Source organism: Acidimicrobiales bacterium (assembly GCA_035294085.1).
In the GTDB taxonomy this organism is placed as follows: domain Bacteria; phylum Actinomycetota; class Acidimicrobiia; order Acidimicrobiales; family Bog-793; genus DATGLP01.
Genome location: DATGLP010000004.1, coordinates 1 through 115,343 on the forward strand (window position 1 = coordinate 1; position 115,343 = coordinate 115,343).

Below are 115,343 nucleotides of genomic sequence, written 5' to 3' on the forward strand. Positions count from 1 at the left end.
TTCGCCCTCGAGACCCAGCACGGCAAGGTGCACGAGTTCGGCGTGCGCATCGAGGAGATGCTCATCGTCCACGAGGACCGCACCGAGATCATCTCCACCTTCCCGGTACAGGAGATCACCCTCGCTGGCTGAGGAAGGCGCCCACGCGGCGCTCGTCGACCTCGACGCGCCCGACGCCGCCGACGCGAGCACGGTCGGCGCGAAGGCGGAGCGCCTCGCCATCGCACGGCGCGCCGGGCTCCCGGCGTTGCCCGGGCTCGTGCTGCCCGTCCGGGTGTCGCGCGCGCCGCTCGGGCGCGCCGAGGAGGTCGCCCGCGCCGCGGGCTCTGCGGCGGCGCGCCTCGCGCTCATGGGCGAGGAGGTCCCGCCCGGCCTCGAGCACGCGGCGACGGCGGCCTTCGGCGAACGTGCCCTCGTCGTCCGCTCCTCGAGCCCCCTCGAGGCGTTCGGCGCGTGGTCCGGCGCCTTCGCCTCCTACGTCGGCGTCGGCGCCGCGGACCTGCCGACGGCGGTGCGGGGCTGCTGGGCCTCGATGTTCGGGCGAGACGCGGCCGAGCGCTTCGAGGAGCTCGGCGCGAGCCAGGCGGCGGCGGGGCTCGCGGTGCTCGTCCAGCCGGCGATCGACGCCCGACTCGGCGGGGTGGCCGAGGTCCGCGACGGCGAGGTGGCGATCACCGTCGCCGACGGCGACCTCGCGGCGATGCTCCAGGGGTGGGTCCCCGGACTGGCGGCCGTGGTGGACGCCGACGGCCAGGCGCGCGGCCCCGCCGTCGGGCGAGCGGGCGCGTCGCTGCTCGGCGAGGTCGCCCGCGTGGCCCGCGCCTGCGTCGAGGCGGGCGCCGGGAACCACCTCGAGTGGGCGGCGCCCGGTGGCGAGGTCGTCATCCTGCAGTGCCGCACGGTCGAGCGCGATCGCGCATCGGCGCTCGCCGCCCAGGAGGCCAACCCCGCCTTCGCCGGGCCGCTCGCCGTGGACCTGGCGCGGGCCGTGGCGCGCTTCGGTGGCCGCCTCGGGGAGGAGCTCGTCCTGCCGTGGGTGCTCGCACCGCGCACCGGGTCGCGCCATCGCGCTGCCGCCGCCGCGCCGGCCCGCCTCGAGGCGCTGCGTGCCCAGGCGGGCGTGCTCGTCGAGCAGGCCTGGGGAGACCCCGGCGCGGTGCGCCCAGCGCTCGAGGCGCTGCGCGAACGGCTCGACGAGGAGGCGCTCGCACGACTGCGGTCGCTGCGCCCGATCCCCGCGGGCGAGGGCGAGCGCCTCGTCGCCGCCGTCGAGTCGGCCGGGCTCGAGCTCGCGCGCCTCGGGGCGCTCGACGACGCGACCGACGTCTGGCGCCTCGCTGCGGCGGAGCTCTCGGCCTTCCTCGAGGAGGGGACCGTGCCGCCAGCGGCGCCGCCCCCGGTGCTCGAGCCGTGGGCGGCCGTGGTGCGCGAGGTGGTGCGGGCGAACGGCCGGGCCGAGCGCGGCGCCCCGGCCAGCGAGGGGGTCGGCGTCGGCCGGGTCCTCCCCCTCGACGAGCCGCGCCGGCTGCGCGGCTCGCGCCAGCGCTACGTGCTCTACGTCCGCACGCCGCTCCCCGGCTACGCCCCCCTGCTGTGGGCGGCCGCCGGTCTCGTCGCCGCGGGCGGGAGCGCGGGGGCGCACCTGTTCGACGTGGCGAGGTCCCTCGGTGTCCCCGCGGTGGCGGCCTGCGACCTCGGCGATCCCGGCGAGGGGGCGCTGGCCCTCGTGGACGGCGAGTCCGGCGAGGTCTCGCTCCTGTGACCTCGCCGCGGCGCGCGGCGACGGTTCGCCCGCCCCGGCCGGCTCCCCCTCACGTCGCTCGACGCCCGTCGGGAGGAGCGGCGGGGCGGCGGCCACAGCGGAGCGAGCGGCTGGCCCGCTGGGCTAGCTCCTTCGGCCGGAAGAAGCCGCTGCAGGCGCGACCTCGGCGTCCCGGCGCGTCGCCGGGTCCTCGAGGCGCCGGGGGAGGCCGACCTGGAGGACGAGGTCGGCGAGCTGCTCGGCGAAGCCGGGGCCGATCGGCTCGCCGCTGATGAGGACGCGGTAGAAGATCGTGCCGGCCCAGACGTCCATCACGAGGGGGATGTCGAGGTCCGCCGGCAGCTCGCCGCGCGCGATGGCGCGCTCGAGCACCTCGGCCGACGCGGCGCGGCGCGGGTTGAGGAACTGCGCCCGGAACGCGGCGAGCAGCTCGGGGTCGCGGCTCAGGTCGGTCGCCACCGCCGGGATGACGACGCCGGCGACCGTCTCGGTGTAGTTCGCGATCGTCGTGGCGATGGCCGCGAGGAGGTCGCCGCGCACGCTCCCGGTGTCGGGCACGGGCGCGACGGAGAGGTGGCGGGCCATCGCCTCGCCGACGAGGGCACCCTTCGACGACCAGCGCCGGTAGACGGTGGCCTTGCCGACGCGGGCGCGCGCGGCGACCGCCTCCATCGTGAGCCCGTGGTAGCCGACCTCGGCGAGCAGCTCGATCGTGGCCTCGAGGATCGCGTCGTCGCGCCGGCGGTCCCCGGCGAACGGGCGGCCGTCACCGGTGCGCAGGCCGTGCGCGGCCGACGGCAACGCTGCTGATCGACTCATCACGGGCAGCTTAGACCATCGAAACGGAACAGAACGTTCCGTCTTGACCTGCTTCCCTGCTCTCCGTATGCTGAGCGCGAGGGCGACGCGCCGTCGGCGTGCGCGAACGGGGGGTCGTGTTGGGCGAGGCAGTGCACGGGCCAGCCATCCCTCCCTTCGGCGCGCCCGGGTCGGCCTGAGCCCGCAGCGATGGGCCAGCTCCCGCGTCCTCGACGTACGAGGCGGGGGAGGGAAGGGGGGAGTCACATGTCCATGAGGTCACGGCGGCTCGGCGCCGCGGTCGGCGCCGTGCTGCTCGCGGCGACCGGCCTCGGCGTCGGCATCTCGATGACCGCGTCGGCGAGCAGCCACGGTAGCCACAAGACCACCCACAAGTCCACCTACCGGGTGGCGGTGCTCGAGCCGGGCACGGCGAACGACGGCTCGTGGGGCCAGGCGGTCGACTCCGGCGCGCTCGCGGCCGGTCGAGCGACCGGCGCGAAGGTGACGCTCGTCGACGCGCTCGAGACGCCCGCCCAGTACCAGCAGCAGGGCGCGTCGTTCGCCTCGCACGGCTACAACCTCGTCATCATCGCCAACGGATCGGACCCGCAGACGGTCGTCGCGCTGGCGCACCAGTTCCCGCACACGTTCTTCTGCGAGACCGCGGCGACCATCAAGGTGAGGCCGAAGAACGTCTGCACGAACAACCTCACCTACTACGACGGTGACTTCCTCGCCGGGGCGCTCGCCGCGATGGTCAGCAGGACGAAGGTGCTCGGCGAGATCGGCGGCTACAGCTTCCCGCAGCTCAACTGGGAGATGAACGGCTTCTCGCTCGGCGCCCGCTACGTCGACCCGCGGATCAAGATCAAGTCGACCTACGTCAACACGTGGACCGACGTCAACGTGACGCGCAACGCCGCGAACGCCCAGATCGCGTCGGGCGCCGACGTCATCTTCTCGGCGACCGACCAGGCGACGCAGGGGATCTACGCCGCGGCGCAGACGAAGGGACACACCTACGCCATCTCGCAGTACTTCGACACGCACCGGCAGGCGCCGAGCGTCGTGCTCACGAGCGTCCTGTTCAACCTGCAGGGCTCCGTCGGGAACCTCATCCGCCTCGGCGTCGCCGGCAAGCTGCGGAACGTGAACTACGAGACGACCTTCAACGACGGGGCGGGCCGCCTGGCGCCCTTCTACAACCTGGCGCCCAACCCGGTGACGCCGGCGATCCAGGCTCGGCTGCACAAGATCGAGCACCTGATCGCCACGGGCAAGATCGTCGTGCCGGCGCTCCCGAACGCGAACCAGGGGCTCCACTACAACGTCAGCCGCTTCCCGAAGGCCTGAGGTAGCGCTGCAGCTCCCCGGGGCGGCGGGTCCTCCCCGTCGCCCCGGGGAGGACCCGCGTGGCGCCGGCCCGCGAGCCGAGGGCCACCCTGCCGTACCCGTCACGGCGCGCCTCGGCGCGCCGGCCAGTCCGAACCGAAGAAAGGAGCTGAGGAGATGACGACGAGCGAGGCCGCCCAGCCGAGCGAGGGTCGCCGGGCGATCTGGCCCGGCAACATCCCGCCGCCAGCCATGCCCTACAGCCCGGCGATCACGGCGGGCGGCTGGGTCTTCGTCGCCGGCCAGCTCGCGAGCGACTACGAGAACGGCGTCGCCCCCGCGGCTCGCAACCCCGAGGGTGCCCCGTACCTGCACGACGAGCTCGAGCTGCAGTCCCGCTACGTCCTGTCGAACCTGAGCCGCACGCTCGAGGCGGCCGGGGCCGACATCCGGCGCGACCTCGTGCGCATCTACCAGTGGTTCACCTCGCCGTACCCGACGTACGAGGAGTTCGAGCAGGGCAACACCTGGCCGCGCATCTCCATCACGCCGTACCTGCGCACCCTCTACGGGGAGTTCGCCGTCGAGCGCCGGCCCGCCTCGACCGGCATGGGCGTGCGCCAGCTGCTCGTCGCCGGCACGAAGGTGGAGGTCGACATGATCGCCATCCCGGCGCGCGAGGGCATGGTGCGCGAGGACGTGCCTGCGCCCGAAGGCGTGCCCGCACCCCTCGCCGGCTACTCGCCCGGCGTTCGCGCCGGCGACTGGGTCTTCCTCGCCGGCGAGATCCCGGTCGACTGGATGGGCGACTACGGGCGGTCGGAGCACTACGGCGAGCCCGGCGGCGTCGCCCTCGAGGCGCGCACGAACCCGTACTTCTGGTACGGGGTGCCCATCGAGGCGCAGACCGAGTACGTCCTTCGCAAGCTCGACCGGATCGCGCGCGCGGCGGGCAGCTCCCTCGAGCGCTGCGTGAAGGCGACGGTCTACCTCGGCCACCCGAAGGACTTCGCCGGCATGGACCGCGTCTGGCGCAGCTGGTTCCCGAGCAACCCGCCGGCGCGCGTCGTCATCCCGTACATGGGCCTCGGCGGCATGGGCAGCCGGATCGAGGTGGCCATGAAGCTGCTCCACAACGACTCGCCGCTGCGCATCGAGGCGATCACGGCCGACGACGCCGCCGAGCCCCTCGGCCACGAGCCGCAGGCCGTGAAGGCGGGCGACTTCGTCTTCTTCAGCACCCAGCTGCCCGGTCTCGGTGGCGGCCTCGCGCCGAACATGGTGCGACGCCCGGAGTTCCCCTACTACGGGCTCGTGACGCGCGCCCAGGTCGACGGCGTGCTCGACAACGTGTCGAAGATCTGCTCGAAGGCGGGGACGAGCCTCGCGAACATCGTGCGCCGCCAGTGCTTCCACACGGACTTCACGGACTTCGCCGAGGCGATGGACGCCTGGGCCCGGCACTTCCCGAAGGACCCCCCTGCCTCGACGACGATCGAGATCGGCGGTCCCCTCTTCGTGCCGGGGGCCAAGTTCATCTACGACCTCATCGCCTATGCCCCCTGATGCTCGGGGTCCTGACGGCAGCCGGGTGCGGCGACGGTGGTGACCACGGGTAGCGTCGGGCGGGAAGCGGCGCGGGAGGCCGCGCACGGCGCCCCGGCGCTCGCGATGGCCCAGATCTCGAAGCGCTTCGGCGCGAACCTCGTCCTCGACGGGGTCGACTTCGAGGTGCGCGCCGGGGAGGTCCACGCGCTCCTCGGCGAGAACGGCGCAGGCAAGACGACGCTCATGCGCATCGCGAACGGTCTCGAGACCCGCGACGCCGGCACGATCAGCGTGCGGGGCGTGCCGGTGCCGATGAGCTCGCCGGCCGAGGCCATCGCCCGCGGCGTCGCCATGGTGCACCAGCACTTCATGCTGGTGGGCAACCTGACGGTCGCCGAGAACGTCGTCCTCGGCACGAAGGGCCGGCACCTCCACCCCTTCGTCAGTCGCTCGGTGGTGCGCGAGGTCGAGGCGGTCGCGGCGAGCTACTCGATCGAGATCGACGCCCGGCGGCGCGTCGACGAGCTGTCGGTCGACGAGCAGGCCAAGGTCGAGATCGTGAAGGCGCTCCACCGGGGAGCGGACGTGCTCGTCCTCGACGAGCCGACCTCCTCGCTCGGCCCGAGGCAGATCGAGGAGCTCTTCGCCGTCGTGCGCACCATCTCGGCGGCGGGCATCGCCGTCGTCCTCGTCACCCACCGCCTCGGGGAGATCAAGCTCGTCTCCGAGCGCGTCACCGTGCTTCGCGACGGGAAGGTCGCCGACGCGGGCGCCACGGCGGACTTCACCGAGGCGGCGCTCGCCCGCGCGATGGTCGGCCGGGAGGTGGCCCGCGCCCGCCCGGCTGCGCCGGCACCGTCGCTGCCCGCGCCCGAGGCGCGCCTTCGGGTCGAGGACCTCGTCGTGCGCGCCGGGCGGGAGGCCCCGGCGCTCGACGGCGTCTCCCTCGCGGCACCGGCCGGGCGGGTCCTCGGCATCGTCGGGGTCGAGGGCAACGGGCAGACCGAGCTGCTCGAGGTGCTCGCCGGCCTGCGCCGGCCGAGCTCGGGGCGCGTCCTGCTCGACGGCGAGGACGTGACGGGCCTCGCGCCAGTCGAGCGCCGCCGGCGCGGGATCGTGACGATCAGCGGCGACCGCCACCGCTGGGACATCGTCCAGGGGCTCACGATCGCGGAGAACCTGGCGCTCCACGACATCGCCGCCGGGGCCTTCCGAGGTCGCAGCCGGCTCATCGCCTGGCGCGAGGTGCGGCGTCACGCCGAGCGGCTGGTCGAGGAGTTCGACGTGCGGCCGCGGCGGGCCGACGCGCGCATCGACCAGCTGTCGGGGGGGAACCAGCAGAAGGTCGTCATCGCTCGCGCCGTCGAGGGCCGCCCCGCCGTGCTCGTCCTCGGGCAGCCGACGCGCGGCCTCGACATCGGCGCGCGCGAGTTCGTCCACGAGCAGGTCCTCTCGGCGCGCGCCGCGGGCACGGCGGTCCTCCTCCTCAGCTACGACCTCGAGGAGCTCTTCGACCTGTCCGACGAGATCATCGTGCTGTTCCGCGGCGCCATCAGCTACCGCAGCTCGCGCGCCGAGGCGCGCCTCGAGGAGGTGGGCGAGGCGATGACCGGGGTCGTCGGTGCCCGGCCCGCAGCCGCGGCGGCGGGCAGGCGGGAGGTGCCGTGACGGTCATCGGGACCGTCGCGGCGGGCACCGACCGCCTCGGCGGCTCCGGCCTCGAGCGGGCGGCGCGCGTCGTCCTCCCGCTCGTCGGGGCGTTCGCCGTCATCTGCGCGGTGATCGCCGGGCTCGGCGCGAACCCCTTCACCGTGCTCGGCTCGATGGTCACGGGCTCGCTCGGCTCGCAGTACGACCTCGCCGAGACGCTCATGGTGACGATGCCGCTCGTCCTCTGCGGGCTGGCGGCCGCGATCCCGTTCTCGGCGGGGCTGTGGAACATCGGCGGCGACGGCCAGCTCTACGTCGGCGCGGTCGCGTCGGTGCTCGTCGGCCTGACGATCGGCACGCGCGTGCCCGGCACGCTCTTGTCCTGCGTGTGCGTCCTGGCCGGCGTGGCGGCCGGCTGCCTCTGGGCGCTGCTCGCCGCGGCGGTGAAGATCGCCGTGGGGGGCAACGAGGTGATCGTCACGCTGATGCTCAACCTCCTCGCCGGCCTGGCGGCCGACTACGTCGTCACCGGTCCGTGGGCCCAGGGCGTCTCCCCCCAGACGCGCTCCATCCCGAGCGGCGCGACCTTCAGCTCCTTCTGGCAGTCGGGCTTCAACGTCGGCTTCTTCGTCGCCGTCGCGGTCGCGCTCGCCTTCGGGGTGTTCATGTCGAGCACGAGGACCGGCTTCGGCATCCGGGCGTCGGGGCGCAACCTCGACGCGACGCGCCTCGCGGGCTTCCGGGTCGTGCGACTGTGGCTGGCGGCCTTCGGGCTCGGGGGGGCCTGCGCCGGCCTCGCCGGCGCCCTCCTCGTCGTGGCGGTGCACGGCGCGCTCATCCCCGGGATGGGCGAGCAGTACGGCTACACGGGGATCGCCGTCGCGCTGCTCGCCGGCCTGCGCCCCCGCCTCGTCATCCCGGCCGCGCTCTTCTTCGCCATCGTCGAGGTCGGCGGCTCGAGCCTCTCCGCGAGCGCCAACGTCTCGACCGCCATCTCCTACGTCATCGAGGGCGTGATCGTGATCGCGCTCCTCGCCTTCCGGGCGATCCGGGTGCGCACGTGAGCACGAGCGGCGTCGTCGAAGCGGTCGTCACCGACTCGGTGACCCTCATGGTCCCCGTGCTGTGGGCGGCGGCGGGCGAGGCGGTCGGCGAGGAGGCCGGGGTCCTCAACATCGGCATCGAGGGCGTCATGCTGCTCGGCGCGTTCGCGGCGGCCGCCGGCGTGCGCGCCACCGGCAGCCTGTGGAACGGGTGGTTCCTCTCGATCCCGCTCGGGATCGTCGCCGGCGTCGTCCTGTGGTTCCTCTACGTCTACCGATCGTGCAACCAGATCGTGACGGGCATCCTCTTCAACCTCTTCGCACTCGGCGTGACGACGGCGCTCTACGAGCGGTACCTGACCGGGGCCGGGACCGTGACGACGGTGCCGAACCTCCACGTGCCGGGCCTCGGATCGATCCCCGGCCTCGGCCCCGCGCTGTTCGACCAGACGCCGTTCTTCTACCTCGCCGTGCTCGGCTGCGCCCTGCTCTACTACCTCCTGTGGCGGAGCTGGTTCGGGCTGTCGCTGCGCGCCACCGGCGAGCGGCCCGACGTGAGCGCCGCGGCCGGGCTGTCGGTGCTGCGGCTCCGGTTCGTCGCGGTGGTGGTCGCCTGCGTGTTCGCCGCGCTCGGAGGGGCGACGCTCACGGTGATCTCGACCGGGGGCTTCACCATCGACATGACCTCGGGGCAGGGCTTCATCGCCCTCGCGATCGTCATCCTCGGGCGGTGGAACCCGCTGTGGATCATCCTCGGGGCGTGGATCTTCGGGCTGGCCGACGCGCTCCAGTTCCAGCTCGTCACGATCGGCTCCCTCGCCTCGGTCCCGCACGACGCGTGGCTCGCGTTCCCCTACGTGATCACCATCCTCGTCGTCGTCTGGGCCCGGGGCGCGCGCTACCCGGCCTCCACCGGCCTGCCCTACGAGCCGGTGCGCCGTCGGCGGGGGCTCGTCGCCCAGCTGTTCCGGACCTGAGTCGCCTCGCGCCGTCGCTCGTGGAAGGAGGAGGACATGCCCGAGGAGCACCGTCGCCCACCGGCGGTCGTCGACCGTAGCGAGATGCGCCGCGCCCTCGAGGGGGCGCTGCGGATCGAGCCGGCGCGCACCGCGGTCATCACCATCGACTGCCACCGGGGCCACCTCGACCCCTCGATCGCCACGATGCCCGTGCGCGCCGAGCTCGCCGCCCAGGTGGTGTCGACGGTGGCCCGGCTCCTGCGGCGAGCCCGCGAGGCCCGTCTCCCGGTGATCCACGTCATCTTGCAGAACCGGCTGCTGCCGTCGGGGACCGTCGAGTCGATGGTGAACCCGTTCTGGCGGGCGCTCGAGGACGCGAAGCAGTCGCTCACGCCGACGCTCCCGAGCACGGTGCGCGGCCACAACCTCGCGGGCTCGCCCCAGACCGAGCTCATGCCCGAGCTCGGACCCGAGCCGGGGGACCTCGTGATCGACACGAAGCGCCGGCTGTCCATCTTCCGCGAGACCGACCTCGACCTGCTGCTCAAGGACCTCGGGATCGACACCGTGGTGCTCTGCGGCATCAACACGAACACGTGCGTGCTCTGCGCGGCCTTCGAGGCGTTCAACCGTGACCTGCGGGTCGTCGTCGTGTCGGACGGCGTCGCCTCGATGTACGGTGACGACCTCCACTTCTTCGGGCTGGAGAACGTGGCGCGCTGCCTCGGGTGGGTGGTCACCTGCGACGAGCTTCTGGCCCGGCTGCCCGAGAAGGTGGGCCTGCCCGCCTAGGGGCGCGTGGCGCCGCGAGCCGGAGGGAACGAGCGCTTCGCGCCCGCGAAGCTCGACCATGGACAGGAGGCAAGGTGGCTGACGCTGCATTCGACGTCCGGGACGGGATGCGGATCCTGTGGGACGCGATCATCGTGATGGACGACGGCCTGGAGCTTCGCGCCGACGTCTTCCTTCCCCTCGAGGAGGGCCGCTACCCGGTCCTGCTCTCCTACGGACCGTACGCGAAGGGCCTCGAGTTCAAGCAGGGCTACCCGAGCGCGTGGCAGCGCATGGTCGAGCAGCACCCGGACGTCGCGGCGGGCTCGTCGAACAAGTACCAGTCCTGGGAGGTCGCCGACCCGGAGAAGTGGGTGCCGCACGGCTACGCGTGCGTGCGCGTCGACTCGCGCGGCGCGGGCTGCTCGCCTGGCGTGCTCGACCCGCTGTCCGCGCGCGAGGCGCGCGACCTCTACCACTGCGTCGAGTGGTGCGGGACGCAGCCGTGGAGCAACGGGAAGGTGGGCATCACCGGCATCTCCTACTACGCGATGAACCAGTGGCAGGTCGGCGCGCTCCAGCCGCCGCACCTCGCGGCGCTGTGCCCGTGGGAGGGCGCGGCCGACTGGTACCGGGATGCGACGCACCACGGGGGCATCCTCTCGACCTTCTGGGCGAACTGGTACGACATGCAGGTGAAGACCGTCCAGTACGGCCTCGGCGAGCGGGGGGCGCGCAGCGCCGTAACCGGCCGGCCGGTCTGCGGCGACGTCACGCTGAGCGACGAGGAGCTCGAGAAGAACCGCGTCGACTTCGGCGAGCAGATCCGTAGCCACCCGCTCATCGACGACTACTACCGCGAGCGGATCCCGGACTTCTCGAAGATCACCGTGCCCCTCTTCTCCTGTGGGAACTGGGGAGGCCAGGGGCTGCACCTGCGCGGCAACGTCGAGGGCTACCTGCGTGCCGGCTCGAGCCAGAAGTGGCTCGAGATGCACGGCATCGAGCACTGGACGCACTACTACACCGACTACGGGCGCGAGCTGCAGAAGCGCTTCTTCGACTACTTCCTGCGCGGCGAGGACACCGGCTGGTCGAGCCAGCCGCCCGTCCTGCTCAACATCCGCCACGTCGACGGCACCTTCGTGCCGCGCGCCGAGCAGGAGTGGCCGATCGCCCGCACGCGCTGGACGAAGCTCTACCTCGACGCGGCGAGCGAGCGCCTGGTCGCAGGCGAGGTGGCGGGCGAGTCCGAGCGCGAGTTCGAGGCCCTCGGCGACCCGCTCACCTTCTACGGCGACCCGCTCGAGGCCGAGACCGAGATCACCGGCCCGATCGCGGTGAAGCTCTTCGTGTCGTCCTCGACCGACGACGCCGACCTGTTCGTCGTGCTCCGGCTCTTCGACCCCGATGGCGAGGAGGTCGTCTTCCAGGGGGCGATCGACCCGCACACGCCGATCGCCCAGGGGTGGCTGCGCGTCAGCCACCGCGCCCTCGACCCTGTCGAGAGCCGCGAGTACCGCCCCTACCACCCGCACACCGAGCTGCTCCCGGTCGTGCCGGGCGAGGTCTACGAGGTCGACATCGAGGTCCTGCCCACCTGCGTCGTCGCCCCCGCCGGCTACCGCTTCGCGCTGAGCATCCAGGGCCACGACTACGTCTACCCGAAGGCCGGCGGGGACCGGCTGTCGAACTTCAAGAACGTGCTCACCGGCTGCGGGCCGTTCCTCCACGACGACCCCGTCGACCGCCCGGCGCCGCGCTACGCGGGCCGGACGCGCCTGCACACCGGCGGGGCGCGCCAGGCGTACGTGCTGCTCCCCGTCGTTCCGGCACGCTGATGGCGGCGAGCAGCGCGACCTCCACCGCGCGCTACCCCGACCTCGCGGGGCGCGTCGCGATCGTGACCGGCGGCTCGAAGGGGATCGGCGCGGCGACCTGCCGCCAGCTCGCGGCGAACGGCGCCGCCGTCGCCGTCGTCGCGCGGGGCAAGGAGGCGGTCGACACCCTCGTCCACGAGCTCGAGGCCACCGGCGCGCGCGCCGTCGGCGTGCTCGCCGACTGCGCCGACCGGGCGTCCGTCGAGCAGATGGTGGCGAGCGTCACCGAGGCGCTCGGGCCGCCGGACGTCTGCATGGCCTTCGCCGGCGGCTTCCACGCGACGACGCCGATCCTCGAGATCGGCGACGAGGAGTGGCGCCGGGTGCTCGACGACAACCTCACGGCGACCTTCCTCACGGTGCAGGCCGTCCTGCGCCCCATGCTCGAGCGCGGCCGGGGCTCGATCGTGACGATGGCCTCGAACGCCGCGCGCCTCCTCGACATCCCGCTCACCGCCTCGTACGCCGCCGCGAAGGCGGGGGTCGTCATGCTCACGCGCCACGTGGCGATGGAGGTGGGACCTCGCGGCGTTCGCGTCAACGCCATCGCGCCAGCGACGACGCTCACCGAGCGCGTCGCGACGACGCTCTCGCCCGAGGCCCTGGCGCACGTCGAGTCCTCCGCCCCGCTGCGGCGCATCGGCCTCCCCGAGGACAGCGCGTCAGCCGCGCTCTTCCTCGCCTCGGACGTCTCCTCGTGGCTGACCGGCATCACCATCGACGTCGCCGGCGGCCGGGTGATGATCTGACGTGCGCGTCGACGTCCACAACCACGTCATCCCCCGGCCGCTCCTCGACCTCGTGCGCGCGGAGGCCGCCTTCGGGGTCGACGTGGCTGACGGGTACTGGCGCGGCCCGGACCACGTCGACTTCCCCCTCGTCGACTCCTTCTCCGTCCCGGCGGCCCGTCTCGACGACCTCGAGCGGGCGGGCCTCGAGGGCGCGGTCGTCTCGCCCGCACCCTGCCTGTTCCCCTACCGCCTCGACCCCGAGCGCGGCGAGCGCTGGTGCCGGGTGGTGAACGAGGGCCTCGCCGAGTTCTGCGCCACCGCCCCCGAGCGGCTCCGCTTCATGGCCGACGTGCCGCTCCAGGACGTCGACCTCGCCTGCCAGCTCACCGAGGAGGCGGCCGGCCTCGGGGCGGTCGCCGTGGCCGTCGGCACGTCGGTCGCCGGCGCCCGCCTCGACGAGGCGCCCTACCGGCCGTTCCTCGCCCTCCTGGAGCGCCTGCGCCTGCCGCTGCTCGTCCACCCGGCCTTCAACGACGCGCACCCGGCGCTCGCCCCGTACTACCTCCAGAACGTCATCGGCAACCCGCTCGAGACGACGATCGTCGCCGAGCGCCTGATGGCCTCCGGCGCGCTCGGGGCGCACCCCGGCCTCACGGTCATCCTCGTGCACGGCGGTGGCTTCCTGCCCTACCAGCTCGACCGCCTCCGCCACGCCTCGCAGGTGCGCGAGGAGTTCGCCGCGCCCGTCGCCACCGACGAGCTGCTCTCGCAGCTGCGCTTCGACACCGTCTTGCACGGGCGCGCCGCGCTCGCGTTCCTCGTCGAGCGCGTCGGCGTGGATCGCGTCCTCCTCGGCACCGACATGCCCTTCGACATGGCGGTCGCCGCGCCCTTCGACGCGCTGCGTGCGGCGGTCGGCGACGAGGCGGCGCGTGTCGTCGCCGAGGAGAACCCGACGAGGCTGTTCTGCCGATGAGGACGACGCACGGGCCCCGACGGCGACCGCCCGAGGCCCCGAGCCACCCGAGACGACCGAGGAGGAGGCGAGCGATGGCCGATGCCGCATCGAAGCCGCCGAGCGTGACGGGCACCTACGACGTCGGCGACTACGCCGAGGAGCTGGCCGCCGCGCCGCGCAACCACGAGATTGGGACCTCGCTGTGGTTCGAGAACGACCGGGTGCGCGTCTTCGAGGTGCGCCTCGAGCCGGGCGAGCGTGGTGCCTTCCACGTCCACGACCGGCCCTACCTCTGGACCGTCGTGGAGGCCGGCCGGGGACTCCAGCGCCTGGCGGACGGGACCTTCGCCGTCCGCGACTACGAGCTCGGGGACACGCGCTTCCTCGAGCACTCGCCCGAGCACGCGCTCGTGCACGACCTCGAGAACGTGGGGACGACGACGCTGCGCTTCGTGACGGTCGAGCTGCGCGACGGGGGTTGACGCGATGGGAGCGTCGGGTCCTCGGCTGCGCCGCGCGCTCGTCGTCGGCGGCTCCCTCGGGGGGCTCAGCGCGGCGAACTGGCTGCGCGACGCCGGCTTCGCGGTCGAGGTCCTCGAGCGCTCCTCGCACCTGCTCGAGGACCGCGGCGTGGGGATCGTGCTCCACCGCTCGACGGTCCGCTACCTCCTCGAGTGCCGAGGCGTCGACCTCGACTCGATGAGCCTGCGCGTCTCGCGACTGCGCTACCTCGACCGTGCCGGCGGCGTCGTCGCCGACGCCGCGATCCGGCTGCGCTTCGCCGCCTACGGCGCCCTGTACCGGGAGCTGCTGGCCGCCTTCGGCACCGAGCACTACCACCTCGGGCACGAGGTCGTCTCGGTGCGCGACCGGGGCGAGCTCGCCGAGGTCGTCCTCGCCGACGGCACGACGCGCTCCGCCGAGCTCGTCGTCTGCGCCGACGGGATCCGCTCGGGCGCGCGCCGGGCGCTACTGCCCGAGGTGCAGGCGAGCTTCGCCGGCTACGTCGCCTGGCGGGGGGTGGCCCCGCTCACCGCCCTCGGCCCGGCGGCAGCCGGGTTGCTCGGCGACGCCATCACCTACACGATCATGGACCGCAGCCACCTGCTGACCTACCCCATCGCGAGCGGCGAGGGTCGCCTCGTGAACTGGGTCTGGTACCACAACGTCGAGACGGCCGCCGAGCTCGAGGCGCTCCTCACCGACGCCGAGGGGCGCGTGCACGACCTGACCCTGCCCGCCGGCTTCGCCCCGGCCGAGCGCGTCGCGGCGCTGCGAGCCCGGGCCCGAGGCGTCCTCCACGACGTCGTCGTCGAGACGATCGAGAAGACGTCCGAGCCCTTCGTCCAGGTGGTGCTCGACGTCGAGCCGAGCCGCCTCGCCTTCGGTCGGATCTGCCTCCTCGGGGACGCCGGCTTCGTCGCTCGCCCGCACGCCGCGGCGGGCACCGCGAAGGCGTGCGAGGACGCCTGGCACCTCGCCGCGGCGCTCGTGAAGCAAGAGGACGTGCCCGCGGCTCTCGCCGCCTGGGAGCCGGCCGCCCTCGAGCTCGGCGCCAACCTCGTCCGCCGCTCGCGCGAGGCGGGCATCCGGTCGCAGTTCGACGGGACGTGGCAGGTCGGCGACCCGCTCCCCTTCGGGCTCTACGAGGTGGGCGACAGTGAGCTCTGATCCGGGCGCCCGACCGGTCGGCGTCGTGGGGCTGGGCACGATGGGCGCCGCCCTCGCTCGCCACCTGCTCGCCGCGGGCTACGACGTCGTCGGCTACGACGTGCGGCCGGAGGCCGCGCTCGAGCTCGAGCCGGCGGGCCTGCGGCGTGCCGCCGACGTCGCCGAGCTCGCCCGGCAGGTGCCGGTCCTCCTCACCTCGCTCCCGTCGGTCGGCGCGCTCGAGGCGGTCGTCGAGGCGCTCGCCGGCTCGAAGGTTGGGGGGATCGACCTCGTGGAGGCGAGCACGCTGCCGCTTCCGGCGAAGGAGGCGGCGCGCGCCCGGCTCGCCTCCTGCCGGATCAGCGTCCTCGACTGCCCGATCAGCGGGACGGGGGCGCAGATGGCGCGGCGCGACGCGGTCGTCTACGCGAGCGGCGACGCCGACGCGCTCGAGCGCTGCCGCCCCTACCTCGAGGCGGCCTTCCGCACCGTCTACCTCGTCGGGGGCTTCGGCGACGGGTCTCGGCTCAAGTTCGTGGCGAACCTCCTCGTCGCCGTCCACAACGTCGTGGCTGGCGAGGCGATCGCCCTCGCCCGCCTAAGCGGCCTCGATCCCGCAGCCGTGCTCGGCGCGCTCGCCGACGGCGCCGGGAGCTCGCGCATGCTCGAGGTGCGCGGCCCGATGATGGTCGAGCGCCGCTACCAGCCGGCGACGATGCGGGTCGACCTGTTCAAGAAGGACCTCTTGATCATCGGCGAGTTCGCCCGCTCGCTCGGCGCGTCGACGCCCACCTTCGACGCCTGCCTCGAGGTCTACGAGGAGGCGCTGCGGCGCTCGCTCGGCGCCGAGGATACCGCGAGCGTCCACGAGGTCGTCCTCGACCCCGGTTCCGACCGTTGAGCGCCTTCGACCTCGCGCTGCGCGGCGGGACCGTCGTCTCGGGGACCGGGCGCGCCGAGCTCGACGTGTACGTGCTCGGCGAGCGCATCGCCGCGCTGGGTCCCCGGGGCGCACCCGCCGAGGCGCGCTCGACGCTCGACGCGAGCGGCTGCTTCGTGCTGCCGGGCATGGTCGACACGCACGTGCACCTCATGGAGCCGGGGGACCCGAGCCGCGAGGACTTCCCGACCGGCACCGCGGCCGCGCTGCGCCAGGGGGTGACGACGATCGTCGAGCACACCCACAGCTGGCCGGTCACCTCGCCCGAGCGCTACGCCGAGAAGCTCGCCCACCTGGCCGGCCGCTCGCACGTCGACTTCGGCCTCGCCGCCCACGTCTGGCCGGACCGCGACGACCTCGAGGCGCTGTGGCACGCCGGCGTCGTCTTCTTCAAGATCTTCACCTGCTCGACCCACGGCGTGCCGGGTCTCACCGGGGAGCGGCTGGCGGCGGCCTTCGAGGCGATCGGCCGCTTCGGCGGCAGCTGCCTCGTGCACTGCGAGGACGAGCTCCTCACCGCCGGCGCCGAGAACGTGCTGCGCGAGCTCGGGCGCGACGACCCGGGGATCCTCCCCGAGTGGCGCTCGCGCGAGGCCGAGCTCGCCGCCGTCCACCTCGTCGGCCTGCTGTCGCGCGCCTCGGGGGCGTCGGTCACCGTCGCCCACGCGAGCAGCGCCGAGGTGCTCGAGACGATCGAGTGGCACCGCCGCCACGGCGCACCGCTCGTCGCCGAGACCTGTCCGCAGTACCTGCTGCTGTGGGAGCGAGAGGTGCACGAGCACGGGGCGCTGCGCAAGTTCACGCCGCCGGCGCGCCTTCGCTCCACGACGGACGAGGAGGCGATGTGGGCCGCCTTCAACGCCGGCGCGGTCCACCACCTCTCGACCGACCACGCGCCCTCGACCCTCGCGCAGAAGGCGGCGGGGTCGATCTGGGACGTCCACTTCGGCCTCCCGGGCCTCGACACGACGCTGCCGCTCATGCTCGACGCGGCGCTGCGGGGGAGGACGTCGCTCGAGCGCGTCGTCGAGGCGTACGCGAGCGCCCCGGCGCGCCGCTACGGCTTGCGGCGCAAGGGGCGTGTCGCCCCCGGCTTCGACGCGGACCTCGTCGTCGTCGACCCCCGGGCGCGCCGGGTCCTCTCGGACGCCGCCGTCGTGTCGAAGGCGGGCTGGACGCCGTACGCCGGGCGGGAGGTCGTCGGCGCGGTGACCGTCACGGTGCTGCGCGGCCGGGTCGTCGCGCGAGACGGCGAGCTCACCGAGGAGCCCCGCGGGCGCCACCTCCCCGGGCCGGGTGCCCCGCCGCGCTGACGGAGGGCGCCGAGACCAGCCGAGCAGGGAGGGAGGGCCTCATGCAGACCGAGATGTACTGCTACCTCGAGGACCGCGAGCGGCGCGTCCTGCCGTCGAACGAGGCGTTCGAACGCTGGCTCGACCCCGATCGCAGCGCCATCGCCTGCATCGACATGTACCGCGGTCACGTCGGGCCCGACGAGCAGCTCACCTGCCCGGCGCCTCGGGCGCGCGCCAAGATCCCCGCCCACAACCTCTTCCACCGCCTCGCCCGCGACGTCGGCGTCCCCGTCATCCACGTCCAGCACTGGCAGCGCTACGGCGGCATCGACGACGCGAACTCCCGGCAGTTCAACCGCGGCGCCAACTGGCGCGTGCTCTACGAGCTCTACCTGCCGCCGAACCCGCTCATGCTCGAGCACTCGTGGGAGGGCACGAGGTGGCTCGACCTCATGGTCGAGGAGGCGCCGGGTGACTACTACGTGCGCACGAAGAAGCGTCTCTCCGCCTTCTACCCGACGGACCTCGAGTTCCTGCTGCGCCAGCTCGACGTGAAGAACCTCGTCATCACGGGCACCTACACGGACGCCTGCGACCTGTCGACCGCCTTCGACGCGGCGAACCGGGACCTGCGCGTGATCGTGCCGCGCGACGTCGTCGCCGGCTACAGCGCCGAGGCGGAGCACGCCGCGCTCTTGATCGTGTCGCTGCACCTCGGCCTCGTCGTCGACGCGCCGGCGCTCCTCGCGGAGTGGTACGCGAGGAAGGGACGCGAGCTGCCCGAGGCGCTGCGCTCGTGCACCGACATCTCGCTCGTCGCCGGCACCCTGGAGGACGGTGACGCGCCCGCGCCGGGTACCGGCAGGCGCTGAGCAGGCGCCGTCCGCGCCGGGACGGCATCGGATCGGCACGGTGTCACGCGCACGCAGACGTTCCCGTCGGGAGGAACGCCGAGAACGCCTCGCACAGCTCGGCGCGTGACGCTCCCTCCCGCACGAGGAGGTGGAGGAGGAGGCGAGCCTTGCAGCCGGCGAGCCACCCCGCGCTGAGCAGGCCTCGCCGTCGCAGGTCGCTCTCGCCGCCGACGAAGGCGTAGGTCGCCGTCAGGGTCGATCCGCCACCCGTGCGCGACGCGATCACGACCGGGATGTGCCGGGCGAGCTCCTCGAGGAGGGGCGCGACCGGCGCGTTCACGTGGCCCCCGCCGGAGCCCTCGACGACGAGACCCGCGTACCCGAGGGTGCGGATTGCCGGCACCCAGCGGCCGTCGTCCCCGAGCCAGACGCGCACGAGCGCCACGGCGCAGTCGTCGGGGCTCGCCAGCGACGCGAGGAACGCTGCCGAGCGCGGGCGGGCGATGGACTGCGGGAGCGGCGTGGGACGCGCGACGAACACCGGGCGTCCCTCGGACAACCAGCCGACCAGGGGATTGGAGGCGAACGCGGCGGTGCTCGAGGTGTGTCGCTTGGCCACGTAGCGGGCGGCATGGATCTCGTCGTTCATCACGACGAGCACGCCGCACCCGCTGGCCTCCCTGCTCGCGGCGACGGTGATGGCGGCGAGCAGGTTCGCGGGACCGTCGGCGCCGGCGACCGTCGGGTTGCGCATCGCGCCGGTGACCACGACCGGGCCAGGATGAGCCGCTCCGAGCAGCTCGAGGAGGAACGCCGTCTCCTCGATGGTGTCGGTGCCCTGCGTCACCACGACCCCTGCGACGCCGGCGGAGAAGCGCTCGGCGATCCGCTGCGCGACCTCGGCGATGTCGGCGACGGTGAGGTGCGATCCGGGGATGCGGCGGAGCGCGGCGGTCTCGATCGAGGCGACGTCCTCGATGCGTGGGACGGCGCGGACGAGCTCGGCCGCGTCCAGGCTGTGCTCGACGCCCGCCGGGGTGTCCGAGCCCATGGCGATCGTACCCCCGAGCGAGGCGACGAGGATCCTGGGCAGCGCGTTCACGCGATCACCTCCGGTGTGACGGCCGGCATCCGGGTCCGTCCGGGCCGTGGCTCACGGCGAGGGTCCGAGTAGCGCGAGCGCCGGCGTGCGCGCTCCAGTGGCGCGCGAACGGGCGGTCGGGCGCGAGGCCCAACCGTCCAGTTCCGGCCGCGGTGCCCGAGGCAGCCGTGGCTCGCCGCTCGTGCGATCGTCCTCCAGGCGCCGGAACGCCGTCGTGCGCGAGCGGGACGACCGAAGGACGACGAGCGCGCGCACGCGCGACGTGCCTTCGGCAAGGGGCGCCGGGACGGTCGCGACGCAGCCGTCTGCCGGCCCTCGCCGCGGCCGGTGTCCTCGGTGGCACCTCGCGTCGACCGCTTCCTGGTCGTCCTGTGTAGCAGGCTGCCGCACCGGCGCTTAAGCGGGCCAGCCTTGCGAGACGCGTCGGGCTCGTCGAGCAGCTCGGTGCGACCGCATCGGCGCTCGCCGCCGCGTCGCGCGCCGGGGGATGGGTCCGCGTGCTCCCCACCGCCTCGCGCGCGCCGGCCCGCGCCGCTGCGTGCATGGCGTGCACCCCCTTCCAGCGTCTCTCGATACCGCCAGGCCTCGGAGCGCGTGCCCGGCGCTGCGACCTCGCTCCTGGGCTCTTCGAGCGTGGGCGGCGGTCGGGCCTTGCGCGTGGCGGCGGTCGCTGTTAGCTTACTGATGATCTTTATGTCTGACAATCTGTATCGAAGAGCAGATCAACAGATTCTCTGCCGTCCGAGTCTCCGCGGGCGCTGCGTCCAGCTTCAGGGCCTTCGAGGCGGCGGGCGCTGCTGGAGGGGGGTCGTCGGCGGCGATCGTGGTGCCGCCGGGAGAGGCGTGGACGGTTCGCTGTCTGCTGCGGCGCAGCGGCTACCTCGGGCGGTGCCGGCAGCGTGGTGATCGAGGTCGTCGGCGAGGCCGAGCCTTCCACCTCGCGCTCGGCCGAGCGCGAGGGAGTGGGGGAACGCCGCTCGCGCGTCCGGCGCCGAACCCGCGAGCGGTTCGTCGTGCTCGCGGGTCAGCTCCTCGTCATCGGACTGCTCGTGCTCGCGATGCAGCTCGTGAACGCGAACTTCGGCGGTCTCACGATGCCCGCGCCCGGATCGGTCCTGCGCCAGCTCGGCCACCTCGTCCGAGACGGCGTCCTCGGTCGCGCCCTGGCGGAGACGCTCACGGTCTTCGGGATCGGCTACGGCGTGTCGCTCGCCTCCGGCGTGCTGCTCGGCATGGTCGTCGGCGGCTTCCGGACGATCGGCCGCATCTGGGAGCCGTTCATCAACGCGCTGAACGCCACGCCACGCGTGGCGTTCATCCCGCTGATCATCGTGTGGTTCGGGCTGTTCGTCGAGTCGAAGGTGATCGTGGCGTGGCTGAGCGCCTTCGTCCCGATCCTCATCAACACGGCCGACGGCATCCAGAACGCCGATCAGGACCTCATCGAGATGGCGAAGGCGCTCGGCACTCCGCGCCGCACCCTGTTCTGGCGCGTCCTCGTGCCCGCAGCGCTCCCGTCCATCCTCACCGGCGTCCGCGTCGGGGCCGCGCTCGCGATCCTCGGAACCATCGTGGCCGAGCTCTACACGGCGCAGGCGGGGCTCGGCGGTCTGCTCGCCGAGGCGGGCAACACCTTCCAGATGGCCGAGTACTTCGCAGTCGTGATCGTCCTCGCGGCGCTCGGCACCGCCGTCTCGGCGCTGCTGCGGATGCTCGAGCGTCGCTTCGCCGCCTGGCGGGTCGACTGGCGGGAGGGCTCGTGAGGCAGCAGGAGCCCCCGGTGGCGGTGGTCGAGGCTGCGCGCGGGGGCGAGGCGCAGGGCGCGCCGTCGGGTCGTCCGCAGATCGAGGTGCAGGGGGTCAGCCGCTGGTTCAAGGGCGGTCAGGTCCACGCGCTCGACCGGATCACCTTCGACGTCGCGGCCGGCGAGTTCGTGAGCGTCGTCGGACCGAGCGGCTGCGGGAAGACGACGCTCCTGCGCGTCATCGACGGACTCATCAAGCCCGATGCAGGACGCGTCCTGATCGCAGGGCACCCGCCGGTTCCCGGCCCGCAGATGGGCTTCGTCTTCCAGCAGGCCCGGCTCCTCCCCTGGCGCACCGTCCGCGCGAACGTGGAGTTCCCGCTCTTCGTGCAGGGCGTCCCCGCCGACGAGCGACGCGAGCGGGCGATGAACGTGCTCGCCACCGTGGGGCTGCAGGCGTTCGCGAACGCCTACCCGCACGAGCTCTCCGGGGGCATGCAGCAGCGCGTCGGGCTCGCCCGAGCGTTCGCGGTGGACCCCGCCGTCCTGCTCATGGACGAGCCGTTTGGCGCGCTCGATGCGATGACCCGGCAGTTCATGCGCCTCGAGCTGCTGAGGCTGTGGGCCCGCCTGCGAACCGCGGTCGTCTTCGTCACGCACGACATCGACGAGGCGATCCTGCTGTCGAACCGGATCGTCGTGCTGCGACCGCGGCCTGGCCAGGTCGACGAGATCGTGCGCGTCGACCTCCCCGAGGACCGCTGGGAAGGCGACGTGGAGGGCCTGCAGCGCTTCCGGGAGCTGCACGACCACCTCTGGCACCGGATCCGGTCGATGGTCGGCCAGAGCGCAGAGTGGGCGACGAGCGCGCAGGGCGGTGGGGGGAGAGGCGGCGAGCCCGCGCCGGGCGACGTGCGGCCAGGGCCAGGTGGCTCGTGAGCGGGATGTCGCATCGAGACCTCCCGAGAGGTGGTGGAGCTCCTGTGGCAGGCACGAACACGACCGAGCGACCCGAGCACGGCCTCGCCGAGCGCAAGCTGGCACGGCGCACCCTCGCGTCGCAGCTCCTCGACGAGCTGCGGGCGAACATCCTGTCGGGTCGCCTCGAGCCCGGCCATCCGCTCCCCGTCGAGCGTCAGCTGTGCGAGGCCTTCGGCGTCGGCCGCACCACGGTGCGCGAGGCGTTGCAGGGCCTGCTGGCGGCAGGTCTCGTGCGCCGGGAGGGCAACCGCCTCGTCGTCGTCGCCCGGCACGAGGTCTCGCCCGAGGAGGTGGACTACTCGGCCCTCGCGTCTCGCCTGTCGGTACGAGACGTCTACGAGACGAGGAAGCTCATCGAGGTCGAGATCGTTCGCCTCGCCGCCGAACGCCACACCGCCGCGCAGCTCGCCGAGCTGCGCGCGCTCCTCGAGGACATGGACCCGACGGACCCCGAGGGGTACCACGTCGCGAACGAGCGCTTCCACCAGGCGATTGCACGCATGTGCCCGAACCGGGTGCTCGTGGACGTCTACCTGTCGAACCACCACGTCTTCTTCAAGCTCCCCGCCTACTGGCGGCTCTTCGGGAGCGAGCCCCTCGCTCTCGGCGGCGGCCGGCGGGGCCACGAGGAGCTCTACGAGGCGATCGCCTCGGGGGACGGCGAGCGCGCCGCCCGTGAGATGTGGGTGCACCTCGACCGGGTCGAGCAGCGCTTGATCGAGCGGATCAGGACGGCCGCTGGCGTGGCAGATGGAGGAGCCGATGCGTAAGGGCTACAAGGTGGTCGACGTCGACACGCACGTCACGCCTTCGTTCGAGGTGCTGATGCGCTACGCGGACGACGCGCTGCGGGCGCGTTCCGCCGAGCTCGCCCCCTACGTGCGACGCACGACGCCGGAGCCGGGTCGAGGGCACCCCGAGCACGAGTACGGCGTGCTGCGGATCAACCCGCGTCCGTACCGTCGCGTCGCAGGGCGACCCGAAGGCGAAGAGGAGCGAGGGGGCGGCGCGGGCGCCCGCAGCGCCCTCGAGGGCCGCGTCGGGAACCTCGCGAGCGCGCAGCCGAGCATCGGCGTGCAGCATGACAACCCCTCGGGTCGCCTTGCCGACATGGACGTCGAGGGCGTGGACATCGACGTCATCATCCCGGGGACGTGGGCATGCGGCAGCACCGCGCTCGAGACGTCGCTGGCGAAAGGGCTCTACGACGCGTACCACCGCTACATCCGCGAGTACTGCTCGGCGGATCCTCGACGACTGAAGAGCGTGATCCTCGCGCCGGGCGCGGACCCGCAGTTCGCGGCAGCCACGGTGGAACGGCTCGCCGGCGAGGACTGGGTGGCTGCCGTGTGGCCGCTGCTTCCCGAGGGGCTGCCGGTCGACGACCCCGTCCTCGACCCGATCTGGGCGGTGATGAACGAGGCCGACCTCCCGATCGTCCACCACAGCTTCTTCTACGAGCCGCCCTACTTCCCCGGCTACCGGGACATCTGGGGCAACCTGGCGGTCGCCCGAACCGCGGCGCACGTGTGGGGGGCGCAGCGGCTGCTCGCCTACGTCCTCATCAGCGGCATGCTCGACCGTTTCGATCGGCTGCGAGTCGGGACCATCGAGACGGGTCACGGATGGCTCGCGCACTGGCTCGTGCGGCTGACGAGCCAGATCAGCTACGTCAAGGGTGCGGTGCCGCCGGACCTCAAGCACACGCCGCTCGAGTACGCCCAGATGGGCAGGGTCTTCTGCGCGGTCGAGGAGCACGAGGGCCCGGTCATCACCCGCGGCGTCATCGACGTCCTCGGCGAGGGGGTGCTCATGTACGCGTCGGACTACCCCCATCCCGAGTCGCACTTCCCCAGCAGCACCGACAACATCATCGCCTGGGAGCCGGAGCTCGGTGCATCGGCAGTGCGCCGGATGATGGGCGAGAACGCCATCGCCTACCTGCGGCTCGCGTCCTCGCCCTGGGACGACGGCGACGCGCGGAGCGCGTCGGGCGCGGCCGACAGGAACCGGGCCGAGGCTGCCGCGCCCGCCTCGTGACGCGGAGGTCGGTCTCGATGCACCCGGATCGCGCCCTCGAGTACGTGGCCTCGGCGCGTCGCATCGGCGCCGCACGGGATCTCGCCGTGACGGCAGCCGTCGTCGATGCCGCGGGGCACCCCGTCGCGGTGGTCCGCGGCAGCGGCGACCGTTGGCACGGGCCGTACATGGCGATCGGGAAGGCGCGGCTCGCTGCCGCCTTCCGGCGCACGACGGCGGACCTCCTGAGCGCCTGGGCCGACCGACCCCTGTTCGCGGCGAGCTTGCTGAGGGTCCTGCCGGAGGGCGTCACGCTCAACCCCGGCGGCTGTCCCATCTTCGAGAACGGCGAGTGCATCGGCGCGATCGGCGTCGGCGGAGGCAGTCCGAAGGAGGACGACGAGGTCGCCCGCTCGGCAGTCGCCGAGGCAGGCGGATCGCTCTCCTCCGACGGGGCGTGATCGATGGAGCGTGCAATGACGTTGCAGCAACTGCGCACCGACGACGCGCCGGTGCCGACGGGACCGTTCAGCCAGGGCGTGCGCGTCGGCTCGCTCGTCTTCACGGCCGGTCAGGCCGGCCGCAACCGTGAGACCGGCCAGATGGGCGACATCAAGGACCAGACGACGTGGGCGCTCCGCAACGTTGCGGCGATCCTCGCCGCTGCCGGGGCGAGCCTCGTCGACGTCGCGAAGGTGACGATCTTCGTGCGGGAGGGCAGCGACGTCCAGGCGCTCAACGCGGCCTACGTCGAGGCGTTCCGCACGGCCGGGTGCGGGGACTACCTCCCCGCCCGCTCGCTCGTCTTCGTGAGCAGCCTGAAGAACCCGGACATGCTCGTCGAGATCGAGACCATCGCCGCGCTCGCCTGACGTGGACCGAGTTGGCGCGACCGGTGGGCTGGGTGGCTGAGGCGATGGACGGCCTGCGCGCGGTGTCCGGGGCGGGCAAGGGGCCGGTCCTCGGGTGCCACGGTGCGGTGTCGGCCGGTGACCCCTTCGCGGCGACCGTGGCGACGGAGGTCCTCGCCAGCGGCGGCACGGCGGTCGACGCCGTCCTCGCCGGCGCCATGGTGCAGTGCGTGGTCGAGCCGGCGTGGTGCGGCCTCGGCGGTGACGCGTTCGCCCTCGTCTTCGAGCCGGGCGAGGGCGTGGTCGCGCTGAACGGGAGCGGGGCGGCCCCCGTCAAGGCAGGTTCGGCGACGGCCGGCCTCGAGCGTGTCCCGCGCTTCGGGCCGCTCTCGGTGGCGGTGCCGGGGTTCGTCGGTGCCTGGGACGCGCTCTTCAGTCGATTCGCGTCGCTCGCCCGTGCGGAGCTCGTCGAGCCGGCGCGGCGCTACGCGCTGCGGGGGTTCCCGCTCGACCTGGGCACCGCGGCGGCGGTCGAGCGAGCCGTGACCGATGCGGCCTCCGGCGCGGCGCCGGGCCTCGAGACGCTGCTGGCCGGCAACGGCCGTTGTCCCGGCGAGCTGTTCCGCCAGCCAGAGCTGGCCTGGACGCTCGGGGAGGTCGCCGAGCGCGGCGCGGCGGCCTTCTACGAGGGCGCGATCGCCGAGCGAGTCGCGTCGTGGATCGAGCGGCGCGGCGGGCCCCTCAGCCTCGAGGACCTCGGCTCGCACGAGACGGCCTTCGTGGACGTGGTGTCGGTGCGCTATCGCGATCGCCTCGTCGTCAGCAATCCGCCCGTGTCGCTCGGGATCCTGCTCCTCGAGGAGCTGGCCCTCGCTGGCGAGTTCGACGTCGCCGAGCTGCGCGCGCGCACGAGCGACCTCATCGACCTCCTCGTCTGGTGCAAGCGCGAGAGCTTCCGTGACCTCGCGCTCGTCGCGTCCGATCCCCCGGCGAGCGCCCGCTTCGGGGGGCTCGATCCGGCCACGATCGCCGCTCGCGCCGCCACCTACGAGACGGGTGCAGGTGCGGTCGCGGTGATGGAGCCGGAGCTGAGCGAGGGCACCGATACCACGAGCCTCGTCGCCGTGGACGCGCGCGGCCAGGTCGCCGTGGTGATCCACTCGCTCTTCAACGAGTGGGGGGCGCGGGAGGTCGTACCGGGGACCGGCGTCCTGCTGAACGACCGGCTCGCCGGCCTCCGGACCGACGCATCGGCGCCGAACGGGCTCCGGCCGGGCTGTCGGCCGGTGCACACGCTGAACGCGTACATGGTCCTCGAGGCGGACAACGTCGTGCTCGCCGGCGCGACGCCGGGCGGCCGCGGGCAGGTCCAGACCAACTTCCAGGTCCTCACGCAGGTCATCGACTTCGGCTCGGACATCCAGTCCGCGCTCGAGCACCCGCGCTGGCTGAGCGGCACGCCGCGCACGCCCGTGCCCGACGACCGTCTCCTCGTGGAGTCAGAGATGGGTGCCGCGGTGATCGACGAGCTGCGCGAGCTCGGCCACGACGTCGTCGTCGTCGACGGGTCGAGCGATCGAGCGTCGAACGACCTGTTCGGCGGGTGCACCGTCGTCGCCGCGGACCCCGCGAAGGGTGTGTACCAGGCTGCCGCCGATCCGCGCCGTCGGGTGACGGCGCTCGCCTGGTGACGCGCGCGCGAGGCGTCGGCGCGGCGAGCGCCGAGCCGGCGCCAGCCGACGAGGCGAGGAGGCACGGACAGGGGAGGAGCGAAGCACCGTGAGCATCGGGCAGGCGCCGGGGAGCGACCGGCAGGGCGGGGCGGCCCAGCCACGGCCCTCGTCGGGGATCGTCTACCCCTTCGAGATCAGGCGCGAGCTGTACGACTGGGCGAGGTTCTCGGACGAGGAGTACGCGAGGAGGCACCGCCTCGTCCGCGAGTTCATGGCAGAACGCGGCCTCGACTGCATGGTCTTCGAAGGGTCGAACGCGATCTGGGAGCGGGGCTGGGCGAACATCCGGTGGCTCACGAACTACATCGGCACGATGGAGCTCGACGCGCTCTGCATCTTCCCGCTCGAGGGCGACCCCACCCTCGCCATCCTCGGCCTGAACGCGAGGCTGCCGGATCGCATGGCGCGCTCGATCGTGACCGACATCCGCGGGGCGCTGAACACGACGCAGGTGCTCATCGGGCGTCTGCGGGAGCTCGGCCTAGAACGCGCCAGGATCGGCGTGGTCCCGGTGGCGCCCTACCTCTCGCTGCCTGCCGACCACGTCCAGGCGCTCACGAGCGAGCTCCCGAAGGTCGAGCTCGTCGACTGCAGCGATGCCTTCTGGCGTCTGCGGCTCGTCCTGTCGCCCGAGGAGCTCGCCTGCCTGGAGGAGGCCGGCAGGATCGGCGACGCGGCCGTCGAGGCCATCATCGACGAGCTCCGTCCGGGGATGCACGAGACCGACCTCTTCGCCATCATCTACGAACGGCTCGCCCGCGAGGGCGGGGAGCTCCCGACGATGGTGCTCGCCGCGAGCGAGTCGACGCGTGCGCCGGTCTCCGGCTTCCAGCGGCCCCGGCCGATCTCCCGGCAGATCCAGGAGGGAGACATCCTGCTGCTCGAGATCGGGGCGCGAGAGGCCCACGGGTACGAGGCGCAGACCGGCAAGCCGATCTGCTTCGGCGAGCCGTCTCCGGAGTTCAGGGAGATGCTGGACGTCTGCCTCGAGGCGTACGCCGCGGTGACGTCCGTCCTGGGGCCCGGTTGCGACGCGGCGAGGATCCGCGAGGCGGGCTCGGTGATCCACGAGCGCGGCTACAGCATCGTCGCGCCGCTCGTGCACGGGATCTTCAATCCGATCGACGCCGGGCCGTTCGTGGGAACCTCGCACCGTCCCGACAAGGACGTGGTCCTCCAGCCGGGCATGGCCTGCTGCGTGGAGATCCATCCGTGCAGCGCGGACGCGACCAGGGGCGTGTTCCTCGGCGACACCTACGTCATCACCGACGACGGGGCGCGCTCGGTGAACCGCCTGCCCGCGGAGGTGACCGTCCTGTGAGGTCCGTCGCTCTCCGCGTGCTCGACGAGGACCGCACCGTGCACGTGGACGTTGCAACGGTCGTCATCTGCGGCTACACCGGACGCGATCCGGCGGCGGTGGAGCGCCACATCGCCGAGCTCGAGGCGATCGGCGTGGCGCGCCCCGCATCGGTGCCGGAGGTCACCGTCCTCGACGGCGAGGTCGTGACGCAGGCCGCGCGGATCGGGCCCTACGGCGGCCGGTCCTCGGGCGAGGCGGAGCCCGTGCTCGTGTTCGGCGACGGGGAGTGGTTCCTGACGGTGGGCTCGGACCACACCGACCGGGACCTCGAGCGCACCGACATGCGCGCGGCCAAGGCGGCGTGCGAGAAGCCCATCGCCCGCGCCGCCTGGTCGTCCGGCTTCGCGGCGCCGGCGTGGGACGACCTGCGGCTCCGGAGCTTCGCGGGGCCGCACCCGGGCACCGCCTACCAGGACGCCATGGTCTCGTCGCTCGCTCCGTGCGAGGCGCTCGTCGAGCTCATCGCCGCGGCCGTCGACGATCTGGACGGGACGGTCGGGTTCTGCGGGACGGTGCCGGTCCTGACGGGCGACCTGCGCTTCGCCGCCGAGTGGCGGGTGGAGCTCGTGGCGCCGAGCGGCGCCGCCATCGCGTGCGACTACGTCGTGGGACCGGGCGCGTGACACGGGTGAGGGAGGCTCGATGAGGAGCGGAAGGGACTACCTCGAATCGATCGCCGACGCTCGGACGGTGATCGTCGACGGCGAGCGCGTCGAGCGCGTCGCGCAGCACCCGGCCTTCGCGGGGGTCGCGGCGTCGGTCGCCCGGCTCTACGACGAGGCGCACGATCGGGCCAACGGCATGGTCGCGACCTTCGGCAACGGCACGGTCGGGAACGCGGCGTTCCTCATCCCGCGCTCTCGCGAGGACCTGGCGCGCCGTCGCGAGGCGATCGCGCGCTGGGCGCGGCTGAGCCATGGCTTCCTCGGCCGCAGCCCCGACCACGTCGCTTCGTTCTTCGCCGGCTTCGCGTCCGCGCCCGGGGTGTTCGACCGCAAGCACTCCTTCGGGGAGAACGTCCGGCGGTGGTACGAGCGGATCGTCGAGGAGGACCTGTACGCGGCGTACGTGATCATCCCGCCGCAGGTCGACCGGTCGACCACGGCGCAGGGCTGGGACGAGCAGTTCCTGCAGGTCGGCATCGCGAAGGAGCGCGACGACGGCGTCGTGCTGCGCGGGTCGCAGATGCTCGGCACGGGCGCGGCGGTGGCCAACGTGCTCTTCGTGAGCTGCATCAAGCCCCTCGCGCCCGGCGACGAGCCCTACGCGATCTCGGTGGTCGTGCCGCTGTCGACGCCCGGTCTGCGCGTCTACTGCCGCAGGCCCTACGCGCTCGGCATCCCGAGCGCGTTCGACTACCCGCTCTCGGCTCGCTTCGACGAGCCGGACGCGCTCGTCGTCTTCGACGACGTCTTCGTCCCGTTCGAGAACGCGTTCGTCCTCGGCGACGTCGAGGGCGTGCGATCGCAGTTCTTCGACACCCCCGCGCACGTGCTCGGCAACAGCCAGGCCCAGATCCGCTTCGCCGAGAAGCTGAAGTTCATCGTCGGCATCGCTCGCCGGATCGCCGCGGTGAACGGGATCGACCGGCTGCCGCCGGTGCAGGGCGTGCTCGGCGAGCTGGCGGCCCTGGCGGCGGTCGTCGAGGGCATGGTGGTCGCGGCGGAGGCGAGCGCCGAGGCGAACGAGAACGGCGTGTTCTGCCCGAACCCCCGCTTCGTCTACGGGGCGATGGGCCTGCAGGCCGAGATCTACCCTCGGGTGCTCGGGCTCCTGCGCGACCTCGCGGGCGGCGGCGTGCTCCAGCTGCCCTCCTCCGCCCGGCAGCTGCTGCGCGAGCCGGACGCGAGCGACTTCGAGCGCTACGTGCGCTCGCCGGGGGTGAGCAGCGTCGAGCGCGTCAAGCTCTTCAAGCTCGCGTGGGACGTGATCGGCTCCGAGTTCGCAGGCCGCCACCAGCAGTACGAGATGTTCTACGCGGGGGCGCCCTTCGTCGTGAAGGGCTACGCCTACCGCAACTACGGCTACGAGGAGCCGCTCGCGCTCGTGAGCGACTTCCTCGCAAGCTACGGGCTCGACGAGGAAGGGCTCGGGGCGTCGCGATGAGCGCGGCACCGGCGGTCCTCGACGAGCGGACGTTCCGCGACCTCGCGGGCCGCTTCGCGACCGGCGTCGTCGTGATCACCGCCGAGGCTGCCCAGGAACCGGGCGGCTGCGCCGCCATGACGGCCAACTCCTTCACCTCGGTGTGCCTCGACCCGCCCACCGTCCTCGTGTGCGTGCAGAGCGAGAGCAGGACGGCACGGGCGATCGGCGAGAGCCGCCGCTTCGCGGTCAGCGTGCTGCGCCGTGGCCAGGAGGAGCTCGCGAACGTCTTCGCGCGACGCGGGGGCGCACGGGCGGGCCTGGAGCGCACCGCCTGGAGCGGGGGCGTGCCGGTCGTCCTCGACGCGATGTGCTGGTTCGTCTGTCGAGCAGACGCCTTCCAGCGTGCGGGAGACCACGAGATCGTGCTCGGCACCGTCGAGCACGCCCGGGCCGGTGCCGGTCACCCGCTGATCTTCTACCGCGGTTCCTACGACGAGCTCGCGGGGAGGACGAAGGACGCGGAATGGTGCTGGTACTCGTGAGCGCGGCCGCGCCCGGCGGCGGGCAGGTGTGGGGGTAGCGGTGGGGAAGCCGGAGTACGAGTTCTTCGACCCGCTGCGCCAGCCGCCGGGGACCTGGCGCGCGCCGGAGGGAGACCGCAGCGGCCAGCTCTCGGAGCTCGTGCTCGCAGCGGACCTCGCGTCGGGCGACGTGACCCGCCTGCTGCGCTTCGCCGTTGGCGCCGACACGAGCGTGAACGGAACGCTCAGCCACGACTTCTGGGAGGAGGTGTGGATCCTCGAGGGTGCGCTGCACGACCTGCGCCTCGACCGCGTCTTCGACGCGGGCTCCTACGCGTGCCGCCCCCCCGGGATGCCGCACGGTCCGTGGCGCGCGCCCGCCGGCGCGCTCACCCTCGAGATCCGGTACCGCCGAGATGCGTGACGACGGCCGGGTCGGCGAGCACGGCGAGGCCGGCGCGCCCGGGGGTGAGCGCCTCGGTGTCCTCGACACGAGCTTCCGACGCGCCCTGCAGCGCCTCGACGGCGCGGGGCGTCTCCGCAAGGTGGAGCAGGCACTCGAGCGCGACCTCGAGGTCGCGGGCGTCATGCGAGCGCTCGACGGCGGCGAGGCACTCCTCTTCGAGGCCGTGAAGGGCGCGACGATGCCCGTGCTCGGCAACTTCCTGGCGTGCAGCGAGAACGTGGAAGCCGCCTTCGGGCTTCGGCGCGAGGAGGTCCGGTCCGCCATGCTGCGGGCCCTGTCGTCCCCGGTGGAGCCCGTCGTCCTCGAGCGACGCCCCGACGACCGCCGCATCTACCGGGACGGGATCGATCTCGCGGCGCTGCTGCCCGTGCTGCGCCACACGCCCGACGACGGTGGCTACTTCATCACGGCCGGCGTCGTCGTGACGGTGGACCCGGAGATCGGCGTCCCGAACGCGTCCTACCACCGCCTCCAGGTCGTCGGGCCGAGCACCACCGCGATCAAGCTGGACTACGGCCGGCACCTGCTCGCTGCCTACGAGGCGGCGTGCCGGGCGGGCAGGCCGCTCCCCGTCGCGGTGTGCCTCGGCACCGACCTCGCGCTCATGCACGCGGCGGCGTTCATGGGCTCGCAGGTCCCCCGGGAGGTGAGCGAGCTCGACGTGGCGGGAGGGCTGCGCGGTGCCGGCCTCGAGCTCGTCCCGTGCGTCTCGCAGCCGCTGGCCGTGCCGCTCGAGACCGAGATCGTCCTCGAGGGGGCGATCGTCCCGGACTCCTCCGTCCACGAGGGCCCGTTCGCGGAGTTCATCGGGTACCTCTCCGAGGCCGGTCCGGCGCCGGTCCTCGAGGTCACCGCCGTGTCGGTGCGCGCCGACCCCGTCTACCACGCCATCAACGGCGCGGGCCGCGAGACGGTCATGCTGCGCAAGTACGTCCTCGAGGCGGCGGCGCTGCAGGCGCTCAGGCGGGCGGTCCCGATCGTGACCGACGTCGACCTGACGGCGGGCGGCCTGCACCGCTTCCACCTCGTCGTCCAGGTCGCGAAGGCGAGCCCGCAGCACGACGGCTGGCAGCGCAACGCCATCCTCGCTGCCTTCTCGGCCCTCAAGGACCTCGACCTCGTCGTGGTCGTCGACGACGACATCGATCCGCACGACCCGGCCGACGTCGAGTACGCGATCGCGACGCGCATGGAGGCGAGCAGGGATCTGCTGGTCCTCCCCGAGGCGCGCGGGCACGAGTACGTGCGCGTCTCGCGCGGCGGCCAGCGCACGAAGCTCGGCATCGACGCCACGGTCCCCTACGGGGAGCGAGCGCGCTTCGCGCGCGCTCGCTTCAGCGAGGTTGCGCTCGATCCCGGCGCCGTGCGGAGCGCGAGGGGCAGCGCGTCCCTGCCGTGGCTGACGGCGTGAGGAGGCGAGCCGGCGATCTGCGCCAGCCCCTGGCAGTCGGAGCAGGCAGCAGGCGAAAGGAGGGGGGCACGTCCGTTCCGAGAGTGAAGTGCACGACATGGCAATCGAAGGATGGTCGCTCGCTCGCGGCGACGTGGGCGCGCGACCGCGGACGCTGCGGCGGCCGGTCTGGACGGCCGTCGCGTGGACAGGAGAGAAGGTGATGGGAACCACGTTTGCGTCTCGGACCCATTGGCGTTCGAGGGCGTCGCGCTGCGCCGCGGCGGTGGCGTTCGCGGGGGCCGCCCTCGCGATGGGAGCGCTGCCTGCGGCAGCAGCCTCGCGCGCCGCGCGGCACAGCGTCGCCAGGAAGGCGGTTCGGTCGCTGTCCGTCGCGGTCGACTCGACCGAGGTGACGCCGATCCCGAACGGCGTCATCCAGCTCGGCGCCGACACCGGCTACTACCGGCGGAACGGCCTGAACGTGAAGCTGGTCACACTGGAGGGGACGACGGAGGCCGCGCAGGCGCTCGCCTCGGGCGAGGTCGACGTGGCGAACCTCGACACCTCGGAGGCGCTCGAGCTTGTCGCGCAGCACCTCCTGACCCTGAAGGCAGTCGATTCCACGGGCTCCGCCCCCGACTACGTGCTCGTTGCGAGGGACAGCATCAAGAATCTCTCCGATCTCGCGGGTGCGACGTACGCCGGGCTCGGCGCGGGTAGCGAGCCGAACTTCCTCTTCGGCTACCTGCTCGCTCGCAACCACATCTCGTCGAGCAGGGTGCACATCGACAACGTCGGCTCGCCGCTCGCCCGGATCCTCGCAGTCGTGAACGGGCAGGCCGACGCGACGATGGTGTCGGACGCGCAGTGGTCGAGCCTCACTGCCCAGCAGAAGGCCGGCCTGCACCTGCTGCTCAACCAGCTGCAGTTCCTGAAGGCGGTGCCGTTCCAGGCGAAGGTGAACGTCGCGGCGGCCTCGATCGTGAAGAAGGACGCGCCGGCGATCCAGCTGTTCGTCACCCTGACGATGAAGCTGTCGCGCTACTACTACACACACCCGAACGACTGGGCAGCTGCGGTCGCTCGGCAGCGTTCGGACCTCGTCTACGCGGCCCTCGCGAACCTCGCCCACCAGCAGGGGTTCAAGCAGCAGTGGTGCGTGAACGGGTGCCTGAACCGGACCGTGATCGCTCGGACGGCAGCGCTCCTGTTCCGTTCGGGGGCGCTCCCTCCGGGCACGTCGCCCGTCGGCATCAATTCCTGGATCGACGAGACCTTCGTGCAGCGCGCGCTGCATCAGCTCGGCGTCATGAAGGGCGTCGACAAGCCGTGATCGACGCAGCGCGTCGCGCGGTGGGGCGGTCGACGCCTGGCGGCGTCTAGGTGGACCGATCGCCCCGGGGCTCGGACGCGCGCCCCGGGGCGATCGCCTCGCCGAAGGTCTCGGCGCGTCGTGGAGGAGGAGCGGGAGCGAGGTGGCCGCCGTGCAGCACGCATCGTCTCGGGCAGCGGCGCGCCTCCGGTCGGCGTGGAGCACCCCCGAGCGCAGGCGCGATGCGCTCGTGGTGCTCCTGACCGTCGTCACGGGGATGACGGACGCCGTCGGCTTCGTCCGACTCGGCGGGGTCTTCACCAGCGTCATGACGGGCAACATGGTGCTGCTCGGCATCGCGGCCGCACGGCGGACCGCGCCGCTCGCGCTGCACACCGGCGTCGCCTTCGTGGGCTACGTGGCGGGCTCGATCGCGGGTGCGAGCATCGCTCGCCGGCCGGAGCCGAGCGACGGAACGTGGCCGGCACGGGTGACCACCGCCCTGCTGGCGGAGATCGCGCTGTTCGCAGCCTTCGCCGGCGGCTTCGAGGCGGCGCACGGCAAGCCGACGGGTGTGGCCGCTGCCGCGCTCCTCTCGTGCAACGCCGCAGCGCTCGGGATCCAGAGCAGCGCCGTGCTGCGCTTCGGGGTCTCCGGCCTCTCGAGCACCTACCTCACCGGCACCCTGACGAACCTGCTCGCCGGGCTCGTCCACTCGCCGCGCGGGGCGTGGCGAGGGGGGCGCAACCTGGCACTGCTCGCCGGCCTCGTCGTCGGGGCCGCCCTCGGGGCCTCCCTGTGCGTGCGCGCCGCGTGGAGCGAGCCGGTGGTGCAGCTCGGACTGGTGCTCGCGGTCGTTGCCGCTTCGGCAGCGTGGTTCCGCGAGCGAGCACCGAGCCAGGCGGGCCGCGCGGAGCTGGCGCGTCGATGAGCGTCGGCGAGCCGAGGACGAGCGTGCGGCGCATCGTCGTGGGGATCTCCGGGGCGAGCGCCCCGCAGCTCGGGATCGCCTGCCTCGCAGCCCTGCGCGAGATCGGCGGGATCGAGACGCACCTCGTCATCAGCGAAGGAGCCCGGCGCACGATACCGCTCGAGGCGAACCTCGAGGTCGACCAGGTGGAGGAGCTGGCCGACGCCTGCTACGAGCCGAGGGACCTGGCGGCGCCCATCGCGTCCGGCTCCTTCCGGACGATGGGAATGATCGTCATTCCGTGCTCGATGCGGGTGCTCGCAGCGGTCGCGACCGGCAACAGCGGCGATCTGCTGGCGCGGGCCGCGGACGTGACCCTGAAGGAACGCCGGCCGCTCGTCCTCGTCTGCCGCGAGGCACCGCTGAGCCTCATTCACCTCCGGAACATGGAGACCGTTACCCTCGCCGGCGCGACGGTTCTTCCCCCCGTCCTCGCCTTCTACCACCAGCCGAAGTCGGTCGACGACGTCGTCGCTCAAATCGTCGGCAAGGCCCTCGACCAGTTCGATATTCAGCACGACCTCTATAGACGATGGTCGGCGGCGCCACTGGAGCAGTGACAGCGGCTGGAGCCACGACACGTATTGTCCGAAAGTGTCGTCCGAGCGGCCGCGGGCTCATGAGCTCGTGAGGTCTCGTACTCCGGACTCGGCGGTCGTGTCGATTCGCCGCAGTGCGTGCATCGTGAGCTCCTGCTCGGCCTTGGACGGCGTCGCGAGGCGGTCCCCGCAGGTCGGCATCGTGACGGTGCGGCCGACGCCGACCTCGGCCTCGTAGCAGTCGGTCCGACCGTCGGTGTGGTGGACGCGCAGCCGGGCCAGCGACCACCCGTCGTCGTTGCTTCGCTCGACCTCCCCGTCGCGCGAGGCGTCGAGGACCTCCCAGCCGCGTTCGGCGATGACCGCTCGCTCGAGCACCTGCAGCTGGGGCGAGGCGAGGCCGGCGCACCCGCGGTAGTGCGCGAGCACGGCGTCGGCCGCACCGGCGCGATCGAGGATGTCTCGCAGTGTGTCGGCGGTGAGATAGCCCCACACCGTGCCCTCCGGCAGGACGATGGCCGTCGGCGCGAACCGGTGGCCACCGGTGTGGCTCGTTCGCCAGAAGGTCGTGCCGGCTGCACCGAGGATCGAGGCGACAGCTGTAGGGCCTTCCGGTGCGCGTCCTGCCAGGCCGAACTGCGTCACGAGCGCCGTACCGAGCGACCCACAGCAGCGGTCCCGCCGCCCGTGCGTGCAGATCAGGACATCACGTGCCGCCGGTTCCGGGTCCGAGAGCGCGCTCGGTGCGTCGTCGACCCCGTCCTCCCGGGCGCAGGCGCGCAGCAGCTCGAGGGCCGCCTCGACGAGCTCGTCGGGATGGGCGCGAAGCGACTGGCGGCGGTAGCGGGTGAACGGCCCGCGCGGCGCGAAGTAGCAGATGACCGAGCGCTCGGGATCGTCGCCGGCGACGAGCGCTTGGAGACGAAAGCGAGCCGCCGACGAAGCGGCTGCGACGGGTGCGAGCTCGGGGATCTCGCCGACGTCACGCGGCCACGGGAGTGGCCACTCGATGAGCAGGTACCCGCGGTAGTTGCCGGCGGTCCCGATGGGATCCAATGCGATGGATCGGGAGAAGGTCGAGCACCTGAAGTCCTGAGCGTCGGTCACTGCTGTCAAGGCGTCCACGATTCCAACCATAGCAGTCGATCGAGTCGGCGCCGAGAGGGAAAGTACCGACGCCAGTGAGTACGGAATAGCTGGGGATGATTGGTCGAGTGTCCACACCGCTGGTACTGCCGGTGCGCGTGCGCTGTGCGCGAGCGCGACGCGTTCAGGTGGCGCCGCGGCACCGACGCCGTCGCGCAGGCCCGCTCGCCGGCAGGATCGAGGCGACGCGCTCCGGCGGAGCCGGTCGGCGCGCGCCGCGCGACGAGGCCATTGGACTCGCACCGTGTGCGCAATGAGTCGCAGCTGCGAGGCCCACCGGGGACGTCCCGACGGAGCGCGGATCCTGCTACGACGGCCGATGCCGAGCGAGGCGGCGAGCGGCCGTCGCGGGTGCGGAGCGCTCCCCGGACCGAGCTGGCCCGAGGTGGCGCGACGGTGCCGGCGCGGGGTTGCCCAGCCGGCAGCGCGACCGGCGCGTCGACGAGGCGCAGTGACCGCTCCCGCTCGACGGCCGTGACCTGGCGGCGTCGCCGACGCTGTGCCTGGCCCGAGGCCGGCGTCGGCCGGGCGCCTGCTGCGAGCGGCCGTCCGGCTGTTCGAGCCCCGGCTGGCGGCGGCGTCGGACTGCCGAGCGCGCCCTCGCGGTCGATGTGCGCCCCGACGACGGGCGAGCCGGCGCGCCCCGTCGGGGGCCACGCGCGCCCACGTCCGGCCGGCCTACGGCCCGCTGCGGGCGGCGCTCCGGCGGGGCGGTGGCGGCGCGAGCGGCGGCGATGCCGCAACGGCGTCGACAGCCTCGGCTCGCGCGAAGGCGAGCGCGGCGCCCAGGAAGCGGAACGCCCACTCCTCGGCGAGGGGTCGGGTCTCGCAGAAGACGATGGGGACCCCCGGGTACCGGACCTGCACGGCAGCGAGGAGCTCGACGACCCACCCCGGGCGGACGTGCTGCAGCTTGAAGAGCGACGAGTACCGGTCCTCGACGACGAGGGCGGCGCGCGGCGTCGTCGAGAGCTCGGCGAGCAGGAAGGCGAGGCTGCCGTCGACGAGGCTCGCCGCGAGGTCGGCGAGCGACTTGCGCTCGACGACGGCGACGAGCTCGTCGCCGAGGAACACGCCGTAGTCGCCCACGGCGAGCGCGCGGCGCTCCGTGCGCAGCTGCTGGCGCGCGAAGCGCCACGGGTAGCGCTCGCGCGTGTCGACGGCGACGACGAGGTCGCCCTGGCCGGAGGCGCGCCGCGTCGGGACCCGCACCCCCGGGCGCGCCCGGGCGGCCGTGCGCGGCGACTGCCACAAGATGAGCTCCCGGCCGCGTCGCGCCGTGAGGACGAACTGGCTCCGGTTCTCCCGGCCGCGCGCGAGCACGAGGTCGATGGCCGAGCCGCGCCGGACGCAGGAGCGCACGGGGACCTCCTCGAGGATCTCGGGGTCCTCCGGCCAGGCGTCGGCTCGGTGGCAGTAGACGGCGGCGGTGCGAGGCCAGCGGTCCCGTGCCTTCAGGACGACCGCCCCTCCAGGCAGCGGGAGGCGCAGGAGGTAGGGGAGGCGGGAGGCGGGATCGGGGTTCGCCGCGACCAAGAAGCGCTCCACGCCCACCATCATCGCCGGGCGGGCCGGCTCGCGCCGAGGCCTCGCGCGACGCGCCCGCTAGGGTCGTCCGGCGCCGATGGCGCCTGGCCAGACCGGGGTGATCTGGACGACGGTGCCGGTGTCCTCCGCCTGGATCGCCCGGCCGCCGCCGATGTACATGATCACGTGGTAGATGTAGCCGCCCGCGGCGTAGAAGACGAGGTCGCCCGGCTGGAGGTCCGACAGCGGGACGTGCTCGATGCTCGCGTACTGGGCGGCGGCGCTGTGGGGGAGGCTGACGCCGGCCTGCGCCCACGCCCACATGGTGAGCCCCGAGCAGTCGAAGCCGGCCCCCGGGGTCGCACCGCCCCACACGTAGGGGACGCCGAGCTGGCTCTCGGCGGCACGCACGGCCGCCGTGCCGTCGCCCCCGCCGACGACGGGCGGCGGCGAGCTCGTCGGCGGCGGCGGCTGGGCGGCCGCGGTCCGGGCGGTCGCCGCTGCGGCCGCCGCTGCGGCTGCGGCTGCGGCCTGGGCGACCTGCTGCTGGCGGATGGCGGCGGCGAGCTGGCCCTGCACCTGGGAGAGGGTGGCCGAGAGCTGCGCCTCGAGGCCGAGCGCGGCGTCGCGGGCCTGGCGGAGGGTGTCGGCCGCCTGCGCCGCCTGCGCCTCGTCCTGCGCGAGGGTGGCCTCGCGCACGCCGAGGCGGTGCTCGGAGTCCCGCAGCGAGGCGATGGCGGTGTCGAGGCTCGCCGAGGCGACCTCGAGGTAGGCCTGGCGCAGCGGCAGTGCGCCAGCGGTCGAGGTGAGCACGCTGGTGACGCCGGCCCCCGTGCCGGCGTTCACGTAGGCCTCGATCGCCTGGCGGCGAAGGTTCGCCGCGTCGCGCCGCACGCTGGAGCGGGCTGCACCGAGGGCGCGACGGTCCGCGCGGATCTCGCGTCGGAGCACGCCGAGCCGGGTGAGCGCCTGGTCGTACTCCTCGGAGAGCACGCCGAGCTTGAGCCGGAGGGTGTCGATGCGCGCCGCGATGGCGTAGGCGCGGGTACGCAGCGTGGTGACGGGGCTCGCGTGTGCCTCGAGCGGCCACGCGGCTGCGGCCAGGCTGGCGGCCGCGAGGAGGAGCGCGGTCCGCCGGCGCCGGAGCGGCCCCGGCGAGCGGGCACCGAGGCGGCAGGCCCTCCGCACGACCCCGGCCGCGAGAGCTCGCTCGGTCGGCATCACAATGGGCCGACACCGTATCGAGCGTGCTGGCATGCAGCAAGGTTTTCCTGCGTTTGGCCAGGTCGCGCACCCGCCGCTACGGTTTGGCGCGAGGTGCGGCCGAGTACCGCTGGACGCTGGGAGGCAACCGGGCGTGAGCGCTGCGAGCGGGGAGCCCGCCGAGGGGTTCCGGATCGAGCACGACTCGATGGGGGAGGTCGCCGTCCCTCTCGACGCGCTGTGGGGTGCGCAGACCCAGCGAGCGGTCGAGAACTTCCCGATCTCGGGCCTGCGCGTCGAGCCGGCGCTCGTACGCGCGCTCGCCCGCATCAAGGGAGCTGCCGCCCGCGTGAACGCGCGCCTCGGGGCACTGCCGAGCGACGTCGCCGAGGCGATCGCCGCCGCCGCCGACGAGGTGGCCGCCGGCCACCACGCCGAGGCCTTCCCGGTCGACGTCTTCCAGACCGGTTCGGGAACCTCGACGAACATGAACCTGAACGAGGTCCTCGCCACGCTGGCCGGCCGCCGAATCGGCCGGCGGGTCAGCCCGAACGACGAGGTGAACGCCGGGCAGTCCTCGAACGACACCTTCCCCTCCGCCATCCACCTCGCCGCGCTCGAGGGGATCTCCGGGGACCTCGTCCCGGCGCTTCGCCACCTCGCGCGGGCGCTCGCCGAGAAGGCCGCGGCCTTCGCCGAGGTCGTGAAGGCCGGCCGCACCCACCTCATGGACGCCACCCCGGTCACCCTCGGCCAGGAGTTCGGCGGCTACGCCGCGGCGGTCGAGCACGGCATCGAGCGCCTCGAGGCCGTGCTGCCCCGGGTGGGCGAGCTCCCGCTCGGCGGCACGGCGGTCGGTACCGGCCTGAACGCCACGCCAGGCCTCGCCGCCGGTGTCATCGCCGAGCTCGCGAAGGAGCTGTCGCTCCCGCTCACCGAGGCACGCAACCACTTCGAGGCACACGGCGGGCGCGACGCCCTCGTCGAGGCGTCCGGCACCCTGCGCACCGTCGCCGTCTCGCTCTACAAGATCGCCAACGACCTGCGCTGGATGTCCTCTGGGCCGCGCTGCGGGCTGGCGGAGATCCACCTGCCCGACCTGCAGCCGGGCTCCTCGATCATGCCGGGCAAGGTCAACCCCGTCGTCCCCGAGGCCGTCTGCCAGGTCGTCGCCCAGGTCGTCGGCAACGACGCGGCGGTGGCCTTCGGGGGCGCGGCGGGGAACTTCGAGCTGAACGTGATGCTGCCCGTGATCGGGCGCAACCTCCTCGAGTCGATCCGCCTCCTCGCCTCGGTGAGCAGGGCGCTCGCGGACAAGTGCATCGTCGGCATCGAGGCCGACGTCGAGCGCTGCCGCACCTACGCCCTGTCGTCCCCCTCGATCGCGACGGCGCTCAACCCCTACATCGGCTACGAGAACGCGGCGAAGGTGGTGAAGAAGGCGCTCGCCGAGCGGAAGGACCTGCGCTCGGTCGTCCTCGAGCTCGGGCTGCTCGGCGAGGACGAGCTCGACCGGGCGCTCGACGTGCTGGCGATGACCCGTGGGGGAATCATCGGCTGACGCCGGGCGCGAGAGCGCCGGGCTCGGCGAGGGGCACCCCGCTCCGCCTCGGCGCCGGCGGGCGCGGTGGTGGCGCAGCGGTGAGGAAGACCTCGGGGGCGACCGGCCGGGCGACGCGCTCGGCCGGGCGCTCGACGAGCGCGCCGCCGGGGCGCAGCGTGATCTCGTAGAGGGCGCCTGGCGGGAGCTCGAGCGAGGCCGTGGTGGCCGTGGCGAGCGACAGGCAGGCCCCCCTGGCGCGAGGTGCGGCAGCCGCGCCGTTGGCCGGCTCCCACGAGCAGCCGCGGGCGCGCGAGCAGGCGCGGGCCGACGGCGCCGACCCGTCGCCGCTCCTCGCGACGTAGGAGACGGCGAGGGGCACGCGAAGGACCTGGTAGTCGCGGCGCAGCGCGCCGAGGTCGACGAGCTGGACGCGCACGTCGACGCCACCGGGCGCGTGGCGGGCGTCGACGAGCGCGAGGTCGCCGCCGTGCTCGACGGGCTCGGGCCGGCCCGGCGCGACGCGCCAGCGGGCGAGCTCGCCGAGCACCTTGCCCGTCGCGCTGGACCGGCGGCCGTAGACGAGGGAGGTCACCCCTGCCGGCACCGAGGTGGCCCGGTCGCCTCCGGCGACGGGGTAGAGGAGCGGGCGCGCTGCGACCTCGTGCGCGAAGGACGTGGCCGTCGCCGCAGCGACGGCGGCGAGCGCGACGAGGAGCACGAGGTGCACGAGCACCCGGTGCGCCGCGACGCTCCACCAGCCGGCCACGGGCGCGAGCCTGCCGTCGGACGCGGGCGCACGCTACGGACGAGCGGCCAGGCCGAAGGACCCGAAGAATCAGGCGACTCGCGGACAAAGCATCGTTGTCCGCACGGGCGCTTCCGGCGCGGCGCGTGCTGGTCCCGGCCTCGTCCTCCAGGTACCCTGCGGCGTGCACCCGATCGAGCAGCTCCGTCACCTCGCCGAGGTGGGGGAGGCTGACGCGGGGGTGCTCGCCGAGGAGGCCGCCTCGGCGCTCGGCGCGCTGGGCTCGGACCGCAGGGCGCTTCTCACCGGGGCACGGCGCCTCCTCGAGGCCCACCCGTCCGTCGGCCCGCTGTGGTGGCTGGCTGCCCGCCTCCTCGTGGCTGACGACGTCGCCGCGGCGGCATCGCTCGCCGCGTCGCGCCTCGCCGGGGACTCGACGAGCGACGAGCTCGCCGCGTCGCTGCCGTCCGGAGCGACGGTCGTCGCGGCGGCGACGGACCGGGTGACGCTCGCCGTGTCGCAGCGCCCCGACCTCGAGGTCCGCCTCGTCGGGTCGCCGGGCGCGCGCTGGCGGCGCGGCGGCGGCTCACCGGTCGCGCACCGCAGCCCCGCAGCGCTCGGCGAGGCGCTCGAGGGCGCGACGCTCGCGCTCGTCGAGGCGCGCGCCGCTGGGCGCTCGGGCGTGGTCGTATGGGGCCTCGACCGGGCCGTCGCAACCGGGGCGCTCGTGGCCGGGCTCTCGCTCTGGGCCCTCGTCGGTGAGGGCCGGCTGCTCCCCGAGGCGCTCTTCGCCTCGGTCCTCGCGCGCCTCGGGGCCGTGCCGCCCGCCCCCGCCGAGACGGGCGCGGTGGTGCTCGGCGCCGGCGGCCTCCTCGTGCCCGCCGCGCGCCTCGCCGCCGTCGTCGGTCCGAGCGGGCCGGCGACCCCGGCGGTCGGCCTCGCGCGCCCGAGCTGTCCGTCCCCGCCGGAGCTGCTCGGACCGGGAGGTTGAACGGGGCGCGGGGTCCGCTCCGGTGCGGTTCCGGTCCGCCGTCCACCTCGTGGCGCACGAGGCCTCCGGCGGCCACTACGCCGAGCACGCGCGAGGCGGCGGACCTGCTCCGGCACAGGTGCCGCGACGAGGAGACGACCCTCCTCGTCGGAGCCGCCCGTGCGCGCCTGCCGAGGGCCTCGCCGACCTCGGGCTCGAGGTGATCACGGGGCGGCTACCGCAGCCCGCCATCACGAAGCTCCTTCCCCGATCCTGGGTTTCCTGCCAGGGGGAAGTCGCCGTCGCGGGGGCCGAGGCGCGAGCTCGCCCGTCCGGCGCTCCTCCCGCTCGGCCGGGTGGGAGAAGCAGTCTCCTCCCTCCGCCACCTGACCGGGCGCGCCGAGGTCACCTGCTCGGCGTGGACAGCGGCTGCGCCGCGGGTTCGTCGCCGGCCAGCCCGAGCGCCTCGTGGGCCGATCAGGGACCGGCTCGTCCCCGCCGAGCTCCTCGCCGGTTGCGGACCTCGGCCTAGGATCCCGACGGTGAGCGTCGGCGCTGCGGTGCCCGTGGCGGAGCCGGGCGCGCCGCGCGTCCTGCGCCGGGAGCTCGACGCGACGAGGTGGCGGTGGCCGCTGCGCTGGCTGCGTGGGCTGCTCGCCCGCCTCGAGCTCGGTGCCGAGGGGGTCCTCGGCCAGGTTCCGGTGGGGCGGGAGGTCGTCGCGCGCGCGAACCTCCGACGCCTGCGGCGGGCTTGGCGCATCGAGTCCGAGCGCGAACGGGCGAGCCCGTCGTGGCTGCGGGCCGCCGAGCGGCGCGTCTACTCGCAGAACGGCGAGGATGGGATCCTCGCTGGCCTGTTCGAGCGCATTGGCGTCACCAATCGCTTCTTCGTCGAGATCGGCGCCTCGGACGGGAGCGAGAACTGCACGCGACTGCTCGCCGAGGGCGGCTGGTCCGGGGTCTGGCTCGAGGCCGACCCCTCGCGTGTGCTGCGCGCGCGCCGCATCGCGGGGCCGGACGTGCGCGTCGTCACCGCGGCGGCGAGGCGCGAGACGATCGTCGGGGTCCTCGAGCAGGCGAACGTGCCGGCACGACCGGACCTCCTCGTCGTCGACATCGACGGCAACGACTTCTGGATTCTCGACGCGCTGCTGCGGTCCTTCGCGCCGCGCATCCTCGTTGCCGAGTACAACGCCGTGTTCTGGCCGAGCCAGTGGTGGACGTGCCCCTACCGAGCGGAGGCCGTCTGGGACGGGACGTTCCGGCACGGCGCCAGCCTGCTCGCCCTCGCCCAGCTCGCGCGCCGCGCTGGACTGGCGCTCGTCGGGTGCGACTCAGCAGGCGTGAACGCCTTCTTCGTCCAAGCTGACGAGGTCGAGCGAGCGGGTGTCCACCAGCCCGGCTCGGTCGCCGGGCACTACGTCGGACCTTGGTACTCGAGTGGCCTGTGGGGCCACCTGCGCTCGCGTCGGGCGCGGCTCCCGATGCTCGCCTTGGCGGATGGCGAGCTCCGAAGGATCGTGCTGCGCAAGGTCGCGTTCACGCATTCGCGCCGGGCCGCGGCGGCGGGCGAGCCTCTCGGGGTGCGGGTCACCGTCGAGAACGGTTCCACGGCCCGCCTGTCGAGCGGGGAGCCGGCCCCCGTCCACCTCGTCCTGGCCTGGCAGGACGGGGGCAGCGCGGCGTGGGAGCGCGCCCGGCGGATCCTGCTGCCCTACCCCATCCCGCCGCGCTGCGTTCGAGAAGTCACGACCTGGGTTCCTGCCCCGCTCGTCGCCGGGCGACACGTGCTGATCGCAACCGCAGTGCAAGAAGGTGTGGCCTGGCTGCACCACCTCGAGCCCGGCGCCGTCGCTCGAGCCGAGCTCGAGGTGAGCGACGGGCGCGGGGTCGTCGCCCGTGGAGGAGGAGGACGTGTCTGAGCGCAGCGTGCACCTGCCGAGGCGGTCGGTGCTCTCGGTGCCCGCCTCGAGCGAGCGCTTCCTCGAGAAGGCACCGCAGGTCCCGGCCGACATGATCCTCCTCGACCTCGAGGACGGGGTCGCACCCGGCGAGAAGGCCGACGCGCGCCGCAAGGTGGTCGAGGCGATCCGCGAGCTCGCCTGGAACGACCGCGTGCTCTGCGTTCGGCTGAACGCCTGGGACTCCGAGCACACGCTGCGCGACGTCCAGGAGGTCGTGGGGCGGGCGGGCGAGCGCCTCGACGAGGTGATGCTGCCGAAGGCCGAGAGCGCTGCGCAGGTGGTTGCGCTCGACCTCGTGCTCACCCAGGTCGAGCGGGAGTGCGGCCTTCCTCCTGGGCGCACGGGCATCGAGGTGCAGATCGAGTCCGCCGAGGCGCTCGCCCACGTCGGCGAGATCTGCCGGGCGTCGCGCCGGCTCGAGGCGGTCGTCCTGGGGCCCGCCGATCTCGCGGCCTCGCTGCAGATGCCGACGCTCACCGGCGGCGAGCCGTCGCCGAGGTACCCGGGGGACGTCTTCCACTTCGCGCTCGCCTCGATCCTCGTCGCCGCCCGCGCGGCCGGCATCCAGGCGATCGACGGGCCCTACCTGCGCCTCGGCGACTTCGAGGGGCTGCGGGTGCTCGCGGAGCGCAGCTTCGCCCTCGGCTACGACGGCAAGTGGGCGATCCACCCCGACCAGGTCCCGGTGCTCAACGAGGTCTTCACGCCGAGCCAGGAGGACTTCGACCGGGCCCACGACGTCGTGGTCGCGCTCGACCGTGCCGCCGCGGTCGATGGGCGCGGAGCCGTGCGCTTCGCCGGGGAGATGATCGACGAGGCGACGCGCAAGATGGCGCTCAAGGTCGTGGCTCGGGGGCGGCTCGCGGGCCTCGAGCGCAGCCCGCGCGAGCCCGCGTCCACCGATGGCTGATGCGGCGCCGCCGGTCATCTGCTGCGCGGCCGTTGCCGAACAGCTGCCGGCGGCGCGCGCGCTCGACGACGCGGTCGCCAAGGTCTACCCGGGCGAGCGCCTCCGGCTCTTGCTCGTGGAGCGTGAGCCGTCCTCGGCGCTGCGCGGCGCGGGCGTGGTCGCGGCGAGCCTCGCCAGCCTCGCCAGCGAGGCGGACGTCCACGAGTTCGTCGCCTGCGCGGAGGGACCCGACCTCGCCGCGGCGCTCGCGCCGGCGTTCGTCGCGACGCTGCTCGCGAGCGAGCCGGGGCGCCCTGTCTGCTACCTGGCTCCGGAGGTCGCCCTCCTCGGTGCGCTCGAGGCGCTCGTGGCGCCGCTCGACCGGCACCCGGCCACGCTCGTCGCCCGCCTCCTCGCGCCGGTGCCCGAGGACGGGCGGACGCCGAGCCCCGCGGAGGTCGCCGCGGCGGGTGCCTTCGATCCGGGCATCGTGGCGGTGGCGCCGGGGGAGCGGGGAGCGGCCTTCGCCGCTTGGTGGCTCGCCGCGATGCGCCGCGCCGTTGCCCAAGAGGGCGCGCAGCCGAGCCGAGGCGCGCCCTTCCTCGACCTCGCGCCCGGCGCACTCGGTGCAGCGGTGCTGCGCGACCCGGGCCACGGCATCGCCTACTGGAACGCGGCCGAGCGCGGCCTCGAGCTCGCGGCGGACTCGAGCGTGACGGCCCAGGGCCGCCCCGTGCGGACCGTGCACTTCGCGGGGTTCGACCCGAACCAGGCGCACCTGCTCAGCACCTGGGCGGGGAGCCGCCCCCGGGCGCTCGCGAGCGCCAACCGGGCGATCGCCCAGCTGTGCAGGGAGCGGCGCGCGGCGCTCGCCGCCCACGCCGGCGCGCCGGCGGGGAACCCGCCGCCGGGCGAGCGCCTCGGCGACGGCGCGCGCCTCACCGCCGCGATGCGGCGCTGCTACCGCTCGGCCCTCGCCCGCGCGCTCGACGAGGGGGGCGAGCACCCCCCGGATCCCTTCGACGACGCGGGCCCGGCTCGCTTCTACGCCTTCCTCGCGAGCGCGGACCCGACGGACCACGAGATGCCGGTCCTCCCGCGCTTCCTCGCCGAGCTCCACCGGCGCCGCATCGACCTGCGCTGGCACTTCCCGCGCGTCGGGACGGTCGACGCCGCGGCGTTTCGCGTCTGGGTGGAGCAGCACGGCCTCGCCGAGGAACGGGTGCCGAGGGGGCTCGCGGACGCCCTCGCCGCGACGCCGTGGTGGCGCGCGCCGACGGGCGTCGTGTGCGCGCCGCCGGGCGACCTCGCCGCGGGCGTCGCCGTCGCCGGCTACCTCCACGCGGACGTCGGCCTCGGCGAGGTGGCCCGTCGCACGCTCGAGGCGCTCGAGGCCCGCGGCGTCGCGACGAGCGCGGTGCCCCTCGGGCGCACCGAGGCCGGGAGCGCGAGGCGCGCCAGCGCCGCGCTCGGGCGGGCGGACCGGCGCATCAACGTGGTCTTCGTGAGCGCCGACCAGTTCCTCGGCTTCGCCTCGGTCGTCGGGCCCGAGTTCTTCGAGGGGCGCTACACCGTCGGGGCCTGGGTCTACGAGACCGAGCAGCTCGGAGTGGGCATGGCGCGCCACGCCGCGCTCGTCGACGAGATCTGGGTGCCGAGCTCGCACGTGCGCCGGGCGGTCGAGCCCTTCGTCGACCGGGCGGTCCACACGGTGCCCTACCCGGTCGACGCGCCGCCCGTGGATCGCGACTTCGACCCCGCCCGCCTGCGCATCGACCGCCCGTACCTGCTCTTCGCCTTCGACTTCCTGAGCTGCGTGCGCCGCAAGAACCCCTTCGGGGTGCTCGCCGCCTTCCGGCGCGCCTTCCGGCCCGGCGAGGGTCCGCTCCTCGTCCTGAAGAGCGTCAACGGGGCGCGCCGCCCCGGCGAGCTCGAGGCGCTCCTGCTCGCCGCGAGCGACCACCCCGACGTGCGCGTCGTGGACGCCCACCTCGAGGCCGCCGAGCGGGGCGCGCTGCTGGCCGGGGCGCTCGCCTTCGTCTCGCTCCACCGCGCCGAGGGCTTCGGGATGGCGATGGCCGAGTCGATGGCGCTCGGCCGGCCGGTCGTCGCCACCGCCTACTCGGGCAACCTCGACTTCATGGACGCACAGACCGCCTACCTCGTTCCCGCTGCGCGCGTCCCGGTCGGCGAGGGCGCCCCGCCGTACGATCCGGACGACACCTGGGCTGAGCCGGACCTCGAGGCCGCGGCCGAGGCGCTGCGGCGCATCTGGGCGGCACCGGAGGAGGCCGAGGCCGTCGGCCGTCGGGCGCGCGAGCGCGTGCTCGAGCGCGTCGGCGTCGAGCGGGTCGGCGAGCTGCTCGCCGCGCGCATCGCCTCGATCGAGCAGCTGCGCCGGCGCGGCTACCGCAGCAAGGTGCCGGCAGCGCTGCGCCGGATGCTGTAGGGCGCCGGTGCGGGCTCCGTGCCGGCTCGGCGCCGCTCGGGTAGCCTACGCGAGCGCCCTGGCGCGCCCCGACGCCGCATCGGAGCCTCGCTCGTGACGATCCACGCCTGCACGATCATCGCCCGCAACTACCTCCCCGCGGCGCGGGTCCTCGCCCGCTCCTTCGCCGAGCACCACCCGGGCGCGCCCTTCACGACGCTCGTCATCGACGACGTCGACGAGGCCGTCGACGAGTCCGCCGAGCCCTTCGCCGTGCTCCGGCTCGACGACATCGGCCTCGAGGCCGGCGAGCCGCACCGCATGGCGGCCATCTACGAGGTCATGGAGCTCTCGACCGCCGTCAAGCCCTGGCTGCTGCGCACGCTCCTCGAGGGGGGCGCGGACGCCGCGGTCTACCTCGACCCCGACATCTACTGCTACGCCCCGATCGACGAGGTCGGCCGCCTCGCGCGCGCACACGGCATCGTCCTCACGCCCCACGTGCTCGAGCCGATGCCTCGCGACGGCAAGACGACGTCGGAGACCTCGATCCTGCTCTCGGGCATCTACAACCTCGGCTTCGTCGCCGTGAGTGCGGCGGCGAAGGACTTCCTCGAGTTCTGGCAGGAGCGGCTCCGGCGAGAGTGCGTCGTCGATCCGGCGAACATGCGCTTCGTCGACCAGCGCTGGGTCGACTTCGTGCCGGGCATGTTCGACGTGCACATCCTGCGCGACCCCGCCTACAACGTCGCCTACTGGAACCTCCACCACCGCCCACTCGGCTTCGACGGACGCCGCTACACGGTCGGGGGCGCGCCGCTGCGCTTCTTCCACTTCAGCGGCTACAGCCCGAGGGAGCCGCACCTGCTCTCCAAGCACCAGGGGCCGCGGCCTCGCATCCTGCTGTCGGAGCACGCCGTGCTGCGCCGCCTGTGCGACGAGTACGGCGCGGCGCTCCTCGCGGCCGGCTACGAGCGGGAGATCGAGCGCCCCTACGGCTTCGCGCGCCTCGCGAACGGCCTCGAGCTCGACCGGGCGATGCGCCGCGCCTATCGCGACGGGCTCGTGGCGGCCGAGCGCGACGGCGTCGAAGCGCCGCCGGATCCCTTCGACGCGCTCGACGCCGACGCCTTCCTCGAGTGGCTCAAGGCCGTGCCGTCCTCGCCGGGCGCCGCGGCGGGGCAGCCGAGGCTCTCGCGCTACCTCGCGGCTGCCTGGGCGCTGCGGCCCGACCTGCAGGCGGCCTTCCCCGAGCCCGAGGGCGCCGACTTCGACCGCGTCGTGGCGTGGTCCCGCCACGAGGCGGCGATGGGGCGCCTGAGCTACCACTTCGTCCTCGACGACGACGCAGGCAACGAGCGGCCAGCGGTGACCGCCGGCGAACGTGCCGGCGAGCCGGCGCAGCTGCGGCCGGGGATCCGCATCGCCGGCTACCTCCGGGCCGAGACCGGGACCGGGGAGCACGGCCGCCTCACCGTCGCCGCCGTCGAGCGCGCCGGCATCCCGTACGCGACGCACGTCGACACGACCCCGCTGAGCCGCCAGGAGCACGCCTTCGCGGGCCGCGACGAGGACGACCTCGACGTCAACCTCGTGTGCGTCAACGCCGACGAGCTGCCGAACTTCGCCCGGCGCGTCGGGCCGGAGTTCTTCCGGGGCCGCTACACGATCGGGCTGTGGGCGTGGGAGCTCGAGGTGTTCCCGGCTCGCTTCGCTGACTCCTTCGACTTCGTCGACGAGGTCTGGGCGAACAGCACGTTCTCCGCGAAGGCGATCGCCGCCGCGGCCCCGACGCCCGTGTTCGCCTACCCGCTCCCCATCGTCGCGCCGCAGCCCTCGCCGGCCTTCGACCTCGCCGGCCTCGGCGTGCCCGACGGCCCGTACTTCCTGTTCTGCTTCGACCTGCTGAGCGTCGTCGAGCGCAAGAACCCGATCGGGCTCATCGAGGCCTTCTCGCGGGCGTTCTCGCCCGGCGAGGGACCCAACCTCGTCATCAAGGCGGTGAACCGGCGTCACGGGCTCGCCGCGCTCGAGGCGATGCGGTACGCGGCGGGCGACCGTCCCGACATCGTCATCCTGGACGAGCACCTCGATCCCGGCGACAACGCCGCGCTCATGGCGGGCTGCACCTGCTACGTGTCGCTGCACCGCGCGGAGGGCTTCGGCCTGACGATGGCCGAGGCGATGGCGCTCGGCAAGCCGGTCATCGCGACCGCCTACTCGGGCAACCTCGACTTCATGACGGCGGAGAACTCCTACCTCGTCGACTTCACGATGGGGAGCGTCCCGCGCGGCTGCGACCCCTACCCCGAGGGCGCGCCCTGGGCCGAGCCCGATCTCGACGACGCGGCCCGCCTGATGCGGCAGGTCGTCGCCAATCCCAAGGAGGCCGCCGAGCGCGGCGCGCGCGCACGGCGCGAGGTACTGGAGCGTCACGGGGTCGACGCGCGTGCTCGCTTCGTCGCGGCCCGCTACGCCGCCGCCCGACGCGCCCTCGAGTCGGGCAAGCCGCTCGCCGCGAGCACGCTGCCCGGGTCCGTCGTCCGGCCGGGCTCGGCGCCGGCCGGCCCGCCGCTCATCGAGCTCGCCAGGCGCCGACCGAACCCTGGCGGCGCCAGTCGCCTCGGTGCGCTCGGGCGCCTGGTGCGCAGGGCGGTGATCCGCCTCCTTCGCCATCACGACGCACCGCAGGAGGAGCTGAACCTCGCGCTCGCGCTCGCGATCGAGCACCTGGCCCCGATCGTGACGAGGCTCGAGGCCGATCTCGCCGAGCTGCGCGCCCAGGTGCGCAGCCTCGGCCTGCGCGTCGAGCGCCTCGAGGATGGGCGCAGCGCGCCGAGCGGCGGGGCCGGCCGGTGAGCAGACCGGGGCGCCGCCGACCGCGTCGGTGGCGGGATGGATGGCTCCTCGCACACGCGCCGGACGACGAGGCGAGCCGGGGGAGCGCGCGACGGCCATGGTGAGCGGCAGGTGGCGGCGGTGAGCGACGAAGGCGTGGCGGACGTCGACCTCGGTCTGCCCGTGCCGCCGGGCGCGCGCCACCGGCTCGCCCGGCGACTGGTGGCGAAGCTCGCCTGGCCGATGCTTCGCCACCAGGTCGCGCTGAACCGCCGGTCAGCTGCCGCGCTCGACGACCTAGCCAGTCGGGTCGCGCGCCTCGAGGGACTCGTCGAGCGCCTCGCCGAGTACGAGGCGAGGCTCGGGCAGCTCGAGGGCAGCCTCGCGCACCACTCTGAGGTTCTCACGCGCCAGGACGTCGCTCTCGAGCGCCACGAGCAGATCGTGGCGCGCCAGGACGTCGGCCTCGACGACCTGCGCGAGCGGATCGAGCGGGTCGCCGACGAGATCGACCTCGTCCACCGGCAGGTCTTCGCCCGCTACCACGAGGGCATCGCCGACGTCCGTTCGGAGCTCGGCGAGCTCGGTTCGGAGCTCGGCGAGCTCGCAAGAGGCGTCGACGACGGGCGGCGCCTCCTCGAGGAGCACGCCCGGCGCCTGGACCGGGCCGTCGCGGACTTCTGGCCTCGCCTGGCGCAGGTCGATCTCGTGCTCGCGGACCTGAGACGGGCGCTGCCCAGCCCGCCGCCTCGCGAGGTCGTCGAGGCCGCCCCCTCGGCCTTCGAGCAGCTCTACGACTCGTTCGAGTACGCGTTCCGCGGCCCGCCCCACCTCATCGAGGAGCGGGTCCGCCCCTACCTCGCCGACGTGGCGCAGCTTCCCGACCTCGGGCCCGTCCTCGACGTGGGCTGCGGCCGGGGCGACTGGCTGCGCGTCCTTCGCGAGGCCGGCATCGACGCCTACGGGGTGGACACGAACCGAGCCGCGGTCGAGAAGGCCCGGCAGGCGGGCCTGCGCGTCGAGCTCGAGGACGCGATCGCGCACCTCGCCCGCCTGGAGGCGGGCTCGCTGCGGGCCGTGAGCGCCATCCACCTCGTCGAGCACCTCGAGACCGGTGCGCTCATCGAGCTCCTCGACCGTGCCTTCGTCGCGCTCGGCGCGGGGGGCCTCCTGCTCCTCGAGACCCCGAACCCGGAGAACGTGGCTGTTGGTGCCTCGTCGTTCTACCTCGACCCGACGCACCGGGCGCCGCTGCCGCCCGGTCTGCTCGCCTACCTCGTCGGGGCGCGGGGGTTCACCTCGGTGGAGGTGCGCCCGCTCACCCGTGCCGAGGGGAAGGCGCTGCTGCGCCTCGACGACGAGGAGTCCCCCTGGGCGAGGGACCTCGCGCCGGTGCTCGAGCTCTTGAACGCTCGCTTCCTCGAGTCCCAGGACTACGCGCTGCTCGCGAGGAAGCCCTGAGGGCCCCGTGCGCATCGCCTACTGGAGCCCCTTCCCACCCCAGCGCACCGGCATCGCGGACTACAGCTACGAGCTCCTCGAGGAGCTGCGCGAGCTCCTCGACGTCGTCGCCGTCGTCGACGATCGCCAGCTCGGCCGCGTCCGGGTCCCCGAGGGCGTGGACCTCGCCGGCGCGTCGTGCCCACCCGAAGGGATCGACCTCGACGTCTACCAGATGGGCAACAACCCACCGTTCCACGCCTTCGTGCACCGCAGGGCGCTCGAGGTCCCCGGCCTGCTCGTGCTGCACGATCCCTCCCTCGTCGACTTCTACGCCGCGATTGCGGGCGGCGCCTCGCACCTCGACGGCGCGGTGTTCCGCCACGAGGTGCAGTACAACTGCCCGGAGATCGGGCCGGACGATCCCCTCCCGCTCGTCGTCGACGGCGAGCACCGGGACGTCGACCGCCTCCGGCTGCTCTGCTCCCGCCGGGTGGTCGAAGCGAGCCTCCGGACCCTCGTGCACAGCACCTGGGTGCGCGACCTCCTGCGCGAGCGTTTCCCCGGTGCGGACGTGGAGCGGATCTGCCTCGCGGCGCCGCTCGTGCACGAGCCGGAGGACCCTGGTCCCCGTCGCGAGCCGATCCTCTTCGGCGTGTTCGGTGGCATCACCTACTACAAGCGGCTCGTCGAGGTGTCGACCGCCTTCGCGGAGGCGCACCGTCGCGACCCTCGCATGCGCATGGTCATCGCCGGGCGCGCCGACGAGGCGCGCATCGAGGAGGCGGTCCGCTCGATCGCGGCCGAGCCATCGCTCGCCGGTTCGCTCGAGGTCCGCACCGACCTGCCGCTTCGGGAGCTCGAGCAGCTCATCGTCCGCTGCGACATCGCCGTGTCGCTGCGCTGGCCGACGGCCGGCGAGATGAGCGCGACGCTCCTGCGAGCGCTCGGTGCCGGGAAGCCGGTGATCGTGAGCGACCTCCCGCAGTTCGGCGACCTCGACGCGAGCTTCTGCTGGCGCGTGCCGATCGAGCCGCGGGCGGAGCGGGCCTGCCTCGTCGAGGTCATGACCTCGCTCGCGGCGTCGCCCGACCGGCTCCGGGCGGCGTCGCAGGCAGCGCGCGCCTACGTCGCGCGCCACGCCACCTACCGAGTCGTCGCCAACGAGTACGTGCGCCACATCGAGGCGTGCGCGCGTCGCCCAGCTCGAGGGAGGCGCGCCACGCCGCTCCTCGCGATCTGCGGCGCCCGGGAGGGGGGCGTCGAGCCGCGCCGACTCGCACGCGCGGCGAGCGAGCGGGGCATCGGCGCGATCGCCTTCGGGCCCGCCGCGAGCCGGCGCATCGCAGGGGACGAGGGTCCTCTCTCGAGCATCGTGCCCGGTTTGCGCGCGGTCGTGTGGTGCGCCGACCTCGATGCGGTCGAGCCGCCCGAGGTGCACCGGCCTGCGGGCACCTGCCTGGTCGCGTCCGTGCAGTGGTCGTTCCCCTTCCTGTCGCGCCGCCTCGGCGCGTGGGCGGGCCGCTTCGACGAGATCTGGCTGCCGAGTCGCTTCGCGGCGCAGGCGTTCGTCCGCCATGCCGCACGCGTCGCCGTCGTACCGCCGGCCGTGGACCTCCCGGTGTCCGACGACGGCGTCCTCGGGCGGGTCGGCTGGCCGGAGCGGCGGGTCGTCTTCCTCTCGTTCCTCGACGCTCGCACCGGTTTCGCGCGCAAGAACCCGCTCGGGCTCGTCGAGGCCTTCCGGCGGGCCTTCACGAGAGCGGAGCGCCGAACGAAGGTGGGCCTCGTCGTCTCGACCGCCAACCTCGCCAGCTCCAACGCGGCAGGCACCGTCCTGCGCGAGGCCGTCGAGGGTGTCGGCGGCGTGCTCATCGACCGAGCGCTCACCCAGAGCGAGCTGGCGGGTCTCCTCACGGCGTGCGACGTCTACGCGTCGCTCCATCGGTCGGTCGGCTTCGGGGCCGCGATGGCGGCGGCGATGCTGGCGGGCAAGCCGGTCGTGGCGACCGGCTACTCGGGCAACCTGGAGTACCTGTCGAGCGCGAACGCACTCCTGTGCCGCTACCGGATCTGCGAGGTCGTCCCCGACGAGCTGGTCTTCGAGCCGACGAGCGTCGCGCGCCGCCACTCGGACGGCTACTACTGGGCGGAGCCGGACCTCGACCACGCCGCCTCGTTGCTGCGCGCGCTCTACGATGACGCGGAGCTTCGCTCGCACCTCGGGAGCGTCGCGCGAGAGGTCGTCCGGCGACGCTTCTCGCCCGAGGCGAGCGGTGCCGCCATTCGCCGGCGTCTCGACGCGATCGCTGCCTCGCGACCTCGCGTCGACGTGGCAAATCGGTGCAGCGTCGCGCGAGGCTGCCTCGCCTAAGGTCCGTTCGTGCCGGCATTCCTCGAGGTCGCGTCGCGGGAGGCCGCGATGCTGTTCGTGCTGTCGGCCATCGGCGCCGGCCCGAGCAGGCTGCTCGGCGCGCGCTTCGACCGCACCGCGCGCCTCGCCATGGCACCCGTGCTCGGACTGTGCCTCGCGACGTGCATCTGCACGACGGCGCTCTGGTTCGCGCCCGCGGGGGCGACGCCCTGGCTGCTACCGACGGCGATGGCCGTGTCCGTCGCGGCCGCGCTCTACCGTCGACGGACGGGCCGCCACCGCCGTGGCCGTGCGGCAGCGGAGCGTCCACCCGAGCCAGCGGGCGACCGCCGGGCGAAGGTGACGCGCCGGCGGCACGACAGCTGGCCGGTCGCGCTCGCCAAGCTTGTTCTCGTCGTCGTCGCCGTCTCGACGCCGACCCTCGTGCTCCTCGGCGAGCACCACAGCGTCGGTCCGGTCGCGTACCAGGTACCGGATGCGGGCGGCTACGTCATGCAGACCGATGGGATGGTCCACGAGTCGATCCGCCAGGCGGTCGCGCACAGCGCGGGTCCGTGGAGCGACCTCGTGCACGAATACTGGGACTGGTATGCGCACACCTCGCTGGAGATGAGTGCTGACCCGGTGTCGGCGAACCTCGACGGGCTCCTGGGCTTCGGTGCCACGGACACCCAGAGCGCCTTCATGCTCGCCTTTTATGCCGACATCGCGCTTGGAATCGTCGCGGTCGTACACCGCATGCTGCGGCGGCCGAGCTGGGTAGCCGTCTTTGGTGCCTCGCTCGCCGGTGGTCCGTTCTTCCTCCAGCTCTTCTTCGACGGGAGCGAGGGAGCGATCTGTGGGCTGGCCCTCATCGCCCCGCTCGTCGTGGTGGCTTCGGACCTCGCGGAGCGCTTCTCGGTCGCTGATGCCGTGGTTGCCGGGATCTTGCTGGCAGGATTGTTCGGTCTCTATCCCCTCTTCCTGCCGCCCCTCGTCCTGGCCGGGGCGCTCCTGGTCGTCATCAAGGCCATCTCAAGGTTCCGCCGCAGCAGAACGGCAGCCTCGCTCCTCGCGCCACCTGGCGCAGCACTGCTGGTCGTCGCAGTAGCGGCCATCTTGGGCTCCGTGCAGGTCGTGCGGGGCCTCCGCTACCTGGTCACGGTGCACGGGTACCTGCACGGCCAGCCGAACTACCACCTTACGGCGGGAACGATCCCCGCCTGGCTGCTGCAGACGCGCGGCTTCTACGACATCTTGTCGATGACATCGGGCAGCAAGAGCTTCGCGCTCCTGCTGCTCCTGCTCGTGGTCCCGGTCGCGCTCGGGCTTACTGCGCTGACGGGCTGGCGGGAGTGGCGGCTTGCGTACGGGATCTGGCCGATCACGCTTGCCTGCACGGCCGCAGTCGCCGCCTACGAAGCGACATTCGTCGTGAACGCAGGCCGTGCCTGCACCTACTGCATGGACCGGTCCCTCCTGCCGGTGTCGCCGATGCTCGTCGTGATGATGTCCGTCGGGGTCGCGTCGGCACTTGCAACCGGCGCGATCGTGGTGCGAGTGATCGCGGCGCTGGTTGGGCTAGGCGGGATGACGGCTGCGTCGCTCGCGCTGCAGCAGGAGTCAGTGCTGTTCTCGAACAGCTTCTTCCTGAGCCCCGCGATCGGCGCCGCGCTCAGCCATCTGCCCCATCGTTCGGGGAGCATCGAGGTGGAGGCGTTCGACGAGGCGCCCCCCAATCCCATCGCTGAGTACATGCTCACGTACGCCAAGGTCGACGAGGTCGCCTGGGATCGTGCGTCTGTGCCGGGAGATACGAATGAGAACAACTCGATGCTCTATGTCGTTCCCGCTATGAGGCCATTGCCGAACCAGCTCTTGCATACCGACTACCGCTACGTGTTGACGCGGGCGCCAGGAATCATCACCGGGCGCAGGGTCATCGCGCGTGACGGAGCGGTTGCCTTGGAGGAGCGGACGTCTCGCCTCGACGTCACGTTGGACTACGGGTTCGCCGTCTTCGGGACGAACGACAGCCCCGGCATCGTCACGAAGAACCCATGGATGAATGAGTCGATGCAGTTCGTGGTCGCCGGTGCACATCAGCACACGTTCGTCCACCTCCGGTACCTCGTACCGGCCGGACCTCTCGCGGGTCCTGTTCGAGCAGCGAAGGGGTTTGTTGTCCGGCGCCGCGGCAACACGCTCTTCGTGTGCGGTCCCGCACGACCGCTCAGGCCCAGGGCTCGTGTCGCCGCGGTGCAACTTGATCTCCCGGCGAACGGACAGCTGGTCGCCATGTTCGCGTCACGTACGTCGTGTGGAGGACGGACGCGAAAGCTCGCGAGAGACGGGGTGCCGCGATGAAAGCGCACGAGGCCATGAGCCGATCGGGGCAGCGTGACCTCGTGAGATTTGGACGACCGGCACCGCGCCTTGGAAGTTGCACGCGGGCGAGCGCTCGCCGACCCGTGCGCCACGTTCAGGCGTGGCGTCTCGCGCGCCATCGGCGAGCGACGTAGAGGACGAGGAGTAGGCTCGTCGCCGCGAGGCCGACATCGGTGAGCGTCTGCCCGGCGACGACGCCGACGCTGCTCGCCGTGTGCACGTCGACGAGCACAGGGCCGCTACCTTTGCGGAGGCGTTGCACGACGAGGGTGTCCTCGTCCGACCGGCCGACGACCTTCACGCCGCCAGTGATCGCCACGAGGTCAGGATTGGCGGTCACGTTCGTCTGAATGGGTGCGAGGCCAGGCGGGACATCCATGACGGCCCGGTAGCCGTTCCCAGCACCGCGAATGCGCGCGGGGTTGATGGTAAGTACGCGGCCCGCGCCAACGCGCCGGATCGGTACTGCGGTGCTGGAGTAGCTCCCGCCCCCTGCGTACCAGGTCGGCGGCGCGGTGTGCGGCGACACGAGCGCGCAGCTGCGCGATGGACACCCGTCCGTTCCGCGCCGAACCCAGATCTGCGCCGTGGCCATGGCCAGGTTTACGAGAGCGACCGACGCGAAGAGACCGAGGGTGGCTCGGCGAGCCCATGTCGGCGTCATCGTGGCGGAGCGGCTGTAGGCGAGCACGGCGACGCCGACGACGCCAGCGACGCCGAGGGTGGCGAAGCTCATGAGGCGGTACCCGAACTGGAGGTCGGAAAGTGGGGCGGGAAGGTGGGTCCACAGGTTCGTCATGGCAAGGGTGCACGGGAGCGCGACCAACCCGATTGCCAGCACGAGGCCGCGCCTCATGTTCCCGCGGACGCTTCGGCGGTAGGCGAAGACGGTGAGCACGGCCGTCGCGAGGAAGATGACCGGAATCTGTACGTAGAGAGCAGGCGTGGTCGACTGCGACGGCACGTACCGGATCGGGGAGAAGATCGCGCGCACGCTGTCGAAGAACGGCGTGGATTCAACTCGCGGAAGGGCGGCTATCGCCGTCCGCCCCCCGTAGACGACGTCGGGGACGAGCGCCCATCCGTTGAGCGCAATCGCGCTGGCCATCGTGCACAGGATCGCAACCACGTTCGCCCGAGGGAGCCGAGGACGCCAGCCGACGACGAGCGCGACCACGGCGAGTACAGCTGACAAGAACAACGCCCAGGAGAGAACCAGGTTGTGGCTTCCTGTGACCACGATGGTGGCGACGAAGAGCGCGGCAAGAGGCGTGAAGCGAAGCGCTTGGTCCCGTGCGACGACGGCGACCGCTGCCGCGAGGGCAGGAAGAGTCGAAATCGCCATGAACTCGGTCCAGTCGCCTCGACCGTAGAGATCGGTGAGGTAGTAGGCGCCGGTGACGTAGGTGAGCGCGGGAAGGTGCGCGAGGTTCCGGGGGACGGTGCAGCAACGGGCAAGTCGGTAGACGCCGGCGTAGGTGGCCGCGAGGGTTGCGGTCGTCATCAGTTCGAATGCGACGAGCATGTGCCCGCCCAGCGCGCGATCCAACGCACCCAGGAGCGTGAACACGGGCCCGCCGTAGAATGCATAGATCGGATCGAAGGCGTACGTGCCGGCGCTGTTGACGAAGTAGGAGAGCTGGGTGCTCGGCGTGAGCTCGGTCCCTCGGACCCAGCCGAGCCAGATGCTGTTCGTGAAGTCTTTGTCGAATGCTCGGTGCGTGAGGTACAGCGGGGAGGCGAGCAGCGCGACTACGAGGAGGCCAATGACGGTGTGAGGAGCGCAGGTGCCCAGCCAGGTCAGCAGGGCTCTCGAGCGCTCTGGTCGTCGGCGGACCGGACGAGCGGTCACCGCGTCATGTGCAACTCGATGAGAGGCAGCTCTCACCGTGGTGAGCCCCCTTTACCTGGTCGCGTCGGTAATGGCTGCGGCGTGCATAAGGTCCGGCAACGATACGTTGTCTATTCGAAGCTGCAGAGGTCCCGGAGGCCTTCGGCAGCGAGGTACGCGCTGGTCTCGGCGAGCGCTGCAGGTGTCCCGATCTCGTAGAAGCGGTCGACGACCTCGAACCCGAAGAGCAGGCGGGCGTTTGCGAGGAGCGCGTGGAGCTCGGCGAGATCGGTCATCGAAGCATCGGAGTCGGCCACGACCGCCGCGGTGAAGCCCTCCAGTCCGTAGTCGATCCAGCGCATCGACGCGTCGGGATGATGCTTGTCGTAACGCACGACGTGCGGAGCCCGGAAATCAGCGTTCGAGGGGCCGAACCGGCCGTCGTTGCGATACACGGTCATTGCCGCGGGAAGGCCGCTCTGCTCCCAGGATGCCGCGAAGTCACCGAAGTTGACCTGCAGGTACGTGTCGCCATACAGGACGAGGAAGCGGTCGCCGAGCAGCGGCAGGGCCCGCCGGATCGCCCCGAGCGTGCCTGCCGGCGTTGGGCCGTCGTCGCTGTACGCGAGCCGGATGCCGAACTGCTCGGCGCCGAGGCGTTCGGCGATCTGGTCGCCCCGATAACCGGTGCAGAGCACGGCGCTCGTCGCACCGTGCGCTGCGAGCTGGCGGAGCTGGTGGCACAGGAAGGGCTCGCCTGCCACCTCGAGCAGCGGCTTGGGCGTCGTGGCCGTGAGGGCACCGAGGCGTGAGCCGCGTCCTCCAGCGAGGATGCAGACCGGCGGAAGGCGGCTCATTGAGGCCGAATCGTGTCGAGAACCTCGTCGTCGGTACCGTTGGCGTCGTGAGGCTCCGAGTCCCAACCGAGGCGCGACTCGACGAGGTAGCGGGGCCGCTGACGGACCTCGTCGTAGATCCGCCCGACGTACTCGCCCATGACGCCGAGTGACAGCAGCTGGATCCCGCTGAACAGACTGACGAGGATCACGATCGTGGGGTTGCCGACGGGAAAGTGCGCCCCTGCCAGCTTGTAGCAGAAGTAGGCGACCGCGAGCAGGAGCGCCAGCGAGGCGAGGAGGACTCCTAGCACGGAGATCACCTGCAGCGGGTACCGGGAGAAGCCGATGACGCCGTTGAGGCCAATCAGCAGCGAGCCGGTGAACCGGTTGTACTTCCCAGACCCGGCGGCGCGCGGATCTCGGTCGTAGAGGACGCTCGTCTGCTTGAAGCCGACGAAGCCGACGAGCCCGCGCAGGAACCCGTGGCGCTCGGGGAGAGCCGTGACCGCGTCGACGACGCGCCTGCTCATGAGGCGGAAGTCTCCGGTGTTCGGCGGGATCTCGACTTCGGCGATCCGCCTGATCAGCCGGTAGCCGAGGGAGGCGACGATCCGCTTGACGAGCGTCTCGCCTGCCCTCGTCCTGCGTTGCGCGTAGACGACGTCGTACCCCCCACGCCAGCGCTCGACGAGGTCCTCGATGAGCTCGGGGGGATCTTGCAGGTCGCAGTCGATGACGACCACAGCGTCGCCACGCGCAGCCTCGAGCCCGGCGATCGTCGCCATGGGCTGGCCGAAGCGCCTCGAGAAGCGCAGCATCTTGACCCTTGAGTCCTTCTCGTGGAGGCGGCCGATGATCTCCTCGGTGCGGTCCGTGCACGGGTCGGTGCTGAAGATGAGCTCCCAGGTGATCCCGAGCCGGTCCAGCACCGGCACGAGACGCTCGTAGAGGAGCTCGACGTTGTGCTCCTCGTTGTAGGTCGGGACGACGATGCTGAGCAGCTGGGGGGAGTCCTGCGCGCCGCTCATGGCTGTTCCGAGCGAACCGTCGCGCCTGGCCGGCTGATGACGACGAGCTCGCGGATCCCGACGGGGAAGCGGATCCCAACTCGTCCGAGGCAGCGCTCGACGAGCCACGTCAGGCGGCCGAGCCGCGAGTCCTTCGTCGCCGCGATGTCCCGAGCGACGCGCGCCCGGAGGGCGTCGCCGTCGAGCCGGCTGAACCGCAGCCGGTTGAGCTTCTTCGCGAGCCAGAAGGCGGGGAAGATGAGCGATGCGATGTAGCCGTCGAAGAGCACCTCGAGTCCGGCGTCGCGTGCCTTTGTGGCCAGCTCACCCCGCTGGTAGCGGCGCTGGTGGCAGAGGAACCGGTCGTAGTAGTCGTAGGTCCCGGCACCGGCGGGCACGACGAGCACGGCGCGACTGCCTGGTCGAAGCACGCGCCGCACCTCGCGCAGCACGTTGACGTCGTCTGGCACGTGCTCGAGGAGGTTCGCGCTCACGAGGGCGTCGAGGCTGCGGACTGCGAGCGGCAGCGCGCCGGCATCCGCGCGTACGAGTCCCGCTCTCGGCACGTTCTTCGACGCGACGCGCAGCCCCGAGAAGATGTAGTCGATGCCCACCAGCCGGGCGCCCTCGATGTGAGCCGCGAGGTCCTCGAGGAGGTAGCCGGTGGAGCAGCCGAGGTCGCAGATGGTCGGGTTCTCCGGGAGCGTGCCGAGCTGATCCACGATCGCCCGGCGCGTCCAGGCATCGAGGAAGTGCGTGCGGCTGCTCTCCTCGTGGAGCGTCTCGAGCTCGTCGGACCAGTAGAGGTCCGTCGACGGAACGGGCGCGTCGAGGCTCACGGCGAGACCACCGCCTTCGGCGCGAAGTGCTGGTCGTCGATCCGCCGGATCGTCGCGAGGTCGCTGTCGCTGCGCAGGCGGTCCTGGAAGTGTGGCGCTCGCCACGGGTCCCAGTGTGCGCTGATGAGCTTGCCGGTGATCCCTTGGGCGGCCTCGGAGAGGAGGAAGGCGGTGAGCTCGGCTGCGGGCTCGGGCGCGTCGCCCTCGCCCTGCTCGCGGGCACGCAGGGTGCGCTCGAAGTACTCGGGCCCGGCGAGCTCGGGACCCGCCGCGAGCGTCTCGGCGTGCATCGGCGTGACGACGAAGCCAGGAGCGACGCAGTTCGCCCGCACGCCGTCGGCGGCGAGCTCCGCGGCCAGGTTCTCGGTGAGCCGGACGACCGCAGCCTTGGAGGCCGCGTAGGCGTCGAAGCGGGGGAACGGCCCCGTGGCGCCGCCACCCGAGAAGGTCACGATGGAGCCCTGCGCCCGCTTCAAGGCGGCGAGGGTGGCGGTGATCGCGAGCAGCGTGCCGGTGAGGTTGACGTCGACGGTCCGGCGGAACGCGGCGACGTCCCAGGAGCCGACGGGCCCGATCGGCGGGAGGATCGCGGCGGCCGTGACAACGCCGTCGACCCGGCCGCGCTCGGCGAGCTGTGCGCCAGCGCTCGCCCAGGCGTGCTCGTCGGTCACATCGAGGACGATCGGCTCGTGCGGCCCGTTCGGCAGAGAGACGGCGAGCTCGTGCAGGCGCTCGGCAGATCGGGCGACGAGGGCGAGGGTGGCTCCCTCGCGCGCGAGGTGCGCGACGAGCACGCGCCCGATCCCCCCCGTCGCACCGGTGACCACGACGCGCCTGCCCGCCAGCGCGCCCCCGTGCCGATCCGTCATCGTCGTCGTGCCTCCTCGACGCACGACCACGCGAACCGTGCCGAGGCGAGGTCGCCCTCGAGCGTTGCCGGATCGCCGGCGGCGATGGCCACGGCGAAGTGCTCCCACTCCGAGGCCCACGAGCCGTCGCGTTCGGGGTAGCGGACCTCCTCGAGGTCGGGCGGTCCGAGCTCCGGGAGCATCCGGTACAGGCGCAGGCGCTGCGCGCCGTAGGAGCCGGCGAGGCCGTCGACCACGAGTTTCGCGCGCTCGCAGGCGACCTCGAGCGAGAAGGTGTTCTTCCACTCCGTCCAGCTGACGTGCAGGAGCGCGAAGGGCGAGCGCGTCCCGACGCCGCCCTGCTCGCCGAGCAGCAGGACGGCGTTGTCGTCGACCGGCGCGGACCAGAACTGCGTGCGCAGCATGGCGCTGTGAAGGGGGAGCGGCCCGCAGATCGCGTACGCGAGGTCGAGGAGGTGCATCCCCTGGTCCACGAGCTCGCCGCCGCCCGAGAGCGCCGGGTCGCACCGCCACTCGCGCTCGTAGCCGAGCCGGCCGCCGTGGCCGTAGCGGGCGCGCACGTAGAGGACGTCGCCGTGTCGGCGCGAGGTCGCCTCCTCGATGGCCCGTGCGATGCCGGGGTGGAAGCGGTGGTTGAAGCCCACCTTGACGAGCCGCCCGGCTCGCCGGGCGGTCGCCGCGATGGCGTCGATGTCGCCCGTGCCCATCCCGGCGGGCTTCTCGACGAGGACGTGCGCGCCCGCCTCGAGCGCCTGGCGCGCGATCGGCGCCAGGTCGCGGTGCACCGTCGCGACGACGACGACGTCGGGCTCCAGGTCGAGCAGGAGCTCGAGCGTGGCGCACGGCTCCCCGCCGACCTCCTCGGCGAGCTGCTTCGCGCGCTCGGGGTGCACGTCGTAGCAGCCGACGAGCACGTCGCGCCCGAGCGCACGCGCGCGCTTGGACCCGACGAGGCCGCAGCCGACGATGCCGACGCGAAGCCGTGGGCGGCTCACGCGTGCTCGCTCGCGTACGCGCCGCCGTACTCGAAGTCGAAGGTGAGCTCCGGCGCGCCCGCCTCGGCGAGCGCCCGCCGCGTCTCCTCGGGGCGCAGCGAGTAGACGAGCAGGAAGCCGCCCCCGCCCGCGCCGATGAGCTTGCCGCCGAGCGCGCTCGCCTCGCGAGCGAGCGCGTAGAGGGAGTCGATCGACGAGTTCGCCATGCCCGGCGACCGCCGCCGCTTGTTCTCCCAGTGCTCGTGCAGCAAGAGCGCGTAGCCCTCGAGGTCGCCCTCCTCGAGGAGCTTGCGGCTCTCGTAGCCGATCTCCTTGGTCCGGTGGAGGTTCTCGATCATCGTCCCGTCGCCCGACTTGGAGCGGCGGTCCTGGTCGGAGAGGATCGCGGAGGCCGATCGTGCCTCGCCGGTGTAGAAGAGGAGGAGGTGCTCGCGAAGCAGCCGGAGCGTCTCGGTGTCGAGCTCGAGCGCCTCGACCTCGACGGTGTCGTCCGGGTGGAATGTGTAGGCGCAGATCCCACCGTGCGCCGCGACGTACTGGTCCTGCTTGCCCACCGGCTCGTGCAGCACGTCGATCTCGATCGCGCACGCGGCCTCGGCGAGCGCTGCAGGCGTGATCGACGTCCGCCTCGCGTGGGCGAGCGCCTTGAGCAGACACACGGTGTACGCACCCGAGGAGCCCATGCTCGTCCCCGCGGGGACGTCCGCGACCGACGCGATCTCGAGCGGGTTGCCGCGCCAGTGCCGCAGCAGCGTCTCCCGCAGGATGGGGTGCTTGATCTCCGAGGGGTGGTCGACCTCTTCGATCTGCGAGTACTTCATCCGGTAGCGGTGCTGGAAGACGGTGTGCACGAGCATGTAGACGTACTTGTCGATCGCGCCCGAGACGAGGAAGCCCCCGTGCTCTCGGTAGTAGGAGGGAAGGTCCGTGCCGCCGCCCCCGAGCGGCACGCGAAGGGGCGCCCGGGCGAAGATCACGCTCACGTCGTCGCACCTCCCTTCCGCGTGCCCGCCTGCCACGCCGCGGGGTGGCCGTCGAGCCAGTCGAGCGTGCGCTCGATGGCCTGCGCGATCGAGAGCTCCGGCTTCCAGCCGAGCGAACGGATCCGCGAGACGTCGAGGAGGATGAGCGGGCTGTCGCCGATCCACCCGCGCTCCCCGCCCGCGTACTCGATCGTCGGGGAGACGCCGAGGTGGCGCGTGATGAGCTCGACCGACTGGTCGACCGTGAGCGTCTCCTCGGTGCCGAGGTTGTAGACGTGCGCCCCGGGGGACGCCGCGTGGTGCCGAGCGGCGAGCAGCATCGCGGCCACGCAGTCTTGGACGTAGAGGTAGGACTTCTCCTGCTTCCCGTTCCCGAGGACGACGAGCCGGTCGGGGTCGGACTTGAGCGCCCGGTAGAAGTCGATGACGTGCCCGTGGGTATAGCGCTCGCCGAGGACCGAGACGAAGCGGCAGATCACCCCGACGAAGCCGAAGCCCGCCGCGTAGGCCTCGATCAGGCCCTCGCAGGCGAGCTTGGACGCGCCGTAGAGCGAGGTCTGGATCGGGAAGGGGGCGTCCTCGGGCGTGGGGAACACCTGCGGCTCGCCGTAGATCGAGCCGGTCGACGCGAAGAGGATCCTCGAGCTCCCCGCGGCGCGCATCGCCTCGAGGACGCGGGAGGTCGCGATCGTGTTCTGCTCGAGGTCGCGCGTCGGGTGCTCGAGGCCGTGGCGCACGTCCGCGTTGGCCTGCAGGTGGAACACCCAGTCGCAGCCCGCGAACGCCTCCGTGAGCAGCGCCTGGTCCAAGACGTCGCCTTCGACGAGGCGGAAGCCGCCGTGGCGCGCCGCGTCCGCCAGGTAGTCGCGGCTTCCCGTGCGGAGGTCGTCGACGACGGTGACCTCGACGCCGTCGGCGAGGAGCCGGTCGACGAGGTTGCTCCCGATGAACCCCGCGCCGCCGGTGACGCACACGCGCTGCACCGTCAGGTCCTCGCGGGCTCGGTGGAGCACCTCGCTGCGCTCGGCATGGCGCTAGAGCGAGTACCCTGCGGCGGCCGCGTCCCGGTGGAACATCTCGACCGTCTCGAGCGAGAACTGCTCGAGCGGCTTGCCGAGGCAGTCGAGCTTGCGGAGCAGGTCGTTCGTCATCGTGATGATGTGGCACCCGACGGCGTTCGCCTGGACGAGGTTGTACAGCTCCCGGGGGGAGGCCCAGATGCACTCGGCCCGCGGGGCCTCCCGCATGATCTCGAGCGCCTCGGCGACGAGCGGCACCGGGTCGACGCCGGCGTCGGCGATCCGTCCGGCGAAGATGGACACGTACGAGGGCGCGCCGTCTCGCACCGCGGCGGTGATGCGCCGCACCTGGTCGAGCGTGAAAATCGCCGTGACGTTGACGCGCACGCCGCCCTCCGACAGCTCTCGCACGAGCTCGTCGAGGCGCTCGCCTCGTGTCGTGGTGACCGGCACCTTCACGTAGACGTTGTCGGCCCACGACGAGATGAGCTTCGCCTGCCGGCGGATCTCGTCGGGCTCGTCGGCGAAGACCTCGAATGACACGGGCTTCGTGCGGACGTGCTCGAGCAGCTCGGCCGCGAAGGCGGCGTAGTCGGCCACCCCTGCCTTGCGCATGAGCGTCGGGTTCGTCGTGAACCCGCTGATCCGCTCGTCCCGGGCGAGGGCCAGGATCTCCTCGAGGTCGGCCCCGTCCGCGAACAGGCGCGTCGTCAACCCGCCGACCCCCGTCATCGGCGGCGATGCTACCAGCGGTGTGCTCGCTGCCGCAGGTAGGCGGCGGCCTCGGGCAGGCTCTGCACGGCGGCGTCAGGCGTGGGCGACCCGCTGCGCCGGTGCGCGCTCGACGGGTTCGCGACGAGGATCGTCCCACAGCGCGCCTCGCGCCCTGCCGCCACGTCGGCGTCGCTGTCGCCGATGATCCACGAGCGTTCGAGGTCGAGGCTCAGCTCGGCGGCCGCGTCGAGGAGCATGCCGGGGCGCGGCTTTCGGCAGCGGCAGTCGCCTCGCAGCTCGTCGACGAGCGCCTCGGGATGGTGCAGGCACCACCGCCAGCCGTCGAGCGCGACGCCCTCGGCCGCGAGGAGGTCGACCACCTGCTGGTGGACGGCGAGGAGCGCCTCGCGGCTCGCCTTGCCCTTCGCCCAGGCCGGCTGGTTCGTGACGACGACGAGGGCGAACCCGAGGGACTGCAGCTCGGCGGCACCCGCCGCGGCGCCGGGGAGGAGCCGGACGTCCGCGCTCCGCAGCGGGGATTCCGGCAGGCCGGTGCTCGGATCGGGGACGAGCTCGTTCAGGACGCCGTCGCGGTCGAGGAACACGGCGGGGCGTCGAGCAGCCTCGGGGGAGGTGGCTCGCTGCGCCGCGCCGGGCGCGGCTCGGGCGAGCTCCGTGCGAGCCGGGCACATGGCGGCAGGCTACCCGTGCGCTCGCGACCCGGCGCCGTGCGCTCGCCGCTCCCCCTCGTAGCATGGCGCCGTGGCGCACGCGGACCTCCCCGCACACGCGCAGGCGCCCATCGGCCAGCTGGCCGTGCCCGAGGCGGTCGACCTCTCCCGGCGAGGCGTGCGTGCGAGGCGCAACCCCGGCCTCGCCCTCGCCGGCGCCGGCCTCGCCCTCCTGTGGTCGGCCGCAGCGATCTGCTTCGTCGCCGCGACGCTGGAGGTGCTGCACACCCGCGGTGGGCTCGGGGTTGGGCTCCGCAACGTCCTGCTCAGCTGGGACTCGAACTTCAACCTCGGGATCGCCGGCTCGGGCTACCACTGGGACCCCGCGATCCAGGGTGCGCAGAACCCGGCCTTCTTCCCCGCCTACCCGCTCCTCGTCCGCTTCGCTCACCTCGCGGGCGTCCCGTGGCTGCCCGCGGCCGTCGGGGTGAGCGTCGCCTGCCAGGTGGGCGCGGCGGCGCTGCTCGCCCGCTCGCTCGCGCTCGACGGCGAGCGAGCGAGCCGGGTGCTCGCCGCCGTCGGCCTCTTCCTCGCCTTCCCAGCGGGCGTCTACGCCGTGCTCGGCTACTCGACCTCCCTCACCGTGCTGTGCGCCCTCGGCGCCGTCGTCGCCTGCCGGCGCGGGCGCCTGTGGCTCGCCGCCCTCGTCGCCGGCGCGGGCACGGCCGTGAGCGACCTCGGCCTCGCCGTGTCCGGGGCGCTCGTGCTGAGCGAGCTCGCCGCCGTCGGCTGGCGAGGCGCCCTCGATCGACGGCGCCTCGGGCGCCTCGCGCTGTCCCTCTGGGGTGTCGTGGCCTTCAGCGCCTTCCTGTGGGTGCGCTTCGGGGACCCGATCGCCTGGTACACGGCCATTCGAGGCTGGCTGCCGACCGTCCCGCCGTGGACGGTCGTCGGCCGAGTCGTGACGCTCGCGCCGGTCCGGGCGACCTTCGTCGGCGTGATCGGCCATCCCACCGAGAAGTGGCTCATGTTCACGCAGGACGCGGCGTTCGTCCTCGTCTTCGCAGGGGTGCTGCTCTGGGCCGCCGCGCGTGGGGTCGGGTTCGGCCCGGCGCTCGCCCTCGGCGCGCTCTCGTTCCTCGCGGTGAACGTCCAGGGAGCCCGCTACGGCCCCGAGTACAGCGCGATTCGCCTCCTGTACCCGGCCGCTGCGGTCCTGCTCACCGACGAGCGCCTCCGGCGCCTCGTCACGGGCAGGGCGGCGCCGGTCCTGCTCGCCCTGCTCGCGGCGTGGTCGGGGGTGTGGCTCGTGCTCCTGGCGCACGGGATGTGGGTGGAGTGAGCGTCGCGAGGCGCCGTGGGCGTTCCCGCCTCTCAGCTCGTCGGCTCGTTGCCGCCGCGGTCGGCGCCTGGATCGCCGGGTGGACGATCGTGCCCTTCGTCCACCAGCTGCCTGCGGCCATCGTCAACGGGCAGGACTGGGCGGCGATCTCGCCCGCGCTCGGCGCGCTCGGGCCAGGCTGGGAGGCCGGCCCGGTCCCGGCGTTCACGCCCTACCAGGTCGTCGACGGGCGTGCGGTGCGCACGTGGATCTGGTCCGCGGGGCGGACCTCGGAGCTGCGCGTCGGCGCGCGGTGGCGCTCGGTCGACCTCCTCCTCGGCTACGGGGGCTGCGCCGCCGCTGGCCCGAGCGAGGTCGTCACGGTGCACCAGGCCGGCCACGTGCTCGCCCGGCTGGTGGTTCGCCGAGCGTTCGCGTGGTACCACGTCGACCTCTCGCCGCGGGCGCGTGGCGCGCCGCTCACGCTCCGCTACCGCTGCGTTCCTCGCAGCAGGCGCCACCCCGGCGTCCCGGCGACGATCGCGCTCGCCGGCCTGCGCCACGAGCCGAGCTGACCCGGCGCGAGGCGCAGGCGTCGCGCCGTCGCCCTCGGGCGCCGCCGCGTGGTGGCTCGTGGACGGGGTCGGCCGCCCGGTAGGGTGGGTCGCCGTGCGCCTGACGACTCGCGACCCGCGCCGCCGCCAGGCGAGGGGGACGCTCGCCGCCGCGCGCCCAGCTGTCGGGCGTGTCCTGCGACGCGCCGTCCCCGCCGGACCCGTCCCCCTGCCCGCACGGCGTCGCGATGGGCGCGCCCTCGGGCGCCGCGCTCGGAGCACCGGGCGGCCGTGAACGCTCGGGTCCGGATCGCGGCCGGACGGTGGCGTGGGTAGGGCAGGGACGGGGCCGTCGGGTCCCTCGCCGGCGGGCGGCGTTCTCGACCTCGGCGCGGCCTGCCGGCCAGGCGCGCCGATCGAGGGCGGCGCGCTCGCCGCCGAGGAGGGCCGGCGCGCTGCTCTGGGCGCTCGGGGACCCGAGCGCGCCCATCGGCGGCTCGCGAGCCGGCTCCTGCCCCCCGTCGCCTACCTCGCGATCGGCTTCGTCGCCTTCGACCCCCGCTACCTCCTGTCGACCTCGAAGGTCGTCACGTGCGGGTGCAGCGACATCGTCGAGCAGACCTGGTTCCTCGCGTGGACGCCGCACGCGCTCTTCCACGGGATCGACCCGTTCGCGACCACTCCGCTGCTGAACGCCCCCTACGGCGCCAACCTCGCCGCCAACACGACGATGGCGGTCCTCGGGCTCCTCGCGTCCCCGATCACGCTCACCCTCGGCGCCGTCGCCAGCTTCAACCTGCTCAGCCACCTCGCGTTCGCGCTCTCCGCGTGGGCGATGTTCGGCGCGCTGCGGCGCTGGACGAACGGGGTGCCGGCGCGGTTCCTCGGTGGCCTGCTCTACGGGTTCTCGCCGTACATGGTGGCCCAGGGGAGCTTCCACCTGAACCTCGTCTTCGTCCCGCTCTTCCCCCTCCTCCTCGCCGCCTTCGACGAGCTCGTCCGGCCGCGCCGCTGGTCGGCGCGGCGCACCGGCCTCGCGATCGGCGCGCTGGCCGCGACGCAGTACTTCATCTCGTCCGAGCTCCTCGTCGACGCCGCCGTCCTCGCCGGCGCCGGCCTCGTCCTCCTCGCGCTCGCCTTCCCCCGCCGCGCGCTCGCACGCGCCAGGCGGGTCGCGGCCGGCCTCGCCTGGGCGCTCGTTCCTCTCGCCGTGCTGTGCGGGTACCCCGTTGCCTACAGCCTCCTCGGGCCGCAGGAGGTCGCCAGCACCTTCGGCCACCGCTTCGTCGGCGCCTTCAGCGCCGACCTGCTCGGCCCGCTCGTCCCGACCTTCCACCAGCTCCTCGTCCCCCACGCCCTCGGGGTGCTCGGGTCGTCCTTCGTCGGGGGGAGCCCGACCGAGAACGACTCCTACCTCGGCGTCGGCCTCCTCCTCGTCTTCTTCGCCGGCACCGTGCTCGTGCGCAGCGCGACGCTGCGTACCTTCTCCCTGTTAGCGCTCCTGGCCTTCGCCCTCTCGCTCGGCGAGCACCTGCGCGTCGACAACGGGGTGACGACGATCACCCTGCCGTTCTGGGTGCTCGGCCAGGTGCCTGGCCTGAAGATGGCCGTCGCGGCGCGCTTCGCGCTCTTCCAGGACCTGTTCGCTGCGGCCGTCGTAGCGCTGTCCTTCGACGCGCTCTCGAAGCGACTGCGGCGCGCCCCGCGCCCCTCGCCGCATCCGGGGACCGCCCGGGCGCGCCTCGCCGTCGCCTCCGGGGTCGTGGCCGCCGTCGTCCTCGTTCCCATGCTCCCGCGCTGGCCCTACGCCTTCGCGTCGACCGACCAGCCGCGCTACTTCACGAGCGCGCTCGCCCGGCAGATCCCGTCCGGGTCGACCGTCCTCGCCTACCCCTACCCCATGGACCCGGTCGACTTCGCCATGCTCTGGCAGGTCGACGCCGGCTTCCGCTTCCGCCTCATCGGCGGCTACGTGCTGACGCCCTTCCGCACGCACGGTCCGCAGGGGGTGCTCCCCGGCGGCGGCTACGCCCCCCCGACGCTCGACCCGCCGCTCATGGAGATCCTCTTCGAGCTCGGCTACAACGGCGCGCCGAAGGGGTTCGCTGCCGAGTACAACCACCCGTACACCTACACGATCATGCAGAACTTCCTCGCCCGCTACCGGGTCGGCACGGTCGTCGTGCAGCCCGTCGGCGCGGACTACCGCCTCGTCGTCGACTACCTCTCGAGTGCCCTCGGCGGCCCGCCGCAGCGCTCGGGGGGCGTCGACGTCTGGTACCACGTGCAGCGGCAGCTCGAGTGGCTCGCGCTGCGCGAGCGCTGAGCGGCTCGCCGCGCGCTTCCCGTGCGACCGGGCGTGCCGCGTAGGCTGGCGGCGTGCGGGTCGGCAGCCGAGAACCCCTCCCGCTCCCGCCGGTCGAGATGCGCCGGCTCGTGGGCGTCGAGGACCCCGCCTTCTTCGACAACCCCGACGGCGCGCCGGCGCTGCCGGAGGCGGGCGAGCTCGCCTTCGGCTCCGTCTTCGACTTCGGCTGCGGCTGCGGGCGCATCGCCCGCCGGCTCATCCAGCAGGAACCCCAGCCCCGCTCCTACCTCGGGATCGACCTGCACGCCGGCATGGTGCGCTGGTGCCAGGAGCACCTGACGCCGCTCGCGCCCCAGTTCCGCTTCCTCCACCACGACGTCCACAACATCGGCCTCAACCCCCGAGCGGATGGCCGGGACTTCCTGCCATTCCCCGCCGGCGACGGCGAGTTCGACCTCGTGGTGGCGCACTCGGTCTTCACCCACGTGCTCGAGTCGTCGGCCCTCGCCTACCTGCGCGAGTGCGCCCGCATCCTCGATCCCGACGGGCTCGTCCTGTCCACGTGGTTCCTCTTCGACAAGCGGCTCTTCCCGATGATGCAGCCGTTCCAGAACGCGCTCTACATCAACGAGGTCGATCCGACGAACGCCGTCATCTTCGACCGGGCCTGGTTCGAGCGGGTGGTCGAGGAGGCGGGGCTCGTCGTCACCGGCGTCGTCCCGCCGGCCGTGCGCGGCTTCGCGTGGACCATCTCGCTGCGGCGGCCCGGCGCCGGGCGCGTCGCCGTCCCCCTCCCCGAGGACGACGCGCCGCTCGGCCACCTCCCGCCGCCGGTGCCGACCGTCCCCGCCTACACCATCGGGCGAGACGCCTGAAGCGCCCGGGCGACGCCGTCGCGCCGGCGCGGCCCTCAGCGGGCGCGCCGGCCGATCGCCGTGACGAGCGGCGGCAGGACGATCGGCTCGTCGCCGGGGTCCACGCCGGTGAGCTCGGCGAGGTAGGCAGCGACCGGCCCGGGACCGGCGCCGGCGGGCGCCTCGGCCCAGGCGTCGACGAGCTCGCAGCCGGCGTCGAGGACGAGGCGCGGCACGAGCGCCCCGATGTCGGGGTGCCGGGCGCCCGGCATCGACAGCGGCGCCCCGCCGATGCGGCCTGCGGAGGTGATCGGCTCCTGGCACACGACGAAGCCGCCGGGCCTCGTCGCCCTGGCCATGCGCTCGACGACGGCGATCGGATCCGCGACGTGCAGGAGGAGGAAGCGGCAGAAGGCGAGGTCCACCGGCTCGGGCAGCAGGAGGTCCTCGCCGGCCTGCGTGATCGCCACGACCTGGGCGTCGGAACGCTCGGCGGCCGCCGCGGCGACGGCGTCGCGAGCCGCCGGGTCGCTGTCCACGGCGTAGACGCGCCCGTTCCTGCCGACGAGCGCGGCGAGTGCGACGGACACGTCGCCCGCGCCGGCGCCGACGTCCACGCACCGCCACCCCTCGCCGAGGCCGAGGCGCTCGAGGGCGGTGGCGAGCGGGCGGCGGTAGACGTCGTTGCGCAGCTCGAGCTCGACCACGGGCCCACGCTACCCAGCGGCGCCGGCCAGCCGCCCACTACGGTAGGCGGCGATGCGCGTCACGATGCTCCTGTGCGACGCAGCCCAGGTCGCGGACGGCAAGCTCTACATCCTCGGCGGCGGCTGGAGCCTGATCGGCCCCGAGCCGATGCCGTCGGCCGTGGCGATGAAGCTCGACGTCGACTGGACCGAGATCGATCGGACGCACCACTGGGAGCTCTACCTCGTCGACGAGGACGGCCAGCCCGTCATCCTCGAGACCGAGGACGGCCCGCAGCCCGTCGAGGTGCGCGGCGACTTCGAGGTCGCCCGCCCCGTCGAGGTCCCCGCCGGCAGCCCGATCGACGTGGCGCTCGCCCTCAACTTCGGGCCGCTGCCGCTCGCCCCCGGCGCCCGCTACACCTGGCGTCTCACGATCGACGGCGAGACCGAGGAGGACTGGGTCCTCTCCTTCTCGACGCGCTCGCCGGCGCGCGAGTAGGCGGTGCGAGCCGCGCCCGCCTCGCCGGCCGGCGCGCGCGGCTCCCGTCGCCTCGTCGGCCTCGTCCTCGACTGGTGGGAGGGGGCGCGCGCGGCGCGTGACGCGCTGCCGTGGCGGGCGACGCGTGAGCCGTGGGCGGTGCTCGTCGCCGAGGTGATGCTCGCCCAGACGCAGGCGGCCCGCGTCGGCGCGCGCTACCCGGCGTTCCTCGATCGCTTCCCGACCCCCCGGTCCTGCGCTGACGCACCGGCCGGGGAGGTCCTCCGTGCCTGGTCCGGTCTCGGCTACAACCGCCGTGCCCTCGCCCTGCACCGCGCCGCCAGGGTCGTGGTCGAGCGCCACGGGGGCTCGGTGCCGTCCGACCTCGGCGCGCTCGTCGCCCTGCCCGGCGTCGGCCCGTACACGGCGCGCGCCGTCCTCTCCTTCCCGGCGCCGAGGTCGCCGTGGTCGACACGAACGTCGGCCGACTCTTGGCGCGGGCGGTCGCGGGACGCCGTCTGCGGGCGAGCGAGGCGCTCGCGCTCGCCGAACGCCTCCTCCCCGTCCGAGCGGCACGCGAGTGGAACCTCGCCGCGATGGACTTCGGGAGCCTCGTGTGCCGGGCGCGACCCTCGTGCGCCACCTGCCCGCTCGCCGCAGGAGCCTGCGCCTGGCGTGCCGGGGGCGCGAGCGAGGACCCGGCGCGAGGCTCCGCGGCGGTGTCAGCGCCCCAGCGTGCCTTCGAGGGCTCGGACCGCCAGGGGCGGGGCCGGCTCCTCCGCGCCGCGTGCGCGGGGCCGATCCACCGGCGCGAGCTCGCCCGCCTCGCGGGCTGGCCGGGCGACGCCCGGCGGGCTGCAGCCGTCGCCCGGCGGCTCGTCGCCGAGGGACTCCTCGTCGAGGACGCCGCCGGCCTCCTGCGCCTCCCCGGAGCCGAGGAGCAGCGCCGGCGCCACCCGCTGTAGGGTGCGGGCCGCACGCGTCTCGAGGAGGAGCGGTGGCCGAGGTCAGCGAGTCGCCGGTGATCCGCGACGTCGTCATCGTCGTGCCCACCGCGCACGGCGACGCGCGGGGCCGCTTCGTCGAGACCTACCGGCGCTCGTGGTTCCCCCTCGGGCGCGAGATGGTCCAGGCGAACCGCTCGGACAAGGCGCTCGGCGCCGTCGTCGGCCTCCACTACCACCTCCACCAGGCCGACTACTGGTACGTGACCCGCGGCCTCGTGCGCGTCGTCCTCCACGATCTCCGGGTCGGCTCGCCGACCGAGGGTGCCACGCTGAGCCTCGATCTCGGCGAGGCGGACGAGCGCGGCGTGTTCATCCCGCCCGGCGTGGCGCACGGCTTCGCCTCGCTCACGGACTGCACGCTCACCTACCTCGTCGACGCCTACTACAACCCGGCCGACGAGCTCGGCGTCGCCTACGACGACCCCGAGATCGGGGCGCACTGGGGGATCGAGGCCCCCGTCCTCTCGCCGCGCGACCAGGCGAACCCGCGTCGGCGCGACATCCCTGACGTCGTGCGACCCCGCTACGGCCTGCGTACCTGAGGCCCGGGCGCGCGAGCCATCGGCGGCTGGCGTGGGCTTTACTAGGGGCGTGAACGGCACCCGTGTGCGCTCGCGCCCATGATCGCGCTCGTGCTCGTGGCGCTCGTCGTCGTGGTTGGCGCGTTCGCGCTCGCCAGCCGCTTCGTCGGCTGGCGCAGCGAGCAGCGCTCGGTCGACAGCTACGAGCGCGCCCTCGACGTCCTCGGCGGCATGTCGCGCCGCTCGGAGGCGAGCGCCCCGGTCCACCTGCCGTCCGACGAGGAGGTCGCCCGCCCGCACGTGCGCCCGGCCGAGGAGCGAGACCGGTTCCGCCCGGCCCGCTCGGCGCTGCGCGACGTGCCGGCTGCCCGCGTGCGCCTCGAGCCGCCGGTGCCACCGCGCACCTCCGAGCGAGGTCTCCCGGTCTTCGGGGACGAGGAGACGGTCGTCCTCGAGCCGCCGGTGCCACCGCGCACCTCCGAGCGAGGTCTCCCGGTCTTCGGTGAGGAGGCGTCGGCCGTCCCGGCCTCGGCGGCCGGCCCGCTCGGTCCCCCGCACGACGGGCGTCGCCGGCGCGAGGCGCACGAGGAGGCGCCCCGCCTCGACGAGACGGAGGCGCTGCCGGTCGTCGCCGCCACGGGCAGCGAGCCCGGCGACGCCCCCAGCGTGCGGCCCCGCTCCGAGCGCCGCCGCGGCACCAGTCGGCCGCTTCGCGAGCACGTCGTGCGGCGCGCCTCGACGGGGGCGGCCGCGGCGGTCGCCCTCGCCGCGCTCGCCGTCGGGGCGTGGCAGCTCGCCTCGAGGAGCGCCTCGTCGCCGCCGGCGCCGCCCTCGACGACCACGCCGGCAGCCTCCGGCTCGCACCCGCGCTCGCCGACGCCCACGACGTCCGTCACCAACCCGAACGTCGTCGAGCCGCTCTCGGTCTCCTCGTCGCTCGTCACCGCAGCCGCGCCGGCTGGCTCGTACACGCTCGGCTTCACGACGAGCGGCGTGTGCTGGGTCGGCGTGGAGCGCACGACGTCGGGCCCCTACCTGTGGATGGAGACGATCCCCGCCGGCGGCTCCGCCTCCTTCCAGGCGAACGGCCCCGTCGTCGTCCGCATCGGCGCGCCGAGGGTGCTGCACCTCGCGGTGGACGGCAAGCCCGTCGCGCTGCCTGCCGGGAACGTCCAGCCCTACGACCTCTCCTTCGTCGCCGGCTCGTCCTCGACCTCGGCCTGAGCCGGAGGCGCCCCCTCGCCCTCGAGCGGCACGTCCGCGGGCGGGACCGCCCGCTCGGCTACGGTCGGCGCATGGCCGCTCCGCCGACGGCCCTCGCGCCTCCAGGCACGACCGTGGACCTCGGCGGATGGCTCTCGGACCGCCACGCCGTCACCTTCCTGCCCGGTGACCCACCGCGCGCCGGGCGCCTGGTCATCTACGCGCGCGACGGCGGCGACCTCGCGCACGGGCCCGGCGAGGCCGCGGCCGTCGACGTCGTCGTGCCGACGCGCTCGGGTAGGGCGCTGCGGCGCCGGCGCGTCGTCGCCAGGCTCGTCGCCCTCCCGGACGCCCTCGAGCTCCTGCGTGAGCCGGCTCGGGCCGCGGGCGCGCCGGCCTGGGCGGCGGCGCTCGCGGCCGGGCTCGGTCTCGTCGCGCGCGGCCGGCTCTACCCCTCGGTGTCGGACGCGGGCTTCGACGCCTGGCGCGTCGGGCCCCTCGAGCCGGCGGAGCGCGCCCTGCTGGCCGCGCTCGCGGCGGCCCTCCCCTTCGAGGCGCACGCGCTCGCGCTCGATGGCCGAGGGCCCGTGCGGGTCCGCTCCCCCGAGTGGCTGATCACGGCGGCCTGGGACGCGCTCGCCGACGTGCTCGTGCGCACGGCCGCGGCGCCGGCCGTGGTCGGACCGGTGCCCGGCGCGTCGGGACCGGCGCCCTTCGCGGACCGAGCACCCGTGGCCGTCGAGGAGCTGCGCTCCTGGCTCGAGGAGGCCGCCGGTGGCTTCGGCACCGAGCGCGGCGCCGACGTGGCGTTCCGCATCGAGCTGCTCGAGGCGGGCGCGGCGGTGCCGGGGCGGGGCGGCGAGCCGGACCCGCCCGCGGCGCGCGCGGTGCTGCAGCTCACGAGCCGTGCCGAGCCGAGCCTCGTCGTCGACGCCGCCGACCTGTTCGCGGCGCCGGGCGCGGTGCTCGCCCGCTTCGGCGAGGACGCCGAGCGAGACCTGCTCGCCGCGCTGCGCCGCGTGGCGCGCGCCTGGCCACCGTTCGAGGCGCTGCTGCGCGAGCGGGCGCCGACGGGCCTCGACCTCGACGTCGACCAGCTCGCCGCGCTGCTCGCCGAGGGGGCGAGGGCGCTCGAGGGGACGGGCGTCGCGCTCCTGTGGCCTCGGGAGGTGCTCGCCGACGGCCTGGCGCTGCGCGCCGTCATCACCCCAGCGCCGGGCGTCGTGACGACGGCGGGCCTCGACCTCGACGCCCTCGTCGAGTTCCGCTGGCAGGCGACGCTGCACGGCGAGGTCCTCTCGGAGGAGGAGGTCGACCAGCTCGCGGAGGCGAAGCGAGGCCTCGTGCGCCTGCGCGGTCGCTGGGTCTCGGTCGATCCCGCACTCCTCGAGCGCCTCGCTGCCCGGCGCGTGCGCCGCCTGCGCGCCCTCGAGGCCGTCGGCCACCTGCTGGCGGGGAGCGTCGAGGTCGACGGGGAGGCGGTCCCCGTCGTCGCCGAGGGCGCCGTCGCCGCGCTGGCCGACCGCATCGCTGGCCTCGTCGGGGCGCCCGAGGCCGAGGCGGCACCGCCGCCGGGGCTCGCGCCGGGCGTGGTGCTCCGTCCCTACCAGCTGCGGGGCTTGGCCTGGCTCGAGGCGATGACGAGCGCCGGCCTCGGCGGCTGCCTGGCCGACGACATGGGCCTCGGCAAGACGCTGCAGCTCATCGCGCTGCACCTGCGGCGCGCCGCGGCTGGCGAGGGCCCGACGCTCGTCGTCTGCCCGACGTCGCTCCTCGCCAACTGGGAGCGCGAGGTCCGGCGCTTCGCGCCGGGCGTGGCGGTCCGGCGCTTCCACGGGCCGGGGCGCTCGCTCGATGGCCTCGGTCCCGCCGAGCTCGTCGTGACGAGCTACGGCGTGGCGCGCGCCGACGCCGCGGCGCTCTCGGACGCCGGCTTCGGCCTCGTCGTCGCGGACGAGGCCCAGCACGTGAAGAACCACGAGACGGCAACGGCGAGGGCGCTGCGCACGCTCGCGGCGCCCGCCCGTCTCGCCCTCACGGGCACTCCGGTGGAGAATCGCCTGAGCGAGCTGTGGGCCATCCTCGACTGGACGACGCCGGGGCTGCTCGGACCCCACGAGCGCTTCGTGCGCACCGTCGCCGCGCCGATCGAGCGCGCCCGCGACCCGCTGGCGGCGCAGCGCCTGGCGCGTGCCGTCCGGCCCTTCCTCCTGCGGCGGCGCAAGACCGACCCGGAGGTCGCTCCGGACCTCCCGGCGCGCACGGTGACGGACGTGCCGGTGCCGCTCAGCGCGGAGCAGGCGACCCTGTACGAGGCGGAGGTGCGCGAGGCGCTCGCGGTGATCGCCGGGGAGGACGGCCTCGCGCGCCAGCGGCTCGTCCTTCGGCTGCTCACCGTGCTGAAGCAGATCTGCAACCACCCGGCGCACTACCTGCACCAGCCGGGGCCGCTCGCCGGCCGCTCCAGCAAGCTCGCCGCGCTCGAGGAGCTCGTCGACGTGATCGTCGCCGAGGGCGAGTCCCTCCTCGTCTTCAGCCAGTTCGTGGAGTGCCTCGCCCTGCTCGAGGCGCGCCTCGCCGAGCTCGGCGTGGCCACCTTGTTCCTCCACGGCTCGCTGGGGGCGCGCCGGCGGGCGGTGCTCGTCGACGCCTTCCAGCGCGGCGAGGCGCCGGTCCTGCTCTGCTCGCTCAAGGCGGGGGGCGTCGGCCTCAACCTGACGCGCGCGACGCACGTCGTGCACTTCGACCGCTGGTGGAACCCCGCGGTCGAAGAGCAGGCCACCGACCGCGCCCACCGCATCGGCCAGGACCGCCCGGTGCAGGTGCACCGGCTGATCGCCGAGGGCACCTTGGAGGACCGCATCGCCGAGCTGATCGAGCGCAAGCGAGACCTCGCCGAGGCGGTCGTCGGCGCCGGGGAGGGCTGGATCGGCCGTCTCTCCGACGACGAGCTCGCCGAGCTCGTCCGTCTCGGGAGCGGCCGGTGAGCCCGCCGCGCCGGCCCGGGTGGTACGGGTCGCCGCGGCGCCGGCGGGCCATCTCCCCCGCACGCGCGGCTGGCCGGCGGCCCTTCGGCGCCTCGTGGTGGGGTGCCGCCTGGGTCTCGGCGCTCGAGGGCCGCGCCCGCCTCGACCCGAACCGCCTGCCGCGAGGCCGCACCTACGCGCGCTCGGGGGCCGTCGGGCCGCTCAGCCTCGCCCCCGGCCTCGTCGCCGCCGAGGTGCAGGGCTCGCGCGAGCGCCCCTACGAGGTGCGCGTGCGGGTCCGGACCTTCACCGAGGGCGAGTGGCGGACCGTGCTCGACGCGCTCGCGGCGGAGATCGGGCACGCCGCCGCCCTGCTCGAGGGCGAGCTGCCGCCGGCCGTGGGCGAGGACGTCCGCTCCGTCGGCCTCGACCTCCTGCCCGGCCCGGGCGAGCTCCAGCCCCGCTGCTCGTGCCCGGACTGGGCGGACCCCTGCAAGCACGCCGCCGCCGTCTGCTACCTCGTGGCCGACGCGCTCGACGAGGACGCCTTCGGCGTCTTCCTCCTGCGGGGGCTGGCGCGAGAGGAGCTCCTCCGGGCGCTGCGGGCGCGCCGGGGCCCTGCGCGCGCGCCGCAGCGCGCGCCGGAGCGCGCGCCGAGCGCCGACGGCGCCAGCGTGGTGGCGCGCGCCGCCTGGTCGCGCCCGCCCCAGCCACTGCCCGAGCTGCCGCCGCTGCCGCCGCGTCCGGGCCGCCCGATGCTCCTCGTCGCCGAGCCGCCCGACGGCGCCGCGATCGACGGCGCGGGGCTGCGCGAGCTCGCCGCCGACGCGGCGCGGCGCGCGCTCGCCCTCGCCCGGGGGGTCGGCTCCGACGAGCTCGGGTCGACGCTCGAGGAGGACCTCGCGCGCCGGGCCGTCGCCTCGCTCGAGGACCATGCACGCCTCGGGGTGCTCGCGCCGGCAGCGCTCGCCCGCCGTGCCGGGGTGCGCCCCGACGAGCTCGTGCGCTGGGCCCTCGCCTACCGCGACGGCGGCCGGGAGGGCCTCGCGGCGCTGCGCGAGGCGTGGGACCCCGACCCCCGCCTCGTCGAGGCGGGCCGGGTGCTGCTCGGCCCCGGCGCCCGTCGGTACCGGAACCGCCTCACCCTCGGGGCCCGCCAGCTGCGCCTCGGGCGCGACGGCCGGTGGTACCCGTTCAGGAAGGCGGGGGGCCGCTTCGAACCCGATGGGCTCCCGTACCCGCCCGAGCGCGTCGGGGAGCTCGGGGCCCTCGACGAGGCGGTGGAGGGCGGCTCGAGCGCCTGAGGGCGCTCGAGCCCGACGCCGGCGACGTCGCGCCTCGGACGCCGCGCCTCAGCCGAGCGCCTCCCAGCGGGTCGCGGCGCGCTGGAGCCGCGGGTGGCTCACGAGCAGGTGCCACACGACGGCGCACAGGCCCTCGGTGTGCGGCGTGACGTGCTCGGGGAAGAGCGGCGGGATGACGACGCAGGCGTCGGCGACCGTCGCGGTGTAGCCGCCGTCGCGTCCGACGACTCCGACGATGGTGGCGCCACGCGCCCGGGCGAGCTCGAGCGCGGCGACGAGGTTGGCCGAGACGTTGCGCTCGCGGTCGCCACCGCCGACGGAGAACACGAGCACGGCGTCCTCGGCCCGCAGGCGCGACACCTCGAGCCAGGCGGAGAAGACCGTGGCGAAGCCCTCGTCGTTCGTCCGCGCCGTGAGCTCCGAGACGTTGTCGGTCGGCGCGTACGCCTCGAAGCCGCAGAGCTTGCGGAAGTCGTTCACCGCGTGGGACGCGTGGCCTGCCGATCCGCCGACGCCGAGGACGAAGAGGCGCCCGCCACGTTCGCGCGCGCTCGCCAGGTGCTCGGCGACGGCCTCGATGGCCGACGCGTCGAGCGCGTCGAGCACCGCCCGGCTCTCTCCGAGGAAGGACTCGCTGAAGGTCATGGCGCTCGACGCTCCTCGGTCATCGGGTCTCATGGGACGTTCCCCCGCCAGCAAAGCACAGCCGCCCGGCCGAGGCGGCAGCGGGTAGGGTCGGGCGTGGCCGCCGGTCGGCGAGTTGTTACTATGCAGATAGGAGAAATCTCCCCTGGCGCGCCGGCGCTCGGCCGGTCGGAACGGAGCGGCGATGGCTACTGAGCTCGATCTCGGCAGGTACAAGCTCGGGTGGAGCGACGTCGAGGACTACGTCTACAAGCCGCGCAAGGGCCTCAACGAGGAGGTCATCCGGGAGATGTCGCGCCTCAAGCGCGAGCCGGCGTGGATGCTCGAGTTCCGCCTCAAGGCCTACCGCCGCTTCCTCGCGAAGCCGATGCAGCCGTGGTTCGCGACGAAGATGCCCGACCTCGACTTCGACGACATCTACTACTACATCAAGCCCACCGAGTCGCAGGTCGACGCGTGGGACGAGCTGCCGGAGTCGGTGAAGACCACCTACGAGCGCCTCGGCATCCCCGAGGCGGAGCGCAAGTACCTCGCCGGGGTGACGGCCCAGTACGAGTGCCTGCGAGGCGCCACCCTCGTGTGGACCACCGGCGGGATGCGCCCGATCAAGGACCTCGGCGAGGGCGACGTCGTCTTCTCCCTCGACGAGGGGGGCCGGACGGTGGTCGTCGCGCGCGTGCGCGCCCAGCGCTGCAGCGGGGTGAAGGAGGTCTTCGAGGTCACGGCGAACGACCAGGTGATCGGCGCCTCGGCGAACCACCCCTTCCTCACCCTGCGTCGCGACGGTGCCGGCCGGCTCGAGCCGACCTGGGTGCGCCTCGAGGAGCTGCGCGTCGGCGACCTCGTGGCCGTGGCCACCGACACCCCCGACTTCGGCGCACCCGCGCCGCTGCGCGCGCCGGAGGGCGCGCCCGTCGCCTACCCGACGGCCACGAGCGCGTCCTTCTGCTGGTGGGCCGGCGTCTACCTGCGCGCCGGGAGCGCCCGCCTCGTCGGCGGGCGCACCGAGCTCGAGCTCGCCCTCGACCCCGCGAGCGCCCAGCTCGGCGCGACCGTCGCCGAGATCGCCGCCTCGCTGCTTCGCGCCGAGCTCGCTCCGGACCGGGCACGCGGCGTGCTCGCCGGGCGCGCCGATGCCAGCCTCGCCGAGTTCCTCGAGGCGAACGGCCTCGGCCAGGACGTGCCGCTGCGGCAGGTGCCGCAGTGGGCCTTCGCGCTCTCGCGCGCCGAGCGCCTCGCCCTCCTCGCCGGCTACCTGGATGCCGGCGGCGAGCTCGAGGCCGGTGCGGGCGGGCGCGTCCTCGTCCCGGGCCCGAACGCCGTCCTGCTCGAGGGGCTGCGGGAGCTCGCCCTCCTCTCGGGGGTGCGCGCGGCGCTCCTGCCCGGCGACGAGCCGGGGGCGCCCGGCCGCCTGGAGCTCACCGACGGCGTCGGCCGGCTCCTCGACGCCTCGCGGCGTGCGCCCGCGCCTCGCCGGAGCGACGGCGCGCCGCGCGGGCCCGTCGCCTTCGTGCCCGTCGACGCGATCGAGCCCGTCGGCGCCGAGCCGGTGTTCGACATCGAGGTCGAGGGCCACCACAACTTCGTGGCCGAGGGCTTCTTCGTCCACAACTCCGAGGTCGTCTACCACCGCAACCGCGAGGACCTCGAGCGCCGCGGCGTGCTCTTCACCGACATGGACACGGCGGTGCGCGAGTACCCCGAGATCGTCCGGCGCTACTTCGGCCGGGTGATCCCGCCGAACGACAACAAGTTCGCCGCCTTGAACTCGGCGGTGTGGTCCGGGGGGTCGTTCATCTACGTGCCGCCCGGCGTCACCGTCGACATGCCGCTGCAGGCCTACTTCCGGATCAACGCGGAGAACATGGGCCAGTTCGAGCGGACGCTCATCATCGCCGACGAGGGCTCGCAGGTGCACTACGTGGAGGGCTGCTCGGCGCCGGTGTACTCGAGCGACTCGCTGCACGCGGCGGTGGTCGAGCTCGTGGCGCTCCCCGGCAGCCGGATCACCTACACGACGATCCAGAACTGGTCGACGAACGTCTACAACCTCGTCACCAAGCGGGCGCGCGCCGAGGCGGAGGCCCACGTCGAGTGGGTCGACGGCAACATCGGCTGCCTCGCGCAGGGCTCGAGGGTGACGACTCGCAGCGGGCCGAAGCCCATCGAGCTCGTCTCGCCCGGCGACGAGGTGCTGTCGCTCGACGAGGCGAGCGGCGAGCTGTGCTTCCGGAAGGTGACGGCGAAGCGCTTCTCCGGCTACCAGCGTGTCCGGGAGGTGCGCCTCGGCACCCGGGCGCTGCGCGTGACCGACAACCACCCCTTCTACGCCAGCACCGGCACCGGCGGGCGCGCCTACGTGCGCGCCGACCGGCTTGAGCGGGTGGTCGTGCCGACGGGCGCGATCGACTACGGGCACCCGCACAAGCTCCGCCGACCCGACGCGATGGTTGTGGGTGGTGCGGCGCACGCCGAGCGGGGGAGCTGGATCGCCGAGGCGGAGGAGACGAGCGACGACCTCGTCTGGCTGCTCGGCCTCGCCGCGGCGAGCCGCGCGGCGCACCACCGCCTCAGCCTGACGCTGCCCGCCCAGAGCCCGGCACGCGTCCGCCTCGCCGCCTTGGTCGGCGAGGACGCGCTGCGGTCCGTTGCCGCCCGGCCGGGCGAGCCGGCCCGGGTGGGCCTGCGAAGCGCCGAGCTCGACGAGCTGACGGAGGCGAACGGGCTCGCGGCGGGGCCGCTGCCGGGCTGGCTCCTCGCCCTGCCGACGCGCCAGCGCCGGTCCTTCCTCGACGGCGTGCTCGACGCGCAGGCGCCGGGTGGGCGCGGCCTCGTCTCGGCCGACCGAGCCCTCCTCGAGGGCGTCGCCGACGTGCTGACCTCGCTCGGGGCCGTGTCGCGCCTCGTGGCCGAGGCGGGCGACGAGGGACGCTGGCGCCTCGAGGTCGTCTCGCACGGGTCGCTCGGCGCGCCCGCGGGCCGGCCCCCCGCCGCGGCGCTCGAGGTCCACGACGTGGCGGTCGGCGAGCCCTCGCTCGAGGTGCCGACCTGGGACATCGAGGTCGAGGGGACCGGGAACTTCGTGGCCGAGGGCTTCGTCGTGCACAACAGCCGCCTGACGATGAAGTACCCCTCCGTCTTCCTCATGGGGCCGAAGGCCTCGGGCGAGGTCCTCTCCGTCGCCTACGCGGGCGAGGGCCAGATGCAGGACACGGGGGCGAAGATGATCCACTGCGCGCCCGAGACGACCTCGACCATCGTCTCGAAGTCGATCTCGAAGGACGGCGGCGTGACCACCTACCGGGGCAAGGTCCACGTCGACGAGGGGGCCAAGCGTGCCAAGTCCTACGTGCGCTGCGACGCGCTCATCTTGGACGAGGCGTCCGTGTCGGAGACGAAGCCCTACATGGAGGTCGCCGAGCGCGACGCCGAGATCGGCCACGAGGCGACCGTCTCGAAGGTCGGCGACGACCAGCTCTTCTACCTGATGAGCCGCGGGCTGTCGGAGGCCCAGGCGACGAGCATGATCGTGAACGGCTTCATCGAGCCCGTCACCCGGACGCTGCCGATGGAGTACGCCGTCGAGTGGAGTCGCCTCATCGAGCTGCAGATGGAAGGATCGGTCGGCTGAGCGCCGACGCGATCGTGGCGAGGATCGAGGGCCGCAGGAGGTCCCGCGGTGCCGATGCGTGAGGAGTGCAAGCACTTCCAGTCGCGGACGTACGCGTCCGGCGAGGTGGCGCGCTTTTGCACCCTCGACCTCGCCCCGGAGGCGCCCTGGCGCTGCCCGGCGGACTGCCCCCGCTACGAGCGGCGGCTGGCCGACGCCGGCTGGGCGCACGGCAGCCTCGTCGAGCCGGCCATCGAGGACGAGCCCGACGCGCCCCCGGGCGAGGTGGCCACGCTGCTCGACGAGGCGGAGGAGATCGTGACCGGCGCGATCCCGACGGCGCGCCTCGAGGTCGACGCCGAGCGCCGGGGTTCGCGCTGGCGCTCGCTGCGCCGGCGCTTCGGGCGCGACGGGGGAGCCGGGCGGTGACCGAGGCCCCTCTCGGCACGGCCGTCGCGCCAGCCCGCGGCGGCCCGGCGTGGCTCGCCGAGCGGCGAGCGTCGGCGGCCGCGGCCTTCAGCGAGGCGCGCCTGCCCACCGAGGCGGACGAGGACTGGCGCTACGGGCGCGTCGACGAGCTCGACCTCGCCGCCTTCTCGCCCGCCCGGCTGACCGACGGGGCGCTTGCGGACGGCCCGGCGGCGCGTGCCCTCCTCGGCGCGCTCGGCGAGCGCGCCTGCCTCGTGCGCACCGGGCCGGGCCGCGTCGAGGTCGACCTCGCCCCGCCGGCGGCCGCGACGGGTCTCGCCGTCTCGCCGCTCAGCGCGCTCGAGCGCGCGCCCTTCGGCTACGGGAGCCTCGTCGGGGCCGCGCCCGACGCGTTCACCTTCCTCGCCGAGGCCGAGGCGACCGACGCCGTGGTCGTCGAGGTGCCGGCCGGGGTGCGCGTCGACGAGCCGATCGTCGTCGTCCACGACCTCGCGTCCGCCGAGGACGGGGCCGCGTACTTCCCGCGGACCTTCGTGTCGCTCGGGGAGGACGCGCGAGCGAGCGTCGTCGAGCTCGTCGCGTCGAACGACGCGAGGCTGCTCGCGCTGCCGGTCACCGAGCTCGAGCTCGGACCGGGCGCGTCGCTCGCCTACCACGCCGTCCAGCAGCTCGGCCGGCGCGCCTGGCAGCTCGGCTACCAGGCGAGCACCCTCGGTCCCGGCGCCGAGCTCACCTCCTTCACCGCCGCCTTCGGCGGGGACTACGCGCGCCTGTCGACCCGCTCGAGCCTCACGGGCGAGCACGCCCGCAGCCGGCTGCTCGCCGTGTACTTCGGGGACGGCGGGCAGGTGCAGGACCTGCGCACGTTCCAGGAGCACGTCGCGCCCCGCACGCGCAGCGAGCTCGTCTTCAAGGGGGCGGTCGCCGACACGGCGCGCTCGGTCTACAGCGGCCTCATCCGGATCGCCAAGGGCGCCTACCGCTCCGACGCCGGCCAGACGAACCGCAACCTCGTGCTCTCCGAGGGGGCGCGGGCGGACTCGGTTCCCAACCTCGAGATCGAGGAGAACGACGTCCGCTGCAGCCACGCCTCGGCCGTCGGGCCGATCGACGCCGAGCAGCGCTTCTACCTCGAGACTCGCGGCGTGCCGCCCGAGGTGGCCGACCGGCTGATCCTGCTCGGCTTCTTCGGCGACCTGCTCGACGAGGCGCCGCACGCCGGCCTCGGCGCGCTGCTGCGCGAGGCGGTCGCCTCGCGCCTCGCCTCCCGCCTCGCGCCGCCGGGGTCCCGGCCGTGAGTCGCGCCCGGGTGCGCGTCTGCTCGCTCACCGAGCTCGAGCTCGGGGTGCCGCGACTCGTGCGCGTCGGTGGCGAGGACGTCTGCCTCGTGCGCTGCGAGGACGGCGTGCACGCCGTGAGCGACCTGTGCACCCACGAGGACGTGTCCCTCGCCGAGGGGGACGTCGACCTCGAGAGCTGCGAGATCGAGTGCTGGAAGCACGGCAGCGTCTTCTCGCTGCGCACCGGGGAGGCGCTCTGCCTCCCGGCGACGCGGCCGGTCGCTGTCTACGAGGTGCGTGTCGAGGGGGACGACGTCGAGGTCGTGCTCGGGGCGCGCGACGCCGAGGCGAGCCGGTGAGCACGCTCGTCATCGAGCACCTGAGCGGGGGGCTCGCGGGCTCGCCGCTCGTCGAGGACGTCAGCCTCACGATCCGAAGCGGCGAGGTGCACGCCCTCATGGGTCCGAACGGGGCCGGCAAGAGCACCCTCGGCCGCCTCCTCATGGGCCACCCGGGCTGCGTGGCGACGGCGGGCTCGGTGCGCCTCGACGGCGTCGAGCTCCTCTCGCTGCCGACCTGGCGTCGGGCCGCGGCCGGGCTCTTCTTCGCCCCGCAGGACCCGACCGAGGTCCCGGGCGTCGCGCTCGACGAGGCGCTCGCCGAGGCGCTCGCCGCGCGCGGCGCCGCCCCGGTGGCTCGCGAGTCGCTCGCCGAGCGCCTGCGCGAGGTGGCGGGGGAGATCTCGCTGCCGCCGGCGCTGCTCGAGCGGGCCCTCAACGTCGACGCCTCGGGCGGCGAGAAGAAGCGCCTCGAGACGCTGCAGCTCGCCGTCCTGGCTCCCCGCTTCGCCGTGCTCGACGAGCTCGACTCCGGCCTGGACGTCGACGCGCTGCGCGACGTCGCACGCGCCGTGGCGCGCGCCGCGCGCCCGCCGGCCGGCTCGGGGTCCTCGGCGCTCGGGGTCCTCGCCATCACCCACTACCGCCGGCTCCTCGACGTGCTCGAGCCGGACGCGGTGCACGTGCTCGTCCAGGGCCGCATCGTGCGCTCGGGCGGGCCGGAGCTCGCGGACGAGATCGAGCGCGCCGGCTACGGCGCCTACTCGGCCGCCGGCGCCTGAGGTCGGCGCCGGGCGCGGTTGCGCCCGGGCGCCCGCGTGGCCTAGCAATGCTCGTGCTCGTCCTCGCGGCCGCCTCACCCCGCCCCGGCGCGCTCCTCGACTTCCACCACGTGTGGGGGCTCGTCGTCATCGTCGGCAACGGCATCGCCGGGTGCTGGGCGCTCGCCGCCTGGCGCGTGGCGTCGTTGCGGACGAGGGCGTTGTGGTGGTTCACGCTCTTCGTCGAGGCGGCGGTGTTCGTCCAGGTGGCCTCGGGCCTCGGCCTCGTCGAGGGCGAGGGGCTGCGCCCGCCCGCGTTCCACCCCTTCTACGGCTTCCTCGCCGTCGTCGTCGTCGGCTTCCTCTACGCCTACCGGAACCGCCTGCGCCCCCGCCTCTACCTGCTCTACGGCCTCGGCGGGCTCTTCCTCATGGGGATCGGGGTGCGCGCTCTCGTCACCGCCGGCTGAACCCGGCCCCCTCAGGGCGCGCCGTGCGCGGCGCCGCCCGGCTCGCTCGGCGGCATCGGCTCGCTGCCGGGGTCGCGGTAGCCGAGGCGGTCCGACACCCGGCGGGTCGCCTCGAGGAGCAGCTTCGCGGCGCGCTCGCTCTCGGTGCGGAAGCGCTCGACCGGGCCGCAGACCGAGACCACCGCCGTGGCGACGCCCTCCCGGCTGAGGATTGGCGCGGCGACCGAGCCGGCGCTCGGGTCGCGCTCGCCGAGCGAGACGGCGAAGCCCTTGATCCGGATCGCCTCGAGCTCGCGTCGCAGCGCCTCGGGGTCGGTGATCGTGAGCGGTGTGAGGCTGACGAGCTCGTGGTCGCGCAGGTACTCCTCGCGCTCACGCTCGGGCAGGAAGGCGAGGAGGGCCTTCGACGACGCGCCGGTGTGGAGGGGGAACGGGCGGCCGAGCTGGACCACCATCTTCACGTCCCGATGCGGCGTGACCTGGTCGATGTAGACGCGGCTCCAGCCCACGCGCACCGAGAGCGTGGCGGTCTCGTTCGTCGCCGCGACGAGCTCGTGCATCTCCTCCTTGGCGAGCGCCCGCACGTCGATCCGGTCGAGGTAGGAGAGCCCGAGGTAGAGGCTCTGGGGCCCGAGCCGGTAGCGGTGGCTGTCCTCGTCGATCTCGATGAACCCCTTGGCGCGCGCGGCGGCGAGCATGCGGTGGACGACGGCCTTCGACATGTCGAGGGCGTTGGCGATCTCGGTCACGCCGAGGGTCGGGGAGGTCGAGCGGGCGAAGAGGCTCAAGATGTCGAGGGCACGCTCCACCCCGCTGATGCTCTGCGGTTGACGGCCACCCTCCGTGCGCGTCGGCGTCAATGGCGTCTCCAGTCGTTCCAAGGGCGTTGCGATCGCACCGGCGTGCCCGTGCCAGCCGACGGTAGCCGGAGGGGCGCGCCGGCCAGGGCCATCACCGACCGAGCACGCGGGCGCGACCGCGCGCGCCGGAGGCAGCACGCCCGGGTCACCGGGCCGCACCGGCCGCGCGGCGCAGCAGCGCCCGCGCGCCGCGCACCACCGCCTCGTCGATCAGCCTGCCGTCCGCGTCGAGCACCGCCGCGCGCTCCTCGGCGAGCGCACGCTCGAAGCGTGCCACCACCGCGGCAGCCGCGCGCACCTCGTCCTCGGATGGCGTGAAGACGGCGTTGACAACCGGCACCTGGGCCGGGTGGACGACGGCGCGGCCGCCGAAGCCGAGCCGAGCCAGGCGCTCCGTGCTGGCGCGCAGCGCCTCGAGGTCGCGGACGTCGGTGGACACCGGGCCGACCGGCGCCTCGAGGCGACAGGCCGCCGAGACGAGGACGACCTGCGAGCGCGCCCACGCGAGCTCGCTCTCGTCGGGGCTCGGGCGGATGCCGAGCTCGGCGGCGAGGTCGGCCTCGCCGAGGTGGAGCCGCACGACGCGCCGTGCCGCGGCGAGGCGGCGCGCGTCGAGCAGGCCGGTGGCCGACTCGAGGAGCGGCGCGACCGGCGTGGTGCCCGGTGCCAGTCCGTGCGCGCGCTCGGCGCTGGCGAGGAGGGCGTCGAGCGCCTCGAGCTGGGTCGCTCGCTCGCACTTGGCGACGAGGAGGCCGGCGAGCGCGGGCGCCAAGGCGGCGTCCACGTCCTCGGCGGTGCCCTCGAGCCGGTCCTCGACGACCGCGTTGATCCGGACCCAGACCTCGGCCGGCGGATCGGCGCCGAGCCCCGCGAGCCACCGGGCGAGCTCGCCGCGCGCGCGCGCCTTCGCGCTGGGCGCCACGGCGTCCTCGAGGTCGACGATGAGGGCGTCGGCCCCGCGCTCGAGCGCGCGCCCGAGCTTGGCGGGCTGGTCCGCCGGCACGTAGAGGTAGCTGCGCGCACTCATCGGCCCGGGGCCTCCTCGGCGCGCCGGGCGCGGTGCTGGCAGGGCGGTACCAGGGTGCGAAACATCGTTCCGTAGCGTTGTCGGTGAAGTGTCACCGGTCTGACCTGCACTGCCGCGTCCGATCTCGTCGCCTCGGGTCTCGCGCTCCATGTTACGGGCGCTTGACCTCCCGCTGCTGCCTGCCTATGCTTCCTGTTAGCGAAACTGCATTTCGCTAACAGGAACGGCGGCCAGGGGTCAGGCCACGCGGGTCGGGCGAGGAAGCGAGCCCCGGGCGAGTGGGGGAGGTCGACGGTGGACACGCCTGAGCGCAACGCGGTTGGTGGTTCGGAGCGCTACCGGCCGGTCATCACCCGGCGGGACCTGCTGAAGGCGGTGGGCGGCGGGGTGCTGTTCGCGGCGACGGGGGGCTCGCTCCTCGAGGCGCCCTCGACGGCCTCGACGCTCGCGCGCGAGCTGGCTCGCTCGTCGGCGAGGAACCGGCAGAACGTCATCAACGTCCTCATCCCGGCCGATCCCCCCGCGCTCGACCCCGTGAAGTACAACGCGCACGACATCGAGCGCATCTACCGGCAGGTGACCGAGCAGCTCTACCAGTGGAACCCGGACAAGACGATCACCCCGCTGCTCGCCGAGTCGATGCCGAAGATCTCGAGGGACGGCAGGACGTACACGATCCACCTGCGGTCGGGCATCAAGTTCCACAACGGCAAGCCCTTCGACTCCTCGGACGTGAAGTACACCTACGAGCAGTGCCTCGCGCCGTCGAACGGCTCGATCTGGCTCGCCGCGCTCGGGCTCGTGAAGTCCGTGGAGGCGCCGAACCCGCGCACCGTCGTCATCAAGCTGTCCGCCCCCTACACCCCGATGCTCTCGTCCCTCGCGCTCATTCCGATCGTTCCGTCCAACATCCCGTACACGGCGACGACCTACGCGCGCCGCCTCGTCGGGACCGGCCCGTTCCGCTTCGTGAGCTGGAACCAGGGCGTGGCGATCAAGCTCGCCAAGAACCCGCACTACTGGCAGCGAGGGCTCCCGCACTCGAACGGGGTCAGCTTCAGCATCGTCTCGTCCTCCGCGTCCCAGGTGGCCGACCTCGTCAACGGCAGCGCGCAGCTCATCGCCGAGGTGGCGGCCCGCGACGTCGGCGTGCTGCGCCGCAAGGGGATGCACGTCTACGTGGAGCCGAACTCCTCGATCATCGACTACATGTACCCGAACGTCCAGCCGGGCCGCTTCACGGCGAACAGGTTCGCCCGACTCGCCATCGCCTGGGCGATCGACCGCCAGCAGGTCGTGAGCCAGGTGTTCGCCGGCATCGGCCAGCCCGAGTCGTCCCTGCCGGTCCACGGCGCCGAGTTCTACGACGCGAAGCTCGGCGCGTACTTCGGCAAGCGGCCGGACCTCGCGAAGGCCCGCAGCTACCTGGCGCAGGCCGGCGGCCCCCCCTCGCACCCGCTCGACCTCGTCGTGCTGGCCGACGACATCACGAACCCGACGGCCGCCATCGTCCAGCAGAACCTCGCCGCGATCGGCATCGCCACGAACATCATCCCGCTCGGCATCACGGCCGCGCTGGGGCGCCTGTTCTCGCAGCAGTACGACCTGTTCCTGCTCGACGTCCTGGCGCAGGAGTCGACGGGCTTCGGCTCGTACATCGCCTACCTCGCCGTCTACCCGGGCGCGTTCGCGAACTTCAACAAGTTCAGCAGCGTCCAGCTCGCACGCCTCGCCGAGCGGGCCGTCACGGTGACGAACCCTTCCCAGCAGGCCGCCGCGTGGCGGGCGGTGCAGCAGATGTGGGTGCAGCAGGTCCCGCAGATCGTGATCTGCAGCTCGCGCTACATCGAGGCGTCGAGCCCCTCGCTGCAGGGCTACCACCCGACCGGCCTCGCGCAGCTCGAGCACCTCAAGTACGCCAGCGTGAGCTGAGCGGTGCGGCGGCCGGTCGCGGCGGTATCGTTGGCCGGGCGCCGAGCCCGCCGGAGCTCGCGCTCGCCGAGGAGCGCGTCGGCCCGCTCGCTGGCGTCGGAGGGTGAACATGTGGCGCCTCGCCCTGCGCAGGGTCGCGCTCGCCGTCCCCGTGCTGTTCCTCGTCTCGGTGCTGAGCTTCCTCCTCCTGCGGGCCGCACCCGGCAATCCGGCGCAGCTGCAGGCGGGGCTCGACGCGACGCCGAAGGTGGTCGCGGCCATCTCGCGCCAGCTGGGCCTCGACCGCCCGCTCGCCACGCAGTACTGGCTGTGGCTCGACGGCGTCCTGCACGGCAACCTCGGGGTCTCCTACTCGACCGGTGAGCCGGTGACGAGCGTGCTCGCGCCCCGCGTGCCCGTGACCGCCGAGCTCGGGGTGCTCTCGCTCGTCCTCACGGTCCTCGTCGGCATCCCGCTCGGGATCTGGTCGGCGCTCGGCAAGGACGGCCCGCTCGACCACTCGACCCGCGTCGGCGCGCTCGTGTTCGTCGCCGTGCCGAACTTCGTGCTCGCGCTCTTCTTCGTCCTCGTCTTCGGCTGGTGGTTCCGCAACATCCTCCCCTACCAGGGCTTCGTCCCCCTCGGGCAGTCGATCGCCTCGAACCTCAGCCACGCGATCCTGCCGTCCGTCTGCCTCGCCCTCGGGCCGATCGGGATCGTCGTGCGCGTCACCCGGGCCAGCATGCTCGAGCAGCTCGGCTCGGACTACGTGCTCGCCGCCCGCGCGCTCGGCGTGCCGTGGCGCCGGGTCGTCTGGAACGACGCCCTCCGCAACGCCGTGGCGCCGGTGCTGACCGTGCTCGGCCTCGTCACCGGCTACCTGATCAGCGGCGCGGTCGTGGTCGAGACGATCTTCAACCTGCCAGGGCTCGGCGCGCTCCTCGTCGAGTCGTTCGACAACCGCGACTACACCGTCACGATCAGCGTGATGATGCTCGGCGCCGTCGTCTTCGTGGTCGTCAACCTCCTCGTCGACCTCCTCCACGCCTTCGTCAACCCGAGGGTGCGCGCCCGCTGGGCGCGCACGTCCTGAGGCGATGCCGGCCGTGGCGCTCGCGGGGGGCCGCCCTCGTCTCGCCCTCTGGCGAGCGCTCGTGCACCGACGGATGGCTCTCGCCGGGCTCGTCGGCATCGCGGCGCTCTGCTTCGTCGGGGCCTTCGGTGCCTTCCTCGCCCCCTACAACCCGGACCAGACGAGCGCGCTCGCCACCGCGCCGCCGAGCGCGGCGCACTGGATGGGCACCGACCAGCTCGGGAGGGACGTCTTCAGCCGGATGCTCGTCGGTACGGGGAGCTCGCTCGCGGTGGGCGTCGGCGCGACGGCGCTCGCGCTCGTCGTCGGGTCGCTCATCGGCATGGTCGCCGGCCTCGACGCGGGCGGGTGGGTCGACACCGTCGCGATGCGAGCGATGGACGTGCTCTTCGCGTTCCCGGTCCTCGTGTTCGTCCCCGTCCTCTCGGGCCTCGCGATCGGCAGGCACCTGCGGATCGGGCCGGTGTCGATCAGCCAGCTGGCCGTGCTCATCGGCGCGGTCGCGGTCGTGTTCGTCCCTGTCTTCGCCCGCGTCGCACGCGCCAGCGTCGCGGACGAGGTCGGCAAGGACTACCTGCAGGCCGCGCGCGCCTTCGGTGCTCGCCGACGCGACCTCCTGCTGCGCAACCTGCTGCCCAACATCCAGGCCCCGCTCGCGGTCCAGGCGGCGTTCTCGATCCCGCTCGCGATCATCACCGAGGCCGCGGTCTCCTTCCTCGGCTTCGGCATCCAGCCGCCGCAGGCGAGCTGGGGCGACATCCTGAACGACGGCAGGAGCCAGATCGTCCTCGGCGACTGGTGGGAGACCGTGTTCCCGGCGCTCGCCATCCTCGTCACCGTGCTCTGCTTCAACTTCGTCGGGGACGCCCTGCGCGATGCGCTCGATCCGGCGACCGCCCGGCGGGCGGACGAGGCGGCCGCCGTCGTCACGGAGATGACGCAGGCGTGAGCGCGCCCGCGGCCGCCCCGCTGCTCGAGGTGCGCGAGCTCTCGGTGAGCTTCGGCACCGGATCGCGGTCGCTGCGCGCCGTGCGCGACGTCAGCTTCACGCTGGAGCGGGCGAGCTCGCTCGCGCTCGTCGGCGAGAGCGGGTCCGGCAAGACGACGCTGCTGCGCTCCGTCGTCGGCCTCGTGCCGCGTGCCGCGGTCGCCGGCCGGGTGGCGTTCAAGGGCCGCGACCTCACGGCCGCGTCAGAGCGAGAGCTCGAGCGCCTGAGGGGGGGTGAGATCGGCCTCGTCTTCCAGGACCCGGTGAGCTGCTTCAACCCCTCGCTCACCGTCGGCTACCAGCTGGAGCGGGTGCTGCGCATCCACCGCCCCGAGGCGCGCCGGCCGGCGCGCGCCGAGCGCATCGCCGCCGTGCTCGAGCGCGTGGGCATCGAGCACGGGCGCGTGCTTCGCCGTCACCCCTTCGAGCTCAGCCAGGGCCAGCTCCAGCGCGTCATGATCGCCGCGGCGTGCCTGTCGGGGAAGACGGCCCTGCTCCTGGCCGACGAGCCGACGACGAGCCTCGACGTCACGACGGAGGCGCAGATCATCGAGCTCCTGCGAGACCTCCGGCGCGACCTCGACATGGCGCTCGTCCTCGTGACCCACAACCTCGCCGTCGCGGCGCAGCTGTGCGACCGCGTCCTCGTCATGTACGGCGGCCGCCTCGTCGAGGACGCCTCGGTCGAGGCGCTCTTCGAGCGGCCGGCGCACCCCTACACCCGCCGCCTCCTCGAGTCGCTGCCCGTGTTCCCGCCGAGCTCGCGGCGCGTCGAGCCGATCCGCGGCGAGCCGGCGAGCGCGCTCGGCGTCGCCGCCGGGTGCCCCTTCGCGCCCCGCTGCGACGTGCGCATCGGTCCGGTCTGCGACGAAGAGACGCCGCCGCTCGCGCCGACCGGCACCCCCGGCCAGCTCGCGGCCTGCCACCTCGTCGCCAGCGGCTCGACGGTCGAGCCGGTCGCGCGGGAGGCCAGGCGGTGAGCAGCGCCGGGCCGCCGGGCCAGGCACCGCTCGTGGAGGCCGTCGGCCTCTCGAAGCACTTCCCCGTGCCCCGCTCGGCGCGCGACGTCCTCGCGCGCCGCCGGCGGGTGGTGCACGCCGTGAGCGACGTCGACCTGTCGATCGGCCGCGGCGAGGTCGTCGGGCTCATCGGCGAGAGCGGGTCCGGCAAGAGCACCTTCGGGCGCGTCCTGCTCCGCCTCGTCGAGCCGACGTCGGGGACGGTGCGCTTCGACGGCACCGACCTGGCGGGTCTCGGGCGCGAGGAGCTGCGCCAGCTGCGACGCAGGATGGCCGTCGTGTTCCAGAACCCGTACTCGGCGGTGAACCGCCGCCGGCGCGTCTACGACATCGTCGCCGAGCCACTCGTGATCCACCGGGTCGGCGACGCCCGGGCGCGCGAGGCGCGCGTCGCGGAGCTCCTCGGTCTCGTCGGCCTGTCGACCGAGCACGCCTGGCGGCTGCCGAACGAGCTGTCCGGCGGGCAGCTCCAGCGGGTCGCCATCGCCCGCGCGCTCGCCCTCGGCCCCGACTTCGTGCTCGCCGACGAGCCGACCGCCTCGCTCGACGTGAGCGTGCGTGCCCAGGTCATCAACCTCTTCATGGACCTCAAGGCCGAGCTCGCCCTGTCGATGCTCTTCATCAGCCACGACCTCGCCACCGTGGCGTGGCTCGCGGACCGGGTCGCCGTCGTCTACCTCGGGCGCGTCGTCGAGGTGGCGGCGACGAGCGCGCTCGGCTCGGCGGCGCTCCACCCCTACACGCAGGCGCTCATCGCCTCGATCCCCAAGCCCGACCCCCGCCAGCGTTCCCGAGCGCCGACGCGCGGCCAGATCCCGAGCGCGGTGGACCTCCCGCCCGGCTGCGCCTACCACCCGCGCTGCCCCCTCGCGATGCCCATCTGCCGAACCGAGCGCCCGCCCCTCGAGGACAAGGCCGGGGGCCACCTGGCGGCGTGCCACGCCGTCGCGCGCGGCGCGGGCGCCCCGGGTCGGGCCGTGGCGAGCGCCCCCTGAGCGGGCGCGCTCGCCGCGGCTCAGGCGATGCGCGCCGCCACGACCGGGTCGAGGAGCTCCGCCGGGTAGTCGCGCCACATCCGGCGCGCCTCTTCGAGGCTGCAGTAGTGGTTGACGAGGGTGCAGTCCACCCGGATGAGGGCGCGCTTGGGCTGGCGAAGGGTCGCGAACGGCCCGTGCGGGATACCTGGGGGACGGAAGCAGTAGGAGCCGGGGCCGAGAACGATCCGGTCGTCCGGGTGGTCGGTCGAGATCTCGCCCTCGATCGTGTAGATCTCCTCGATGCAGTCGTGCCACTCGATGCGCTCGTCGGTGAAGCCGCCCTCCTCGACGGAGATCACGAAGACCCGCTCGCCCGAGTCCGGCTCGAGGCGCAGCGTCTGGCTGACGAGGCCGAGGCCGACCTTGTCGGTGAGTGGCTGGCGGACGGGGACGTCCTCGAGCGCGAGCGCCGCGATGGCGCGGGGATCGCCGAGCACCGCCTCGTCGCTCTCGGCGCTCGCGAGCGCGCCGTAGGTCATGACGAGGAGCTCCGCGCCCTGCTCGGACGCGATCGGCCCGCTCGGGTAGCCGGCCGGCCGGTAGGTGTAGCCGTAGCGCCCGAGCACGTGATCGCCGAAGGAGACGGAGCCGGTCAGGACGAACGCGTCGAAGGCGGTCGACGGCGCCCACGGCCCGTCGTGGTGCCAGCCCGGCGGGAGGCGCACGATCGCCGTGTAGGCACCGTCGGCGGGGTCCTCGCTGAGGAGCCGGCGCTCGAGCGGGCCGTCGAGACCGTCGATCGTGAACGGTGCGAAGGGGACGGTCGTCGTGTCGAGCACCTCGACGTGCCGGCGTTGGTAGACCATGGGCTTCCTCCTCCTGGCGCAGGCGCGCCTAGGTCTCCTCTTCGACGAGCTCGACGAGCGCTCCCGTGGGATCCACGAGGCAGGCGACGCGCCGGCCCTCGTAGGGAGGGGCGGGGCAGCGGGCCGGCCCCCGGGTCGCGACGCCGAGCTGGCGGGCCGCCGCGAGGAGCTCGTCGAGGCGCGACGCGGCGAACGTGTACCCGGTGACGCCGGGGAGCAGGCTCCGGCCCGGCGCGGCCGCGCCGCCGAGCCGTCCCGGCGGGTGGAAGTGGTGCTCGACCATCTGCCCGTCGCCGAGGGAGAACACGCTGATGCGGAACTCCCACTCGGCAGGTGCCAGCATGATGGCGTTCACGTGGGGATCGCCCACCACGCCGTCGAAGCGGACGGCCATCCCGAGCAGCTCGTGCCAGAAGCGGAGGGCCCCCGCGCGGTCCACGGCAGCGATCGGGGCGTTGACCGCCGGCCCGACGAGGTCGGGCACGCGCGGGAGCGGGCGAGGGGGCGGGACCCAGTCGAGCGTCGTCACGAACATCCACAGGTCGCCCGGCCCCTGCAGTGCCAGGCTCCGGCAGGCACCCGAGCCGATCGCCTGGAGGTCGTAGGCGGTCGGCGGACTGCGCAGCGCGAAGGCGCTGCCGGGCGTGGCACGCGCCGCGACCTCGTCGACCTCCCGGGAGAAGAACTCGATGGCGAAGGGGCCGAGGCGCTCCACCGGCCGCGAGCGCCTCGCCGCCTCGTCGGTCGACAGGAAGCGCACGAGTCCGCGGCGCGACCCCGGCGCGCCGAAGACGGCCTGGCGACTCCCGGTCGCGGTCGGCAGGCCCCACAGCGTGGGCAGCTCCTCGTCGAGGGGTCCCTCGAAGCGGAGCTCGTGGCCGCTCAGCGCTGCCCAGGCGGCGCTCGCCGCGTCGAGCTCGGGCACGGCCGCGGAGATCATCCGCAGCTCGGTGACCGGCACGCTCAGCCTGCCGCGAAGATCGCCGGCTCGAGCGCCTCGAAGCGAGCGAGCGAGGCCCGGTAGCGGTCCGGCGCGTCGGCGAGCGACGTCGGGACGATCGGCGCGTAGGGCGGGTGCCAGCTGAACTCGCTCTCGGCCTCGGCGTACTCGGTCGTCAGAGGACCCCCGACGGTGCGGAAGAGCTCGACGTTGCCCGTCAGGGTGCCGAAGGGGCCGTGCCACTCGCCGGGCGGGCGCCAGAAGTAGCAGCCGGGGTACATCGTGCCGAGCGGGCCGACGAGCGATCCCGCGACGAGGAAGAGCTCCTCGACGACCGGGTGCCGCTCGGCGCGCCGGCCGCTGCGCAGCGGCATCGTGCCGAGCACCCACGTCTGGTCGCCACGCACGGGGTCCTGCTTCAGCCACTTGCGACCCGCCCCCGGCGGGAACTGCGGGTGGAAGTTCCCCGTCCACTCGCCTTCGAGCGCGTCGACGCGCTCGACGAGGCGCGCCGCGTCGTCCGGCCGCATCGGCTCGCTCGAGAGCCTCGGCTCGCCGGAGAAGAAGGTCACCGCGAGGGCACCCTCGGGGGCGCGCATGGCCGTCCGCTCGAAGCCGGCCGGGAGGTGCGCGTAGCAGTAGCGACCGTAGTGGAGGTCGCCGACCTCGAGGGAGCCGTCGAGGACGAAGAACTCCTCGTCGCAGGCGAGCCGGTGCGGCTCGCGCCGCTCGAAGCCCGGCGGGTAGCGGACGAGTAGGCTCGAGGCGCCGGTCTCGTCGTCGACGCTGAGCACGCGGACCTCGACCTCGGGCCTGGCGCCGCCGTACAGGCCGGACGTCCACGGCAGCGTCTGGCACTGGACGAACTCGATGAACGGGCGGCTCATCTCCCTCCTCCCGCGCCTCGTCGCTCCCTCGGCTCGAGCCCGCGCAGCGGTCGCAGCGGGTGCCCGTCGCTCACGATCGGGACGAAGAGGCGCTCGACGGCCCGCTCGAGCTCGCCCCGGGCGTGCTCCTCGAAGTCGCGGTCCGCGCCGAGTGCCTCGAGCTCGACGGGGTCGAGGACGCCGCGCTGCGCGAGGACGCGCTCGAGGGCGAGCCTGCGGTAGCGCTCCTCGTTGACCTGGGCGGCGAGCTCCAGCACGACGCCGAGCAACCGGTCGATGGCCGGCGGGTCGAAGAAGGAGAGGTCTCGGCCGCCCTCGGGCGACGCTGCCTCGTGTCGGGCGCTCACTGTCTCGTCGCCTCGAGGACGGCCCACGGGAAGTGCCACTCGGGACGCTCGGGCCAGCGCGCGTCGTCGAGCCTGCCCGCGCCACGCTCGTCGAAGGCCAGCCACCTCGCGTCCGCGAGGCCCGCTTCCCGGCACCAGCCGAGGACGTCCGACCGGAACAGCTCGCGCAGGTACGGCTCGTTGTTGCGGTCGGAGTGCTCGACCATGGCGAGGTCCCGGACCGGGTCGCCGGTGGGGTGGAAGTCGAGGACGCGCAGCAGGCCTCCCGGCCGGAGCAGGCGGGCCGCCTCGGCGATGCAGGCTCTCGTCACCGGCGGGGGCAGCTCGTGGACGAGCATCGTCGCGCTGACGAGGTCCGCCGAGCCGTCCTCGAGGCCGGTCCTCGTGCAGTCGGCCTGCCGGAAGCGGATCTCGAGCCCCTGGCGCCGTGCGGTCCGGTGCGCCATCCGCAGGAGGTTCGCGGCGAGGTCGATGCCGATCACCTCGGCGTCGGGGAATGCCTCCTTGAGGGGGAAGGTGCTCTTGCCGAAGCCGCAGCCGAGGTCGACGATCCGCCGGTACGGCCGTGGCGGGATCGCGGTGGCGACGAAGCGGCGGTGGAACTCGGCGGCGTCGTTCTCCCCGAGCATGACGACGCGGGCCCCGAGCTGGTAGACGAGGGCGTTCGCCTCGCGCTGCCACACCCCGCCGGGCTGCAGGTGGAAGTCGCACTCGACGTACCAGCGGGGCAGCTCGAGGTCGGGGTCCAGCTCGAGGCTGCCGAGCTCCGGTCCGCTGGCGCCCTCGTCTGCGGGTTCGGCGTCGCGCACCGCGTCGGTCACGGTCCGCCAGAGCTGCTTCTGCAGGCCGCGCTCGAGGAAGGCGAAGAAGGGGTAGATCGGACTGGCGTGGACGCGGGACGCCACCGCGTTCGCGGCGCGTTCCCAGCCGTCCGCCGCGGCGGTGGGCTCGCCCGACGGCAGGCTCGCGACGAGCGCGGGGTAGACCTGTGCCGCCCACGCCCGGCGGGCCATGAGGACGAAGTCCAGCCGGGCACGCTGCCCGAGCGTCAGGGCCATGCTCCTCCCCAGTTTCTGTAGGCGGAACTGCGTTACATTCTAGCCGTGGGCACCGACGCTGCGAAAGGGCGAGCGCGGCTCGGGCCGATCCTGTCGGCGACGGTCGCGTGCGAGCGCGCGGCGGTGTCGGCCGCCGCCTACTGCGAGTGGCTGGGATACTCGCAGGTCGACGAGGGGGTGCTCGACGAGGCGGAGGCGATCGCGCTCGGTGCGCCGCAGGCGGCCGGGCGGGCCTTCGCCGTCGTCGGCTGCTCCCGGTTCGGCCGGCTGCGCTTCGTGGACTGCGTCCGGCCGGCGGGCTTCCGGCCGCTGCGCCACCTCGGCTGGGCGGCGCTCGAGCTCGCCGTCACCGACGTCGACGCCACGGCTCGCCGGCTCGCCGACTCCCCGTTCCGCATCCTGCGGCCGCCGGCCTACCTGTCGAGCTCGGCGTCGCTGCGCGCGATGCAGGTTGCGGGGCCGGACGACGAGGTGCTGTACCTCACCCAGCGGCTGGCGCCGATCGAGGGCTTCGACCTGCCGGAGCCGACGGTCCCCGTCGACCGCCTCTTCATCGCCGTCCTCGCGTGCGCCGACCTGGAGCGCTCCCGGGCCGCCTACGAGGCGGCCTTCGCCGTCCGCCGGGCCTCGGACCGCCACAGCGCGATCCGGGTGCTGAACGACGCCTTCGACCTGCCCGAGGGCACGACGCACCGCCTGAGCACGCTGCAGCTCGACGGCTCGTGCCTCATCGAGTTCGACCAGTACCCCCGGGAGGCCACGCCACGCCCGAGCGTGCCCGGCGAGCTCCCCTGGGGGATCGCCCTCGTGAGCCTCGCGACGACAGGCCTCGATCGCTCGACGGGAGCGCTTCGCGATCGGCTGACGCCGGTCGCCAGTGGGCCCGGCGGCGTTCGTCGCGTCGTGGGCCGCGGCGCCTCCGGCGAGCTCTTCGAGCTCGTCGAGGGCATCGTTGACCGGTGACGGCGACGGCCGCTAGCCTGGCCTCGTAGTGGAACAGAGTTTCGCTAGAAGGAAAGAGGTCGACGACCAGGCCACGGCGGCGGCGTCGGGCCCGCTCACCGGGATCCGCGTCCTCGACTGCTCGACGGTCTTCGCCGGGCCGCTCGCCTGCCAGATCCTCGGCGACTTCGGCGCCGAGGTCGTGAAGATCGAGCACCCGAGCCTCGGTGACGCGCTGCGCGGGCACGGCCCCGCGAAGGACGGGATCGGTCTGTGGTGGAAGATGGTCGCCCGCAACAAGCGCTGCATCGGCCTCGACCTCGGCGAGCCGGAGGGTGCGGCCATCTTCCGGCGCCTCGCCGAGCACGCCGACGTGCTCGTCGAGAGCTTCCGGCCCGGGACGCTCGAGCGCTGGGGCCTGGCCGTCGACGACCTCGAGGCGTCCAACCCGCGCCTCGTCGTCGTGCGCGTCACCGGGTTCGGGCAGACCGGTCCGTACGCGCACCGTCCCGCCTTCGGCACCCTCGCGGAGGCGATGTCCGGGTTCGCCGCGATGACCGGGGAGCCGGACGGCCCGCCGACGCTCCCGCCCTTCGGGCTGGCGGACGGGATCGCCGGGATCTCCGCCGCGCTGTCTGCCGTGCTCGCGCTCTACCACCGCGACGCGCGCTCCGGAGGCGGCCAGGTCGTCGACCTCGCCATCCTCGAGCCGCTCGTCACCGTGCTCGGTCCCCAGCCGATCGCCTACGACCAGCTCGGCGAGCTGCCGGCTCGCTTGGGGAACCGGTCGGCGAACAACGCCCCGCGCAACACCTACCGCTGCGCGGACGGCAGGTGGGTCGCCGTGTCGACGAGCGCGACGAGCGTCGCGGCGCGCGTGATGGCGCTCGTCGGCCACCCCGAGGTGGCGCGCGAGCCGTGGTTCTCGACCGGCACGGGGCGGGCCGCGCACGCGGACGAGCTCGACACGATGGTGGCCAGCTTCATCGGCGCGCGAAAGCGCGACGAGGTGCTCGCCCTCTTCGAGGAGGCGAACGCCGCCGTCGCCCCCGTCTACGACACGGCCGAGCTGATGGACGACCCCCAGGTCCGCCACCGCGAGGTCTTCACCGCTGTCGCCGACGACGACCTCGGGACGATCCGGATGCAGAACGTGCTCTTCCGCATGTCGGCGACGCCCGGCGCGATCCGCTTCGCCGGGCGCCGCCTCGGCGCGGACACCGACGCGGTGCTTCGCACCGAGCTCGGGCTCGAGGCCGAGGAGATCCAGCGGCTGCGCGAGCGGGGCATCGTTGCCTGAGGCTCCCGACGCCCTGCTCGCGGCGCTCGAGACAGGGATCGAGGTCTTCGATCTCGGGCGGCCGATGTTCGCCGGCATGCCGCAGTCGCCCAACCACCCGGAGTTTCGGCTCGCCCTGCAGCGTCGCCACGGTGACGTCGTGCGGGCGGACGGGAGCTCGGCGGCGAACGAGGTCATCGTCACCGGTGGCCACGTCGGTACCCACCTCGACGCCCTCTGCCACGTCTCCTTCGAGGGCCGGCTGTACGGGGGGCTCGACGCCGACGACGCGCAGCGCGGCGGCCGGTTCGCCGCCCTCGGCGTGGAGACGGTCGCCCCGTTCGTCTGCCGGGCGGTCCTGCTCGACGTGCCGAGGGCGCTCGGCCTGGGCCGGTGCGCGCCCGCCTACGAGATCACCCCCGAGGACCTCGAGGCCTGCGCGTCGAGCCAGGCCCGTCCGCGCCCCGGCGACGTCGTCTTGATCCGCACGGGCTGGGGGCAGCTCTTCGACGACCGGGACGCCTACATCGGCCGCAGCTCGGGCGTGCCGGGACCGGGCGAGGCCGCCGCTCGCTGGCTCGCCGCCACGTCGCCGCGCGCCGTCGGCGACGACACGATCGCCTTCGAGCGCCTCGCGCCCGGTGCGGGCCACGCCCTGCTGCCGGCGCACCGGGTGCTCCTCGTCGAGGCGGGCGTGCACATCGTCGAGATGCTCGACCTCGAGCGCCTCGCCGCGGCGGGGGTCTACGAGTTCTTCTTCGTCATGGCGCCGCTTGCCCTCGTCGGTGCGACCGGCTCCCCGGTCCGACCCCTCGCGCTCGCGGCCCGCCGCCCGGGGAGCGCGAGCCTGCGATGAGCCAGGCGACGCTCCTCGAGCGCCTCGCGCGCCTCGTCGCCGAGACGCGCCTCGAGGACCTGCCCGCCGAGGTCGTGCGCAGCGTGAAGGCGCGGGTGCTCGACACCCTCGGGATCTGCGTCGCTGCGGCGGACCTCGACACGAGCCGGGCGATCGCCGCCTACGCGTCCTCCCAGGGCGGTTCGGGGGAGGCGCACGCCATCGGGGTCCGCCAGACGCTGCCGGCCGCGCTCGCCGCGCTCGTGAACGGCACGCTCGCCCACTCGCTCGACTACGACGACACCCACCTGCCCTCGATCGTGCACCCGAGCGCGACGATCGTGCCGGCGTGCCTCGCCGCGGCGGAGGCGGCGGGGGCGCCCGGGCGGGAGCTCGTCGCGGCGGTCGCGGTCGGCCTCGAGGTGTGCGTGCGGCTCGGCATGGCCGGCTACGACGAGGCGGCGCGCAACTCGACCTACTTCGACCGCGGCCAGCACGCCACGTCGATCTGCGGGGCGATCGCCGCAGCTGGGGCGGCCGCGCGCCTCGACCGCCTCGAGGCAGCGGGGGTGCTGCACGCGATGGCGATCGCGGCGAGCATGGCGAGCGGCATCATCGAGTCGAACCGCACCGGCGGCAACGTGAAGCGCCTGCACTGCGGCTGGGCGGCGCACGCCGGCATCAGCGCGGCACGGCTCGCCCGGCTCGGCTTCACGGGGGCACCGAGCGCCCTCGAGGGTCGCTTCGGTCTGTTCCGTGCGCTCCTCGACGGGCGCTTCGACGAGGGGGCGATCCTCGACGGCCTCGGCGAGGCGTGGTCCGTGCCGGCGATTCGGTTCAAGCCCTACCCGGCGAACCACTTCACCCACGCCGGGATCGACGCGGCACTCGCCCTGCGAGCGAGGGGACTTCGCGCCGCGGAGGTCGAGCGGCTCACGCTCGGCGTCGCCGGTCCGACGCTGCGAACGATCGGCGAGCCGATCGAGGCCAAGCGCGCGCCGAAGACCGCCTACGAGGCGCAGTTCAGCGGCCCCTACACCGTCGTCGCCGCGCTCCTCGGTGGCCACGGCCTCGGGCTCGGCCTCGAGGACTTCACCGACGAGCTCGCGCGCGACCCGAGCCGTCGGGCCCTCATGGCGCTCGTCGACGTCGTCGAGGACGCGGCCTGCAGCGAGCGTTTCCCGAACGAGTTCCCCGCGCGCCTGCGGGCGCGCACCGCCGGAGGGGCCGAGCTCGTGGAGGAGGTCTGGGCCAATCGGGGCGGCCCCGGGCGCCCGCTGTCGGCTCGGGAGCTCGCCGTCAAGTTCGAGGACAACGTCCGGCACGCCCTCGACCCGGCCGCCGCCGCCGAGCTCGAGGACCTCGTGGCGGGGCTCGAGGGGCTCGAGCGACCCGGCGAGATCCTCGAGCGCCTCGGGGGCGGCCGCGGCGCGACCGGCGCGCCGGGAGCGTAGGCGAGCCTGGAGAGAGGGGAGCGAGCGATGGCACGGTTCGATCTCGCGGTCACGGGCGGGACGCTCGTCGTCCCCTTCGTGGGGGAGTGCCGCGCCGACGTCGGCGTGCGCGACGGGCGCGTCGCCGCCCTCCTCGAGGAGATCGCCCCGGCGGATGCCGACGAGCACGTCGACGCCCGGGGTCGCTTCGTCCTGCCCGGTGGCGTCGACGCGCACTTCCACCTCGGGATCTACCGTGACCTGACGGCCGATGCCGAGTCGGAGACGACCTCGTCGCTCGTCGGTGGCGTCACCTCGGTGCTCTCGTACTTCCGCACCGGAAGCCACTACCTCGGGCGCTCGGGCCCCTACCGGGAGATCTTCCCGGAGGTCCTGGCACGCGTCGAGGGGCACGCCAGGACGGACTTCGGCTTCCACCTCGCGCCGATGAGCGCCGAGCACGTCGGGGAGATCCCGTTCCTCGTGGAGGAGCTGGGCGTCTCGAGCTTCAAGTACTACATGTTCTACAAGGGCCTCAACCTGGCCGCCGACAGCCGGGACGCGGCCAGCTACACGATGGCGGACGACTACGACCTCGGGCACCTGCTCACGATCATGGAGGAGGCGCGCCGTGCAGGCGGGCCCGGCCGGCGCGTGTCGGTCAGCCTCCACTGCGAGCAGCCCGAGCTGCTCAGGATCTTCATCGAGCGCGCGCAGCGGGACCCCTCGCTCTCGGGGCTCGCCGAGTACTCCGCGGCGCGACCGCCGCTCGCCGAGCGCCTCGCCATCGAGGAGGCGGGGGTGCTCGTCGACGCGACCGGAGTCCCGGCGAACCTGCTGCACCTCTCGAGCGAGGTCGCGATCGACGTCGTGCGCGACCTGCGCCGGCGTCACCCGTCGCTCGACGTGCGCGCCGAGACGACCGTGCACCACCTCGTGCTCGCCACCGAGGACCTCGAGGGCAAGGGCCTGGGCGGGAAGGTCAACCCGCCGATACGCACCCGGCGCGACAACGAGGCGCTCTGGCGCGCCGTGGTCGACGGGTCGATCGACTGGGTGGCGAGCGACCACGCCTGCTGCATGGAGGCCGACAAGGGCGACGAGCTGTGGCCGGCGCTGCCCGGGTTCGGCGGGACGGCGCTCCTCTACCCGGTCCTGCTCTCCGAGGGCCACCACCGACGCGGTCTGCCGCTCGCGAGGATCGCCGAGGTCGCCGCGGCACAGCCGGCCAGGGCGTTCAACCTCTTCCCCCGGAAGGGGACGATCGCGGTCGGCTCCGACGCCGATCTCGCGGTCGTCGACCTCGAGCTCGAGCAGCACGTCACGCCGGAGCTCCTCCGTTCCGCCCAGGACCACACGCCCTTCGAGGGGGCGCGCGTCAAGGGGTGGCCGACGACGACCATCCTGCGCGGTCAGGTCGTCTTCGACAGGAATGAGGTCACCGCTGGCTGGCCCGGTCGCTACCTGCGGCGCTGACGCGACGGCCGAGGACCGGGCGCCGGTCTCCCGATGGCGCGTCCCCCAGGGACGCGTACCGCCGGGTCCCGCGGCGGGGGGACGCCTGCCGCCGGCTCAGGTGCCCGGCGGTGGTGGCGGGGTCGGCCCGTAGGCGATGGCGAAGCCGTCGGCGTTGGCGTCGGGGGACGACGGCGTCGACACGACGCGGCCGTGCTGGACCATGAGGCCCGCGTCCGACGCCGCGGCGCCGGCGACGAGGCCCGGTGGGCCGCCGTTGACGAGGGCGTCGTCGAAGCTCGTCGTGCCGTAGTCGGCGAGCGGGGCGAGCCGCGACGTACGGCCGTTCACCGAGAGGGCCGGGTCCTCGACGATCCACTCCGCGGAGGCCCCCGCGCCCACGTGCGAGATGCCGGTGGCGGTCCCGCTCACGCCGGTCGTGAGGTCGGCCACGGTGACCGTCCAGGTGTCGGCCGAGGTCTCGACGATCGACGCCTGGACGCGATCGCCCGGGCTCACGGTGAACGAGCAGGCCGAGCAGCTGAGCGTCGTGAACGGCTGCTCGGCGAAGCCGGCCTCGTTCGTCGTCCACCACACGGCGTCGTGCTGGGCGCCCCGGTAGTAGTCCTGCTCGGTCCCGGTCTGGATGAGCTCGCCGTTGTCGAAGCCGTCGATGCCGACCCACGCGGCCGAGTACGTAGCGCGGCGGCTCGGTACGAGCGTCGGCACGGTCCAGGACGCGCTGACCGAGGTGTAGGGACCCGCGGGCCCCGTGGCGGGCGTGACCGCGTAGCCCGACCAGTTCGACGAGGTCCAGCCGTAGTAGTTGCCGCCGTAGGCGAGGGGGAAGGTGAGCGCCGGCGCGTGGCCGCGGTGGCCCGGCGGCACGAGGAGCCGGACCGCGGGCAGCGCGGGCGCGAGGCTGCCGCCGAGGAGGAGGCCGCCCAGTGCGAGGAGGACTGCCTTCGTACCCGCCAGGCTGCGAGCACGCATTCCGGAGCGTCTCATGGGCCGCCTCCGCGTTCGAGGGCGCTTCGCGCGCCGCCGCCTATTGTCCACGCTGGCGCTTCGACTGTCTACGTGCTGCTGCCGACGTGCCGTCCCGGTTCTCCACGTCCGCGCGTGCCGGCGCGCGCGACCAGGCGGCGGATTCGAGGGATCCCATGGGATTCTGGTCTCGGAGCGCCGAGGAAGGGTGCGGCCCGCTCTCGGGGCAGGGCGCGCTCCGCGGCCGTGGTGCTACCTCGCTGCCCTCGATGGCCACCTCGTCGCCCGAGACGCCCGAGGCGTCCCGAGACTCGAGCGTCGATCGGGGTCAGCGGTCAGCCGGCGAGAAGGGTCGTTCGCCCCTGGGGGGGCGGCGCGGCCGCTCGTAGGTTTGGTCGCGGACGGCTCGGGACAGCGCCTCGCGCGCGAAGCAGTGACCGGGAGCCTGGAGCCGACCGAGCCATTCGGCCGTCGTCCTCGGCGTTGAGGTGGGTCATGAAGGTCCTCGTCGCTGGCGCATCTCGTCGCGGCTCGACCGAAGAGATCGCGCACGCGATCGGCGACGTACTGCACGCTCGCGGCCTCGAGGTCCCCGTGGCCTCGCCCGAGGCGGTGGGACCGCTGTCGCCCTTCGACGCCGTCGTGCTCGGGAGCGCCGTGTACCTCGGCCACTGGCGCCCGCGATCAGGCTCGCCCGGCGCGTCGGAGCGGAGCTGCCGGGTCGACCGGTCTGGCTCTTCTCGAGCGGACCGGTCCGCGACCCGACGCGCCGGCTCGTCCAGCAGATGGGCAGCGGTCCGGCGGACCTGCCGTCGGTGCTCGCGGCCACTCGCGCTCGCGAGCACAGGACCTTCCCCGGCCGGCTCGATCGGCGCGACCTTCGTCGCTCGGAGCGGGCTGCGCTCCTGGTCTTCCGGGGCGTCGAGGGGGACTTCCGGGACTGGGAGGCCGTCAGGGCGTGGGCGAGTTCGATCGCCGACCGGCTCCTCGCGGGGACGCCAGCGTGAACCGACCGGCACCGCTCCCTCGGACCAGCCGGACCGGCGCGGGTGGTGGTCGCTCGGCGGCTTTCGTCGCCTCGTCGTGACGGCCCCAGGAGGTGACCAGATGGCCGAGTCGTACCCAGTTCGCCTCGACGGACGGCTCGACGAGCCGCTCCACCGCGTCCTGTGGCTCGTCAAGTGGGCGCTCCTGATCCCCCACTTCCTCTGCCTCGCGGGGCTCTGGCTCGCGACGACGGTTCTCACCATCGTCGCAGGGCTGTCCATCCTCGTCACGGGCCGCTACCCCCGTCGGATCTTCGACTTCAACGTCGGTGTGATCCGCTGGACGTGGCGTGTCTCGTTCTACGGAATCGGCGCGTTCGGCACCGACCGCTACCCACCCTTCAGCCTCCGCTCGGACCCCGGCTATCCGGCGGACTTCCACGTCGAGCGCCCCGAGCGGCTCTCGCGGAGCCTCGTGCTCGTGAAGTGGTGGCTGCTCGCGATCCCGCAGTACGTCGTCGTGGCGGTCCTCGTCGGCGGGCTCGGCTTCAGCAGCGACGGCGCCTGGCGGATCGCTGGTGGCGGCGGCGTGATCGCGCTCCTGGCGCTCGCGGGCGCGCTCGTCCTCGCCTTGACCGGTAGCTACCCCGTGCAGCTCTTCGACGTGACGATGGGCCTCAACCGCTGGTGCTACCGGGTACTCGCCTACGTCGCGCTCCTCAGAGACGAGTACCCGCCCTTCCGCTTCGACGGCGGCGGGACGGACCCAGGCACCCCGCTCGAGCCGAAGCAGCTGCCGCTCGCAGCGTGAGGAGCGGCGAGGGGAGGTGGCCTGCCATGGCCCACGTCTGCGGGGAGGTCGTCATCGAGCGCGACCGGGTCGAGGTGTTCGACTTCGTGGCCGATGTCCGCAACGAGCCGCGCTTCAACCCCCGGATGACCTCCTGCTCTCTGGAGACCGACGAGCCCATCGGCGAGGGCAGCCGCTTCCGGGCCACGTTGCGCCTCCTCGGGCGCCGCGTTCCACTGATGGTCGAGCTCACCGCCTACCGCCGGCCCCATCGGCTCGCCTCACGCTCGTTCGCGCCGGGCATGCGAGCCGATGGTGAGCTTCGCTTCGAGCGCGACGGCCGCCGGACCCGACTGAGCTGGTCCTGGGAGGTGCGTCCGAGCGGCTCGCTGCGGCTCCTCGACCCACTCGTCGCTCGCCTCGGCGATCGCCAGGAGCGTCGGACCTGGGGGAGCCTGAAGTCGCTGCTCGAAGGGCGGGGGTCGGACATCGCCGTCCGCCCGGCGGGGCGCGCGCCGTCGCCGAGCGCGGCGAGCGTCGTCTCGCGTGGCATCCGCAGGGGACGGTGGCCTCGGACCCCCGCGGCCGAGGCGCGGCCCGGCAGCATCGCCGAGGCTGCGTACCACCGGCTGGGTGGGCGCGACCAGTGGGTGGCGATCCACGGCAGGGACGCCGCGAACCCACCGCTGCTCTTCCTGCACGGCGGGCCTGGGTGGAGCGAGACGTGGCTCTTCCGCCGCTTCAATGCGCCCCTCGAGGACACCTACACCGCCGTCTACTGGGACCAGCGGGGAGCCGGCAGGTCCTACGACCGAACCGTGGACCGGTCGTCGATGACGGTCGAGCAGCTCCTCGCCGATCTCGACGAGCTGGTCGACAGGGTGCGCGACCGCCTCGGCGCACCGAAGGTCGCCATCTTCGGCCACTCGTGGGGCTCAGCCCTCGGCGTGCTCTACGCGGCGCGCGCTCCGGGCAAGGTCTCCGCCTACGTGGGCTGCGGGCAGATCGGCGACTGGCCGGCAGCAGAGTCCGCCTCCTACCGGCTGGCACTGGCCGAAGCCAAGCGCCGCGGCCGCCGGCGGGCGGAGGCCAAGCTCCGGGCGATCGGGCCGCCGCCCTACGGCGCCGACGCCGTGTTCGTCGAGCGCGCCTGGTCGCTGCGCCTCGCAGGCGGCTTGCGGCCGCGCACGCTGTGGGGGATCGGACGCGCCGTCCTCGGGGCCGAGGAGCTGTCGCTCGCCGAGCTGCCGCGCGCCTGGCGAGGCTTCCGCTTCTCGATGGAGGCGATGTGGCAGGAGGTCTCGCGCCTCAACCTCGTCGAGCTGGTCCCCGCCCTGGACGTGCCGGTCTTCCTCCTCTGCGGCCGCCACGATCCCTGGGTCCCGGCGACCACGAGCGCGGCCTACTTCGACGCGATCCGAGCGCCGGCGAAGGAGCTGGTGTGGTTCGAGCACTCGGGCCATGAGCCCTTCGTCGACGAGCCAGGCAGGTTCAACGCCACGATGGCCGGTCGTGTTCGCCGCGCGCTCGTCTCGGCTGCCCCGCGCCGAGCTCGGCCGCGCTGACCGTCGGCCGCGTCGTCTGTGCTCGCGGGCGGCTCGCCGGCGGCACGTGGCGCGGCGTCCGCCGCCAGGCAGCCGCGCCTCGCGGGCGAGACGGCGGGGCCGGTCACCACATGCCCTTGCCGTTCGGGACCTTGAGGACGAGCGGGACCACGAGGAGCGAGACGGCCGCGAAGACCAGGAACATGCGGGCGAAGGCGATCCCGTTCCCACCCTGGCGCGCGACGAGCGCCGTGATGATCGAGATGGCGAGGATGCCGCCGGACTGCCGGAACATGCCGCGAAGGCCGGTGATGGCCGCCGCGTCCTTGGGGGCGAGGGAGAGACCGGCGTTGGTGAGCGCCGGGTTCCCCACGCCGACGCCGAGACCCATGACCGCCGTGCCGAGCGCGAGCCACCCGTAGGTGGAGCCGAGCATCGGGCGGGAAGCGACGAGCAGCAGGCCCGCAGCCTGGACCGCCATGCTGAGGGCGATCGGCACGCGGTAGCCGGTGCGCCGCAGCGCGACGGCGGCGAGGACGGAGGTCGCGAGCATCCCGACCGCCCGGGTGGTGAGCAGCGTTCCGGCGCGCAGCGGGTCGAAGCCGTAGCGGTCCTCCGCGTAGAGGGGGATCATCGTGGACACGCCGAGCGCGCAGAGGCCCCACGCCAGGTTGATCACGTTCAGGAAGCGGAACTCCTGGGCGGCGAGGAGCCGTAGCGGGAGGATCGGGACCGAGACGTGGCCGGACCGCCGCACGAACGCGACGGCGAGCCCCCCGGCGAGCGCGAGGGGGAGGAGGAACGGTGCCGACCACGGGCTCGTCGATCCGCTCCCGAGCGTCGTGACCGCGACCATCGCCGCGAGGAGGAGCGCGCCGAGGAGGAGCGCTCCGGGCAGGTCGGGCCGCGCGCGCCGGAGGGGCTCGATCCGTGGCAGCCGGCGCGCGGAGAGCGCGACGAGGCCGATGCCGATCGGCACGTTGATGAAGAAGATCTCGCGCCAGGACGCGTAGGAGACGACCAGGCCGCCGACGATCGGCCCGATGAGAACGCCGAGCGGCAGGATGCTCGAGAACAGGGCGATCGCGCGGTCGCGGCCCTCTCCGAAGCGGTCCGCGATGATCCCGGTCGCCGAGGGCATGATCGCGCCGCCGCCGAGCGACTGCACGAACCGGAGCCCGATGAGCAGGTAGATGTCGACCGCGAGGCCGCACGCGAGCGATGCGGCCGTGAACAGGGCGACGCTCGACAGGAAGACGCGCTTTCGGCCGAGCAGGTCGCTCACGCGCCCGGCGACCGGCATCGTCATCGTCTGGCCGAGCATGTAGACGGTGAGCGTCCACCCGGCGACGTCGACCGAGGCATGCAGGGAGTGGCGGAGGGTTGGGAGCGCGGTGGCCACGATCGTGCCGTCCATCGAGGCCATGAAGAGCGCCACGGAGACGAGCGCGAACAGCCGCCAGCGGGCGCTTCGCCCGAGGACCTCGCGGCCCGGGGTGTGGGCCTCGCCGGGCCCCTGAGCCGCGAGGGGCGGCTCGGGCTCGTCCGGCGCGCCCGAGCCGGCGGCTCGGGTCGAGGGGATCGTCGTGCGAGCCGGCGCGCCGTGCGCGTCGTGCGGCGGCGGTTCGATCACCGCCGCGCCGGGGCCGGGCGCAGGCGCCGACGCCCGCGCGCGCTGCCGAGCGCGGTCCACGCGGACGCGCCGGACCGCTGGCCCCCCGTGACGGCGTGATCGGGCACCTCGCACTCTTTCTAGCCCATTGCCTCGCGCGCCGTCGTCCCCACGTTCGCTCGGTGCTCCGCGGCTCCCACCGGGCGCGCGTGCGTGCCGCTGGCGCCAGCGCCAGGAGGGACCGCGGGCGACGGTGCGCGGGAGGTGCCTCTCGGGGCCCTCGACCGGGGCGGTCGCGTGACGGATGCGCCGGGGCGGGCGGCCGCGTCGGACGCCGCGCAGCCTGCCGGGCGTCCCGGGCGTGCGACGCCCGGCACGGGATCCGCGTGCTCGCGGCGGCGAGGGGGCGTCGGCGCGGATCGCCGCGCTCGTCAGTAGGTCCCGGTGCCGGAGGCGGTGGAGCTCGGTTCCGACGGGTGGCTCCGGCGCAGCCGCGTCGACCTCGAGATCGAACACCTCCTGTCGTGCAGCCGTGGCCAAGGCAGGGGAGCGGGCGCGCTCGAGCTGCTCGCGGACCCTGCCTGCTCCGGATCGGACACGCACGCCCGGACTCCTCATCGCCGTGCTCGGCGCGCGGCGCGAGGTCACGGATCGAGGCTTTGCTGAGCGCTCGCCAGGCGGGCAGCACCGGCGAGCGCGTCGCGCCGAGGCTGCTCGTCTCGATCGACGTGTCGGGGCGGTGCGACCACGCGCTCGGGGCGCAGAGCGCCGACACGAACCTCGCGATCGACGCCGAGGCGGCGGCCCCGCCCGCCTCCGTCGGTGACGTGGGGATCCCGGCCGACTGGCGCCAGGCGGTCGACTCGTCCGCCGACGCGCTCGAGCGCGCGATTGGCGCTGCGCCGGCGGCGGCGATCGGGAAGCGGACCGCCGGGTCCAGCTCGTCCGTCCTGCCCACGGGTGCCGCCGGCCGACGCTAGCATCGCCCGCGTCGCGCGCTCCTCGGGCTTCGGCCCTGCGCTGCAGCGCGCCGTGAAGACGGAACCGAGCCGATGGCACGGGAGACCCGCGGGCCGGCCCTGTGGTGGTCGCGCCGGCCTCGGGGAGCGGTCGGGTCGGCCCGGCGTGCGGGTGGAGGGACCGGAGGACGAAGCCATGCGCATCATGACGATCGACCACGCAGGACGGGCCGAGCCGGTCCTCGTCGGCCAGGGAGGGTCCCTCCTCCCGCTTCGCCCGATCGGCTTCCAGTCCGTGCGCGCCCTCGTCGAGGCGGGCCCCGCTGCCTGGGCGGACGTCCAGGCCCGGGCCGAGGGCGTGCCGGCGCTGTGCAACCTGCAGGACTCGACCTGGCGCGCCCTCGCGCCGTTGCCCGACCCGCCGCGCAACATCTTCTGTGCCGGGGTGAACTACCGCTCCCACTTCGACGAAGGAGACCGACCCGAGCAGACGCGCCTGCCGGAGAGCCCGGTGATCTTCACGAAGCCCTTCACGGTGCTCGTCGGCGACGACGCAACCGTCGTCATCGATCCCGCCGTCACGACCCAGGTCGACTGGGAGGCCGAGGTCGCCGTGGTCATCGGCATCGGCGGCCGCAACATCCCCGAGAGCGAGGCCTTGTCGCACGTCTTCGGCTACTCGCTCGCCAACGACGTCAGCGCCCGGGACCTGCAGCGTGCCGGCGGGACGATGTCCCAGTGGTTCAAGGGGAAGTCGCTCGACGGCTTCGGTCCGATGGGGCCGGACATCCGCACGCCCGACGAGCTTGCCGGCAGGGACCCCGAGACGATCAGCGTCGAGCTCCGGGTGTCCGGCGTCCTCAAGCAACGCTTCTGCGTTCGCGACATGGTGCACCCGATCCCCAAGCTCATCTCCTACCTGAGCCGGGGCATGCGCCTGCTGCCCGGCGACATCATCTTCTCGGGCACCGCTTCGGGCGTGGGGCTGTGGCGCAAGCCGCCCGAGTACCTGCGCCACGGGGACGTCACCGTCATCACGTCGCCGCAGCTCGGGGAGCTCCGGACGCGCTTCGTCGTCGCCGGCGAGCCCGGCGTGTGAGGAGCGCCGAACCCGCGCCCGAGCGCTCGGCGGCCACGAAGCGGCGCGTCGCGGCCGGCGCGTCTCGAGCCTCGTCGGGACGGTCTCGGTCCTGCCGCGCCCGACGCCGGGGCCGGCTCGGCTGCCGGTGCGCTGGCGTCAGCGGCTCTCGCGAACGCCACGCGCTCGTCGGTGCCATCGTCGCCACGGGTGCCGAGGCCGCAGCGAGGCGAGGGCGGCTGACGCCGCCGCTGCGCCACCGACGAGCGACCTCGTGCCCGGCGCAGCCGGCCCTCGAAGGTCGCGTCCCAGGGACCGCGGGCGCTCTGCCGCAGGGTCGCGTCGCCGCGTCGGAGGTTCGTTCAGCCCGGTCGGCTCCCCGCGGGCGCGAAGCCCCGCTCGGAGAGGAAGGCGACCACCTGGTTCAGCGCGTCGCGCAGCAGGGGGTTCCCGCGACCGTTGAAGAACCCGTGCGGCGCATTCGGGTACTCGACGAGCTGGCAGTCGTTGCCGGCACGCCGCATCGACGCGCAGAAGCGCCGTGCGAGCCCGACCGGCACGAGCTCGTCCGCCTCGCCGTGCAGCACGAGCGTCGGCGGTGCCCCCGGCCGCACGCGCTCGATCGGGGAGAGCTCGCTGCTGCAGGCCGCGGCCGCGTGCAGGGCGGCGCGCAGGGCCTCGTGGCGTCCCCGTGGCGCGCGGGCGACCCGCCGCGCGAGGTCGGCGACGTCGAGGACCGGGTTGAAGAGCACGAGGGCGTCGGGTCGATCCGTGCGCGTCGGGTCGCCGGCGGCGTCGTCGGCGAGCGCGCAGCAGGCCGCGAGGTGCGCGCCGGCCGAGCCGCCGCCGACGGCGAGCCGCGCGGGGTCGGCGCCGAGACGCCGGGCGTTGCGCCTCGCCCAGCGGATCGCCGACCGGGCGTCCGACAGGGTGTCGTGGATGGTCGTCGAGCCCGAGACGAGGCGGTACGCGGCGGTCGCGGCCAGGAAGCCGAGGCTCGCGAGGTGCTCGCACTGGGGCCGGAACTGCTCCGGCGAGCCGCCGACCCAGCCGCCGCCGTGGAAGAAGAGGATGGCTGGTCGCGCCGGGCGTGCCGCGTCGTCGCCGTGGAGCTCGATCGCGAGCGGCCTCCCGTTCGCCGTCTCGTAGATCTCGGTCCTCATCGTGGTCCCTCGTCGAGGTCGGCGGCTGGGTCCGGGCGAACCCCTCGGATCTCTCATCCGCTTTTCACGCCTTGACAGCGCAAGCGCCCGTGAAACTAGAGTAATCATCAGATGTCTATGCGGCGAGCATGACCTCCGACCTGCGCCCGAACCTCATCGTGGTGATCGCCGACGACCACCGCGCCGACGCGTCCCGCTGCTACGGCGACCCGCAGGTGCGCACCCCCGAGATCGACCGCCTCGCTGCCAGAGGCGCGCGCTTCACCACGGCGCGCTGCCAGGCGGGGATGAGCGCCGCCATCTGCGCGCCGAGCAGGGCCTGCCTGCTCACGGGCCGGGAGCTCTTCGCCGCGACCCGCTCCGTCGATCCTCTCGACGGCGTCGGCACCTGCGACATCGCCGACGACGCGCCGACGCTGCCGGAGCTCCTCTCCGCTGCCGGCTACTGGACCTACGCCGTCGGGAAGTGGCACAACGGCAGGGCGTCCCACGCGCGCAGCTTCGACGGCGGCGACGCCCTCTTCTTCGGCCGCATCACCGACCAGTGGGCGCTGCCGATGTGGCGGTTCGACCCGACCGGCCGCTACGAGGAGCGGGACGCCGAGGTGCGCAGGGGGTTCTCCACCGAGATCTTCACGGACGCGGCGACGAAATTCCTGCGCGACTACGAGGGCGACGACCCGTACTTCCTCTACGTCGCGTTCACCGCGCCGCACGACCCGCGGACCCCGCCGAAGGAGTACGCGGACCTGTACGACCCGGACTCGCTCGAGCTCACGCCGGACGTCATGCCGAGGCACCCGTTCGACAACGGCGAGCTCGAGATCCGAGACGAGCTGCTGGCGCCCTGGCCACGCACGCCCGAGATCATCCGGCGGCACCTCGCCGACTACTACGGCATGATCTCGCACATGGACGCGTGCATCGGCGAGATCGTCGCCGCGGCCGACCAGCGCGGGGACCCGCGGCCGACCTACGTCGTGTACACCTCCGACCACGGCCTCGCCCTCGGTCGCCACGGCCTGCTCGGCAAGCAGAACTGCTACGAGCACTCCCTGCGCATCCCGCTCGTCATGGTCGGCCCCGCCGTCGAGGCGGGCTCGGTCCGCCAC

The 115,343-nt window shown here is 73.7% G+C and carries 100 protein-coding genes (1 of these 100 running past the window's edge); 72 read left to right on the forward strand and 28 right to left on the reverse strand.

All coding sequences use genetic code 11. From position 1 onward, the window contains the following. Nucleotides 1-247 precede the first annotated feature (247 nt). Nucleotides 248-1,762 carry a PEP/pyruvate-binding domain-containing protein gene (locus VKV23_00675; protein HLI14550.1) on the forward strand — a complete coding sequence of 505 codons (1,515 nt, stop codon included), beginning with the start codon at nt 248-250 and terminating at the stop codon, nt 1,760-1,762. Nucleotides 1,763-1,885: 123 nt separating this feature from the next. Here VKV23_00675 and VKV23_00680 read toward each other — a convergent pair whose 3' ends face one another. Further along, the gene (locus VKV23_00680; GenBank protein ID HLI14551.1) at nt 1,886-2,581 is read right to left on the reverse strand and encodes a TetR/AcrR family transcriptional regulator; all 696 of its coding nucleotides are present in this window, start codon (nt 2,579-2,581) and stop codon (nt 1,886-1,888) included. A gap of 246 nt (nt 2,582-2,827) precedes the next feature. Between VKV23_00680 and VKV23_00685 the strand changes: the two genes are divergently transcribed. From VKV23_00685 to VKV23_00750, 14 genes are all read left to right on the forward strand, one after another. Further along, nucleotides 2,828-3,916 (forward strand): BMP family protein, encoded by a 1,089-nt coding sequence (locus tag VKV23_00685; GenBank protein HLI14552.1) that lies wholly within the window; start codon nt 2,828-2,830, stop codon nt 3,914-3,916. A 156-nt stretch (nt 3,917-4,072) separates the two neighbouring features. Then, nucleotides 4,073-5,461, forward strand: a complete 1,389-nt coding sequence (locus VKV23_00690; protein HLI14553.1) for a RidA family protein — start codon at nt 4,073-4,075, stop codon at nt 5,459-5,461. A 39-nt stretch (nt 5,462-5,500) separates the two neighbouring features. Then, nucleotides 5,501-7,111, forward strand: coding sequence for an ABC transporter ATP-binding protein (locus VKV23_00695; protein ID HLI14554.1), 1,611 nt, complete (start codon nt 5,501-5,503; stop codon nt 7,109-7,111). Continuing rightward, nucleotides 7,108-8,157 (forward strand): ABC transporter permease, encoded by a 1,050-nt coding sequence (locus VKV23_00700; protein ID HLI14555.1) that lies wholly within the window; start codon nt 7,108-7,110, stop codon nt 8,155-8,157. The genes VKV23_00695 and VKV23_00700 overlap by 4 nt, the downstream gene beginning before the upstream one ends. Next, a complete protein-coding gene (locus VKV23_00705) occupies nt 8,154-9,113 on the forward strand; it encodes an ABC transporter permease (protein HLI14556.1) in 960 nt (319 codons plus the stop codon). Before VKV23_00700 ends, VKV23_00705 begins: the two co-directional genes overlap by 4 nt. Nucleotides 9,114-9,149: 36 nt before the next feature. Further along, the gene (locus VKV23_00710; GenBank protein ID HLI14557.1) at nt 9,150-9,887 is read left to right on the forward strand and encodes a cysteine hydrolase; all 738 of its coding nucleotides are present in this window, start codon (nt 9,150-9,152) and stop codon (nt 9,885-9,887) included. A gap of 74 nt (nt 9,888-9,961) precedes the next feature. Next, nucleotides 9,962-11,707, forward strand: a complete 1,746-nt coding sequence (locus VKV23_00715) for a CocE/NonD family hydrolase (protein ID HLI14558.1) — start codon at nt 9,962-9,964, stop codon at nt 11,705-11,707. Continuing rightward, a complete protein-coding gene (locus VKV23_00720) occupies nt 11,707-12,495 on the forward strand; it encodes an SDR family NAD(P)-dependent oxidoreductase (protein HLI14559.1) in 789 nt (262 codons plus the stop codon). Before VKV23_00715 ends, VKV23_00720 begins: the two co-directional genes overlap by 1 nt. Before the next feature lies 1 nt (nt 12,496). After that, a complete protein-coding gene (locus VKV23_00725; protein ID HLI14560.1) occupies nt 12,497-13,453 on the forward strand; it encodes an amidohydrolase family protein in 957 nt (318 codons plus the stop codon). A 74-nt stretch (nt 13,454-13,527) separates the two neighbouring features. Beyond that, complete coding sequence (locus VKV23_00730) at nt 13,528-13,917, forward strand: hypothetical protein (protein HLI14561.1); 390 nt, start codon at nt 13,528-13,530, stop codon at nt 13,915-13,917. Nucleotides 13,918-13,921: 4 nt separating this feature from the next. Next, nucleotides 13,922-15,106, forward strand: a complete 1,185-nt coding sequence (locus VKV23_00735) for a hypothetical protein (GenBank protein ID HLI14562.1) — start codon at nt 13,922-13,924, stop codon at nt 15,104-15,106. Further along, a complete protein-coding gene (locus tag VKV23_00740; protein ID HLI14563.1) occupies nt 15,096-15,986 on the forward strand; it encodes an NAD(P)-dependent oxidoreductase in 891 nt (296 codons plus the stop codon). Before VKV23_00735 ends, VKV23_00740 begins: the two co-directional genes overlap by 11 nt. Further along, the gene (locus tag VKV23_00745) at nt 15,983-17,338 is read left to right on the forward strand and encodes a dihydroorotase family protein (GenBank protein HLI14564.1); all 1,356 of its coding nucleotides are present in this window, start codon (nt 15,983-15,985) and stop codon (nt 17,336-17,338) included. The genes VKV23_00740 and VKV23_00745 overlap by 4 nt, the downstream gene beginning before the upstream one ends. 41 nt (nt 17,339-17,379) lie before the next feature. Beyond that, nucleotides 17,380-18,192 (forward strand): isochorismatase family cysteine hydrolase, encoded by an 813-nt coding sequence (locus tag VKV23_00750; protein HLI14565.1) that lies wholly within the window; start codon nt 17,380-17,382, stop codon nt 18,190-18,192. 43 nt (nt 18,193-18,235) lie between these two features. On the opposite strand, the gene VKV23_00755 is transcribed toward VKV23_00750, so the two are convergent. Continuing rightward, nucleotides 18,236-19,276, reverse strand: coding sequence for an asparaginase (locus tag VKV23_00755; protein ID HLI14566.1), 1,041 nt, complete (start codon nt 19,274-19,276; stop codon nt 18,236-18,238). 899 nt (nt 19,277-20,175) lie between these two features. On the opposite strand from VKV23_00755, the gene VKV23_00760 reads away from it, so the two are divergent. The 16 genes from VKV23_00760 to VKV23_00835 all read left to right on the forward strand — a co-directional run bounded on the left by VKV23_00760 (nt 20,176) and on the right by VKV23_00835 (nt 35,277). Then, the gene (locus tag VKV23_00760) at nt 20,176-21,039 is read left to right on the forward strand and encodes an ABC transporter permease (protein ID HLI14567.1); all 864 of its coding nucleotides are present in this window, start codon (nt 20,176-20,178) and stop codon (nt 21,037-21,039) included. Between the two features lie 17 nt (nt 21,040-21,056). Beyond that, nucleotides 21,057-21,959 carry an ABC transporter ATP-binding protein gene (locus VKV23_00765; protein ID HLI14568.1) on the forward strand — a complete coding sequence of 301 codons (903 nt, stop codon included), beginning with the start codon at nt 21,057-21,059 and terminating at the stop codon, nt 21,957-21,959. A gap of 44 nt (nt 21,960-22,003) precedes the next feature. Beyond that, entirely contained in the window at nt 22,004-22,771 is a 768-nt protein-coding gene (locus VKV23_00770) for a FadR/GntR family transcriptional regulator (protein ID HLI14569.1), read from the forward strand. Next, nucleotides 22,764-24,041, forward strand: a complete 1,278-nt coding sequence (locus VKV23_00775) for an amidohydrolase family protein (GenBank protein ID HLI14570.1) — start codon at nt 22,764-22,766, stop codon at nt 24,039-24,041. Before VKV23_00770 ends, VKV23_00775 begins: the two co-directional genes overlap by 8 nt. Beyond that, nucleotides 24,038-24,481: a heme-binding protein gene (locus tag VKV23_00780; GenBank protein HLI14571.1), complete on the forward strand. Its 444-nt coding sequence runs from the start codon at nt 24,038-24,040 to the stop codon at nt 24,479-24,481. The genes VKV23_00775 and VKV23_00780 overlap by 4 nt, the downstream gene beginning before the upstream one ends. 15 nt (nt 24,482-24,496) lie before the next feature. Next, on the forward strand, nt 24,497-24,892 hold the full coding sequence (locus tag VKV23_00785) for a RidA family protein (protein HLI14572.1): 396 nt from the start codon (nt 24,497-24,499) through the stop codon (nt 24,890-24,892). A 32-nt stretch (nt 24,893-24,924) separates the two neighbouring features. Then, nucleotides 24,925-26,562 (forward strand): gamma-glutamyltransferase, encoded by a 1,638-nt coding sequence (locus VKV23_00790; GenBank protein ID HLI14573.1) that lies wholly within the window; start codon nt 24,925-24,927, stop codon nt 26,560-26,562. 88 nt (nt 26,563-26,650) lie between these two features. Beyond that, complete coding sequence (locus VKV23_00795; GenBank protein HLI14574.1) at nt 26,651-27,925, forward strand: Xaa-Pro peptidase family protein; 1,275 nt, start codon at nt 26,651-26,653, stop codon at nt 27,923-27,925. Next, nucleotides 27,922-28,590, forward strand: a complete 669-nt coding sequence (locus tag VKV23_00800) for a DUF2848 family protein (GenBank protein HLI14575.1) — start codon at nt 27,922-27,924, stop codon at nt 28,588-28,590. Before VKV23_00795 ends, VKV23_00800 begins: the two co-directional genes overlap by 4 nt. Nucleotides 28,591-28,609: 19 nt before the next feature. Then, nucleotides 28,610-30,073 carry a 4-hydroxyphenylacetate 3-hydroxylase N-terminal domain-containing protein gene (locus VKV23_00805; GenBank protein HLI14576.1) on the forward strand — a complete coding sequence of 488 codons (1,464 nt, stop codon included), beginning with the start codon at nt 28,610-28,612 and terminating at the stop codon, nt 30,071-30,073. Continuing rightward, nucleotides 30,070-30,597, forward strand: a complete 528-nt coding sequence (locus tag VKV23_00810; GenBank protein HLI14577.1) for a flavin reductase family protein — start codon at nt 30,070-30,072, stop codon at nt 30,595-30,597. The genes VKV23_00805 and VKV23_00810 overlap by 4 nt, the downstream gene beginning before the upstream one ends. Nucleotides 30,598-30,637: 40 nt before the next feature. Beyond that, a complete protein-coding gene (locus VKV23_00815) occupies nt 30,638-31,000 on the forward strand; it encodes a cupin domain-containing protein (protein ID HLI14578.1) in 363 nt (120 codons plus the stop codon). Continuing rightward, complete coding sequence (locus VKV23_00820; GenBank protein HLI14579.1) at nt 30,993-32,453, forward strand: UbiD family decarboxylase; 1,461 nt, start codon at nt 30,993-30,995, stop codon at nt 32,451-32,453. Before VKV23_00815 ends, VKV23_00820 begins: the two co-directional genes overlap by 8 nt. Nucleotides 32,454-32,844: 391 nt before the next feature. After that, nucleotides 32,845-33,768, forward strand: coding sequence for an ABC transporter substrate-binding protein (locus VKV23_00825; protein ID HLI14580.1), 924 nt, complete (start codon nt 32,845-32,847; stop codon nt 33,766-33,768). Nucleotides 33,769-34,000: 232 nt separating this feature from the next. Continuing rightward, nucleotides 34,001-34,678 carry a YoaK family protein gene (locus VKV23_00830; protein HLI14581.1) on the forward strand — a complete coding sequence of 226 codons (678 nt, stop codon included), beginning with the start codon at nt 34,001-34,003 and terminating at the stop codon, nt 34,676-34,678. Next, nucleotides 34,675-35,277 (forward strand): UbiX family flavin prenyltransferase, encoded by a 603-nt coding sequence (locus VKV23_00835; GenBank protein HLI14582.1) that lies wholly within the window; start codon nt 34,675-34,677, stop codon nt 35,275-35,277. The genes VKV23_00830 and VKV23_00835 overlap by 4 nt, the downstream gene beginning before the upstream one ends. Nucleotides 35,278-35,334: 57 nt before the next feature. On the opposite strand, the gene VKV23_00840 is transcribed toward VKV23_00835, so the two are convergent. From VKV23_00840 to VKV23_00850, 3 genes are all read right to left on the reverse strand, one after another. Beyond that, the gene (locus VKV23_00840; GenBank protein HLI14583.1) at nt 35,335-36,381 is read right to left on the reverse strand and encodes a sucrase ferredoxin; all 1,047 of its coding nucleotides are present in this window, start codon (nt 36,379-36,381) and stop codon (nt 35,335-35,337) included. Nucleotides 36,382-37,080: 699 nt separating this feature from the next. Continuing rightward, nucleotides 37,081-37,950 (reverse strand): ERCC4 domain-containing protein, encoded by an 870-nt coding sequence (locus VKV23_00845; protein HLI14584.1) that lies wholly within the window; start codon nt 37,948-37,950, stop codon nt 37,081-37,083. 57 nt (nt 37,951-38,007) lie between these two features. Further along, nucleotides 38,008-39,150, reverse strand: coding sequence for a C40 family peptidase (locus tag VKV23_00850; GenBank protein HLI14585.1), 1,143 nt, complete (start codon nt 39,148-39,150; stop codon nt 38,008-38,010). Nucleotides 39,151-39,286: 136 nt separating this feature from the next. On the opposite strand from VKV23_00850, the gene VKV23_00855 reads away from it, so the two are divergent. Then, nucleotides 39,287-40,693, forward strand: a complete 1,407-nt coding sequence (locus VKV23_00855; GenBank protein ID HLI14586.1) for a class II fumarate hydratase — start codon at nt 39,287-39,289, stop codon at nt 40,691-40,693. Here the strand turns inward: VKV23_00855 and VKV23_00860 are convergent. Next, on the reverse strand, nt 40,683-41,441 hold the full coding sequence (locus tag VKV23_00860) for a hypothetical protein (protein ID HLI14587.1): 759 nt from the start codon (nt 41,439-41,441) through the stop codon (nt 40,683-40,685). The genes VKV23_00855 and VKV23_00860 overlap by 11 nt on opposite strands. Nucleotides 41,442-41,604: 163 nt before the next feature. Between VKV23_00860 and VKV23_00865 the strand changes: the two genes are divergently transcribed. The 8 genes from VKV23_00865 to VKV23_00900 all read left to right on the forward strand — a co-directional run bounded on the left by VKV23_00865 (nt 41,605) and on the right by VKV23_00900 (nt 56,669). Continuing rightward, the gene (locus tag VKV23_00865) at nt 41,605-42,411 is read left to right on the forward strand and encodes a hypothetical protein (protein HLI14588.1); all 807 of its coding nucleotides are present in this window, start codon (nt 41,605-41,607) and stop codon (nt 42,409-42,411) included. Nucleotides 42,412-42,932: 521 nt separating this feature from the next. Further along, nucleotides 42,933-44,312, forward strand: coding sequence for a hypothetical protein (locus tag VKV23_00870; protein ID HLI14589.1), 1,380 nt, complete (start codon nt 42,933-42,935; stop codon nt 44,310-44,312). After that, nucleotides 44,305-45,264 carry a CoA ester lyase gene (locus tag VKV23_00875; protein ID HLI14590.1) on the forward strand — a complete coding sequence of 320 codons (960 nt, stop codon included), beginning with the start codon at nt 44,305-44,307 and terminating at the stop codon, nt 45,262-45,264. Before VKV23_00870 ends, VKV23_00875 begins: the two co-directional genes overlap by 8 nt. Next, nucleotides 45,257-47,692 carry a glycosyltransferase gene (locus tag VKV23_00880; GenBank protein ID HLI14591.1) on the forward strand — a complete coding sequence of 812 codons (2,436 nt, stop codon included), beginning with the start codon at nt 45,257-45,259 and terminating at the stop codon, nt 47,690-47,692. The genes VKV23_00875 and VKV23_00880 overlap by 8 nt, the downstream gene beginning before the upstream one ends. A 93-nt stretch (nt 47,693-47,785) precedes the next feature. Then, nucleotides 47,786-50,530: a glycosyltransferase gene (locus VKV23_00885; GenBank protein ID HLI14592.1), complete on the forward strand. Its 2,745-nt coding sequence runs from the start codon at nt 47,786-47,788 to the stop codon at nt 50,528-50,530. Nucleotides 50,531-50,650: 120 nt separating this feature from the next. Beyond that, nucleotides 50,651-51,970: a methyltransferase domain-containing protein gene (locus tag VKV23_00890; protein ID HLI14593.1), complete on the forward strand. Its 1,320-nt coding sequence runs from the start codon at nt 50,651-50,653 to the stop codon at nt 51,968-51,970. A 7-nt stretch (nt 51,971-51,977) separates the two neighbouring features. Further along, nucleotides 51,978-54,323 carry a glycosyltransferase gene (locus VKV23_00895; GenBank protein HLI14594.1) on the forward strand — a complete coding sequence of 782 codons (2,346 nt, stop codon included), beginning with the start codon at nt 51,978-51,980 and terminating at the stop codon, nt 54,321-54,323. Between the two features lie 9 nt (nt 54,324-54,332). After that, on the forward strand, nt 54,333-56,669 hold the full coding sequence (locus tag VKV23_00900; GenBank protein ID HLI14595.1) for a hypothetical protein: 2,337 nt from the start codon (nt 54,333-54,335) through the stop codon (nt 56,667-56,669). A 115-nt stretch (nt 56,670-56,784) separates the two neighbouring features. On the opposite strand, the gene VKV23_00905 is transcribed toward VKV23_00900, so the two are convergent. The 10 genes from VKV23_00905 to VKV23_00950 all read right to left on the reverse strand — a co-directional run bounded on the left by VKV23_00905 (nt 56,785) and on the right by VKV23_00950 (nt 66,478). Further along, a complete protein-coding gene (locus tag VKV23_00905; protein ID HLI14596.1) occupies nt 56,785-58,542 on the reverse strand; it encodes a hypothetical protein in 1,758 nt (585 codons plus the stop codon). A gap of 110 nt (nt 58,543-58,652) precedes the next feature. After that, nucleotides 58,653-59,378: a sugar phosphate nucleotidyltransferase gene (locus VKV23_00910; GenBank protein HLI14597.1), complete on the reverse strand. Its 726-nt coding sequence runs from the start codon at nt 59,376-59,378 to the stop codon at nt 58,653-58,655. Then, nucleotides 59,375-60,388 carry a glycosyltransferase family 2 protein gene (locus VKV23_00915; protein HLI14598.1) on the reverse strand — a complete coding sequence of 338 codons (1,014 nt, stop codon included), beginning with the start codon at nt 60,386-60,388 and terminating at the stop codon, nt 59,375-59,377. The genes VKV23_00910 and VKV23_00915 overlap by 4 nt, the downstream gene beginning before the upstream one ends. Beyond that, nucleotides 60,385-61,206, reverse strand: a complete 822-nt coding sequence (locus tag VKV23_00920) for a class I SAM-dependent methyltransferase (GenBank protein HLI14599.1) — start codon at nt 61,204-61,206, stop codon at nt 60,385-60,387. Before VKV23_00920 ends, VKV23_00915 begins: the two co-directional genes overlap by 4 nt. Beyond that, nucleotides 61,203-62,075 carry an SDR family oxidoreductase gene (locus tag VKV23_00925; GenBank protein HLI14600.1) on the reverse strand — a complete coding sequence of 291 codons (873 nt, stop codon included), beginning with the start codon at nt 62,073-62,075 and terminating at the stop codon, nt 61,203-61,205. The genes VKV23_00920 and VKV23_00925 overlap by 4 nt, the downstream gene beginning before the upstream one ends. Next, nucleotides 62,072-63,070, reverse strand: a complete 999-nt coding sequence (locus VKV23_00930) for a Gfo/Idh/MocA family oxidoreductase (GenBank protein ID HLI14601.1) — start codon at nt 63,068-63,070, stop codon at nt 62,072-62,074. The genes VKV23_00925 and VKV23_00930 overlap by 4 nt, the downstream gene beginning before the upstream one ends. Then, the gene (locus VKV23_00935; protein ID HLI14602.1) at nt 63,067-64,053 is read right to left on the reverse strand and encodes a galactokinase; all 987 of its coding nucleotides are present in this window, start codon (nt 64,051-64,053) and stop codon (nt 63,067-63,069) included. The genes VKV23_00930 and VKV23_00935 overlap by 4 nt, the downstream gene beginning before the upstream one ends. Next, on the reverse strand, nt 64,050-65,036 hold the full coding sequence (locus VKV23_00940; protein HLI14603.1) for an NAD-dependent epimerase/dehydratase family protein: 987 nt from the start codon (nt 65,034-65,036) through the stop codon (nt 64,050-64,052). Before VKV23_00940 ends, VKV23_00935 begins: the two co-directional genes overlap by 4 nt. A gap of 51 nt (nt 65,037-65,087) precedes the next feature. After that, on the reverse strand, nt 65,088-65,804 hold the full coding sequence (locus VKV23_00945) for a transaldolase (GenBank protein ID HLI14604.1): 717 nt from the start codon (nt 65,802-65,804) through the stop codon (nt 65,088-65,090). 11 nt (nt 65,805-65,815) lie between these two features. Continuing rightward, nucleotides 65,816-66,478 (reverse strand): HAD family hydrolase, encoded by a 663-nt coding sequence (locus tag VKV23_00950; protein ID HLI14605.1) that lies wholly within the window; start codon nt 66,476-66,478, stop codon nt 65,816-65,818. A gap of 70 nt (nt 66,479-66,548) precedes the next feature. Here VKV23_00950 and VKV23_00955 point away from each other — a divergent pair, with 70 nt between their 5' ends. The 4 genes from VKV23_00955 (at nt 66,549) to VKV23_00970 (ending at nt 71,515) form a co-directional block, all read left to right on the forward strand. Then, entirely contained in the window at nt 66,549-67,799 is a 1,251-nt protein-coding gene (locus VKV23_00955; protein ID HLI14606.1) for a mannosyltransferase family protein, read from the forward strand. Continuing rightward, a complete protein-coding gene (locus VKV23_00960) occupies nt 67,796-68,353 on the forward strand; it encodes a hypothetical protein (protein ID HLI14607.1) in 558 nt (185 codons plus the stop codon). Before VKV23_00955 ends, VKV23_00960 begins: the two co-directional genes overlap by 4 nt. Nucleotides 68,354-68,660: 307 nt before the next feature. After that, nucleotides 68,661-70,658: a hypothetical protein gene (locus VKV23_00965; protein HLI14608.1), complete on the forward strand. Its 1,998-nt coding sequence runs from the start codon at nt 68,661-68,663 to the stop codon at nt 70,656-70,658. A 53-nt stretch (nt 70,659-70,711) separates the two neighbouring features. Continuing rightward, nucleotides 70,712-71,515 (forward strand): class I SAM-dependent methyltransferase, encoded by an 804-nt coding sequence (locus VKV23_00970; GenBank protein HLI14609.1) that lies wholly within the window; start codon nt 70,712-70,714, stop codon nt 71,513-71,515. Between the two features lie 35 nt (nt 71,516-71,550). On the opposite strand, the gene VKV23_00975 is transcribed toward VKV23_00970, so the two are convergent. Next, entirely contained in the window at nt 71,551-72,201 is a 651-nt protein-coding gene (locus VKV23_00975; protein HLI14610.1) for a methyltransferase domain-containing protein, read from the reverse strand. 52 nt (nt 72,202-72,253) lie between these two features. Here VKV23_00975 and VKV23_00980 point away from each other — a divergent pair, with 52 nt between their 5' ends. The 6 genes from VKV23_00980 to VKV23_01005 all read left to right on the forward strand — a co-directional run bounded on the left by VKV23_00980 (nt 72,254) and on the right by VKV23_01005 (nt 79,662). After that, nucleotides 72,254-72,682, forward strand: a complete 429-nt coding sequence (locus tag VKV23_00980) for a hypothetical protein (GenBank protein HLI14611.1) — start codon at nt 72,254-72,256, stop codon at nt 72,680-72,682. 443 nt (nt 72,683-73,125) lie between these two features. Beyond that, nucleotides 73,126-73,626 carry a hypothetical protein gene (locus tag VKV23_00985; protein ID HLI14612.1) on the forward strand — a complete coding sequence of 167 codons (501 nt, stop codon included), beginning with the start codon at nt 73,126-73,128 and terminating at the stop codon, nt 73,624-73,626. 32 nt (nt 73,627-73,658) lie between these two features. Then, nucleotides 73,659-74,210 (forward strand): dTDP-4-dehydrorhamnose 3,5-epimerase, encoded by a 552-nt coding sequence (gene rfbC / locus VKV23_00990; GenBank protein HLI14613.1) that lies wholly within the window; start codon nt 73,659-73,661, stop codon nt 74,208-74,210. Nucleotides 74,211-74,288: 78 nt separating this feature from the next. Further along, a complete protein-coding gene (locus tag VKV23_00995; protein HLI14614.1) occupies nt 74,289-75,413 on the forward strand; it encodes a RodZ domain-containing protein in 1,125 nt (374 codons plus the stop codon). Between the two features lie 71 nt (nt 75,414-75,484). After that, nucleotides 75,485-78,379: a DEAD/DEAH box helicase gene (locus VKV23_01000; GenBank protein ID HLI14615.1), complete on the forward strand. Its 2,895-nt coding sequence runs from the start codon at nt 75,485-75,487 to the stop codon at nt 78,377-78,379. After that, on the forward strand, nt 78,376-79,662 hold the full coding sequence (locus VKV23_01005; GenBank protein HLI14616.1) for an SWIM zinc finger family protein: 1,287 nt from the start codon (nt 78,376-78,378) through the stop codon (nt 79,660-79,662). The genes VKV23_01000 and VKV23_01005 overlap by 4 nt, the downstream gene beginning before the upstream one ends. 48 nt (nt 79,663-79,710) lie before the next feature. On the opposite strand, the gene VKV23_01010 is transcribed toward VKV23_01005, so the two are convergent. Continuing rightward, nucleotides 79,711-80,307: an SIS domain-containing protein gene (locus VKV23_01010; GenBank protein ID HLI14617.1), complete on the reverse strand. Its 597-nt coding sequence runs from the start codon at nt 80,305-80,307 to the stop codon at nt 79,711-79,713. A 184-nt stretch (nt 80,308-80,491) separates the two neighbouring features. Between VKV23_01010 and VKV23_01015 the strand changes: the two genes are divergently transcribed. From VKV23_01015 to VKV23_01040, 6 genes are read left to right on the forward strand one after another with little or no spacing between them, the layout of a single operon-like run. After that, a complete protein-coding gene (locus VKV23_01015; protein ID HLI14618.1) occupies nt 80,492-83,938 on the forward strand; it encodes a SufD family Fe-S cluster assembly protein in 3,447 nt (1,148 codons plus the stop codon). Between the two features lie 48 nt (nt 83,939-83,986). Beyond that, a complete protein-coding gene (locus VKV23_01020) occupies nt 83,987-84,346 on the forward strand; it encodes a hypothetical protein (protein ID HLI14619.1) in 360 nt (119 codons plus the stop codon). Beyond that, the gene (gene sufD, locus VKV23_01025; protein HLI14620.1) at nt 84,343-85,644 is read left to right on the forward strand and encodes a Fe-S cluster assembly protein SufD; all 1,302 of its coding nucleotides are present in this window, start codon (nt 84,343-84,345) and stop codon (nt 85,642-85,644) included. Before VKV23_01020 ends, sufD begins: the two co-directional genes overlap by 4 nt. Beyond that, nucleotides 85,641-85,985 carry a non-heme iron oxygenase ferredoxin subunit gene (locus VKV23_01030; GenBank protein HLI14621.1) on the forward strand — a complete coding sequence of 115 codons (345 nt, stop codon included), beginning with the start codon at nt 85,641-85,643 and terminating at the stop codon, nt 85,983-85,985. Before sufD ends, VKV23_01030 begins: the two co-directional genes overlap by 4 nt. Beyond that, complete coding sequence (gene sufC, locus VKV23_01035) at nt 85,982-86,746, forward strand: Fe-S cluster assembly ATPase SufC (protein HLI14622.1); 765 nt, start codon at nt 85,982-85,984, stop codon at nt 86,744-86,746. The genes VKV23_01030 and sufC overlap by 4 nt, the downstream gene beginning before the upstream one ends. 53 nt (nt 86,747-86,799) lie before the next feature. Then, a complete protein-coding gene (locus tag VKV23_01040; GenBank protein HLI14623.1) occupies nt 86,800-87,195 on the forward strand; it encodes a hypothetical protein in 396 nt (131 codons plus the stop codon). A gap of 11 nt (nt 87,196-87,206) precedes the next feature. Here the strand turns inward: VKV23_01040 and VKV23_01045 are convergent, their stop codons facing one another. Together VKV23_01045 and VKV23_01050 are read right to left on the reverse strand one after the other, a co-directional pair. Beyond that, nucleotides 87,207-88,004 carry an IclR family transcriptional regulator gene (locus VKV23_01045; GenBank protein HLI14624.1) on the reverse strand — a complete coding sequence of 266 codons (798 nt, stop codon included), beginning with the start codon at nt 88,002-88,004 and terminating at the stop codon, nt 87,207-87,209. A 196-nt stretch (nt 88,005-88,200) separates the two neighbouring features. After that, the gene (locus tag VKV23_01050) at nt 88,201-89,082 is read right to left on the reverse strand and encodes an aldolase/citrate lyase family protein (GenBank protein HLI14625.1); all 882 of its coding nucleotides are present in this window, start codon (nt 89,080-89,082) and stop codon (nt 88,201-88,203) included. A gap of 294 nt (nt 89,083-89,376) precedes the next feature. Between VKV23_01050 and VKV23_01055 the strand changes: the two genes are divergently transcribed. The 5 genes from VKV23_01055 (at nt 89,377) to VKV23_01075 (ending at nt 95,088) form a co-directional block, all read left to right on the forward strand. Continuing rightward, on the forward strand, nt 89,377-91,014 hold the full coding sequence (locus tag VKV23_01055; GenBank protein HLI14626.1) for an ABC transporter substrate-binding protein: 1,638 nt from the start codon (nt 89,377-89,379) through the stop codon (nt 91,012-91,014). Between the two features lie 109 nt (nt 91,015-91,123). Further along, entirely contained in the window at nt 91,124-92,086 is a 963-nt protein-coding gene (locus tag VKV23_01060) for an ABC transporter permease (GenBank protein HLI14627.1), read from the forward strand. Nucleotides 92,087-92,090: 4 nt separating this feature from the next. Beyond that, nucleotides 92,091-93,035 carry an ABC transporter permease gene (locus tag VKV23_01065; GenBank protein HLI14628.1) on the forward strand — a complete coding sequence of 315 codons (945 nt, stop codon included), beginning with the start codon at nt 92,091-92,093 and terminating at the stop codon, nt 93,033-93,035. After that, entirely contained in the window at nt 93,032-94,054 is a 1,023-nt protein-coding gene (locus tag VKV23_01070; protein ID HLI14629.1) for an ABC transporter ATP-binding protein, read from the forward strand. The genes VKV23_01065 and VKV23_01070 overlap by 4 nt, the downstream gene beginning before the upstream one ends. After that, nucleotides 94,051-95,088, forward strand: coding sequence for an ABC transporter ATP-binding protein (locus tag VKV23_01075; protein HLI14630.1), 1,038 nt, complete (start codon nt 94,051-94,053; stop codon nt 95,086-95,088). Before VKV23_01070 ends, VKV23_01075 begins: the two co-directional genes overlap by 4 nt. A gap of 20 nt (nt 95,089-95,108) precedes the next feature. Here the strand turns inward: VKV23_01075 and VKV23_01080 are convergent, their stop codons facing one another. The 5 genes from VKV23_01080 to VKV23_01100 are packed head-to-tail and all read right to left on the reverse strand — an operon-like array spanning nt 95,109 to nt 99,168. Next, nucleotides 95,109-95,936, reverse strand: coding sequence for a DUF4437 domain-containing protein (locus tag VKV23_01080; protein ID HLI14631.1), 828 nt, complete (start codon nt 95,934-95,936; stop codon nt 95,109-95,111). A 28-nt stretch (nt 95,937-95,964) separates the two neighbouring features. Then, nucleotides 95,965-96,897 carry a hypothetical protein gene (locus VKV23_01085; protein ID HLI14632.1) on the reverse strand — a complete coding sequence of 311 codons (933 nt, stop codon included), beginning with the start codon at nt 96,895-96,897 and terminating at the stop codon, nt 95,965-95,967. Nucleotides 96,898-96,899: 2 nt separating this feature from the next. Beyond that, nucleotides 96,900-97,763, reverse strand: coding sequence for a DUF4437 domain-containing protein (locus VKV23_01090; protein ID HLI14633.1), 864 nt, complete (start codon nt 97,761-97,763; stop codon nt 96,900-96,902). Then, nucleotides 97,760-98,110, reverse strand: a complete 351-nt coding sequence (locus VKV23_01095; GenBank protein ID HLI14634.1) for a hypothetical protein — start codon at nt 98,108-98,110, stop codon at nt 97,760-97,762. The genes VKV23_01090 and VKV23_01095 overlap by 4 nt, the downstream gene beginning before the upstream one ends. Next, on the reverse strand, nt 98,107-99,168 hold the full coding sequence (locus VKV23_01100; GenBank protein HLI14635.1) for a methyltransferase domain-containing protein: 1,062 nt from the start codon (nt 99,166-99,168) through the stop codon (nt 98,107-98,109). Before VKV23_01100 ends, VKV23_01095 begins: the two co-directional genes overlap by 4 nt. A gap of 45 nt (nt 99,169-99,213) precedes the next feature. Here VKV23_01100 and VKV23_01105 point away from each other — a divergent pair, with 45 nt between their 5' ends. The 5 genes from VKV23_01105 to VKV23_01125 are packed head-to-tail and all read left to right on the forward strand — an operon-like array spanning nt 99,214 to nt 105,133. Continuing rightward, a complete protein-coding gene (locus tag VKV23_01105) occupies nt 99,214-100,131 on the forward strand; it encodes a hypothetical protein (protein HLI14636.1) in 918 nt (305 codons plus the stop codon). Between the two features lie 28 nt (nt 100,132-100,159). Next, complete coding sequence (locus tag VKV23_01110; GenBank protein HLI14637.1) at nt 100,160-101,410, forward strand: CoA transferase; 1,251 nt, start codon at nt 100,160-100,162, stop codon at nt 101,408-101,410. After that, a complete protein-coding gene (locus VKV23_01115) occupies nt 101,403-102,245 on the forward strand; it encodes a cyclase family protein (GenBank protein ID HLI14638.1) in 843 nt (280 codons plus the stop codon). The genes VKV23_01110 and VKV23_01115 overlap by 8 nt, the downstream gene beginning before the upstream one ends. Beyond that, nucleotides 102,242-103,678 (forward strand): MmgE/PrpD family protein, encoded by a 1,437-nt coding sequence (locus VKV23_01120; GenBank protein ID HLI14639.1) that lies wholly within the window; start codon nt 102,242-102,244, stop codon nt 103,676-103,678. The genes VKV23_01115 and VKV23_01120 overlap by 4 nt, the downstream gene beginning before the upstream one ends. Nucleotides 103,679-103,705: 27 nt before the next feature. Continuing rightward, on the forward strand, nt 103,706-105,133 hold the full coding sequence (locus tag VKV23_01125) for a dihydroorotase family protein (protein ID HLI14640.1): 1,428 nt from the start codon (nt 103,706-103,708) through the stop codon (nt 105,131-105,133). Between the two features lie 96 nt (nt 105,134-105,229). Here VKV23_01125 and VKV23_01130 read toward each other — a convergent pair whose 3' ends face one another. Further along, on the reverse strand, nt 105,230-106,120 hold the full coding sequence (locus tag VKV23_01130; protein ID HLI14641.1) for a G1 family glutamic endopeptidase: 891 nt from the start codon (nt 106,118-106,120) through the stop codon (nt 105,230-105,232). A gap of 764 nt (nt 106,121-106,884) precedes the next feature. Here VKV23_01130 and VKV23_01135 point away from each other — a divergent pair. From VKV23_01135 to VKV23_01145, 3 genes are all read left to right on the forward strand, one after another. Continuing rightward, entirely contained in the window at nt 106,885-107,106 is a 222-nt protein-coding gene (locus tag VKV23_01135) for a hypothetical protein (GenBank protein HLI14642.1), read from the forward strand. Between the two features lie 100 nt (nt 107,107-107,206). Next, nucleotides 107,207-107,896 (forward strand): DUF4389 domain-containing protein, encoded by a 690-nt coding sequence (locus tag VKV23_01140; protein ID HLI14643.1) that lies wholly within the window; start codon nt 107,207-107,209, stop codon nt 107,894-107,896. Nucleotides 107,897-107,922: 26 nt separating this feature from the next. Then, nucleotides 107,923-109,440: an alpha/beta fold hydrolase gene (locus VKV23_01145; protein HLI14644.1), complete on the forward strand. Its 1,518-nt coding sequence runs from the start codon at nt 107,923-107,925 to the stop codon at nt 109,438-109,440. Nucleotides 109,441-109,543: 103 nt separating this feature from the next. Here VKV23_01145 and VKV23_01150 read toward each other — a convergent pair whose 3' ends face one another. Next, complete coding sequence (locus tag VKV23_01150) at nt 109,544-111,052, reverse strand: MFS transporter (GenBank protein HLI14645.1); 1,509 nt, start codon at nt 111,050-111,052, stop codon at nt 109,544-109,546. A gap of 638 nt (nt 111,053-111,690) precedes the next feature. Here VKV23_01150 and VKV23_01155 point away from each other — a divergent pair. Both VKV23_01155 and VKV23_01160 read left to right on the forward strand, forming a co-directional pair. Next, nucleotides 111,691-112,011, forward strand: a complete 321-nt coding sequence (locus VKV23_01155) for a hypothetical protein (GenBank protein ID HLI14646.1) — start codon at nt 111,691-111,693, stop codon at nt 112,009-112,011. Nucleotides 112,012-112,186: 175 nt separating this feature from the next. Continuing rightward, nucleotides 112,187-113,089 carry a fumarylacetoacetate hydrolase family protein gene (locus tag VKV23_01160; GenBank protein HLI14647.1) on the forward strand — a complete coding sequence of 301 codons (903 nt, stop codon included), beginning with the start codon at nt 112,187-112,189 and terminating at the stop codon, nt 113,087-113,089. Nucleotides 113,090-113,430: 341 nt separating this feature from the next. On the opposite strand, the gene VKV23_01165 is transcribed toward VKV23_01160, so the two are convergent. After that, nucleotides 113,431-114,231, reverse strand: coding sequence for an alpha/beta hydrolase (locus VKV23_01165; GenBank protein ID HLI14648.1), 801 nt, complete (start codon nt 114,229-114,231; stop codon nt 113,431-113,433). A gap of 128 nt (nt 114,232-114,359) precedes the next feature. On the opposite strand from VKV23_01165, the gene VKV23_01170 reads away from it, so the two are divergent. Continuing rightward, on the forward strand, nt 114,360-115,343 hold the 5' portion of the coding sequence (locus VKV23_01170) for a sulfatase-like hydrolase/transferase (protein HLI14649.1). The gene runs 375 nt beyond the window's last position; 984 of the gene's 1,359 nt are visible here — the first part of the coding sequence; its start codon is at nt 114,360-114,362; its stop codon lies beyond the right edge, outside the window.

Bases quoted from the DNA above. Each gene is read 5' to 3' on its own strand.
- VKV23_00680 (HLI14551.1), bottom strand. From the start codon at position 2,581: ATGAGTCGATCAGCAGCGTTGCCGTCGGCCGCGCACGGCCTGCGCACC.
- VKV23_00685 (HLI14552.1), top strand. From the start codon at position 2,828: ATGTCCATGAGGTCACGGCGGCTCGGCGCCGCGGTCGGCGCCGTGCTG.
- VKV23_00690 (HLI14553.1), top strand. From the start codon at position 4,073: ATGACGACGAGCGAGGCCGCCCAGCCGAGCGAGGGTCGCCGGGCGATC.
- VKV23_00710 (HLI14557.1), top strand. From the start codon at position 9,150: ATGCCCGAGGAGCACCGTCGCCCACCGGCGGTCGTCGACCGTAGCGAG.
- VKV23_00720 (HLI14559.1), top strand. From the start codon at position 11,707: ATGGCGGCGAGCAGCGCGACCTCCACCGCGCGCTACCCCGACCTCGCG.
- VKV23_00730 (HLI14561.1), top strand. From the start codon at position 13,528: ATGGCCGATGCCGCATCGAAGCCGCCGAGCGTGACGGGCACCTACGAC.
- VKV23_00735 (HLI14562.1), top strand. From the start codon at position 13,922: ATGGGAGCGTCGGGTCCTCGGCTGCGCCGCGCGCTCGTCGTCGGCGGC.
- VKV23_00750 (HLI14565.1), top strand. From the start codon at position 17,380: ATGCAGACCGAGATGTACTGCTACCTCGAGGACCGCGAGCGGCGCGTC.
- VKV23_00775 (HLI14570.1), top strand. From the start codon at position 22,764: ATGCGTAAGGGCTACAAGGTGGTCGACGTCGACACGCACGTCACGCCT.
- VKV23_00785 (HLI14572.1), top strand. From the start codon at position 24,497: ATGACGTTGCAGCAACTGCGCACCGACGACGCGCCGGTGCCGACGGGA.
- VKV23_00805 (HLI14576.1), top strand. From the start codon at position 28,610: ATGAGGAGCGGAAGGGACTACCTCGAATCGATCGCCGACGCTCGGACG.
- VKV23_00810 (HLI14577.1), top strand. From the start codon at position 30,070: ATGAGCGCGGCACCGGCGGTCCTCGACGAGCGGACGTTCCGCGACCTC.
- VKV23_00820 (HLI14579.1), top strand. From the start codon at position 30,993: ATGCGTGACGACGGCCGGGTCGGCGAGCACGGCGAGGCCGGCGCGCCC.
- VKV23_00835 (HLI14582.1), top strand. From the start codon at position 34,675: ATGAGCGTCGGCGAGCCGAGGACGAGCGTGCGGCGCATCGTCGTGGGG.
- VKV23_00850 (HLI14585.1), bottom strand. From the start codon at position 39,150: ATGCCGACCGAGCGAGCTCTCGCGGCCGGGGTCGTGCGGAGGGCCTGC.
- VKV23_00880 (HLI14591.1), top strand. From the start codon at position 45,257: ATGGCTGATGCGGCGCCGCCGGTCATCTGCTGCGCGGCCGTTGCCGAA.
- VKV23_00910 (HLI14597.1), bottom strand. From the start codon at position 59,378: ATGAGCCGCCTTCCGCCGGTCTGCATCCTCGCTGGAGGACGCGGCTCA.
- VKV23_00915 (HLI14598.1), bottom strand. From the start codon at position 60,388: ATGAGCGGCGCGCAGGACTCCCCCCAGCTGCTCAGCATCGTCGTCCCG.
- VKV23_00925 (HLI14600.1), bottom strand. From the start codon at position 62,075: ATGACGGATCGGCACGGGGGCGCGCTGGCGGGCAGGCGCGTCGTGGTC.
- VKV23_00945 (HLI14604.1), bottom strand. From the start codon at position 65,804: ATGACGGGGGTCGGCGGGTTGACGACGCGCCTGTTCGCGGACGGGGCC.
- VKV23_00950 (HLI14605.1), bottom strand. From the start codon at position 66,478: ATGTGCCCGGCTCGCACGGAGCTCGCCCGAGCCGCGCCCGGCGCGGCG.
- VKV23_00980 (HLI14611.1), top strand. From the start codon at position 72,254: ATGCGCGTCACGATGCTCCTGTGCGACGCAGCCCAGGTCGCGGACGGC.
- VKV23_00995 (HLI14614.1), top strand. From the start codon at position 74,289: ATGATCGCGCTCGTGCTCGTGGCGCTCGTCGTCGTGGTTGGCGCGTTC.
- VKV23_01000 (HLI14615.1), top strand. From the start codon at position 75,485: ATGGCCGCTCCGCCGACGGCCCTCGCGCCTCCAGGCACGACCGTGGAC.
- VKV23_01010 (HLI14617.1), bottom strand. From the start codon at position 80,307: ATGACCTTCAGCGAGTCCTTCCTCGGAGAGAGCCGGGCGGTGCTCGAC.
- VKV23_01015 (HLI14618.1), top strand. From the start codon at position 80,492: ATGGCTACTGAGCTCGATCTCGGCAGGTACAAGCTCGGGTGGAGCGAC.
- VKV23_01050 (HLI14625.1), bottom strand. From the start codon at position 89,082: ATGAGTGCGCGCAGCTACCTCTACGTGCCGGCGGACCAGCCCGCCAAG.
- VKV23_01060 (HLI14627.1), top strand. From the start codon at position 91,124: ATGTGGCGCCTCGCCCTGCGCAGGGTCGCGCTCGCCGTCCCCGTGCTG.
- VKV23_01065 (HLI14628.1), top strand. From the start codon at position 92,091: ATGCCGGCCGTGGCGCTCGCGGGGGGCCGCCCTCGTCTCGCCCTCTGG.
- VKV23_01080 (HLI14631.1), bottom strand. From the start codon at position 95,936: ATGGTCTACCAACGCCGGCACGTCGAGGTGCTCGACACGACGACCGTC.
- VKV23_01090 (HLI14633.1), bottom strand. From the start codon at position 97,763: ATGAGCCGCCCGTTCATCGAGTTCGTCCAGTGCCAGACGCTGCCGTGG.
- VKV23_01100 (HLI14635.1), bottom strand. From the start codon at position 99,168: ATGGCCCTGACGCTCGGGCAGCGTGCCCGGCTGGACTTCGTCCTCATG.
- VKV23_01120 (HLI14639.1), top strand. From the start codon at position 102,242: ATGAGCCAGGCGACGCTCCTCGAGCGCCTCGCGCGCCTCGTCGCCGAG.
- VKV23_01125 (HLI14640.1), top strand. From the start codon at position 103,706: ATGGCACGGTTCGATCTCGCGGTCACGGGCGGGACGCTCGTCGTCCCC.
- VKV23_01130 (HLI14641.1), bottom strand. From the start codon at position 106,120: ATGAGACGCTCCGGAATGCGTGCTCGCAGCCTGGCGGGTACGAAGGCA.
- VKV23_01135 (HLI14642.1), top strand. From the start codon at position 106,885: ATGGGCAGCGGTCCGGCGGACCTGCCGTCGGTGCTCGCGGCCACTCGC.
- VKV23_01140 (HLI14643.1), top strand. From the start codon at position 107,207: ATGGCCGAGTCGTACCCAGTTCGCCTCGACGGACGGCTCGACGAGCCG.
- VKV23_01145 (HLI14644.1), top strand. From the start codon at position 107,923: ATGGCCCACGTCTGCGGGGAGGTCGTCATCGAGCGCGACCGGGTCGAG.
- VKV23_01160 (HLI14647.1), top strand. From the start codon at position 112,187: ATGCGCATCATGACGATCGACCACGCAGGACGGGCCGAGCCGGTCCTC.
- VKV23_01165 (HLI14648.1), bottom strand. From the start codon at position 114,231: ATGAGGACCGAGATCTACGAGACGGCGAACGGGAGGCCGCTCGCGATC.